Origin of the sequence: Pseudomonas duriflava (genome assembly GCF_007830155.1) — a bacterium.
GTDB classification, from domain to species: Bacteria; Pseudomonadota; Gammaproteobacteria; order Pseudomonadales; family Pseudomonadaceae; genus Chryseomonas; species Chryseomonas duriflava.
On sequence record NZ_VLKY01000001.1, the window covers coordinates 400,595 to 513,578 of the forward strand.

110 protein-coding genes, 1 tRNA gene, 1 pseudogene and 1 riboswitch (2 of these 113 cut by a window edge) are annotated in these 112,984 nt (G+C 54.2%); of the genes and pseudogenes, 63 read left to right on the forward strand and 49 right to left on the reverse strand.

Annotation, left to right across the window (positions count from 1 at the left end; translation table 11 throughout):
• From IQ22_RS23495 to IQ22_RS01900, 5 genes are all read left to right on the forward strand, one after another.
• Window positions 1-1,147: the end of a PAS domain S-box protein gene (locus IQ22_RS23495; RefSeq protein ID WP_244308865.1), read on the forward strand. The gene continues 2,621 nt to the left of window position 1, outside the view; the window shows 1,147 of its 3,768 coding nt (coding positions 2,622-3,768); its start codon lies off the left edge, out of view; its stop codon occupies window positions 1,145-1,147.
• Window positions 1,144-1,599 carry a response regulator gene (locus tag IQ22_RS01885; protein WP_145137189.1) on the forward strand — a complete coding sequence of 152 codons (456 nt, stop codon included), beginning with the start codon at window positions 1,144-1,146 and terminating at the stop codon, window positions 1,597-1,599. Before IQ22_RS23495 ends, IQ22_RS01885 begins: the two co-directional genes overlap by 4 nt.
• Window positions 1,596-4,784, forward strand: a complete 3,189-nt coding sequence (locus IQ22_RS01890) for an EAL domain-containing protein (RefSeq protein WP_145137193.1) — start codon at window positions 1,596-1,598, stop codon at window positions 4,782-4,784. The genes IQ22_RS01885 and IQ22_RS01890 overlap by 4 nt, the downstream gene beginning before the upstream one ends.
• 300 nt (window positions 4,785-5,084) lie before the next feature.
• Window positions 5,085-5,948: an MBL fold metallo-hydrolase gene (locus IQ22_RS01895; protein WP_145137196.1), complete on the forward strand. Its 864-nt coding sequence runs from the start codon at window positions 5,085-5,087 to the stop codon at window positions 5,946-5,948.
• A 274-nt stretch (window positions 5,949-6,222) separates the two neighbouring features.
• On the forward strand, window positions 6,223-7,509 hold the full coding sequence (locus IQ22_RS01900; RefSeq protein ID WP_145137199.1) for a GGDEF domain-containing protein: 1,287 nt from the start codon (window positions 6,223-6,225) through the stop codon (window positions 7,507-7,509).
• On the opposite strand, the gene IQ22_RS01905 is transcribed toward IQ22_RS01900, so the two are convergent.
• Window positions 7,496-8,113 carry a TetR/AcrR family transcriptional regulator gene (locus IQ22_RS01905; RefSeq protein ID WP_145137202.1) on the reverse strand — a complete coding sequence of 206 codons (618 nt, stop codon included), beginning with the start codon at window positions 8,111-8,113 and terminating at the stop codon, window positions 7,496-7,498. The genes IQ22_RS01900 and IQ22_RS01905 overlap by 14 nt on opposite strands.
• 119 nt (window positions 8,114-8,232) lie before the next feature.
• Between IQ22_RS01905 and IQ22_RS01910 the strand changes: the two genes are divergently transcribed.
• Together IQ22_RS01910 and IQ22_RS01915 are read left to right on the forward strand one after the other, a co-directional pair.
• Window positions 8,233-10,458, forward strand: a complete 2,226-nt coding sequence (locus IQ22_RS01910) for a beta-glucosidase family protein (protein WP_145137205.1) — start codon at window positions 8,233-8,235, stop codon at window positions 10,456-10,458.
• A gap of 156 nt (window positions 10,459-10,614) precedes the next feature.
• On the forward strand, window positions 10,615-11,112 hold the full coding sequence (locus tag IQ22_RS01915; RefSeq protein ID WP_145137207.1) for a UPF0158 family protein: 498 nt from the start codon (window positions 10,615-10,617) through the stop codon (window positions 11,110-11,112).
• Window positions 11,113-11,149: 37 nt separating this feature from the next.
• Here IQ22_RS01915 and IQ22_RS01920 read toward each other — a convergent pair whose 3' ends face one another.
• The gene (locus IQ22_RS01920) at window positions 11,150-13,594 is read right to left on the reverse strand and encodes a helicase-related protein (RefSeq protein ID WP_145137210.1); all 2,445 of its coding nucleotides are present in this window, start codon (window positions 13,592-13,594) and stop codon (window positions 11,150-11,152) included.
• A gap of 147 nt (window positions 13,595-13,741) precedes the next feature.
• Between IQ22_RS01920 and IQ22_RS01925 the strand changes: the two genes are divergently transcribed.
• Window positions 13,742-14,107 carry a DUF1475 family protein gene (locus tag IQ22_RS01925; RefSeq protein ID WP_145137213.1) on the forward strand — a complete coding sequence of 122 codons (366 nt, stop codon included), beginning with the start codon at window positions 13,742-13,744 and terminating at the stop codon, window positions 14,105-14,107.
• A gap of 32 nt (window positions 14,108-14,139) precedes the next feature.
• On the opposite strand, the gene IQ22_RS01930 is transcribed toward IQ22_RS01925, so the two are convergent.
• Window positions 14,140-15,021 (reverse strand): LysR family transcriptional regulator, encoded by an 882-nt coding sequence (locus tag IQ22_RS01930; RefSeq protein WP_145137216.1) that lies wholly within the window; start codon window positions 15,019-15,021, stop codon window positions 14,140-14,142.
• 219 nt (window positions 15,022-15,240) lie between these two features.
• On the opposite strand from IQ22_RS01930, the gene IQ22_RS01935 reads away from it, so the two are divergent.
• The 4 genes from IQ22_RS01935 to IQ22_RS01945 are packed head-to-tail and all read left to right on the forward strand — an operon-like array spanning window position 15,241 to window position 18,887.
• Window positions 15,241-16,623: a glutamine synthetase family protein gene (locus IQ22_RS01935; RefSeq protein WP_145137219.1), complete on the forward strand. Its 1,383-nt coding sequence runs from the start codon at window positions 15,241-15,243 to the stop codon at window positions 16,621-16,623.
• A 13-nt stretch (window positions 16,624-16,636) separates the two neighbouring features.
• The gene (locus tag IQ22_RS23125) at window positions 16,637-16,783 is read left to right on the forward strand and encodes a hypothetical protein (protein ID WP_158635399.1); all 147 of its coding nucleotides are present in this window, start codon (window positions 16,637-16,639) and stop codon (window positions 16,781-16,783) included.
• A gap of 38 nt (window positions 16,784-16,821) precedes the next feature.
• Window positions 16,822-18,099, forward strand: a complete 1,278-nt coding sequence (locus IQ22_RS01940; protein WP_145137222.1) for an NAD(P)/FAD-dependent oxidoreductase — start codon at window positions 16,822-16,824, stop codon at window positions 18,097-18,099.
• Between the two features lie 20 nt (window positions 18,100-18,119).
• Window positions 18,120-18,887, forward strand: a complete 768-nt coding sequence (locus tag IQ22_RS01945; protein ID WP_145137225.1) for a gamma-glutamyl-gamma-aminobutyrate hydrolase family protein — start codon at window positions 18,120-18,122, stop codon at window positions 18,885-18,887.
• Between the two features lie 530 nt (window positions 18,888-19,417).
• Here IQ22_RS01945 and IQ22_RS01950 read toward each other — a convergent pair.
• The 14 genes from IQ22_RS01950 to IQ22_RS02010 form a co-directional block, all read right to left on the reverse strand.
• Window positions 19,418-19,642, reverse strand: coding sequence for a hypothetical protein (locus tag IQ22_RS01950; protein WP_145137228.1), 225 nt, complete (start codon window positions 19,640-19,642; stop codon window positions 19,418-19,420).
• Window position 19,643: 1 nt separating this feature from the next.
• A complete protein-coding gene (locus IQ22_RS01955) occupies window positions 19,644-21,986 on the reverse strand; it encodes a phage tail tape measure protein (protein ID WP_145137231.1) in 2,343 nt (780 codons plus the stop codon).
• A 344-nt stretch (window positions 21,987-22,330) separates the two neighbouring features.
• Complete coding sequence (locus IQ22_RS01960; protein ID WP_145137234.1) at window positions 22,331-23,446, reverse strand: phage major capsid protein; 1,116 nt, start codon at window positions 23,444-23,446, stop codon at window positions 22,331-22,333.
• Window positions 23,447-23,455: 9 nt separating this feature from the next.
• Entirely contained in the window at window positions 23,456-24,130 is a 675-nt protein-coding gene (locus IQ22_RS01965) for an HK97 family phage prohead protease (RefSeq protein WP_145137237.1), read from the reverse strand.
• Window positions 24,131-24,260: 130 nt separating this feature from the next.
• Complete coding sequence (locus IQ22_RS01970; protein ID WP_145137240.1) at window positions 24,261-24,551, reverse strand: hypothetical protein; 291 nt, start codon at window positions 24,549-24,551, stop codon at window positions 24,261-24,263.
• Window positions 24,551-25,735, reverse strand: a complete 1,185-nt coding sequence (locus IQ22_RS01975; protein ID WP_145137243.1) for an AAA family ATPase — start codon at window positions 25,733-25,735, stop codon at window positions 24,551-24,553. Before IQ22_RS01975 ends, IQ22_RS01970 begins: the two co-directional genes overlap by 1 nt.
• Entirely contained in the window at window positions 25,732-26,154 is a 423-nt protein-coding gene (locus IQ22_RS01980) for a virulence-associated protein E (protein WP_145137248.1), read from the reverse strand. Before IQ22_RS01980 ends, IQ22_RS01975 begins: the two co-directional genes overlap by 4 nt.
• Before the next feature lie 2 nt (window positions 26,155-26,156).
• The gene (locus tag IQ22_RS01985) at window positions 26,157-26,492 is read right to left on the reverse strand and encodes a hypothetical protein (protein WP_145137251.1); all 336 of its coding nucleotides are present in this window, start codon (window positions 26,490-26,492) and stop codon (window positions 26,157-26,159) included.
• Window positions 26,489-26,647 (reverse strand): hypothetical protein, encoded by a 159-nt coding sequence (locus tag IQ22_RS23300; RefSeq protein ID WP_167654143.1) that lies wholly within the window; start codon window positions 26,645-26,647, stop codon window positions 26,489-26,491. Before IQ22_RS23300 ends, IQ22_RS01985 begins: the two co-directional genes overlap by 4 nt.
• Window positions 26,648-26,928: 281 nt before the next feature.
• Window positions 26,929-27,219, reverse strand: coding sequence for a hypothetical protein (locus IQ22_RS01990; protein ID WP_208733588.1), 291 nt, complete (start codon window positions 27,217-27,219; stop codon window positions 26,929-26,931).
• Window positions 27,216-27,440 carry a helix-turn-helix transcriptional regulator gene (locus tag IQ22_RS01995; protein WP_145137255.1) on the reverse strand — a complete coding sequence of 75 codons (225 nt, stop codon included), beginning with the start codon at window positions 27,438-27,440 and terminating at the stop codon, window positions 27,216-27,218. The genes IQ22_RS01990 and IQ22_RS01995 overlap by 4 nt, the downstream gene beginning before the upstream one ends.
• Window positions 27,441-27,510: 70 nt before the next feature.
• Window positions 27,511-28,005, reverse strand: coding sequence for a hypothetical protein (locus IQ22_RS02000; RefSeq protein WP_145137258.1), 495 nt, complete (start codon window positions 28,003-28,005; stop codon window positions 27,511-27,513).
• Complete coding sequence (locus tag IQ22_RS02005; protein ID WP_145137261.1) at window positions 28,002-29,294, reverse strand: tyrosine-type recombinase/integrase; 1,293 nt, start codon at window positions 29,292-29,294, stop codon at window positions 28,002-28,004. The genes IQ22_RS02000 and IQ22_RS02005 overlap by 4 nt, the downstream gene beginning before the upstream one ends.
• Window positions 29,295-29,471: 177 nt before the next feature.
• Window positions 29,472-29,545: transfer RNA gene (locus tag IQ22_RS02010), tRNA-Gly, on the reverse strand.
• Window positions 29,546-29,718: 173 nt separating this feature from the next.
• On the opposite strand from IQ22_RS02010, the gene IQ22_RS02015 reads away from it, so the two are divergent.
• Together IQ22_RS02015 and IQ22_RS02020 are read left to right on the forward strand one after the other, a co-directional pair.
• Window positions 29,719-30,777: a M4 family metallopeptidase gene (locus IQ22_RS02015; RefSeq protein WP_145137264.1), complete on the forward strand. Its 1,059-nt coding sequence runs from the start codon at window positions 29,719-29,721 to the stop codon at window positions 30,775-30,777.
• Window positions 30,778-30,787: 10 nt separating this feature from the next.
• Window positions 30,788-31,111, forward strand: coding sequence for a protealysin inhibitor emfourin (locus IQ22_RS02020; RefSeq protein WP_145137267.1), 324 nt, complete (start codon window positions 30,788-30,790; stop codon window positions 31,109-31,111).
• Window positions 31,112-31,252: 141 nt separating this feature from the next.
• Here IQ22_RS02020 and IQ22_RS02025 read toward each other — a convergent pair whose 3' ends face one another.
• The 3 genes from IQ22_RS02025 to IQ22_RS02035 are packed head-to-tail and all read right to left on the reverse strand — an operon-like array spanning window position 31,253 to window position 33,677.
• A complete protein-coding gene (locus IQ22_RS02025; protein ID WP_145137270.1) occupies window positions 31,253-31,975 on the reverse strand; it encodes a pseudouridine synthase in 723 nt (240 codons plus the stop codon).
• Window positions 31,975-32,190, reverse strand: coding sequence for a cysteine-rich CWC family protein (locus IQ22_RS02030; RefSeq protein WP_145137274.1), 216 nt, complete (start codon window positions 32,188-32,190; stop codon window positions 31,975-31,977). Before IQ22_RS02030 ends, IQ22_RS02025 begins: the two co-directional genes overlap by 1 nt.
• A gap of 11 nt (window positions 32,191-32,201) precedes the next feature.
• Window positions 32,202-33,677, reverse strand: coding sequence for a sensor domain-containing diguanylate cyclase (locus IQ22_RS02035; RefSeq protein ID WP_145137277.1), 1,476 nt, complete (start codon window positions 33,675-33,677; stop codon window positions 32,202-32,204).
• Window positions 33,678-33,945: 268 nt separating this feature from the next.
• Here IQ22_RS02035 and IQ22_RS02040 point away from each other — a divergent pair, with 268 nt between their 5' ends.
• The 3 genes from IQ22_RS02040 (at window position 33,946) to IQ22_RS02050 (ending at window position 35,978) form a co-directional block, all read left to right on the forward strand.
• Complete coding sequence (locus tag IQ22_RS02040) at window positions 33,946-34,998, forward strand: glycerophosphodiester phosphodiesterase (RefSeq protein WP_425298833.1); 1,053 nt, start codon at window positions 33,946-33,948, stop codon at window positions 34,996-34,998.
• Window positions 34,999-35,081: 83 nt separating this feature from the next.
• Entirely contained in the window at window positions 35,082-35,534 is a 453-nt protein-coding gene (locus IQ22_RS02045; protein ID WP_145137282.1) for an NUDIX hydrolase, read from the forward strand.
• Window positions 35,535-35,630: 96 nt separating this feature from the next.
• Window positions 35,631-35,978, forward strand: coding sequence for a hypothetical protein (locus tag IQ22_RS02050; protein WP_145137285.1), 348 nt, complete (start codon window positions 35,631-35,633; stop codon window positions 35,976-35,978).
• 88 nt (window positions 35,979-36,066) lie between these two features.
• Here IQ22_RS02050 and atzF read toward each other — a convergent pair whose 3' ends face one another.
• The 8 genes from atzF to IQ22_RS02085 all read right to left on the reverse strand — a co-directional run bounded on the left by atzF (window position 36,067) and on the right by IQ22_RS02085 (window position 45,948).
• Window positions 36,067-37,860, reverse strand: coding sequence for an allophanate hydrolase (atzF, locus tag IQ22_RS02055; RefSeq protein ID WP_145137286.1), 1,794 nt, complete (start codon window positions 37,858-37,860; stop codon window positions 36,067-36,069).
• Window positions 37,861-37,963: 103 nt separating this feature from the next.
• Complete coding sequence (uca, locus tag IQ22_RS02060) at window positions 37,964-41,581, reverse strand: urea carboxylase (RefSeq protein WP_145137289.1); 3,618 nt, start codon at window positions 41,579-41,581, stop codon at window positions 37,964-37,966.
• Between the two features lie 134 nt (window positions 41,582-41,715).
• Window positions 41,716-41,850 (reverse strand): hypothetical protein, encoded by a 135-nt coding sequence (locus IQ22_RS23810; protein WP_280177073.1) that lies wholly within the window; start codon window positions 41,848-41,850, stop codon window positions 41,716-41,718.
• Entirely contained in the window at window positions 41,841-42,476 is a 636-nt protein-coding gene (locus tag IQ22_RS02065; protein ID WP_145137292.1) for an urea amidolyase associated protein UAAP2, read from the reverse strand. The genes IQ22_RS23810 and IQ22_RS02065 overlap by 10 nt, the downstream gene beginning before the upstream one ends.
• An 11-nt stretch (window positions 42,477-42,487) precedes the next feature.
• Complete coding sequence (locus tag IQ22_RS02070) at window positions 42,488-43,213, reverse strand: urea amidolyase associated protein UAAP1 (RefSeq protein ID WP_145137294.1); 726 nt, start codon at window positions 43,211-43,213, stop codon at window positions 42,488-42,490.
• 10 nt (window positions 43,214-43,223) lie between these two features.
• Window positions 43,224-43,997 carry an ABC transporter ATP-binding protein gene (locus tag IQ22_RS02075; RefSeq protein ID WP_145137297.1) on the reverse strand — a complete coding sequence of 258 codons (774 nt, stop codon included), beginning with the start codon at window positions 43,995-43,997 and terminating at the stop codon, window positions 43,224-43,226.
• Window positions 43,994-44,812: an ABC transporter permease gene (locus tag IQ22_RS02080; RefSeq protein ID WP_145137300.1), complete on the reverse strand. Its 819-nt coding sequence runs from the start codon at window positions 44,810-44,812 to the stop codon at window positions 43,994-43,996. The genes IQ22_RS02075 and IQ22_RS02080 overlap by 4 nt, the downstream gene beginning before the upstream one ends.
• A gap of 71 nt (window positions 44,813-44,883) precedes the next feature.
• Window positions 44,884-45,948, reverse strand: a complete 1,065-nt coding sequence (locus tag IQ22_RS02085; RefSeq protein WP_145137303.1) for a putative urea ABC transporter substrate-binding protein — start codon at window positions 45,946-45,948, stop codon at window positions 44,884-44,886.
• Window positions 45,949-46,001: 53 nt separating this feature from the next.
• A riboswitch (guanidine-I (ykkC/yxkD leader) is annotated at window positions 46,002-46,101 on the reverse strand.
• 287 nt (window positions 46,102-46,388) lie between these two features.
• Here IQ22_RS02085 and IQ22_RS23305 point away from each other — a divergent pair.
• Window positions 46,389-46,556 (forward strand): hypothetical protein, encoded by a 168-nt coding sequence (locus IQ22_RS23305; RefSeq protein WP_167654144.1) that lies wholly within the window; start codon window positions 46,389-46,391, stop codon window positions 46,554-46,556.
• Window positions 46,557-46,672: 116 nt separating this feature from the next.
• Entirely contained in the window at window positions 46,673-47,368 is a 696-nt protein-coding gene (gene ung / locus IQ22_RS02090) for a uracil-DNA glycosylase (protein ID WP_145137306.1), read from the forward strand.
• A gap of 41 nt (window positions 47,369-47,409) precedes the next feature.
• Here the strand turns inward: ung and IQ22_RS02095 are convergent, their stop codons facing one another.
• The 3 genes from IQ22_RS02095 to plsB all read right to left on the reverse strand — a co-directional run bounded on the left by IQ22_RS02095 (window position 47,410) and on the right by plsB (window position 51,111).
• Entirely contained in the window at window positions 47,410-48,087 is a 678-nt protein-coding gene (locus IQ22_RS02095; protein ID WP_145137309.1) for a DUF4197 domain-containing protein, read from the reverse strand.
• A 16-nt stretch (window positions 48,088-48,103) separates the two neighbouring features.
• Window positions 48,104-48,436 carry a YbaY family lipoprotein gene (locus IQ22_RS02100; protein ID WP_208733589.1) on the reverse strand — a complete coding sequence of 111 codons (333 nt, stop codon included), beginning with the start codon at window positions 48,434-48,436 and terminating at the stop codon, window positions 48,104-48,106.
• Window positions 48,437-48,612: 176 nt separating this feature from the next.
• Window positions 48,613-51,111, reverse strand: a complete 2,499-nt coding sequence (plsB, locus tag IQ22_RS02105; protein WP_145137315.1) for a glycerol-3-phosphate 1-O-acyltransferase PlsB — start codon at window positions 51,109-51,111, stop codon at window positions 48,613-48,615.
• A gap of 79 nt (window positions 51,112-51,190) precedes the next feature.
• Between plsB and IQ22_RS02110 the strand changes: the two genes are divergently transcribed.
• Window positions 51,191-51,490, forward strand: coding sequence for a hypothetical protein (locus tag IQ22_RS02110; RefSeq protein WP_145137318.1), 300 nt, complete (start codon window positions 51,191-51,193; stop codon window positions 51,488-51,490).
• Between the two features lie 22 nt (window positions 51,491-51,512).
• A complete protein-coding gene (locus tag IQ22_RS02115; protein ID WP_145137321.1) occupies window positions 51,513-51,722 on the forward strand; it encodes a cold-shock protein in 210 nt (69 codons plus the stop codon).
• Between the two features lie 59 nt (window positions 51,723-51,781).
• Here IQ22_RS02115 and IQ22_RS02120 read toward each other — a convergent pair whose 3' ends face one another.
• Genes IQ22_RS02120 through dapE form a run of 3 tightly spaced genes read right to left on the reverse strand, consistent with a single transcriptional unit; the run spans window position 51,782 to window position 54,132 of the window.
• Window positions 51,782-52,168 (reverse strand): hypothetical protein, encoded by a 387-nt coding sequence (locus IQ22_RS02120; RefSeq protein ID WP_145137323.1) that lies wholly within the window; start codon window positions 52,166-52,168, stop codon window positions 51,782-51,784.
• A 21-nt stretch (window positions 52,169-52,189) separates the two neighbouring features.
• Window positions 52,190-52,996 carry a putative RNA methyltransferase gene (locus IQ22_RS02125; protein ID WP_145137327.1) on the reverse strand — a complete coding sequence of 269 codons (807 nt, stop codon included), beginning with the start codon at window positions 52,994-52,996 and terminating at the stop codon, window positions 52,190-52,192.
• Window positions 52,993-54,132, reverse strand: a complete 1,140-nt coding sequence (gene dapE / locus IQ22_RS02130; protein WP_145137330.1) for a succinyl-diaminopimelate desuccinylase — start codon at window positions 54,130-54,132, stop codon at window positions 52,993-52,995. The genes IQ22_RS02125 and dapE overlap by 4 nt, the downstream gene beginning before the upstream one ends.
• Before the next feature lie 131 nt (window positions 54,133-54,263).
• Here dapE and tcdA point away from each other — a divergent pair, with 131 nt between their 5' ends.
• The gene (tcdA, locus tag IQ22_RS02135; protein WP_145137333.1) at window positions 54,264-55,067 is read left to right on the forward strand and encodes a tRNA cyclic N6-threonylcarbamoyladenosine(37) synthase TcdA; all 804 of its coding nucleotides are present in this window, start codon (window positions 54,264-54,266) and stop codon (window positions 55,065-55,067) included.
• Between the two features lie 34 nt (window positions 55,068-55,101).
• Here tcdA and mltF read toward each other — a convergent pair whose 3' ends face one another.
• A complete protein-coding gene (gene mltF, locus IQ22_RS02140; RefSeq protein WP_145137579.1) occupies window positions 55,102-56,577 on the reverse strand; it encodes a membrane-bound lytic murein transglycosylase MltF in 1,476 nt (491 codons plus the stop codon).
• Between the two features lie 180 nt (window positions 56,578-56,757).
• Here mltF and purL point away from each other — a divergent pair, with 180 nt between their 5' ends.
• A complete protein-coding gene (gene purL, locus IQ22_RS02145) occupies window positions 56,758-60,657 on the forward strand; it encodes a phosphoribosylformylglycinamidine synthase (protein ID WP_145137336.1) in 3,900 nt (1,299 codons plus the stop codon).
• 164 nt (window positions 60,658-60,821) lie between these two features.
• Window positions 60,822-61,139, forward strand: a complete 318-nt coding sequence (locus tag IQ22_RS02150; RefSeq protein ID WP_145137339.1) for a YqfO family protein — start codon at window positions 60,822-60,824, stop codon at window positions 61,137-61,139.
• Between the two features lie 3 nt (window positions 61,140-61,142).
• Here the strand turns inward: IQ22_RS02150 and IQ22_RS02155 are convergent, their stop codons facing one another.
• Window positions 61,143-61,646, reverse strand: coding sequence for a L,D-transpeptidase family protein (locus IQ22_RS02155; RefSeq protein WP_145137582.1), 504 nt, complete (start codon window positions 61,644-61,646; stop codon window positions 61,143-61,145).
• Between the two features lie 99 nt (window positions 61,647-61,745).
• A complete protein-coding gene (locus IQ22_RS02160; RefSeq protein ID WP_145137342.1) occupies window positions 61,746-62,288 on the reverse strand; it encodes an NUDIX hydrolase in 543 nt (180 codons plus the stop codon).
• 114 nt (window positions 62,289-62,402) lie between these two features.
• Between IQ22_RS02160 and IQ22_RS02165 the strand changes: the two genes are divergently transcribed.
• The 3 genes from IQ22_RS02165 (at window position 62,403) to purT (ending at window position 64,499) form a co-directional block, all read left to right on the forward strand.
• Window positions 62,403-62,996, forward strand: a complete 594-nt coding sequence (locus IQ22_RS02165) for a CoA pyrophosphatase (protein WP_145137346.1) — start codon at window positions 62,403-62,405, stop codon at window positions 62,994-62,996.
• A 96-nt stretch (window positions 62,997-63,092) separates the two neighbouring features.
• Window positions 63,093-63,287: a DUF1289 domain-containing protein gene (locus IQ22_RS02170; protein ID WP_145137349.1), complete on the forward strand. Its 195-nt coding sequence runs from the start codon at window positions 63,093-63,095 to the stop codon at window positions 63,285-63,287.
• Between the two features lie 30 nt (window positions 63,288-63,317).
• The gene (purT, locus tag IQ22_RS02175; RefSeq protein WP_145137352.1) at window positions 63,318-64,499 is read left to right on the forward strand and encodes a formate-dependent phosphoribosylglycinamide formyltransferase; all 1,182 of its coding nucleotides are present in this window, start codon (window positions 63,318-63,320) and stop codon (window positions 64,497-64,499) included.
• 45 nt (window positions 64,500-64,544) lie between these two features.
• Here purT and IQ22_RS02180 read toward each other — a convergent pair.
• Both IQ22_RS02180 and IQ22_RS02185 read right to left on the reverse strand, forming a co-directional pair.
• Window positions 64,545-65,855: pseudogene (locus IQ22_RS02180) on the reverse strand (MFS transporter).
• Between the two features lie 239 nt (window positions 65,856-66,094).
• The gene (locus tag IQ22_RS02185; protein ID WP_145137356.1) at window positions 66,095-66,895 is read right to left on the reverse strand and encodes a cytochrome C assembly family protein; all 801 of its coding nucleotides are present in this window, start codon (window positions 66,893-66,895) and stop codon (window positions 66,095-66,097) included.
• Window positions 66,896-67,029: 134 nt separating this feature from the next.
• Here IQ22_RS02185 and ffh point away from each other — a divergent pair, with 134 nt between their 5' ends.
• From ffh to IQ22_RS02280, 19 genes are all read left to right on the forward strand, one after another.
• Window positions 67,030-68,406, forward strand: coding sequence for a signal recognition particle protein (ffh, locus tag IQ22_RS02190; RefSeq protein WP_145137359.1), 1,377 nt, complete (start codon window positions 67,030-67,032; stop codon window positions 68,404-68,406).
• A gap of 158 nt (window positions 68,407-68,564) precedes the next feature.
• The gene (gene rpsP / locus IQ22_RS02195) at window positions 68,565-68,828 is read left to right on the forward strand and encodes a 30S ribosomal protein S16 (RefSeq protein WP_145137361.1); all 264 of its coding nucleotides are present in this window, start codon (window positions 68,565-68,567) and stop codon (window positions 68,826-68,828) included.
• A 5-nt stretch (window positions 68,829-68,833) separates the two neighbouring features.
• The gene (rimM, locus tag IQ22_RS02200) at window positions 68,834-69,373 is read left to right on the forward strand and encodes a ribosome maturation factor RimM (RefSeq protein WP_145137364.1); all 540 of its coding nucleotides are present in this window, start codon (window positions 68,834-68,836) and stop codon (window positions 69,371-69,373) included.
• 3 nt (window positions 69,374-69,376) lie between these two features.
• Window positions 69,377-70,120: a tRNA (guanosine(37)-N1)-methyltransferase TrmD gene (trmD, locus tag IQ22_RS02205; protein WP_145137367.1), complete on the forward strand. Its 744-nt coding sequence runs from the start codon at window positions 69,377-69,379 to the stop codon at window positions 70,118-70,120.
• 45 nt (window positions 70,121-70,165) lie between these two features.
• On the forward strand, window positions 70,166-70,516 hold the full coding sequence (gene rplS / locus IQ22_RS02210; protein WP_145137370.1) for a 50S ribosomal protein L19: 351 nt from the start codon (window positions 70,166-70,168) through the stop codon (window positions 70,514-70,516).
• Window positions 70,517-70,604: 88 nt separating this feature from the next.
• Window positions 70,605-71,024, forward strand: a complete 420-nt coding sequence (locus tag IQ22_RS02215; RefSeq protein ID WP_145137373.1) for an acyl-CoA thioesterase — start codon at window positions 70,605-70,607, stop codon at window positions 71,022-71,024.
• Window positions 71,025-71,039: 15 nt separating this feature from the next.
• Window positions 71,040-71,930, forward strand: a complete 891-nt coding sequence (gene xerD, locus IQ22_RS02220) for a site-specific tyrosine recombinase XerD (RefSeq protein WP_145137376.1) — start codon at window positions 71,040-71,042, stop codon at window positions 71,928-71,930.
• A gap of 51 nt (window positions 71,931-71,981) precedes the next feature.
• Window positions 71,982-72,710: a bifunctional protein-disulfide isomerase/oxidoreductase DsbC gene (dsbC, locus tag IQ22_RS02225; protein ID WP_145137378.1), complete on the forward strand. Its 729-nt coding sequence runs from the start codon at window positions 71,982-71,984 to the stop codon at window positions 72,708-72,710.
• Between the two features lie 163 nt (window positions 72,711-72,873).
• On the forward strand, window positions 72,874-74,178 hold the full coding sequence (locus IQ22_RS02230; protein WP_145137381.1) for a homoserine dehydrogenase: 1,305 nt from the start codon (window positions 72,874-72,876) through the stop codon (window positions 74,176-74,178).
• 56 nt (window positions 74,179-74,234) lie between these two features.
• Window positions 74,235-75,644: a threonine synthase gene (gene thrC, locus IQ22_RS02235; RefSeq protein ID WP_145137384.1), complete on the forward strand. Its 1,410-nt coding sequence runs from the start codon at window positions 74,235-74,237 to the stop codon at window positions 75,642-75,644.
• A gap of 254 nt (window positions 75,645-75,898) precedes the next feature.
• On the forward strand, window positions 75,899-76,438 hold the full coding sequence (locus tag IQ22_RS02240) for a YaeQ family protein (protein WP_145137387.1): 540 nt from the start codon (window positions 75,899-75,901) through the stop codon (window positions 76,436-76,438).
• Between the two features lie 99 nt (window positions 76,439-76,537).
• On the forward strand, window positions 76,538-78,253 hold the full coding sequence (gene recJ, locus IQ22_RS02245) for a single-stranded-DNA-specific exonuclease RecJ (protein WP_145137390.1): 1,716 nt from the start codon (window positions 76,538-76,540) through the stop codon (window positions 78,251-78,253).
• A gap of 103 nt (window positions 78,254-78,356) precedes the next feature.
• Complete coding sequence (locus IQ22_RS02250) at window positions 78,357-79,460, forward strand: NADH:flavin oxidoreductase/NADH oxidase (RefSeq protein ID WP_145137392.1); 1,104 nt, start codon at window positions 78,357-78,359, stop codon at window positions 79,458-79,460.
• 280 nt (window positions 79,461-79,740) lie between these two features.
• On the forward strand, window positions 79,741-80,481 hold the full coding sequence (locus tag IQ22_RS02255) for a tellurite resistance TerB family protein (protein ID WP_145137395.1): 741 nt from the start codon (window positions 79,741-79,743) through the stop codon (window positions 80,479-80,481).
• Between the two features lie 430 nt (window positions 80,482-80,911).
• Window positions 80,912-82,007, forward strand: a protein-coding gene (gene prfB / locus IQ22_RS02260) for a peptide chain release factor 2 (RefSeq protein ID WP_145137397.1) whose coding sequence is annotated in 2 segments (ribosomal slippage) — window positions 80,912-80,983 and window positions 80,985-82,007 — 1,095 coding nt in all. Because the reading frame shifts where the segments join, the coding sequence is not laid out codon by codon here.
• Between the two features lie 63 nt (window positions 82,008-82,070).
• A complete protein-coding gene (gene lysS / locus IQ22_RS02265) occupies window positions 82,071-83,573 on the forward strand; it encodes a lysine--tRNA ligase (RefSeq protein WP_145137400.1) in 1,503 nt (500 codons plus the stop codon).
• A 121-nt stretch (window positions 83,574-83,694) separates the two neighbouring features.
• A complete protein-coding gene (locus IQ22_RS02270; protein ID WP_145137403.1) occupies window positions 83,695-84,990 on the forward strand; it encodes a flavohemoglobin expression-modulating QEGLA motif protein in 1,296 nt (431 codons plus the stop codon).
• A gap of 56 nt (window positions 84,991-85,046) precedes the next feature.
• Window positions 85,047-85,787, forward strand: coding sequence for a TIGR00266 family protein (locus IQ22_RS02275; RefSeq protein ID WP_145137410.1), 741 nt, complete (start codon window positions 85,047-85,049; stop codon window positions 85,785-85,787).
• A 21-nt stretch (window positions 85,788-85,808) separates the two neighbouring features.
• Complete coding sequence (locus tag IQ22_RS02280; protein ID WP_145137413.1) at window positions 85,809-86,318, forward strand: O-acetyl-ADP-ribose deacetylase; 510 nt, start codon at window positions 85,809-85,811, stop codon at window positions 86,316-86,318.
• 61 nt (window positions 86,319-86,379) lie between these two features.
• Here IQ22_RS02280 and lptF read toward each other — a convergent pair whose 3' ends face one another.
• The 3 genes from lptF to IQ22_RS02295 form a co-directional block, all read right to left on the reverse strand.
• On the reverse strand, window positions 86,380-87,153 hold the full coding sequence (lptF, locus tag IQ22_RS02285; RefSeq protein ID WP_145137416.1) for a lipotoxin F family OmpA-related lipoprotein LptF: 774 nt from the start codon (window positions 87,151-87,153) through the stop codon (window positions 86,380-86,382).
• Window positions 87,154-87,198: 45 nt separating this feature from the next.
• The gene (locus IQ22_RS02290) at window positions 87,199-87,636 is read right to left on the reverse strand and encodes a DUF4398 domain-containing protein (protein ID WP_167654145.1); all 438 of its coding nucleotides are present in this window, start codon (window positions 87,634-87,636) and stop codon (window positions 87,199-87,201) included.
• A gap of 235 nt (window positions 87,637-87,871) precedes the next feature.
• On the reverse strand, window positions 87,872-88,216 hold the full coding sequence (locus tag IQ22_RS02295) for a pilin assembly protein (RefSeq protein WP_145137419.1): 345 nt from the start codon (window positions 88,214-88,216) through the stop codon (window positions 87,872-87,874).
• A 119-nt stretch (window positions 88,217-88,335) separates the two neighbouring features.
• Here IQ22_RS02295 and ppc point away from each other — a divergent pair, with 119 nt between their 5' ends.
• The 8 genes from ppc to IQ22_RS02335 all read left to right on the forward strand — a co-directional run bounded on the left by ppc (window position 88,336) and on the right by IQ22_RS02335 (window position 95,967).
• On the forward strand, window positions 88,336-90,975 hold the full coding sequence (gene ppc, locus IQ22_RS02300; protein ID WP_145137421.1) for a phosphoenolpyruvate carboxylase: 2,640 nt from the start codon (window positions 88,336-88,338) through the stop codon (window positions 90,973-90,975).
• Window positions 90,976-91,256: 281 nt separating this feature from the next.
• Window positions 91,257-91,904: an adenylate kinase gene (adk, locus tag IQ22_RS02305; RefSeq protein ID WP_145137424.1), complete on the forward strand. Its 648-nt coding sequence runs from the start codon at window positions 91,257-91,259 to the stop codon at window positions 91,902-91,904.
• A gap of 141 nt (window positions 91,905-92,045) precedes the next feature.
• Window positions 92,046-92,234 carry a CsbD family protein gene (locus IQ22_RS02310; RefSeq protein WP_145137427.1) on the forward strand — a complete coding sequence of 63 codons (189 nt, stop codon included), beginning with the start codon at window positions 92,046-92,048 and terminating at the stop codon, window positions 92,232-92,234.
• Between the two features lie 98 nt (window positions 92,235-92,332).
• The gene (gene tsaB, locus IQ22_RS02315; protein WP_145137430.1) at window positions 92,333-93,010 is read left to right on the forward strand and encodes a tRNA (adenosine(37)-N6)-threonylcarbamoyltransferase complex dimerization subunit type 1 TsaB; all 678 of its coding nucleotides are present in this window, start codon (window positions 92,333-92,335) and stop codon (window positions 93,008-93,010) included.
• Between the two features lie 157 nt (window positions 93,011-93,167).
• A complete protein-coding gene (locus IQ22_RS02320) occupies window positions 93,168-93,536 on the forward strand; it encodes a hypothetical protein (protein WP_145137433.1) in 369 nt (122 codons plus the stop codon).
• Between the two features lie 4 nt (window positions 93,537-93,540).
• The gene (locus IQ22_RS02325; protein WP_145137435.1) at window positions 93,541-94,398 is read left to right on the forward strand and encodes a DUF72 domain-containing protein; all 858 of its coding nucleotides are present in this window, start codon (window positions 93,541-93,543) and stop codon (window positions 94,396-94,398) included.
• A gap of 33 nt (window positions 94,399-94,431) precedes the next feature.
• Window positions 94,432-95,124, forward strand: a complete 693-nt coding sequence (locus tag IQ22_RS02330) for an extensin-like domain-containing protein (RefSeq protein ID WP_145137438.1) — start codon at window positions 94,432-94,434, stop codon at window positions 95,122-95,124.
• A 57-nt stretch (window positions 95,125-95,181) separates the two neighbouring features.
• Window positions 95,182-95,967 (forward strand): class I SAM-dependent methyltransferase, encoded by a 786-nt coding sequence (locus tag IQ22_RS02335; protein WP_145137588.1) that lies wholly within the window; start codon window positions 95,182-95,184, stop codon window positions 95,965-95,967.
• Here the strand turns inward: IQ22_RS02335 and IQ22_RS02340 are convergent, their stop codons facing one another.
• From IQ22_RS02340 to IQ22_RS02355, 4 genes are all read right to left on the reverse strand, one after another.
• Window positions 95,968-97,023, reverse strand: a complete 1,056-nt coding sequence (locus IQ22_RS02340) for an AbrB family transcriptional regulator (RefSeq protein WP_244308868.1) — start codon at window positions 97,021-97,023, stop codon at window positions 95,968-95,970.
• A 115-nt stretch (window positions 97,024-97,138) separates the two neighbouring features.
• The gene (locus IQ22_RS02345; RefSeq protein WP_145137441.1) at window positions 97,139-98,656 is read right to left on the reverse strand and encodes a tripartite tricarboxylate transporter permease; all 1,518 of its coding nucleotides are present in this window, start codon (window positions 98,654-98,656) and stop codon (window positions 97,139-97,141) included.
• Window position 98,657: 1 nt separating this feature from the next.
• On the reverse strand, window positions 98,658-99,116 hold the full coding sequence (locus tag IQ22_RS02350) for a tripartite tricarboxylate transporter TctB family protein (protein ID WP_145137443.1): 459 nt from the start codon (window positions 99,114-99,116) through the stop codon (window positions 98,658-98,660).
• 50 nt (window positions 99,117-99,166) lie between these two features.
• Window positions 99,167-100,144 (reverse strand): Bug family tripartite tricarboxylate transporter substrate binding protein, encoded by a 978-nt coding sequence (locus IQ22_RS02355; RefSeq protein WP_145137446.1) that lies wholly within the window; start codon window positions 100,142-100,144, stop codon window positions 99,167-99,169.
• A 363-nt stretch (window positions 100,145-100,507) separates the two neighbouring features.
• Between IQ22_RS02355 and IQ22_RS02360 the strand changes: the two genes are divergently transcribed.
• Window positions 100,508-101,179, forward strand: coding sequence for a response regulator (locus IQ22_RS02360; RefSeq protein WP_145137449.1), 672 nt, complete (start codon window positions 100,508-100,510; stop codon window positions 101,177-101,179).
• Window positions 101,180-101,201: 22 nt separating this feature from the next.
• Window positions 101,202-102,602 (forward strand): sensor histidine kinase, encoded by a 1,401-nt coding sequence (locus IQ22_RS02365; protein ID WP_145137594.1) that lies wholly within the window; start codon window positions 101,202-101,204, stop codon window positions 102,600-102,602.
• 3 nt (window positions 102,603-102,605) lie between these two features.
• On the opposite strand, the gene IQ22_RS02370 is transcribed toward IQ22_RS02365, so the two are convergent.
• Both IQ22_RS02370 and ygfZ read right to left on the reverse strand, forming a co-directional pair.
• Complete coding sequence (locus IQ22_RS02370; protein ID WP_145137452.1) at window positions 102,606-103,442, reverse strand: HDOD domain-containing protein; 837 nt, start codon at window positions 103,440-103,442, stop codon at window positions 102,606-102,608.
• A 34-nt stretch (window positions 103,443-103,476) separates the two neighbouring features.
• Window positions 103,477-104,415, reverse strand: a complete 939-nt coding sequence (gene ygfZ / locus IQ22_RS02375; protein WP_145137455.1) for a CAF17-like 4Fe-4S cluster assembly/insertion protein YgfZ — start codon at window positions 104,413-104,415, stop codon at window positions 103,477-103,479.
• Between the two features lie 145 nt (window positions 104,416-104,560).
• Between ygfZ and IQ22_RS02380 the strand changes: the two genes are divergently transcribed.
• Both IQ22_RS02380 and IQ22_RS23915 read left to right on the forward strand, forming a co-directional pair.
• Window positions 104,561-104,815 carry an FAD assembly factor SdhE gene (locus IQ22_RS02380; RefSeq protein WP_145137458.1) on the forward strand — a complete coding sequence of 85 codons (255 nt, stop codon included), beginning with the start codon at window positions 104,561-104,563 and terminating at the stop codon, window positions 104,813-104,815.
• Between the two features lie 55 nt (window positions 104,816-104,870).
• Window positions 104,871-105,251, forward strand: coding sequence for a protein YgfX (locus tag IQ22_RS23915; RefSeq protein ID WP_342212444.1), 381 nt, complete (start codon window positions 104,871-104,873; stop codon window positions 105,249-105,251).
• Here the strand turns inward: IQ22_RS23915 and nadB are convergent.
• Window positions 105,214-106,830, reverse strand: a complete 1,617-nt coding sequence (nadB, locus tag IQ22_RS02390) for an L-aspartate oxidase (protein ID WP_145137463.1) — start codon at window positions 106,828-106,830, stop codon at window positions 105,214-105,216. The genes IQ22_RS23915 and nadB overlap by 38 nt on opposite strands.
• Window positions 106,831-107,167: 337 nt before the next feature.
• Here nadB and rpoE point away from each other — a divergent pair, with 337 nt between their 5' ends.
• The 5 genes from rpoE to lepA form a co-directional block, all read left to right on the forward strand.
• Window positions 107,168-107,749 carry an RNA polymerase sigma factor RpoE/AlgU gene (gene rpoE / locus IQ22_RS02395; RefSeq protein ID WP_145137597.1) on the forward strand — a complete coding sequence of 194 codons (582 nt, stop codon included), beginning with the start codon at window positions 107,168-107,170 and terminating at the stop codon, window positions 107,747-107,749.
• Between the two features lie 31 nt (window positions 107,750-107,780).
• Window positions 107,781-108,377 (forward strand): sigma-E factor negative regulatory protein, encoded by a 597-nt coding sequence (locus tag IQ22_RS02400; RefSeq protein WP_145137466.1) that lies wholly within the window; start codon window positions 107,781-107,783, stop codon window positions 108,375-108,377.
• 18 nt (window positions 108,378-108,395) lie between these two features.
• Window positions 108,396-109,337 (forward strand): MucB/RseB C-terminal domain-containing protein, encoded by a 942-nt coding sequence (locus tag IQ22_RS02405; protein ID WP_145137468.1) that lies wholly within the window; start codon window positions 108,396-108,398, stop codon window positions 109,335-109,337.
• Window positions 109,338-109,684: 347 nt separating this feature from the next.
• Window positions 109,685-111,100, forward strand: coding sequence for a DegQ family serine endoprotease (locus IQ22_RS02410; RefSeq protein WP_145137471.1), 1,416 nt, complete (start codon window positions 109,685-109,687; stop codon window positions 111,098-111,100).
• Window positions 111,101-111,239: 139 nt separating this feature from the next.
• Window positions 111,240-112,984 carry the 5' portion of a translation elongation factor 4 gene (gene lepA, locus IQ22_RS02415; RefSeq protein ID WP_145137473.1) on the forward strand. The gene runs 55 nt beyond the window's last position, so only the first 1,745 of its 1,800 coding nucleotides appear in the window; it begins with the start codon at window positions 111,240-111,242; its stop codon lies off the right edge, out of view.

Below are 112,984 nucleotides of genomic sequence, written 5' to 3' on the forward strand. Positions count from 1 at the left end.
TGGTATTGCTAAAGACATTACTGAGCGTAAAGCTATTCTCAAGCAGCTTCAGCAAAAAAATTTATTGTTAAGTATGGCTGGACATACAGCCAAGTTGGGTGGCTGGGCGCTGGTGTTACCTGAGCAGTATATGATCTGGTCTGAAGAAGTCCGGAACTTATTAGAGTTTCCTCCAGACGTAATACCTATATGGAACGATATACTGCCCCTGCATCCAGAGCCATTTCGCAGCAGGGCTGAAGAAGCCATGCGTCTTTGTATTGAGCAAGGAGAGCATATGGCCTATGACATCGAGATCCATACCGCTCTTGGCCGATTGATACATGCTCGTATTACTGCTCAGCCTGTACGTGATGATGATGGAAAGATTGTTCGTGTCGTAGGCTCATTTCAAGATATTAGTGACCGTAAGCGGGGCGAACAGCAATTACAAGCTACACTCAGTGAGCTAGAGCGCAGTAATCGCGAATTAGAAGAATTTGCTTATGTTGCCTCTCACGACTTGCAGGAGCCTCTCAGAAAGATTCAAGCCTTCTCCGAACGTTTAACTGCCAGAACAGCGGGTTTGGACGAAGAGGCAAGTGACTATTTGAAGCGCATGAACTCTGCTGCATCACGTATGCAGGCCTTGGTGATTGATTTACTAAATTACTCACGCGTCAACACACGTGGACAAGTGTTTCAACGGGTGGAGTTTAGCAATGTTGTGGAAGAAGTCCTTGATGACATGGAAGCTACTATAGAGCAAACAGGAGCTCGTATTGAGTGCCATGAGTTGCCAACTGTCATGGGAGATCCTACACAGTTGCGCCAGGTCATACAGAATCTGATCAGTAATGCTCTTAAGTTCCAAGTTATTGGAACCGCGCCTGTCGTCAAAATATATTCGGAACAAACTACAGGCGATACCTGGAAATTATGTATAGCTGATAATGGCATTGGTTTTGATGAGAAATATCTTGACCGAATATTCAACCCCTTCCAACGCCTGCATAGCCGTGAAAGTTATGCGGGAACAGGTATAGGTCTAGCTATTGTCAAGAAGATAGTCGAGCGCCATCACGCTTTTATTACAGCAAAAAGTTCACCTGGAGAGGGAAGTACATTCCGTATCACTTTTCCACGTTCTGACAGGGAAGAGCTATGAATAAAGTCCCCTCACTCATACTGATCGCAGATGATGATCCAGATGATTGTCTGTTGATTAGAGAGGCCTTTAAAGAGGCAGAAATCGTTAATCCTCTTTACTTTGTGCACGATGGTGAGGAGTTGATACGTTATCTCAAGCATCGTACCCCGTACTCGGATAGCAATCAGTATCCCTTGCCCGGGCTTATCTTGCTGGACCTTAACATGCCTTTGATGGATGGTCGGGAAGCGTTAAACGAAATCAGGGGAGACCAGCAGCTACATCATCTTCCTGTTGTTATCCTGACTACATCTTCAGCCGAAGAAGACATTGCTCATAGTTATAAGGCAGGCGTTAGCGCTTTTCTTACCAAGCCCGTTACATTTAGTGGGTTGCTTGAGTTGGTTAGAGAGTTTGGTCGCAAGTGGCCAGATTTAGTTGAATTCTCGAACAGTAAGGACCCGCTATGAGCCCTTTGAATTGCAGCTTACGCGTATTACTGATCGATGATGATGAGGACGACTTTTTCATTGTGCGCGATCTGTTGCGTCAAGCTAAAAAGTCAACGTTTGGGCTGGACTGGGAAAATAGTGCTGAGGCTGGATTACAGGCAATCCTAGAGCAGGCCCATGATCTGTACTTGGTTGATTATCGTCTTGGTCCTGACTCGGGACTGGAATTAATCAATCAAGCGTTGACTGCTGGTGTTACCAAACCATTCATCTTGCTCACCGGGCAAGAAGATGAAGAGTTAGATACTCGCGCTATTGAGCTGGGGGCTGCCGACTATTTGGTTAAAGGGCAGTTCGATACTCGTTTGCTTGTTCGTAGCATTCGGTACGCCGTTGAGCGAAATCAGTCTACGAGAAGTTTGCTTGAAAGCGAAAATCGCTATCGCCTGATGTTTGATGCCAACCCCGGACCTATGTGGGTTTTCAGTAAAGAAACGTTGCGCTTTCTGTCGGTGAACCAGGCTGCTATCGATTATTTTGGATATTCGCATGACGAGTTCATGTCGATGACTGTATTGGATCTTCGAAGTGTTGAAGAGCAAGAGCGGCTATTGAGATACCTGGAGACTAATAAAAACAACTTTCTGGGCAACCTGGGCACGGACGTCTGGAGTTATCAACATAAAAATGGACAAAGCCTTTCTGCCCAAGTTTTTACACATGAGTTTGAGCTTAATGGCCGGCCCTGCTACTGGGTAATGGCTGTTGACTTAACTGAAAAACAAAAAGTACGGCAAGAGTTAATTCAACGAGAGTTGGCATTTCGACAGTTACTGGATGATACCAGGGACGCTCTTCTGGTCATCGGTGATGATGACGTTCTGTATTACGCTAACCCTGCCGCTGAGCGACTACTAAACGCTACTCAAGAGAAACTAAAGCAGCACTGTCCTTTGTTGCCTAAAACCTATAATAAGCTTTATGAGTGGACCTTATCTACGCTTGAAGGTAAGAGCGTTGAGGTAGAAATTCACTGCGCTAAAACAGAGTGGGAAGGGCGGCAGGCAAGTTTGCTGTCACTACGCGATATTGCTAAGCGCAAGGAGTCAGAGAAGCAATTACGTTTACTTCAGCGCAGCGTTGAGTCCAGCTATAACGGTGTTGCTATTGCAGACGCTCAATTACCGGATCTCCCTCTTATTTATGTTAATTCAGCCTTTGAACGGTTAACTGGCTATTCTGCCCACGAAGTATTAGGCAAAAACTGCAGGTTCTTACAAGGGTCGGAGCATGAACAGGCAAGCCTGGAAACGATTCGTGCAGGCTTGGCGCAACAGCGAGAGGTTAGGCAAGTCTTACGTAACTACCGTAAGGATGGAACGCTCTTTTGGAATGATATTTTCATTTCTCCAATTTTTAATGATAAAGGCGAGTTAACCCACTTTATTGGGGTGCAAAGCGACATTACCGAGCAGCGGCGTTATGAGGAAGAGCTGAGCTATAACGCCAGTCACGATGCTCTGACCGGGTTACCAAACCGGGCTTTGCTTGAAGACCGTTTACGGCAGGGTTGCCAGATCTCCCAGCGTTATGGACGTAGTTTGGCGGTAATGTACATTGATCTGGATGGTTTCAAACCTATCAATGACTTATATGGTCATGATCTCGGAGATCAGATCCTGGTAGAAGTTGCTCAGCGTATGGGAGAGCAAGTACGTCCTGGCGATACGGTTGCTCGAATGGGTAGCGACGAATTTATCGTTTTACTTCCTGACCTAGCTCGTGAGGAAGATGCTCTACAAGTAGCGGAGCGACTTATTACCGATATCGCACGCCCTTACCATGTACAGGATATCGAACTGCATATTACGGCCAGTATTGGTATCACGCTTAGTGATGGCCGGATAGATCAGCCTAACCAACTTATCCAGCAGGCGGATAGAGCGCTAAACAAGGCTAAGCAAGAAGGGCGTAACAACTATCAGTGGTATACCTCAGATCTCAATCCCCATATTGGTGATCGAGTTACTCTACGTAGTGAACTCAAGAAAGCCATTGAGAGCCAGTCGCTGGAATTATATTACCAGCCGTTGATAGATGGCCGTAGCGGAAGGGTGACGGGGCTTGAGGCCTTGCTGCGGTGGAGGCATCCCGAAAAAGGTTTTATTCCACCTTCTACCTTTATTCCGGTAGCCGAAGATACGGGGCAGATAATTCCTTTAAGCCTGTGGGTTCTTGATACTGCCTGTAGGCAGATGCGTGAGCTTTGCAATCAAGGCGTGACAGGTATATCCGTAGCGGTGAATATTTCACCCTTGCACTTCCAGCGAAAAAATTTTGTAGCCAGCGTACAAACTGTGTTGGAGCGATATGCGCTAGGGGCTGAATTACTTGAGCTTGAGCTCACCGAATCAGTCCTTATGAATAATACTGAAAGAGCGATAGAGACGTTACGAGAGCTAAAAGGGCTCGGTTTAAGTATCTCCATTGATGACTTTGGAACGGGATTTTCCAGTCTGAGCTATTTGAAGCGTCTTCCCATTGATAAGGTTAAAATTGATCGCTCGTTTGTCAGTGAGATCATAAGCGACCAGCACGATGCCGCTATTACTCAAGGTATTATTTCAATGGCGCATCACCTTAAGCTTAAAGTAGTGGCTGAAGGTGTCGAGAATGAACCACAGTTTGCCTTTCTGAGAAAGAATCATTGCGATATTTTCCAGGGCTATTACTTCGCCAGACCAATGCCTTTCAATGAGCTTGAAGCATTTTTACGAAAGCCTATTCTAGTAAGTGATGTTCCTCCGCCTAGCACTGAAGAAGTTCAAACACTGCTGCTGTTAGATGACGAAGAAAATATATTGCGTGCCTTGGCCCGTGTGCTTCGACGGGACGGTTATAAGATTTTGATGGCTACACGTGCGCAGGAAGCATTCGAACTACTGGCTAAAAATAATGTGCAGGTCATTCTTTCTGATCAACGCATGCCAGAGATGAATGGCACGGAATTTCTTAGAAGGGTTAAAGATTTATACCCGAATACAATGCGTATTGTTCTTTCTGGTTATACCGATTTGAAGTCGGTTACAGATGCTATCAACCAGGGGGCTATTTATAAGTTTCTGACAAAGCCTTGGGATGATGAGCAGCTAAGACAGAACATTGCGCAGGCCTTCCGTGAGTTTGCTAATGAAAAAGAGTGATCAAATGTCTTAGTCAAGCTTTGTGTTCTAGCTGACAACTATCAACTCAGTTTCTCAGGTATGAGTATCACCACTCACGTGAGGCATAAGGAGATGCCTCAGCCGTGTGGCTTATAGCGCTTGCGTAGCGTTGTCAGGAGAGTTTGTAACGGGGCCGGTATGCCGGCCTGCTTCAGGCGAGCAGGGTAGTTAGTCAAGGTCGCTGGGCGTGCATCAATGGATCAACCAAGAAGAAAAATCTTGGATAGATATCCCTGAAGCCTAAACCGCTGTTTGTACTGCGATTCGAGAGGAGACTGTATGCAACCTCACGTGACGACCTTTTTCGATGATGCCACCCATACGTTTAGTTATGTTGTGACCGATCCCGCCACACGCCAGTGTGCCCTGATTGATTCCGTACTGGACTATGAGCAGGCCTCCGGGCATATCGCTACAACCAGTGCTGATCGGATGGTCAACTACATTCAGGCGAACGGGCTGTCTGTGCAATGGCTTCTGGAAACCCATGTCCACGCTGATCACTTATCCGCTGCGGCATACTTACGTAGGCGTGTAGGAGGTACGCTGGCTATTGGAGAACATATAAGGGATGTTCAAGGTGCCTTTTCCCGCCTGCTTAATATCGAGGCAGAACGGCTTGCCCAAGAAGCGCCTTTCGGCCATCTGTTTCGGGATGGCGAACGCTTTTCAATCGGCTCGCTGGAAGGCTTCGCCTTGCACACACCCGGTCATACGCCGGCCTGTATGACCTATGTCATCGGCGATGCCGGTTTTGTCGGCGATACGCTGTTCATGCCGGACTACGGCACCGCCCGCTGCGACTTTCCCGGTGGGGATGCCCGCCAGTTGTACCGCTCGATTCAAAAGATCTTTCAGCTACCAGACGAAACCCGCCTGTTCATGTGCCACGACTATAAGGCGCCGGGGCGTGACGAATACCGCAACGAAACCACCGTTGGTCAGGAGCGCACCTACAATGTACATGTGCATGAAGGCGTGACTGAGGACGGGTTCGTCGCGATGCGCACGGCACGGGACGCTACCCTCAAGATGCCCGCCCTGATCTTGCCATCCGTACAGGTGAATATTCGCGCGGGTGAACTACCGCCTCCCGAAAGCAATGGAATCCATTACCTGAAGATTCCGCTTAATGCGGTTTAAAACCTGGATCGTCTTCTTTATACGGCCCTACCAAAAGGGTGCCGTATTTCTTTTGCCAGTTCCTATTTCTTAGGAACCTATACAGTTACCCATTAAGTTTCAAACGAAGCGGCAGATACAGGGAGGTAGTTACGGATTTCTGGCGTCAAGGTGTATGCTCCGCCCCTTGATATCTAAAAGCCATTAGTGCTTTTTAAGAGTGCTTGGGCTGACGATCGACGTCGTTCACTGATTTGTTTCATCGCTCCGATGAACGTTGTTATCAGGATGTATTGTGCGGAACCGCTTCTCTCAAAGCCCGATTCATTTTTTGCCGCCTGTGTTTCTGGCGGCCGTAGCCTGGTTACTTAGTTTTTACTGGCCCGGTACGACCTTTTTTACGTCGTTGTTTAACGTATTGCCCACGTTGCTCGTTCTGCTGGGCGGTGCCTTCTGTGTGGTTTATCAGCGTCAAAGCCAGCTGTTTACGCTAATCACGCTGTATATCGTCCATGTGTCGCTGTCGCTGCAGACGGAGCATTTCCAGGCAACTCATACCCTTCGGGCAGAGACGCCTCTGGTTTTTCATCTGGCGACCATTCTTGCGCCCTTGCTCGTTGGGGTGTACAGCGTCTGGTCCATCAAGGCGCATCTCCTGCAGGACACCATTAGCCGCGTAGCGCTTCTACTGGTGGCCACGGTTGTGCCCCTGGCGCTGGGGCGTGTTTATCCGGACGGCATGCTCCACTTGGTGGATACCATCTATTGGCCTAGCTTGCATGGTGATTGGATGAAGCTGGCACAGCTGGCCTATATCACTTCTATTGTGGGCTGGGGCACAGTGGTTGTTCGTTATGCCCTGTTTCCTCGCCCGCAACATGCCGCACCTATTGTCGCTATCGCCTGTTTAGCCTGGATGTGGTCCCAGGTGTTTATCGCGCCGCATGTCCTCGATGTGGTAATCAGTTGCGCCCAACTCATGATCCTGGGCTCGGTCATTCATGAAACGTTCTACATGGCGTTCCGCGATGAGCTGACAGGTATTCCGGGTCGGCGTGCATTGAATGAGCGCTTAAGTCGGTTGGGTAGCCAGTACGTTATTGCCATGGCCGACGTGGATCATTTTAAAAAATTCAACGATACACACGGCCACGACGTGGGTGATCAGGTGCTCAGGCTGGTTGCCAGCAAGATGCGCAAGGTGGGTGGCGGCGGCAGCGCCTTCCGCTATGGCGGCGAAGAGTTCACGCTGTTGTTTCCCGGCAAGACGCTTGAACAATGTTTGCCGCATCTGGAAGAGGTTCGTCGTAGCATCGAGACCTATCCTTTGCGGATTCGGGATCCGCAGAATCGACCGAAAGACGATGATCAAGGTAAGGCGCATCGCGGTGCGAGCGAGGCCAAGCCCGTATTTATTACCGTCAGCATGGGAGTTGCCGAGCGGGGCACGGCCGCACGCACGCCGGAAGAAGTGATCAAGTGTGCTGACCAAGCTCTTTATAAAGCCAAGGGCGCCGGGCGTAATAATGTTATGCCCTACGGGCAGGGCGCCCAGCTTGCCTCACGCGTCAAGCGTGCCTGATTTCGGCGCCTCGTAAAAAGATCTGGACGGCATGACTGATCAGCCGATCCAGTTCTTCAGGCGTCGGGGAGGGCGCTACCCCTAAGGCGGCTCGCCGCTGTGGACCTGGAATTACCATGCCAAACAACATGGCCGAGGCTTCCATCGTATCGGGTACATGCAGGCGTCCGGCTTGGCACTGCTGTTCAAGCCATCCGGCCAATAGCTCTACTGCCTTGTAGGCGCCACGCTCATCGTACAGGCGCGCTATCTCGGGAAAAGCCTTCGCTTCGGCCAATACCAGCCGCAACAGACCCACCGGAATTTCACCCAGCGATACATCAGCAATAGCGCGCACATAGCGACACAGCCCTTCCGTCAGATCGTTACCCGGCGTGCCGATGCAGGCTATCGCCTGACCCATATAGGCATCGATGACCGCTTCGAACAGTTCGCCTTTCGAGCGAACCACGCCATAGACCGTACGCTTGGACATGCCTGCCCGTTCGGCAATGGTGTCCATACTGGCGTGATAGCCCTGTTCCAGCCACACCTGTAGGGCGGCTTCGATCAGGCGATCCAGAGGTGCTTGTCTTTCTGCGCGAGGGCGGTTCTTAACAGTCATGGGTGTCCAAAAAATAATTAGTAAAAAGTTGGAAACTAATTAGTTTCCCTTCTGGTCTTTCCAGCGAGCCGAAAGCATGCCACGGCTTCGGACCTGTCCCTCATCTAAGGATATCGATAATGACAAGAAAAGTTGGACGAGACGGTTTTTCCCTTACTTCGCTTAGTGCGGCCCTTTTGACGGCCAGCCATGCCTGGGCAGCGGATGCATCTGTTCAGCGTGAGTCCCCTGATCAACGCGCCGAAGCGGTCGTCAAGGCCATGACGCTGGACGAAAAGATCGCGTTGGTCCATACGCCCTTTGGCTATCCCTTAGGCGATACGCCAAAGCCCGAAGGCGCCATCGGCTCTGCTGCCTATGCGCCTGGCGTACCACGGCTTGGCATTCCTGCGCTGCAAGAGAGCGATGCAAGCCTGGGCGTGACCAATCCCTATGATGTCCGGCCAGGCGACAACGCCACGGCGCTGCCCTCGAGCATGATGCTGGCTGCCACGTTCAGCCCCGCGTTGGCGCGTAAGGGAGGAGAGATGGTTGGCACGGAGGCCCATGCCAAGGGTTTTAATGTGATGCTGGCGGGTGGGGTCAACCTGACCCGCGAGCCGCGCAATGGCCGGAACTTCGAGTATTTGGGTGAAGATCCGCTGCTGGCTGGCACTCTGGCTGGGAATTCCATCGCCGGGATTCAAAGCAAGCATGTTGTATCCACCACCAAGCACTTTGCGCTGAACGCTCAGGAAACCGGGCGTGTAATGGTGAGCTCCAGCATCGACGAAGCGGCGGCACGTGAGTCCGATCTGCTGGCTTTCCAGCTGGCTATCGAGAAAGGCCAGCCGGGGTCGGTCATGACCGGCTACAACAGGTACAACGGCGACTACGCCTCGGAAAACAGGTTCCTGATCAAACACGTTTTGAAAGGCGATTGGAAATACAAGGGTTGGGTCATGTCCGACTGGGGTGCGACTCATTCGCTGGAAAAGGCGGCGCGGGCAGGGTTGGACCAGCAGTCCGGTGAAAACCTCGACCCTGAAGTCTTTTTTGGCGAGCCGTTGAAAAAAGCCGTACAGGAGGGACGGGTACCCGAGGCCCGGTTGGACGATATGGTCACACGCATCCTGCGCAGCCTGTTTGCAGTAGGAGCGGTGGATCATCCGGCCAAAACTGCGGATATTGATTACGCTGCTCATGCCGAAGTTGCTAGAGCAGTAGCCGAGCAGGGCATCGTGCTGCTGAAAAATAGTAATAACCAGTTGCCGCTGTCCGCCAAGGCCAAACGTATTGTTGTCATTGGCAGTCATGCCGACGTGGGCGTGCTTTCTGGCGGTGGCTCTAGTCAGGTGACGCCGCTGGGCAGCGTGAAAGTACCGTCGCCGTATCCGGACAATAGTTTCATTGCGAACATAGTCTATCACCCTTCTGCTCCACTCAAGGCCATCCAGGCCGAAGCGCCTAATGCACAGGTGGTATACGATAGCGGGGAAGACTTTCAGCAGGCCGCTCAGCTGGCGCAGGGTGCTGATGCCGTCATTGTCTTTGCGCAGCAGTGGACAGCCGAGTCTGTTGATGTGAAGGATCTGAGCCTTCCGGATAACCAGGATGCCCTGATCCAGGCTGTCGCCAAGGCTAACCCCAACACTACGGTCGTGCTGCAAACCGGCGGCCCGGTGAAAATGCCATGGCTCGACAACGTGCCGGCCGTGGTTGAAGCCTGGTACTCTGGCTCCAAGGGAGGCGAAGCCATTGCCAGCGTCTTGTTTGGTCGCGTGAATCCATCCGGCCGTTTGCCGATTACTTTCCCGCAGGACGAAAGCCAGTTGCCGCGCCCGACGATGCGTGATCCGGCTACAACCACGTCCAACCCAGGGGAGGAACGCAAGGGTCTATTCTCCGAAAACTACAACATCGAAGGGGCTGATGTAGGGTACAAGTGGTATGAGCGAGAAGGTAAGAAGCCATTATTCCCGTTCGGCTATGGCCTGTCCTATACCCAGTTCAGCTACAGTAACCTAACCGCACACGTGCGTGGCTCCAAGCTGGTGCTGGGCATGGATGTAACTAACAAAGGGTCGCTCACCGGGATTGATACGCCCCAGTTTTATGTGAGCAATACCGATGCGCAGGATGGGTTCACGAGCCGGCTGGTTGGTTGGGACCGTGTGGAGTTGAAACCGGGCAAAACCAGGCACGTTTCTGTTACGGTCGACCCACGGCTCGTAGCGCGGTATGACGACAAGGCCAACGCCTGGCGTATTGCCGGGGGATACTACAAAGTTAGCGCTGGCGCCAATGCCGTGGAGCGCCCACTCAAGGCTCAGGTGCAGCTCACCGAAAAATACCTTGCCCCCTAACCCTCCTGCATGATGTATAGAAAGCCACAGCTTACGCTGTGGCTTTCAAGTTACTGAGCCCACTCTGTGCTGGCGACCGCTCTTCAGGTCCGGGGCACCTCATGAGGTGCTGCCAGTCACAGTAGTATCGTCAAGTCACAGTAAGTTGATGTCATCATGCGCCCGATTACGATAGACCTTGCCGCCCTTACATCTGCCCTTACCCAGGAGGACCGGACTGATTACATCCTTGACCTGGAAACCGGTAGGCTCCTGAACCTGACGGAGGATGACTTCGAGCCGGAAGAGCTGCATGCCATCGAAAGCGAGAAAGGTCGCTATGTGCCAATCGAACCGCTTGGGTTGGCCGAGCGTATCGCCATGCGTGAAGCCTTTCTGTTCGACCTTCACGACCCACATGCGCACCCTGTATTGACCCAGGCGCTAACGGATCGCAAGCCGCTGCGTACGTTCGACTATGAACTCAAGAACTTTCCCAAGGCCCAGAAGGCCTGGAAAGCTTACGAGGCGACTCAGATCAACCAGTACGCCTTGATCTGGCTGCATGACCATGACCTCGAACCGATAGCAGAAGAGCAGGAAAAGCCGGAGGTAAAGGAGAACATACCGGAGGGCATCCTACGACGCATGAACAAAAGCCGCGAGCACGGCTAGGCCTGCTCGCTAAGCGTTATAAGGTTTCGCCCGGCCATCACGACCGGGCTTTTTGTTCACGCCAGCACCTGTCACACAGCCGGAACTCCCGACCCAATAAGGGCATCGGTTTGCCGCATTGCTTGCAGACCTTACGTGCGCCGCTTCCGCTCCGGCTGGCTTGTCGGCGTTCGATACGGCCCGGCTTCCGCCGTCGGGACAACTCCCGGGTAATGGCACCGTTCAGGAGGCTGCGCTGCTCTTCACCTTTCTCGACATGAGGAAAGTGATCCGGCAACGTCCGGCCTAGATGAAGATACGTCTCGATGATATGCAGTGAGCTTTCCAGCGTGGCGAGATCTGCATCGATAATGAGCCGTGGTAGATCGACCACCTTGCTGGCCGCGACTCGTTTCAGCCAGCCCTGGGCGAATATGCTCGCCGGGCTCTCCAGACCGCCACGAATGGGCGTACAGGCAAAGATCCAGCGCAGCGACAAGGGTATGTTTAGATCGTCGATCAGTCTGATCCAGTCGGCCAGTTCGTCCGGCAGAATAGAGATGAACTCGTCCCCATAATTGATATTCCGGTTAAACGTCAGCCAGGCGCGTAGCAGGCTGGGTTCGTGCATGAGCTCGGAAATGGCCATCAAGTGTTCGAGCGAAGGGCGTACCTGGAACTGCGAAAGGTCCACTGGCTGGTCCGGGCTGTTGAATAAGCGCCGTATCGTTTTGAGTGTCGACGCCTCCAAGGCCGTAATCGTGCCGCTTTCATGATGACCAAAGCGCCCGGCACGTCCGCCGATCTGCTTGACCTCCTGCACCGTGAGCTGGCGGTTCTGGATGCCGTCGAATTTCTCATCCGTATAAAAACAGAGCGTATGGGCCGGCAGGTTAAGCCCCATGCCAACGGCATCGGTGGCTACCATGATGTCCGCTTCACCTTCACGAAAACGCCGGGCCTGCTCGCGGCGTACTTCGGGCGACAGGTTGCCATACACCACCGAGACGGTCTTGCCGGTGGTCTCCAGCAAACCCTTCAGCTCCAGTACGGTCTTGCGGCTGAACGCTACAAGCATCGAACCTTCGTCCAAATGCTTGAGCGTTGTCGAGTGTTTGGACACATCGACCGGTGACAGGCGCTTGGTGCGGGTCACTACCAGTCGATCTTCACACAGGTCGCACAAGGTTTTAAGCGAGGGCTCGATAAGTGCCGGGCCGGTCATGATCAAATCCGGCGTATGGGCGCTTACTAGCGCATCCACCCAGGCCCAGCCCCGTTGCGGGTCGGCCAGCATTTGAACCTCGTCGACCACGACCACGTCCCAATGCTGATGCCGGAAGCGCGCGAATTCCTCTACCGTGCAGCAAAAGTGGGTCGCTCCTTCACGGATGATCTGCTCTTCGCCGGTTACCAGGGAGCAGGGGATACCCATGGCCTCGATACGCTCCTGGTTTTCCAGGGCCATCAGACGCAACGGGGAAAGATAGATGCCATGCTTGACGGAGGTCATCGCCTCGATGGAGCGGTGCGTCTTACCGCTGTTGGTAGGGCCGAGCAACGCCGTCCATTTGCGTGTCAGCCGCCGGGCAGGGTAGAGCTTATGGTAATGAACAAAGCGCGGATTATTTTCAAGCAGGACGGCAAAGGCCATCTTCTCGTTGTACTCGGCGCGGGCAAAGCGGATAGCCCGCTGAAGCTTGTCCGGCCCCATCATGAACAGCTCGTTCAAGCGTTTCTGCCCGAGTACCTGGAGATCGAAGTCCTCGGCTGCCTCAAGCATCAGGCCGAACTTGTTTTCCAGCGCCTGCCTATCCTGCGCTTTCCAATCCTCTACTTCCTGTGCGCTTAATACATGACCCTGACCACTGGGAATGCGGCGCTGCACATCCAGCGCCAGACCATCCCGCCGCAGCTCCACCACATAACGCAGTTCATGGGTGAACTCGTTGATCGCATCAATGACTCTGCCCAAGAACTCATCAATCCGAGCAATATCAGGGTGAAGTCTGTCCAGGCAAAGCTGTTTTTCTTCCTCGTTCAGGTGAGCAAGCGGCTGCTCTAGCGTTTTCAAGCGCTCCTGGACGATACGTTGGATCAAGGCATTCACATGGGCTGTAAATGCTTCGCGGGAATCGCTATCGGGAAGCTGCAAGGCCCAGTCCACTTCCAGCAGGTTCTGAATAGAGCCGCAACTGAATGTTTTCTCAATGCCGAAGACCGTGACGGCACAGCTATAGTCCTTTTGGTCGCGTGCCAGAAGGCGGTCGATCAGGCTAGTCGTTTCGGGGTGAGCGAAGATCGTAGCAACCGCTTCTTCATCAAGCCCTAGCCAGAAAGCCTTGGCAGCACGGGCGATATCCACGTTCTTCTGGCTCGCGTAATACACGAACCATTTTTCTTGGTGATTCTTCTTGAGTATGAAGTCCGGATGGTGCACAGAGGCCCACGTGATGAAACGCTCGAGCCGTTCAAGCCTGATGGAACTGCGGGCCTTTCGCATAGGTATACCTTTCAAAACAAATTAAGCCTCTCTGCTTGGACAAGCCCCTAGTCCCATACGATCACTTTACGAAACGTTGTCTGCACAAGAACCGACCAAGCTCTAACTCAAACAGAACCGCTGGCATTTCCGTACGGAGGAAACGCGATGAAAACCGGCATGATCGTATTGCGCTTAACACTCGTGACGGGATGGGTTGTACTGCTGGGCATCACCCTACATGCCGTTGCAGAGAGAGGCCTGATCGAGGCGCCCTATGTGTTTCTGGGAGATCTTACCCATCCCTGGCGTGCGCAGTTCAATACCGATTTCAGCCTTAACCTACTGCTGATCGCTGCGTGGGTTGTTTATCGTGCGCGCTCGTGGCGGCTGGGGCTGGTCTGGGGCTTTCTTACCCTCATGATGGGGGCCTTGTTCACGCTCCCCTATCTCTTGGTTGTAACGCTCCGTGCACATGGAGATATGCGGGTTGTTTTGTTGGGGAGGCATTACAGCCCTAGAGGGCCGCGATAGGCGATGATCAAGTCCATAAGACGCTACGCCTATCAACAGTCGCCGTTCAATGCCTTGCGCAAACGGGGCGCCAGTTCGTCGAGCAGGGTTTGCACTGAGCGGAGCGAGCGGCAGTCCGGGCGGGTCAGCAGCCACAACTGGGTGTCGCAGCCGGGCAGGGCGTCGCTCAGTTGTTCTACCTCGGGCAAGCTATCCACCATGTAGTCGGGCAGGGCCGCCACGCCCATGCCAGCATGTACCAACTGGGCTACCGCATACATGCTGCCGCAGCGGTAACGGGGGATCAGGTCCGGATACTGTCGGGTGCGCCAGACTACAGTAGCGTGATCCGGCAGCGAGTCGTCCGGTGCAACCCAGGGGACAGCAGTGGGCGTATTGCGCAAGCGCTCACGGTACTTTACATGCCCACAAATGACATGGGAGACGCTGCCCAGGCAGCGTCCAACCAAATGCTCCGGGGGGGAGTCGGTCAGGCGCAGGGCGATGTCGGCATCGCGGCGGCTCAGGTTGGCAAAGCTGTTGGACGTAGCCATCTCCAGGGACAAGGCTGGATAACCCGGCATGAACTCGGCCAAGGCCGGTAGCAGCAGGCTATGCAGTACGGCATCGGTACAGGTGAGGCGTATGTTGCCGCTAACTACGGCGTCGCCATGCTCCAGCACGACCCGGGCCGCCTCCAGGGCTTGCTCGGCGCGTTCCGCCTGCTCTGCCAGGGCCTGGGCCGTGTCGGTAGGCAAATAACCGCTACGACTTTTTTCAAAAAGCGCCGAGCCTAGATTGGCTTCCAGCCGACGAATCGAGCGAAACACCGTTGAAACGTCCACGTGTAGCAAATTGGCAGCACGTGCGAGGGAGCGCCCGCGAACCAAGGCAAGGATCAGGGAGAGATCAGTATGGGTAATCTGATAGTGCATGGATGCAATGTTTCCTTGCTCAAGTGCCCATGTCTGTTTGCGTTGGAGCCATCTTATACTGGAGCCACGTCCAGCACATCAGCGGGCGTTTGGGGAGGTCTGGCGGAAGTAGGGTTCCCCTCCCGTAAGGGATCAAAACAACAACCTAACCGAGCCGCTCTTGCTGCACGAGCGGCTCCGCGGCATATGCCGCTAGGTTAATAAAAAGGATGCCAAATCATGTCGTCGGTTCTCGCCCACGCCATTCCGTCCAGTGAAGTAAGCCAGTTCCTTCAAGCCCATCCCGGTATTCAGTACGTCGACCTGCTTATCGCAGACATGAACGGCGTTGTCCGGGGCAAGCGAGTTGAGCGGGCCAGTCTGCCTAAAGTCTATGAGCGTGGCATCAATTTACCGGCCTCGCTCTTTGCATTGGATATCAATGGCTCGACGGTGGAGAGCACAGGGCTCGGACTGGATATAGGCGATGCCGACCGGGTCTGTTTCCCGATTCCAGGTACATTAAGTTTCGAGCCGTGGCAGAAGCGCCCTACGGCTCAGCTTCTCATGACCATGCATGAACTGAATGGACGGCCATTCTTTGCGGATCCCCGTGAAGTGCTACGTCAGGTCATTGCAAAGTTCGATGACCTGGGGCTGCGTATTTGCGCCGCATTCGAACTAGAGTTTTACCTGATCGACCAGGATAACCTGAACGGGCGACCGCAGCCTCCGCGGTCGCCTATCTCCGGTAAGCGTCCCCATTCGACCCAGGTCTATCTGATCGACGATCTGGATGAGTATGTCGATTGCCTGCAAGACATGATTGAGTCCGCCAAAGCTCAGGGAATCCCGGCGGATGCCATCGTTAAGGAAAGCGCACCGGCACAGTTCGAGGTCAATCTCCATCATGTGGAGGATGCATTGCTGGCCTGCGACTATGCGGTACTGCTCAAGCGCCTGATTAAGAACGTGGCTTATGACCATGGAATGGACTCTACCTTCATGGCCAAACCCTATCCCGGCCAGGCGGGTAATGGTCTCCATGTACATATTTCTCTACTGGACAAGCAGACCGGCCGCAATATCTTTACCAGTGACGATCCGCTAGAGAGTGATTCTTTGCGCCATGCCATTGGCGGTATCCTCGAAACGATGCCCGCGTCGATGGCTTTTCTGTGTCCGAATGTCAACTCGTATCGCCGTTTCGGCGCCCAGTTCTATGTACCCAATGCGCCGTCCTGGGGGCTGGATAACCGGACGGTTGCGGTTAGGGTGCCTAACGGCAGCCCGGATGCCGTGCGTATTGAGCACCGCGTCGCCGGTGCAGATGCCAACCCCTACCTGATGATGGCGTCGATTCTGGCGGGTATCCATCATGGCCTGACGCAGCGTATCGAGCCCTGCACGCCGATCGAGGGTAACTCCTACGAGCAGCTTGAGCAGAGCCTGCCAAACAACCTTCGTGACGCCTTGCGCGAGCTGGATGACAGTGAGGTTCTCAATCAGTACATCAGCCCCGACTACATCGACATCTTTGTAGCCTGCAAGGAAAGCGAGCTGCGCGAGTTTGAAGTCTCGATTTCGGATCTGGAATACAACTGGTACCTGCATACCGTCTGATCAGGAGGTTTTGATGAGCATTCCGCCACGTGAAACCTGGGAAGCGCTGTATGCCCGCCCGATGATCGAAGGGCGTGCCTTTATCGAGGGCCGATACGGCAACTCGCTGAATGCTTTCGACCAGTACACCGAGCTCAAGGCCACCTGTAGCAAGCTGTAAGGCGGACGCATAGCAGGTCTGGTTTCAAGGAGTTATCAATGCAGCAACATACAACTAGTTACTATGCGGCGTCTCGCAACCAGCATGTCGACTATCCAGAGCTGCTGGATAGTGTCGAGTGCGACGTCTGCATCATTGGCGCCGGCTACACAGGCCTTTCCACGGCGCTTTTTCTCCTGGAGCAAGGATTTACAGTCACGATCGTAGAGGCAGCCAAAGTCGGCTTCGGCGCATCGGGCCGTAACGGCGGCCAGATCGTCAATAGCTACAGCCGCGACATCGACGTTATCGAGCGAACCGTAGGTGCACGGCAGGCCAGTTTGCTGGGAGCCATGGCATTCGAGGGGGGACGAATCATCCGTGAGCGGGTCGCCCGCTATGGCATCGAGTGCGACCTGAAGGATGGCGGTGTTTTCGCTGCCTTCAACGACAAACAGATGAAGCACTTGGAGGCGCAAAAGCGTCTCTGGGAACGCTACGGCAATGATCAGCTCGAGCTACTGGACAGCCGTCGTATCCGCGACGTAGTGGCCACGAACCGCTATGTCGGCGGTTTATTGGACATGAGCGGTGGCCATATCCATCCGCTTAACCTTGCCCTGGGCGAGGCCGCGGCAGTGGTATCCCTAGGGGGAAACATTTACGAGCAGAGCCCGGCGATCCGTATTGATCGTGGCGACCGACCTGTCGTGCACACTCCTAAAGGGCAGGTTCGCTCCCGTTTTGTGGTAGTGGCCGGCAATGCTTATTTGGGCGGTCTAGTGCCGGAACTTGCTTCTAAATCCATGCCATGTGGTACACAAGTCATCGCCACCGAACCGCTGTCCGAGGAGCTGGCCCATAGGCTGCTGCCTCAGGACTATTGCGTCGAAGACTGTAATTACCTGCTCGACTATTACCGACTCAGCGGCGACCGTCGCCTGATCTATGGCGGCGGGGTAGTTTACGGTGCACGCGATCCGGCGAATATCGAAAAGATCATCCGGCCCAAGATGCTCAAGACGTTTCCGCAGCTTGCCAAGGTCAAAATCGATTTCGCCTGGACAGGTAACTTCCTGCTAACGCTCTCGCGCCTGCCTCAGGTCGGCCGGCTTGGCGACAACCTTTATTACTCTCAGGGCTGTAGCGGCCATGGCGTCACTTATACGCATCTGGCCGGCAAGATATTGGCCGAGGCTTTACGCGGGCAGGCCGAGCGTTTCGATGCCTTTGCCAGCCTGCCTCATTACCCTTTCCCCGGTGGTCGCATGATGCAGGTTCCTTTCTCTGCACTTGGCGCCGCTTACTACCAGTTGCGTGACCGGCTCGGCGTGTAGTCCGGCAAGAGGAGCGTTGGATGTCACAGATTCCCTTGATTGGCGTTACGGCCTGCCGGCAACAGCTCGGCAAGTATTCGTCCCATACTGTAGGCGACAAGTATGTCGAAGCGGCTGGCTTTGCTGGAATTCCGCTCATCCTACCGGCGCTAAACGAGCCGCGGGAGCCGCAGCAATTGCTGGAGCATCTGGATGGCCTGCTGTTCACCGGCTCACCGTCCAATGTCGAGCCGCACAATTACAACGGAGCACCTAGTGCCGAAGGCACTTTGCACGACGCGTTTCGAGATCGCATGACGCTTCCCTTGCTACGCACGGCACTTGAACGCGGCATACCCATATTTTGTATCTGCCGTGGTTTTCAGGAGCTGAACGTGGCGTTGGGTGGCACCCTGCATCAGAAAGTGCATGAGGTGCCGGGCTATCGCGATCACCGTGAGCCACAGAGCGAGGTACTGGCCGATCAGTATGTAGAGCAGCACCCGGTGCAAGTTCTGCCGGGAGGCGTGCTCGCGCAGCGTGGACTGGCGGGTAGTTTCAATGTTAATTCGCTGCATAGCCAGGGCATCGACCGTCTGGCTCCTGGGCTGCGTGCCGAGGCCGTGTCACCTGACGGGTTAGTGGAGGCGGTATCCGTCGAAGGCGCGCCTGGCTTTACCCTTGGTGTGCAATGGCATCCAGAATGGCAATTTCAGGAGAACCCGGTTTCGCTTCGGTTGTTTCAGGCTTTTCGCGAAGCCTGTCAGACGCAGGCCGCCAAGCGCGCTCGCTGGCGTGAGGCTTCCTGATGCCTGTGACCAGTCTTGACGGGTATTCCCACCGCTACATCGGCTCTAATGGCAAAGATGTCTGATGTTTCATCTTAGGAGTAGCTGGCTTTCAGCAACGAGCAGAGGTGAACATTTGTAGCAGAGAGGTAAGCTCTAGGCTTACGGAGAAAGCAAACTGGAGCGGCGAAGGGAGTCTAATTATTCATTAATTACAATGATTGCAGGCTTGTTTTATTTTTAGGTGTACATGTAGGTGTACAAGAATCTTGCTGCTGGGCTTGTTTTTGAGTTTCGTGAGGCAAAAAAAAGCCCCACTGGAGTGAGGCTTAAATAGGGAAAACCGACAGTAGCAGGAGGGGTGCTACTGCCTGGTTACATAAGGTATCGACCGGAAGAGAGGGAGCTTTAGTTAGCACTAGCTTTTTTATTGGCCGTGATGAGCTTAGGCAGACGTATTATTCGAAACTCGTATTTTGCGGATATGTAAAAAAGACTGAGGGGGCGGCGTCCGGAGTAGGATGGCCTAAGTCTGAGCCATCCCCCCATGCTTAAACCAGCCGTAGCCTCGGTTTCGTATCAAACCAGCGGTATAAAATATCGATCTTCTCTCCATCGGCCGGGAATACGTGCACCGACTCTCCATGCTGCGCTGTAGAGATTATCCTCGTTCCATTACCAGTGATGACTTCAACCTCGATCTTTACGCCTGTGTTGTTTTCCACTACGTAGTGCTTGGCTGGCTCCAGCTCAAGTAGCTTGGGTTTTTCGCTCATATCAACGTCCTCTGTTTTTTAGGCCAAACTTCTGGGCTAGGGCCTTCTGCATTTTGCCGTCGCCCATTGTGTCCGCCACGATCAGGTCGATTACCCAGCGCCCATCCTCTTTCCGGCTTGACGCCTGGCCGGCCTTATCGGGGTTGGACGTAATGTTGATGACAGGTGACATGTCTGATCCGCTGCGGCTTCCTTGAATCTCGCTCAAGGTTTTGTCTAGCTTGGCACTAGTCTCAGCAGTTGTGACGCGTTCACCTTTTTGGAGTAGCCAAGTACCTGTTTCAGGCACTGAGTCGATGCCATCGTGAGCCATACCGATGGCTGAGATATTGGAGACGATCCCAGCTGTTGCTGCGGCAACCGAGGCCATAGCGGCCAGGTTGAGCGGAAAGGGGTTAGCCGCGGCCATGGCTATGCCTTGCTGAATCGCCACCAGAGACTCGGCAATAGCAAAAGCCTTCTGAGCGGCAAACATGGCCTTATAGGCAGTCGATTGTTCGCCGGCCATGGTCTTGGTGATGTCTACTAGTGAGCCGAAAGTATTCTGTGCAGAGGTCAGCATGACGTTCTGACGGGAGCGCTCAATATCGTTCAAGCGATCCTGGTGCTCCTGCTTGATTCTTTCCTCTTCTGCATCCCACTCGGCGTTAAGGTCGGCCCGGGCTTGGCGGTTCTGGTTAAGCATATCGAGCTGGGTCTGATACCACTCTTCGAGCTTTTCCTGAGCATCGTTGATCTTATCCAGTTCGCCAGAGGCGCCACCAAACTCTGCATCAATCCCGCCAAATTCAGGCGCCTCTACGGTGGATTGATCAATAATAAGTGTGGCCGTCTTTCGGTATTCCTCATCGCCAATCGAGCCTTTTGCCGCATCCAGTACAGCCAGGCGTTCTTTTGTCGTAGCTAAAAGCTTTTCTTCATCGCCTTGCAGGTCTACTACCAGGGCGGAATAGTTCTTCATGACCTCCTGCTGCTTGTCATAAGCAGAGATGGTTTCAAGATAGGCAGCAGCCAGAGTCTTTTGTGAATCAGTCGCCTTGTCCTGCTCCAGACGGTACAGGGTCAGGGCCTCGGTATTCATACCAACGGTTTCGGCCTGTTCCTTAAGCGCGGCTAGTTGCTGCTCTACGGCATCCGTAGCTTTTTTGGTCGCGCTGGTTGCTACACTACTCACACCGGATCCGCTCTGACCTTTGAGCATGTCCTGATACTGGCTCATGAACTCGCCCAGCTTCTTTAGCCGGTCTTCGCCTCCGGTAGCGCCCTGGCCGTCGATCTTCTCCATGAATCCTGCATAGCCAAGGGCCAGATCATTGAGACCGTCAGCTGTACCGCTCGCACTCTCCTTGATCTTGTCGAAGCTCTCATACGCTCGGTACATGCGGACAGGCGGGAGGATGGTTTCCCACCAAGAGCCCTCACCCTTAGAGGCTTCGTTCAGGTCATACAGCCCCTGAATGGCCTTGCCTGCTATATGAAGCCCAGCAACGGCGCCGACTGCACCCTTACCAATGGCGCGCAGTCCATCAGCCAGATCATCAGCTACGGTTGCAGCTAAAGCCGTGTCGGTTGTGGTTGTGGATAGTCCTCTAGCAAAGTCAGCCAGGACTGGAATCAATGCAGTGCTGATCTGGTTCTTCACGCCAGTGGTTGCGTTATCCATCAGGAACATGGCGGCACTTAGCTCGTTGGCCTGCCTGATCGTATCGCTACTGAGGATTGCTCCAGCACGCTCTGCTTCATCGGCAAAGGCCTTCATGCCTTCACCGTTGTTTTTCATCAGCGGATATAGAAGAGAGGCGTCATCAGCCAAGCTCTCCATAAAGAAGGTAACCTGCTGCTGACTGGCGCCTGCCTTGTCCAGCGTATCGACAAATAGGCCCAAGGCAGCAGGGCCGCTTAGGCCTTTAAAGCTATCTGCTGTAACGCCAGCTTGCTTGGCGGCGGTATCAAAGAAGTCCTTTAGCTCGCCTCCACCTGTTGTGGCATAGTCGCCCAGCTTGTCGGACACGTCTTTGAAGATATCGGCTAGCTTGTCGTTTTCAATGCCGGCCTGCCGTGCGCCAACAGCCATGCGCTGGAATTCCTCAACCGAGGCGCCTGATACGGCAGCAAACCGGCTGATTTCCTTCGCGTTATTGACGGTAGAGACTGTCATAGCTGCGAGCGCTGCAACGGTTGCTGCAGAAGCTCCGGCCACAGCCGTACCCGCTGCTTTCATATTTTGTTCGACCTGGCGGCGCCATTTCTCTGAGCTACGCTCGGCCTGATCCATACCGGCCACGAAGCCGCCGGTCTTGGCTACTAAGTCGAGCGTCAATGTTCCTAATGAACGTGAAGCCATGAGTTAAATCTCCGACTTTAAAAGTTAACGTCCTGGTTAAGTCGCTTTAGGGTTAAACCTAGGACTTATGCGGGTTGTAGGCCCTTTTCTGGTAAACATGCCGGTAAACGGATTGTTAACTTTTTTCAAAAAGGGGAAAAAATCTGCGAACGGGAGGGGGCGCGGTGTCCGAGAGCGGAGGGCTTTGGACTTTGGTTATACCCCTGGCCGATAGAGGTGCCTGCCACGGTGCAAGCGGGGCTGCCGCTGAGAGACGCACCTGCAGGCTGTCGGGGTTTACCCATCCCTTGCGGGAAACACCTATGCAGCCACTCGCCGACTAACACTGCATAGGTGGACTGGAGTTAGGCCGGGTTCAGCGTGACCTTAAGCACAGCACCAGCAGCGAACACAGCCAGGCCTGCACGCAGTTCTGCCAGTAGCGTTACTTGGTTGGTCACGAAGTTGTCGCGGTCTTCACGAGAAGCCATGACCGTAGGCGATTGACGATCCAGTACCGCCAGCTGAGCAGGATCAAGCACCAGAGCAGTACCTACCGGAATACCAGCCGATAGCACGACAGGTACGCTCCATAGGTTTGCTGGGCCTGGGTCACGAGGCGAGCCAAGAATGTAGCTAGAGTCAGTAGCCTTCATGCTGGCAATGGAGAACCAATCAGAGTGGTTCATAACGATAGCGCCTGGTACCCAGCCTGCAGCACCTAGAGCGGTAATGGCCTGGCCGATACGATCAGCCGGGGTTAGGCCTGGGGCTGCACTATCAACGAAGGGCGTAGCCTGGGGAAGGATACCCAGCATACGACCGGTTGACCCGTCACCATTTAATACTTCAGCTTCCAGCTTGGCTTGTACGCCATAGGTCATCAGGCTGCTAAGTTGCTGCTCAAGCGCTGGAGCATCGTCCAGGATCTGGATAGAAGCGCGTGTCCAGTGAGCAATAGTGCTGATCGTGGCTTCCTTTACTGCGAAGGTAGGCGTGCTCTCTGCTTTCAGGTCACCTTCTGCCACCTGTACCGCTGCGCCGTTGGCCTTGCCGGTTAGCTGCATGAACTCAAACTTGCCATTGCTCACCGGTAGGGACGGCAATAGGTCAAGAATGGTCAGGCGAGGCTGAGGGTTGTTATACAGGCCTGTAGAGCGCTGGGGCTGTACATCATAGGAGGCGCTGGTCATGGCCTTGCGCAGCGTAGTGATGTCGCCGCCTTTCAGCTCGACACGGCCGGTTGTGTTAGCACCGTTACGCATGTTTTCAAGCTGAGTAGATTTAACGAACGAGCCAATCGGGTTGGCCTGGTTGTTAAAGCCTTTCACTTCCATATGATCGGCGCCGTTTGCGGCTTTCTGCTCCAGGTCGAACATACGGGTGCTTACGTTTTTAATCTCTTGGCTTAGCTCGGCTTTCATCTGCTGGACAGCCTGGCCGTGGTCTTCAATGGCTTTAGTGATGATTTCGAATGACATAGTGATACCTCAACGTCCCTGCAGGGACTGTGTGATGCGTTGGAGTTTGGCTGCGATCTGAGCCAGTTCTGCGCTGTCGTCGGCTTGCTCCTCTCGAACAAGTCCGTTCCAGCCGCCCGCCATCAGCCGTTTGGCCTCACGGGCAGAGAGCCCCAGCGCATCACGCGCGGCACGCTCAAAATCTCTTGGGTTTGGGTTGGCTGGATCGAATACGCTTTTTACGCTGACGATCCGGGCCGAAGGGTTAGCAGCAATGCCCACCAGGGACACTTCCACCAGATCAATTTCCTTCAGCAGTCGGGCACCGTTTACCAGCTCGGCACCGCCGGGCGGAATCGTGTATCCAATGCTGAGGGCTAGTGCTCCATCCTTTGCCAGGGCATGCGCTGCCTTGGCTTGTGGCACGTCTAGAGTCAGCCGACCATTAGCCAATAAGCCTTGGGCGTCCTGTTCAAAGGAAGTCCATACGCCTACGGGGTTGGTTTGGTCGTGCTGCCATAACAGGGCGGGGCGAGTGCCTGCCGCTGCATGCTTGGCCAAGCTCTTTGTGAAGGCACCGGGGGCGATTAGATCGCCATGATGGTCGGGCTCTCCGCCAAAGGTCGAGGCATAGCCGGTAAAACTGCCGAGGTCTTCACTGGCAGCGAACTTTAAATGTAGTGGTGCGGTTTGGAATGGGCGCATTAGCGATGTCTCCAAGGGTGCAAATGGGAATGCTCATTTGCCGCTCGAAGCGCATCACGCGCATCTTGACGGGGGTCGAGTACATCACGCACTCGACTGGTTAAGCATACAGTTTTTTTAGTGGTTGTGGTCATACAATTTCAGCCTCTGGCCAGCGAAAACGAGCAGCTTCCAGGGCTTCGCCGTAGGTCATAGGCTCACCAATCATCGTGCAGATCTGCTTTCCCTTTACGCTGATCTGCCAGTGCATCTTGCGAGCCTGCCCATCGTTGGAGGCAAGCTCAGCCAGGATCTCCAGGCGATGACTTTTAACGTAGCGTCGGACGTCATCAGTCAGGCGACTGGCAGGGGAAAGGGCGATCCTTTTCCCCCGTAGGCGAGCAGCAAAACCACGATGAGTGAGGTAGTCGAGGGCAGCCATCAGACTTCCTCCTCATCGTCATCATTGAAGGAAAGTGCTCCGAAGGTGCTCAAGTTTTCCTGAAGGTGCTCACGATTTTCTCTGAGCATCTTCGAAGAAGTTTGAGCACCTTCGGACAAAACCCACATCCAGCCCGCTTCCATACCAGACTTCTTAGCCTTTGCCCCGATGACCTTTTGAGCACGTCGCACCGTTGCCCAGGAGAGGCCGCTACCATCAGCGTCAGCCTTTAGCTGCTTTGTTGGGACTGGGCCATTAGCAAGTGCTTCACGCAGAAAATCGCAAGCGTCATCCAGTTCTGTTCTATGGTCTTCGGAGCCGTTGGTTTCGACATTGGCAAGGATGTCTCGGGCGCTGCCTTCGATCTTGTCGCCCCATATGACCCTGGTAGTAGAAATGCCATCGCCTACGGTGCACTCCTCAATCACATAGGAGCAGCCGCCAGAGTCGGTTGCTATGTTCGACTTGGCTCGGGCCAGGACGCGAAGGTCTGAATCCTCTTCCTTTGCTGCTACCAGTACGGTACGGGCCAGGGCGCCAAAGGCTTGAGAACCCAGCACACGCTCAGCCGGGTTATTGCCTGCCGATCCCTTTGAGAAGTGAGTGATACCCAGAACTGCACAGCCATAGTGCTCTGCCATGTCCACCACTGGCTGTAAGGCTCGGCGCACATCATTAGCGCGGTGCATATCGCCGGCCACAGCGGAGACAATAGGATCAATCATGATCATTCCTACGTCGCCAATACGCTCAAGCTCAGCCGCCAATAGGTCAATGTCCTTGGCCGGATCGAACGGCGTGCTTTCACCCAAGCCATTGATCCGTCCTTGCAGGATATAAACCTTATTGAGATCCGCACCGGCCGCCATGAGACGCGGTACGATCGTGTCTGAAGGGTCATCCTCACTCGACAAGATAATGACGCTACGGCGCTCGTTGAATATCTCGCCATCAGGCCAGCGACCACCGCAAGTTATCGTGGCGGCAAAGCTGATAGTTGCTGTGGTTTTACCGGCACCACCAGCTCCAGCTAGTAGAGTGAGCTTTCCGAGTGCGATCCAGTGCTGCCAAAGCCAGCGGATAGCTAAAGGTTTGATTGATGATGCCTGTATAGAATCAGCGCGCCAGTCATTCTTGGCAGCCTCTGCCCATTCCTTGCTAAAACGATCCTCGATGACTTTCATTTCGTCACCCCCAAGCGCTGCTTGGCAAGGTCGAAGCGAGCCTGATCCTTTTCACTTAGCTGAAGGCCTTGGGCCTGCATGGACAGGCCGATCTGGTAGACAGCCTGCTCGTGCCGGATAGCTGTTTTGCTAGGGCCGCGTCGCTGGGTCTTTTCACCCGGGAAGAGGTCGCGCAAATCCAGTCCAATAGCGGCGGTAATGTCAGTGGCCGTACAGCCTGCCCAGCACTTGAGCAGGACTGTTCCGTCATCACATTCCTTAATACCCAGGCTTGGGTTCTTGTCCTGGTGCGCAGGGCAACAGGCTTCCCACTTGCCGGCGCCTTTGGCCTTAACCTTGTCCAGACGAGAGAGGATTTTGTCTATCGGCAAGCAAGCCGATCCCCTCAGCACCTCTCGGCACTGTTGAAAATTCGTCATGGTTAAGCCCTCGGTTTCGAGGTATTTGCCGGCTGTTTAGCCAGTTGATTCATCCGATCCTGGATGCACATCTGAGTATCGCTAAGGCTGCACATAAGCTTTCCTAGACTTTCAAGCATCCAGCCAACGTCTGTTACTGCACTGTCCGATAGGCCAGTTTCACCGTTGCTTGCCGTACAGGCGAGGAGGTTTCCAATACCTGAAATACCTAGGGCCAGAGTGGCGACCTGGTTGGCGGCGATCTTTTCTGCTTTGTCCAGCTTTTCAGGCTGCATGGTTTGGATCTGCTCGTAATTAGGGAGCAGGTCATTCCATTTTGGGAGTTCAGCACCGTTCATTTGGCACCTCCCACTTCCAAGCTGCGGGCCTTAGCCATGTGAGTGTTATAACGTTTCAGGCGTACAGATAAGCTAGAGTTGGAATGCAAAGCGGAGAGGGCCATTGCTCGATGAGCGGCAGCACGATCAGAGGACGGATTGCGGGCATGTTTCATGAGTAGAGCTCCTAGAGTTGAGGAGCTGCCACCGCTTGCGGCCAAGCAAGGAATGGTGACAGCTGTACGCGGGTTGGCCGACCGGGACTCTAGGCACCCGGCACACCCGAAGGTGTCCCACGCACAGCCGCCATAACACGACACGACAGGCACAAAAAAAGCGCCTGCAGCAGAAATGGGGGCGCTTATGCGCCTAGAGATATTCGACCGGCCAAGGTCGGCCGCTGAATTTGCAGCGACAGGCCGACAATACATCTGGGAACGTACGGATGCAATAGGCATCATTGCAAACCCTCCGGCGCGTCGTGCATTTCCAGACGAGAGCCATCAATCAAGGCCATAAGCGTATTACGGCTCAAGCCTTTGGCCTGTAGGATCGTTGCCAGACTCATAAAGCAGGCAAGTACTACCACCGAAGCTGGGTTATCTGTCTTTTGCGCTTGGGCTGTGATTAGCGGCAGCAGAGTGTTAAGAATGAACGGCTCGTGAGTTTCGATACTGCAGAGGCTATAATCGTCCTGCATGTTTTCGAAGCCGCTTTGCTTCTCTCCGGGGGCGAGCGGCTTTTTCATGCGGCATCCCTCGCGGCAATTTTCGATTGCAGCCACGCCTCAATTTCAGCCACTACGTAATAAGCAGCAGCCTGCCGGCTTTCGCTGAACTTTATGGGCTTGGGAAAGGTAGGGTCTTTCTTTTTAAGCTTATCCAGGCCGGAACGGGTTTGACCGATCCACTTGCACAGGTCTGGCTGGGGAATTAGAGCTTGGTCTACGGTGGCATTATTTGGAAGCATTTGAGCGTCTCCTTATGGCTGACGCTCCCCATTATTCATATCGACACCTTGGAATCATTAAGTCCTTTTTTCACTTCCAAAGACCAGCCGGAGGTTCAATTCCATATGTTGCTCTCAACATCAACTTCGCCGTGTCTTTATGCTTGTTAATTAGATTCCTCATTGCCCTATCGCCAATATTTAGAGCAGCGGCATGGCGGCGCTTTACCTCAGACTCAGCCAGCTTTGGGTTCGCACCTGCCTCTATCGCAACGATTGTCTCAAGCATGTATTGCGCGACGCGTGAGGATTTTTCGAACCATTGGCTTTGTTCTGATAATTGCTTTCCCTGCTTTTTCGCAAGTCCCAATCGGCGGCCTACTTCATCCATTGATTCGCTCATGTTGGCACCAGTCATAGCGCCTCTTAGAGCAAAGGCAATAGCCTTCATGTCTTCATCACTTGGCTGCACACCATTTTCAACATCGGTGCAGAAGCGATACACAAGCGCATGACCAGGAGTCATATTGACGAGCGATCCCGTCCGCCTAACCATTTCCATTGATAAGACCGGCCGTTTTTTCATGCCCGAACCCGACCCAGATCAATTATATTTGAGTCAATCACGTTGACCTTTTTATCGAATTCGGCCCTTTGGGCAGGTGTCATGCCTTCAGCTAGGCAGTCGAGGTAGTCGGCGTACCACTGCATCATGGCGCGGCGCTGGGGCAGGTAGTGGGCCTGGTTGTAGATACCGGCTACACCTTCCTCCTTGTGTGCCAGTTGCACCTCTACGTGGTCCTTGTGCCATCCATGCTCACGCAGCAGGGTTGAGGCGGTGTGTCGTGTGCCGTGACCTACCAAGCGGCCTCGATAGCCAATCTTGCGTAGGGTCAGGTTTATGGTGTTCTCGCTGATAACAGGCTGCTGTGCACCGATTCCAGGGAAAAGGTAGCGGCCTCGTCCGGTCAGTCGGTGTAGCTCTCTCAGGGCTTCTATGGCTTGCCGACTCAAGGGCACTACATGGTCGCGCCGGGTCTTCATCTTGGCGGCTGGAATCGTCCACAGGGCTGCATCAAGGTTGAACTCTGACCACTTAGCCCAGCGCACCATGCCAGGCCGGGAGGCAGTCCATATACATAGCCAGGTTGCCGTTCTTGCTGGCGTACGGCTGGTGCTTTGGCGCATGGCCTGCAGGAAAGCAGGTAGCTCGGGTTCTAATAGGTGAGGGTAGGGCTTGGCCTTAGGGGTCTTGGTCGCGATCGTCACCAGTTCGGAAGCTGGGTTTACCTCACACAAGCCTCGGGCAATGGCCTGGCTGAAAATCTGACGTAGGGCTACGCGGATCTTGTCGCGGGTATTGGTTGCGCCTCTGGCCTCAATCTTGGCTTGTAGCTCGGCACAATCTCTCGGGGTGATCTCGGTAATAGGCTTATTGCCTAAGGCCGGGAGGATATCGTTATCCAGGTAGCCACGCATGAGGCGCAGCGTACTTTCGGCCAGACCATCATCTACCTTACGCTGATACCAGTAGGCTACTGACTCATGGAAAGGGTTGAGTACAGAAGCCTCTCTAGCGGCTCTCTGCGCGGCTTTATGCTGTACCGGATCTATCCCATCGGCTACCAAGTCACGCAGCTCTAGCGCCTTCTTACGGGCTATTTTGGCCGGTATCTCTGGGTATCCACCTAAGCCATGCCATGACCACTTACCATCAGGCTTTTTGTGACGCAGTAGCCAACCTTTTTGACCGTTAGGCTTCACCCGAAAGTACAGGCCGTTGCCATCCAGCTCTCGATATTCCTTATCTTCAGGCTCAAGACTCGCTAGTACCGTATCGGCTAGCGGGCGTTTCTTGATCTCTGAGCGCTTCATTCCTTGTACACCTTAGTTTGGGTATATAAGTGAGTGTACATGCTGGTGTACACCGAAACCAAGGGTATATGTAAGCATATAGAATCATACGGGCACAAAAAAACCGGCTACAAGGGCCGGTTTATCTACATCTTAGGTCTTTTGGGATGCTTCCGTATGCTTCCGAAAAGAGATATCTGGAGCGGGCGAAGGGAATCGAACCCTCGTCATGAGCTTGGGAAGCTCAGGTAATGCCATTATACGACGCCCGCTTAAGGACCGCCTTTGTACCAGAACTCGGGCCAGGGGTGAAGCCTGTAAGCAAGGTTTTTATACAAAGGGAGTCTAGACCGGGTTTTGCGGTCAAAGAAAGTATCGCCTCGTGCGGTGTAAGAGGGGCAGTCTGTAACTGCCCCAACGCTGGCTGCTTAGGGAGGGCGTTTGCATGCCTCGCTTGGGTTCTTTCAACGGTTTCATCCCGCCTTACATTCTCAGTCGTATCATCGATCATGGCGGTGAGCATCAGCGCTCCCATGCGCTGGGTACCCTGAGCCACGTGCGTAGCCTTCTGCACAATCCTGGGCCGCCCGGTGTGCGTCAGGCCCCATTAGGGGAGCTAGAGCGTACAGATGACGAGCGCGCTCAACGCAGTATCTATGATGCTAAACAAGGCATGCATCTACCGGGTACGCTGGTTCGTAAAGAGGGGCAGGCTGCCGTCGGTGATATCGCAGTGGACGAAGCATACGATTACCTCGGCGCAACCTTTGATTTCTTCTGGCATGTTTTGGGCCGTAACTCCATTGATAACCGTGGACTCCCGCTAGTAGGAACAGTGCACTATGGGCAGCAGTATCAGAACGCCTTCTGGAACGGTGAACAGATGGTTTTTGGTGATGGTGACGGTGAAATCTTTAACCGTTTTACCATTGCGCTGGACGTCATTGCCCACGAGCTTGTGCATGGCGTAACGGAAAGTGAAGCAGGCCTGGTCTATGTAAACCAGTCCGGTGCGCTTAACGAGTCCGTCTCGGACGTATTTGGAGTTCTGGTCAAGCAATACAGCTTGAAGCAGACGGCCGACCAGGCGGATTGGCTGATTGGCGAGGGGTTGTTGACCGACAAGATCAACGGGCGTGCACTGCGCTCGATGGCCGAGCCGGGGACGGCTTACGATGATCCCCTACTGGGCAAGGATCCGCAGCCAGGGCATATGCGTGACTTTATCGAGACGCGTGAGGACAATGGCGGTGTGCATCTTAATTCAGGTATTCCCAACCGGGCTTTCTACTTGGCGGCCACGGCGATTGGTGGATATGCCTGGGAAGGCGTAGGCCGGGTATGGTATGACACGTTGTGCGACAGCCGTCTGACCAACGATGCGGACTTTTCCGCCTTTGCTCGCCTAACGGTGTTGAATGCCAGCCACCGGTTCGGTGCCGAAGCGCGTGAAACCCAAGCCATTAGTGATGCATGGGGCGGTGTTGGGGTATACCTGACCTGAGGAGGTTCGTATGAAAGAACTGCCTAAACTGGGACCGGACGCACTGGTCCGTGTTTCCCGGCAGGGTGGCTTTGCAGCGATCAGCGCACTGGCACGCCCACGGGAAATTGACTTTTCCAACTGCAACGAAGACGAACGTGGCCGTATCTGTTCGGTACTTGAGCGGTGTTTACCCGAGTCGACAGAAAGCGTCGGCCGGGGCGATCAACGCTTCTATCAGGTAGAGCTGCGCTTCAAGGACAAGCCTGATGAACTCACGATTACTATTCCAGAGGATCGTGCGCCCAGTGAACTGGTCCGGTTGTGGGACAAAGGTGACGCAAAAGTACCTTGATCCTTAGTCTTGCAGGAAAGCATGCCATTACGCACTCATGGGACTACAGGGCGCGTGAGGTTTAGTACGCTCTACGAACACAAGTGATCCGTAGAGCGTTGCGAAGACATAAAATGGCAAGAGCAGACTTCGCTTTATAGCTTACGGTACAGCGTTTATTGTCTGGGTAGATAACCCACAGGCAATTTCATCCGCTGTCAACTGGCGGTAATCTCCAGGAGTCAGAGCTGAATCGAGTCGGATCGGACCGATACTTTCACGATGCAGCCGCATGACCTGATTGCGAAAGTGCCCGAACATGCGTTTGACCTGATGGTAGCGGCCTTCGATAAGTGTCAGCCGGGCGCAACGCTCGTCCAGGATGTCCAGCCGGGCAGGTAGGGTGGTCAGGTTTTCGAATTTGAAATAGAGCCCATCGGCAAATGCCTGAACATATTCAGGTTGGATCGGGTCCGCCGTCTCTACGTAGTACACCTTGGGTAACTTGGTTTTAGGCAAGGTAAGGCGGCGAGACCAGTGGCCATCATTGGTGATCAGCATGAGCCCCGAGGTTGTAAGGTCCAGCCGGCCGCTCAGATGTAAATCGCCCTTGTCTGGCTCATTGAGCAGATCAAGCACGGTAGGATGCTCCGGATGCTGGGTCGCGCTCACATAGCCCGGCGGTTTATGCAGCATGAAATAGCGGGCGGGTTTCCCGGCCTGAAGCAGCGTTTCGTGCAGCTCTACACGGTCAAATTCACGAATTTCATAACGGCCGTCCATGGTCGGCACGCCATTGACGCGTACGTGCCCATGCGCTAGATGCAAGCGGGCATCCTGCCGATTCAGGTCGGGACGGTTGCTTAGGAATCGATCTAGGCGCATCAGGTGTTTTCAGCTGAATCTGTATGTACTTGTGCACACTGCACACAAAGGCAGGCCTGCTCGCGCGTTTCAGCAGGCAGTTCAGCTATGGCAACAGGATCGATCCGCACCTGAAAGCACCAGCAGTCTGAAGCTGGCTCCGCACAGCCCGCCTGTGCACACCCGTTAGGTTGGCCGCAGCGCGGGCAGAGATGAGGCGGGTAGAGTGTATTCATGTTCAATTGCCTTACTCGGAGCGGTCCGCCAGGACGATACGGTTACGTCCTCGTTGCTTGGCACTATACAGAGCCCGATCGCCACGACCGATGAGTTGTTCCAGGTTTTCATTGGGCCGCAATTGTGCGACGCCTATGCTCACCGTAATCTGGATCGAGACATCATCATGACTGAATTGGAGTTTAGCTGCTTTATCCCGAAGCTTTTCGGCCAGAATGAGTGCCTTGTCAGCAGGCGTGTCCTTAAGCAGGATCAAGAATTCCTCACCTCCCCAGCGACAAAGGAGATCTGACTGGCGAAGGTTTTCACGCAGCATTCTGGCAAAGCCGCGTAATACCGTGTCACCGGTTTGGTGGCCGAAGGTATCGTTTAGCAACTTGAAGTGATCGATGTCGAGCACGGCCACGCTCAAGGGACTTTGTTGGCGACGTGATTCGTGCAAGGCCTGTTCAGCCAGTAGACCGAAACCTCGGCGATTGGGTAGTTCGGTCAACGTATCCTGCATGGCCAACGCCTCGATACGCCGCTGGAAACGGCGCAGTACCAGGCTTACCAAGATCAGAACGGCAGTCGTCACCATCAGGGCTACGAAAAGATGCCAATAAAGGATATGGCGCGTCGCGTTCAGGGCCTGACCTTCTGCCTTGTCAACGAACAGGAACCACTCCAGCTCAGGAATATAGCGTACGGTCAGGAAGTGTTGAGTCTTGCCTTGGGTGTAGGTGTAACTGCCCGCCTTAGGTTGGGGCAGTTGCTTGCTTAACCCCTCCAGGCTAGGAATTTCTGTAAGCGGAGTTCCGCGCTTGGCATCGTCAGGGAAGTGATCTCCCATCAGGGCAATTTTTCCTTGGTGGTCAACGAAGAATACGCGCCGCCCATAGCGCTGTTGATAGTCGTTGATCAGCTTGACCACCGCGTCTTTGGTCAGTCCTACGCCGGTAACCCCAATGAGGCGGTTGTTGTAATCAAAAACTTTATAATTGATGAAAATGGTGAGCTGATCCTGGTTAGCCATGTCCAGGTCAACATTGATCTCATACGGTGCGCCCATACCGCGCACCCGGTAAAACCAGGCATCCCGGGGCTCCATTGGGCTAACTTTCTTGATCACGCCCTGTGCCTGATAGTAAGTCTGCGTCTTGTCAGAAACAAAGAACGCTGTCTCGGTACCATATTGGGTGATGATTTCATGAAGGTAGCGCTGAATTTGCTCTACATCCTGTTCGCCATGCATGACCCAATCGCGCAGAAAGGTGTCACGTGACATGACCGAAGAAATCAAAATGGGGCGAATAAGGTCTTTCTGGATTTCAGAGTAGACGTTGTCGGCCGTGAGCGGCAGCTCAGTATCACTGATGTGATGACGGATCGAACTAACTGAAGTCTGATAGCTGATCCATGAGTTCATCATGAAGCCCGTCCCGAGCAACGCTATCAGAATCAGCAAGACATAGGACTGAGAGCGAAAGTACGTCACAAGCGTCATGAAAAGTGATCTGGTTCAAAAGTGTAATCGTAGCGCGCCTACGGGTACGCCGCTATGACTCTATGGTTGATCAGCAGGCTTTAGACGTTCAGCGCCTACCCAGTGTCATGCTTGCGTCGTGTTCAAAGAGCATTCTGAAGAACTCAGGCCATGGTCATAACCAGCGAGGAGAGCAACGATGGAGGTATCCGTGTACAGAAGCAGAGTGACAGGCGCCGTGCTGGCAGCGGTATTAAGCTGCGTGGCCGTGTCGGCAGGAGCCGATGAAATGGGCAAAGCTTTAAGTGAAAAGGCTGGTATCCCATACCCGGCAGTTATTGCGCACCGAGGTGCCTCTTATGATGCACCCGAGTCCACGGCGCCGGCCTATCTGCTAGCTCGTGATCTGGGTGCCGATTACCTGGAATTGGACCTGCAACGTACTCGTGATGGCGTGTTGATTGCCTTGCACGACGACAACCTCAGGCGCACCACCAATGTTACGCAGCGTTTCCCCGAGCGGGCCGATCAGCCTGTCAGCTCCTTTACCCTGGCAGAGCTGAAAAGCCTTGATGCAGGCACTTGGTTCAACGTAGCTCATCCGGATCGGGCGCGACCTACCTATGCAGACCAGAAGATCCTGACGCTGGATGAGGTAATCGACATTGCCGAAGGCGGTACAAACAAGCCCGGCCTGTACATCGAGACCAAACAGCCTAAATTGTTTCCTGGCATCGAAAAGGATTTAAAAGAAAAACTTGCTGCACGTGGCTGGGTAGATACGTCTGCACCCGCGCAAGTAGTAACGGGTGGAAAGACAGTGCAGGTCGCCTCCATGCCGGGCCGCGTCGTGTTGCAAACGTTCGAAAAAAGTAGCATGGAGCTGCTCCAGCAAGAGATGCCAAACGTGCCTAAGGTGCTTTTGCTATGGCTGGAGTCTGGCAGCATCGAGCCGAGACCTATGCCGTCATTCGCCGACTCGGGCGAGAAAGACAAGGCGGCGTATTACGCCAAGTTGGAAGTCAAGTCGAAAGAGGAATATGCAAGTTGGCTGGATTGGGCGAAGCAACATGGGGCCCTCGGCATCGGCCCGTCTTCTGCACTGACCCATGGGGGCGATCAGAGTTACGCTGACCTGGTGCAACCTTGGATGAACCAGATGGCCCATGAGAAAGGCTTGATCGTTCACCCCTATACGGTGGACGAGGCGGTCGACTTTCAGAAAATCAGCGCCCAGGGGGTAGATGGATTCTTTACCAACCGTCCGGCGGAGCTGCTCAAGTTCTATGACCGGCCTTCTTCCGATACGATCGATACAATCCTGAAACGCCACGGCTATTGAGCGCTCAGGACACAGGCAGTCAGGCGCAATAACAAAAGAGCATTGCGTCTGACTAATTTTACGTAGCAACCAACAGGCACGTCATGCTTATTGCTCCTTTCACTGGTGCCAAATTGGCTCTGATAGCTGGCAGTATGCTGTTGACCTACAAGCGCGACCAAAAGACCAGTATCCCGTTTCCAGGTTGTTGGGACTTTGCTGGCGGTGGTCGGGAGGGCGACGAACATCCTATTGCCTGCGCCTTACGGGAATTAGAGGAGGAGTTTTCTCTGCAACTGCCGGCCGAGCGCATTCATTGGGGTCGCCGCTATACAAGCGTTACCCAAGGCTGTCTCGACGCCTACTTTTTTGTGGGTACGCTGACAGCAGAGGACATCCTGTCTATACGCTTTGGCAATGAAGGCCAGTACTGGCGGATGATGCCCATCAACGAATTTCTAGCTCATTCCAATGCGGTGCCGTATTTGCAGGCGCGCTTGCGGGATTACTTGAACGGTGCCGATAACCTGCTGAAACATCTTGAAAAGACGACTTAACGCCAGCTGAATGCCTTGCTGATTGGTCAGGCAAAAAGACTGCTCGCTGATAGGATCATCGAACGCACTGTTTTCCAGAGTGTGGAGGATTCAATCTTGCGGCGTCTCTTTTTGGCGTTAGCGTGTGTTCTACCCTTGGGCGGTTGTGTCATGTACGACCAAGGTCCCTATTACAGCTCCTCTTACGAGCGCCGTGTTCATGTAGTGCCTTCCGGTCCGCCTCCGGTCATCCTTTATCGCTCCTCGCCCCGCTGGCGGTCAAACATCTATTACGGGCCTCCACCTCCGCCGCGTTATCAGCGTTATCAGCGTGAACGGAAACAGGATAGAGGGCATCGTTATGAGTCTTGGCCTCATCGTCAGCACCGGCCCGACTACCGCCGACCACGCTCGCCCGGTTATCACTATCAGCAAGGTTCCCCTCGCTGGCAGCACGATCGATAAGTATGGGTATTTATAAAGGCGTACTGCACCCTAGGTGTCGACAGGCATATAGGGTGCATAGACCAAAAACAACGGGCCGTTTTTTACATTACTGCCTGCTGGCCATATAGGTACGCCAGCTACCGAAGTGGGTGATCTCTTCGGCACCCTCCAGGCCATAAGAGTCACAGATAAAGCCCGTTTCCCAGCTACCGTCGGCCAGCTGTACTTTGCCTAGCCCGAGGGGGGCGGGAATACCGGTCAGAAAGGAACCCAATTCGCTGCTCGGCAGTTCCCAGATTTCTACGGCAATGGCCCGGCCACCTTTGGTTACACGGACCATACCGGGGCGTAACGGTGGCCCACCAGCCAGGGCGTAAAGTTTATAGTCCGGGGCGCTTTGCGTACTCATGACTAATTTGCCGCCCCTTTTTACCAGTTGCCAGTTGAGCGGTAGTCCTTCCATATGGGCACCGCATACCACCACGCGGGCACGATCATTGCGCGCTAAGGTTGTTAGCGTAAGGGGTTCCAATGCTGAACCGCCTGCGAGGGGAAGTGGCTGGGCATGCTGAAAGGCATTGGCGAGGCTTAGCAGGTATTGATCAGTAAAGGCTCGTCCGAACAGCGTCACTCCCCATGGCAGACCGTTCTGCATGAAGCCGGCGGGCACCGCTACCGCTGCGTAATCCAGCATGTTCATAAAGTTGGTGTAGTAACCAAGATCAGAATTACGGGCAACAGGTTCGGCCTGCAATTCGTCAAGGGTGACGGGGCGGGGATAGGCGGGCGTCAGCACGCAATCCAGCGTGGCCAGTGCCTGGTCACAGACAGCCTTGAGTGTTTGCAGGCGGTACTGGGCAAGAAAAGCATCCACTGCCGTTGTGCCGGGCGCTTTGGCCAGCACAGCCCGAATGACAGGCAGCACGGCCTCGGGCTGTTTTTCAATCAAGCTGCCCGCCACGCTGTAGCGCTCGGCCACCCAGGGGCCTTCGTACAGCAGATGGGCTGCTTCGAGGAACGGGGCGAAGTCTAACTCAACGGCCTCGCCACCTAGCGCTTCCAGTTGCTTTACTGTCTGCGCGAACAGCACGGGGCTCTCCGGGCAACCAAGAAACTCGAGCTGCTTGGGTACACCGAAGCGGAACGGACGTAGAGCACCGAAAGCGGAAATATCGTTCCAGAGCGGATTGGCGCGACTATACGCGTCACGCGGATCGTATACGGCGGTCAGGGCGAGCAGTTCGCTGGCTTCTTTGGCCGTGGCGGTGAAATAGGTAACGCAATCCAGTGTACGGCATGCCGGAACGACACCCGCCGTCGAGATCAACCCTTTGGTGGCCTTGAGGCCGATGAGGTTGTTTAGTGCAGCAGGCACACGGCCAGAGCCGGCCGTATCCGTGCCCAAGGCAAAGCTCGCCACACCCAATGCTATCGCCAGGGAGGAACCTGCACTGGACCCACCGGAGGGGTAGTCTGGGTGAACACTATTGCGGCAGGCTCCATAAGGCGAGCGAGTACCATTAAGGCCTGTGGCGAACTGGTCCAGGTTGGTCTTGCCCATAGGCACGGCGCCTAGAGCAATCAGCTGCTCGACAATAGTTGCCGAGCGATCCGGTGTGTAGGCGAAGGCTGGGCAGGCCGCCGTAGTCGGGATGCCGACCAGATCGATGTTGTCCTTGATGGCGAAGGGAATGCCATAAAGCGGAAGGTCCGCTGGGGATTTATCCTCTAATGCCGCTAGGTAAGGCTCCAGCTCCGCCAAGGTAAGCAGGTGAATGAACAGGTTAAAGTCAGGATTCAACTGCTCGGCACGGGTACGCAGCTCACTAATCAGGGCACGGGGCGTGGTACGGCCTTCACGGTAGGCCGCACGGAGCGTGTCGAGGCGCAGGTCGGTCATGAGTAACTCCTTGTAGGCTGGGTTAGACCAATGGCAATACCCCAGCGATAGCATTATTGGACGGGGTAGCGCGTTGCTCTACCCCGTCTGGGATTCGGTTGGCCTAGGCCTCTTCGATCACCATTACACGTTGCCCTGCACGTATGGGGGAGCCGGGTTGCACGCGAACATCCTTCACCAAGCCATCACAGGGTGCGATAAGCGGGATTTCCATCTTCATGGATTCCAGGATCACCAGCACATCACCAGTTTTAACCGCTGTGCCCGGTTCCACCTGTACCTGCCAGAGATTGCCGGCAATATGGCTTTCCACAGCGGTCTGCCCGGCAGCCAAGGGGGCATCCTCACCGGGTTCCGGCGTGACGTCCTCGGTTTCGAAATGTGCCTGACCTGATTCGATCCAGCGCTGGCGCTCGGCATTGAAGGCGGCTTGCTGGTGAGTGCGGAAGGTCTGGATGGAATCAGCTTCCTTGGCAAGGAACGCCTGGTAATTCGCCAGGGATAATTCGGTTTCTTCGATCTGAAGCGGATAACGACCAAGGGGGAAATCAGCGCGTATCCTGAGCAACTCTTCTGCCGAAACCTCGTAGAAGCGGATCTGATCGAAGAAGCGCAGCAGGTAAGGCTGGCCATGGAAAGCATCGACCTGCTTGTAACGATTCCACATTTGCAGCGTGCGGCCTACGAACTGATAACCGCCAGGGCCTTCCATGCCGTACACACAGAGGTAAGCGCCACCGATGCCAACCGAGTTTTCAGCCGTCCAGGTACGGGCCGGGTTGTATTTGGTCGTGACCAGACGATGGCGTGGGTCCAGCGGTGTGGCTACCGGGGCGCCCAGGTAGACATCCCCCAGGCCCATCACAAGGTAGCTGGCGTCAAAGACGATTCGCTTCACTGCTTCAATGGAGTCGAGGTCATTGATGCGGCGGATGAATTCGAGGTTGCTTGGGCACCAAGGAGCATCTTTGCGCACCGTGGTTGCATACTTCTCGATCGCCAGTTTGCACGCCGGATCATCCCAGGACAGCGGAATGTGCACGATACGTGAGGGCACTCGTAGATCATTGGCGTTACGCAGTTCGCGCCAGGTACGTTCGACCAGGATCAGCAGGTCATTGAGGGATAACTGCTCAGGACGATAATGCACCTGTAGCGAACGGATACCGGGCGTAAGATCAATAATGCCCGGCAGCGCGAGTGCTTCGAGCGATTGCATCAATGCATGCCCCCGGAAGCGCAGGACCAGGTCCAACTCGGCTGGGCCTATCTCCAGAAGCAGGTGCGTGTCGCCCGACAACCGCGCTACCAGGCGCTCATCGTTGTGGCCGATGTCCAGAACGATAGGGCTGATCAGCTCCGATTCGGCACTGGCCAATGGCAGTACAGTGTAGTCGGCACTGGGAATCAGTGTTTTAGTCTCGGCATTACGAACCTGAGCCAACAGGCGAGCCGTTTCGATACTGACCGGTACGAAACGCACCTTGTTACCGGCTTTCAACTGCCCCATCTGCCATAAATCAGCCTCAATGATTGTTACCGGGCAGACGAAACCGCCCAGACTGGGACCGTCTGGCCCCAGGATGACAGGCATGTCACCCGTGAAGTCGATGGCACCGATGGCATAGGGGTTGTCGTGGATGTTGGACGGATGCAGGCCAGCCTCACCGCCGTCTTCCCGCGTCCATTCCGGCTTTGGACCGAGCAGGCGTACGCCGGTGCGGCTTGAATTGAAATGCACCTCCCATTCGGTATCAAGAAAGCGCTGAATGTAGGCCTCGCTGAAATATTCCGGCGCACCATGCGGGCCGTATATCACCCGTAAGGTACGGGTTTCGCTCAGTGTTGTGCATAGCTCCGCTGAAAGACTGGCACCGGCACTGTGATCGTTCAACGGATGCAGGTGCAGCACATCGCCTGCCCGTAAGGCACGCCCGCCGTGGCCACCAAACTGGCCAAGGGTAAAGGTGCTCTTGCTGCCAAGGTAATCCGGTAGATCAAGCCCGCCTCTCAGGCACAGATAACTGCGCGCACCGGCACCGCTAACGGTGCCCAAGGCCAGGGTAGCTCCGGCAGGAATGAACAGGTTAGTGTTCATCGGTTGCGGCACGCTATTGAGCAGTACGGGCAGCGCTGCACCTGTTACGGCAACTACCGCGTCCGTGTTGAAGCGCAGGGTTGGTCCGGTCATAGTGATTTCAAGTCCGGCAGCGCCTTCGGGGTTGCCCAGCAGGCGATTGCCCAGACGCAAGGCACGATCATCCATCGGCCCGGACGGCGGGATACCCACGGCCCAGTATCCCTGACGTCCTGGATAATCCTGCACAGTGGTTTGGGTACCTGCACTGAGTACTTCAACGGTTGTAGCGTGATAAGCCAGTTCTTCCAGGCAGCGCGTCCAAGGGTTGCCCGAGGCAAACGGTGCATCCGCCAGGATCTGGCGCAAGTAGTCACGATTGCTTTCCACGCCATAAAGGCGAGTGCTTTGCAGGGCGAGGTCCAGCGCATTGCGCGCGGCGTCTCGTGAGCTGGCCCAGGTAATGACCTTGGCAATCATCGGGTCGAAATAGGGTGGTATCTCGCATCCGGCTTCCACCCAGGTATCGATGCGCAGGGCGCGGCTTTTCAAAGGCGGAAACTCGACAGCAGTTAGCAGGCCTGGGCTGGGCTGGAAGTCGCGGCCTGGGTCTTCGGCATACAGCCGCGCCTGGATAGCATGGCCTTCAGGCTTCAAGTCTTTTGTAAGCTCGGCCAGTGGTGGTAGGTCGCCAGCGGCCAGTTCGATCATCCAGCGTACCAGGTCTACACCCCAGACCTGTTCAGTAACCCCATGTTCAACCTGCAGGCGCGTGTTTACTTCCAGAAAGTAGAACTGCTGAGCTTCGCTGTCATATACGAATTCGACAGTGCCAGCGCTGCGGTAATTAACAGCCTTACCCAGAGTGATTGCCGCTGCGCACAAGGCTTCCGCCATGCCTTCAGGAAGATTTGGTGCGGGAGTTTCTTCCAGGACCTTCTGGTTGCGACGCTGGACAGAGCAGTCCCGTACGCCTAGGGCAATGACTTCACCCTGGCCGTCGCCAAACATCTGTACTTCCAGATGGCGGGCGCGCTGGATATATTTTTCAATGAATACGCCCGCGTCGCTAAAGTTATTCTGCCCCAGGCGTTTAACGGTCTCGAAGGCATCAGTGAGTTCACTTTCGGAGCGACAGACCCGCATGCCAATCCCCCCGCCACCCGCCGTGCTTTTCAGCATGACTGGATACCCTACGGTCTCGCCCGCCTTGAGCGCAGCGTCCAGATTTTCCAAGAGCTCTGTACCTTCGAGCATTGGCACGCCGTGTTTTTTGGCCAAGGCACGAGCGGTATGCTTGAGACCAAAGACGCGCAGCTGCTCAGGCGTTGGGCCAACAAAGGCAATCCCGGCGGCTTCGCAGGCCTCGGCAAACGCTGCATTTTCGGAAAGAAACCCGTAACCGGGATGGATAGCCTGCGTGCCGGTTGATTTGGCAATATCCAGGAGTTTGGGCACATCAAGATAGGTGGCCGCGGCTGCGCCTTCCCCCAGGCTGATGGCTTTATCGGCCTGGCTCACGTGCAAGCTGGCGCGATCAGCTTCGCTATAAACAGCAACACCTTCCACATGGAGGTCACGCAAGGTGCGCAAAATACGGCAGGCAATGGCGCCGCGGTTGGCAATCAGGAGTTTCGTGAACATGTCGCGCCCTCGAAAGGGAGACGGGCCGTCCCGCCGTGGTTTCACGCTCCAGGGTCGTCCCGGGAGCCAAGTTGTTGTAATGCATTTTTGAGGATGGGCCGAAGCGCTCCCCATCGACTTGCCAGACTGGTCTGCTAACCGCGTTTTTCATCATTCTGGCGGTTACGCTCCCGGTTGAGCGACCCGGTGGCCGATGATTCCAGGCACTGCCCTGAGCGGCTCTGGCACCAGGCAAACAGCCAGGTACGCAAGCGGTACTTCAGTTCCATACCAGCACCTCTGCGGGTGTGGGATTCCAGCCGTTGCAAGGGTTATTCAGCTGCGGGCAATTGGAGATCATCACAATCACATCGGTTTCGGCACGCAGCTCTACATATTTGCCCGCCCCGGAGATGCCATCCTCAAAGGTCAGCCCGCCTTCAGGCGTCACTGGAACATTCATGAAGAAATTGATGTTGGCGGCGATATCGCGCTTGCCCAGGCGGCCGTCGTGGTGGCAGGCGCAGAGAAAATTGTCGCGGCAGCTATGCATGTAGCGTTTTTCCAGTGCATACCGCACGGTATTGCTCTCCTGAGCGCAGGCGCCGCCGAGCGTATCGTGGCGGCCACAGGTGTCGGCAGTAATAGTCAGAAGTGGATTGCCTAGGTTGGAGTAGAGCACCGTGCCGGTGGTGAGGTAGATCTTGCCCTGGCGGCGTAAGGTGCGCTGGGCGTCATAGCGTTCACGTGGGTTCGCTGCACTGTAGAACAAGGTATCTACGGCCTGATTACCTTCCAGGTCATGAATGCGAATGGTCTGCCCGGCCTTGATCTCCTTCAGGTAAGGTGCGCCCGCTGGAATGACTTCACGGTAGATGGCGTCTTCAGGACGTTTTTCACTGGCAGTCAGTGTCATGGCAGTGGCCCTCACAGAAAGAATCGTTCGGTATTGATAAAGCCGCGAATATTTTCCTCGCGGGACAGGCGGCAGCACTCAGCCACGGCGGGGCCAGCACTTTTCAGCGTTAGCGTGACGGGTTTTGGCGCGTAGTCTGGAACTGGGTCCAATGGATGTTGCAGAGCCGTGAGCACAACCAGGGTATTCATCGGGGCATACAGCTCGATGTAATCGCCGGCCTTGGAGTTACCCTCGATAAAGTGGAACGCGCCGCCGGCATCTACATCCACTCGGCTGAATAGGTTGAGCGTCATGAGTAGGTCTTCCAGACCCAGGCCCCACTTGCCCATCTCTACCAGCAAATTGTCAGTACCGTTGCGGTGAAAGCTGTTACGCAGTTCTTGGTAGCGGCCGGAACCGTACTTTTCGGCTACCTCCTCTGCATTAGCTACGCCACCAAAGCTGTCGTGCCACCCGCAGGTGTCCTCGACAATGGCGGCCAGCACGCGGCCCATGTCTGAGTACAGGCAATGGCCCTTGGTGAGCTTGGCCGTGTGCTGACATTTGAGCGTGTCCGGCAGGTTTAGTCGCTCGCTTTTTTCCTGAGCGTTGAACATAAGCAGACTGACATTGGCGCCACCTAACTCATCGGTGATTCGCAGCACCTGGCCGCGCTTCACGATAAGTGAGGTATGGCCACCACCGGGCACATGTTCCTCGAGGAGAAGGGGAAAGGCTGAGCGTATTTGAGTCATGGCAGGGTCCTCAATGGATGGCTGGCTGGCCCGGCAGGGACGCTACTGACGCCAAGGCGCCTGAGGTTTTCCTGCGGTTCACTGGAATGTTGTAGGTAATGTGAGCGCCATAAGCGTTGGGCGCATGCGGGTCGACACGCATCTTGTCGAACACCAATACGCGACTGGCGAGCGTGAAGCCTTCTGAAAGGTCATGGGTAACCATGAAGATAGTTAGCTTATGTTCCTGCCAAAGCTCATTCAGCAGTACATGCATGTCTTTGCGAGTGCCTGGATCAAGGGCACCAAAGGGTTCATCTAGGAGCAGGATGCGTGGCTTTACAATTAACGCCTGGGCAATAGCCAGGCGCTGTTGCATGCCCCCGGAAAGCTGGCTGGGATATTTGTCGAGAGCATGACCCAAGCCGACCCGCGTTAACAGGGCAGCAGCGGTTTCACGCAGGCGCTGCTTGTCTGCGCCAATGAGGCGGCCCAGAAAGCGTGAGTGCGGTAACTCCATACCAATCACAACATTTTCCAGTACAGACAGGTGCGGGAAGACGGAGTAGCGCTGAAAGACCACGCCACGGCTTGGATCGGGCTCGGCGCGGAGCGGCTGACCGTCCAGCAGGATTTGGCCCCGGCTAGGGCTCTCCTGGCCGAGCAGCATCCGCAGGAAAGTAGATTTCCCGCAGCCGGAGGCCCCTACCAGTGCACAGAATTCGCCTTCCTGGATCTCCAGGTTCAATCGCTCCAATACGATCTGTTCGCCGTACTGCTTCCAGACATTTTTAACCTGGATCATGAGCGAACCCCTTTGTCATACCAGGGGAATGCCCACGTCGTTAGACGGTGTAGCCCACAATCCATCAGCCAGGCCAGCAGCGTGATCCAGACAACATAGGGCACAATGACGTCCATTGCCATGTAGCGGCGAACCAGAAAGATGCGGTAGCCAAGTCCATCGGTACTAGCAATGGCCTCGGCGGCAATGAGGAACAGCCAGGCCGAGCCGAGCGCTAGACGTAGCGCAATCAGAAGACGCGGCAAAACTTGTGGCAGCACAACACGCAGAATTAGCGTCCAGCTATTTGCGCCTAGGGTTTGCGCCTTAATCAGGATTTCTTGAGGAATTTCTCGAACGCGCTGCTCAAGGTCACGCGTCAGAACAGGGGTAATGCCAATGACTATGAGCATGACTTTTGATAGCTCACCCAGCCCGAACACGATAAACAAGACCGGCAGAATGGCCAGGGGAGGTACCATGGAAAGTACTGTCATCAAGGGGGACAGTGGCGCGCTGAGGAGCGGAATCGCGCCTGAAGCAATACCGATCACCACGGCAATCGCGGCGCTGATGGCAAGCCCGGTCATCAATCGAGTAATACTCGATTTCGTATCCTGCCAGAAGACATATTCGCCGGTGCGTTTGTCTTCGGTAAAGGCCAGGCGATTCACGGCTGCCGTCATTTGGGAAGCGCTGGGCAAAAGCTTGTCGTTAGGATTTTCCGCCAGGCGGGTAGCCGAACCGCTGAAGTAGGCAAGCAGCAGCAGAGCGAAAGGCAGCAGGACGAGAAGCAGGCGGCCTCCGCGGTCAGGCTGGCGATTGATTAGACGCATGGTGGAATACCTGTATTGCAATTGCGGGAGAAGTGAGCGGGCTGTTGCATGAGCATTGGCCCGCATCCCTATCAAAGCGTGCCGTCGGCAGCCATCTGCGCGTAGGTAGGATCAAAGCGCAACTTGATATTGTTGGTATCGCCCACAGTAACGTCTTTGGCAAACGCCATACCGATCGCATTGGCATCCGGTGCACCTTCACCCAGCAAGCCATGGTCGAACGAAAATTGGGCAATCTTTTCCATCGTTTTAGGCAGATCAGGACTCAGTACGAAGTCCAGCGACTCTTTCGGCGTGTAAAACAGCTTGGTGTTAGCCAGTTGCGCCTTGAAACCCTCAAGATCTGTGCCTGAGGCTTTCGCCATGGCAACCAGCGCTGCCTGGCCTTCAGGCGTTTCGGAGATCATCAGGGCGGTCATTTCGTACCAGGCGCCAGTCAGTGCTTTGCCCAGATTAGGGTTTTCCTTCAGCGTCTCGGTATTCACTACCATCATGTCCATGATCTCGCCCGGAATCTTGCTGGAGTTGAAAACCTCAGTGGTGTCCGGCATGGATTTGACTTCGGCAAGCAGCGGGTTCCAGGTCGCCACGTTCTGCACGTCCTGAGTATTAAAAGCCGCGACCATGTCCGCGTCTGAGGTGTTTACGGTCGACAGATCTCTCTCGCTTAGGCCAGCTGTTTCCAGCGCCCGTGCGAGCAGATAATGGGAGACGGAAAACTGAACGAGGTTGACGGTCTTACCTTTGAGGTCCGCAACGGTCTTACCTTTGCCTTTCATGACAATGCCATCGTTGCCGTTGGAAAAGTCACTAACAATCAGTGCCGTCGTATCCACACCGCCAGCCGCCGGAATAGTCAGGGCGTCCATGTTGGTCATGGCGCAACCGTCGAACTGGCCTGCCGTATACTGATTAATGGATTCGACATAGTCGTTGAGCTGTACCACATCGATAGTAACGTCGTATTTCTTGGCCCACTTGTCGATGATCCCTTGGGCTTTGGCTTCACCCCATGGCATCCAGCCAGCGTAAATAGTCCAGCAGACCTTGAAGTCATCGCGGGGTGCTGCCAGGGAAGGAAGGCTGGCAAAGGCGGTGAGGCTGAGGGCGAGCGTGGCAAGCAGGCGTTTACGCATGGAACCTCCGAGTAATGGTGAACAAGCAGGAGCAGGACAGCGCAGTGCGCGTCTTCTCCCGGGCTTTTGTCCCGCCGTGTAACCTCATCGGAGGTCGATGACTCTCGGACCAGTCACTCACCTGTGTGAGTCGGAACCCTAGTCATCTATTTCGCTAAATTGTGGTGCTGCGGTTCCGGCTAGCCGGTTGCTCCTGCACTTTTACCTATAAGCGAGAGTCATGCCAACTCGCCGTTCCGTTCTAAAGTAGGGCCAAGCAGTCTGCGTAGAGCAGCATATGGGATATGGAATGGTTGTTTTTGGTGCAGTAGTTAACGGTGCGCCTTTAAACGGTGCGACAGCAGAGACGCTTGGTGAAAAGATAGTAAGCGAACTATTACACTAGGATGGCTAGGCGTACCTATTAGTAGGCTAGCCATGATTTATTAAGGAGTATCTATATGCTCAGGCGCATCGCATTATTAGCTATTTTAGGTTCTGGATTAGTCTTGAGCGGCTGCTGGCCGTTCTGGGGACCTCACGATCATGGTGGCGGTGGGCATCATGGAGGTGGTCATGGCGATCACCGAGACGGTCCGGATGGCGGACGTGGTCCCGGTTACCGTTAAGCCCCATTGAAAACGGCGCCTAAGGGCGCCGTTTTCAATGGTAGGCTTCCAAGCAACAGGGTTGACATGGGCGATGCGCTTTTCTAGGGTCCGGCGCATAGAAAAAGGAACTCGATATGACTGACAGCGAAGATCGCATCAAGCTCGAAGCTGGCTGGAAGGCGGCACTGCGCGACGAGTTCGAGCAGCCCTACATGAAGCAGCTCGGAGATTTCCTGCGCCAGGAAAAGGCTGCCGGCAAGGTGATCTATCCACCCGGGCCGATGATCTTCAATGCCCTAAACTCAACGCCGCTGGGGCAGGTCAAGGTCGTTATCCTGGGTCAGGACCCTTATCACGGGCCCGGTCAGGCGCATGGTTTGTGTTTCTCTGTTCAGCCCGGCGTTCCAGCGCCTCCGTCGCTACAAAACATCTTTAAAGAGTTGAAGCGCGACTTGAATCTGCCCATTCCTGATCATGGTTATCTGCAGTATTGGGCAGAGCAGGGCGTCTTGCTGCTCAACACTTCGCTGACGGTGGAGCAGGGTAAGGCAGGTTCTCATGCCAATACAGGCTGGCAACGGTTTACCGACCGGGTGATTCAAATCGTCAGTGAGCAGCGTAACCATCTGGTTTTCTTGCTGTGGGGCGCTCATGCACAAAGCAAAGAGAAGCTGATCGACACTCAAAAGCATCTCATCCTGCGCTCACCACATCCGTCCCCCTTATCCGCTCATCGTGGGTTCCTCGGCAACGGTCATTTCAGCCGAACTAATAAGTTTCTGGAGCAATCTGGCTTAGAGCCAATCGATTGGGCCTTACCGCCGGTTTAAGAAAGAGGCCGGATCGAGTATAGACCCGGTCCGGCAGGTCTTTACAAGACTCCGAATACTTTCCTGGCAATGCTTGTTGCCGCGGCTGCTGGGTTCTCCCGTACGGTGCGTTCCTGGTCAGCGATAACCTTGAACAGGCCATTCAGTGCCTGCTCTGTCACATAGCTTTCCACATTAGCGCTTTTAGCATCGATCACGCCGAAGCTTGCAGCTCTGCCGGCAAAGTTGTTGTACTGCTGTGTCAGCCCCACCTTATCCGTGGTCTGCTTGATGATGGGCAAAAGCTGTGTGCGTAATTGCTCACGACTCGTACGGTCCAGGTACTGTGTCGCCGCGTCGTTACCGCCGCTGAGAATGCCTTTGGCATCCTGTACTGTCATCTTTTTCACAGCGTCTACCAGCAGTGCCTGGGCCTGTGGGACCGCTGCCTCTGCCGCCTGGTTCATGCTGTTTTCAAGCTGAGTAACCTGAGCGCCCATACCAAACTGTTTCATGAGTGCTGCTGCTCTGGCCAGCTTGCCCGGCAGCTCAATGCGAACCTCAGGGTCATTGGTAAACCCACCGGGTTTGCCTAATTGTTGGATAGCGACCTGTGCTCCTTGGGTCAACGCATCCTTTAGGGCATTCGCTGAGTCCTGTTGCGAGAAGTTGGCTAGAGAAAGTGCGAAGGCATTGGCCGAGAGCATCAACGAGGCGAGCGTAAAAGCGATACGTTTCATGGAGTCCTCAAACGCCCTAGCGGGCCGGTACCAGTTGTACTTTGACAGATGATGTATTCCCATTAAGCGTGACCGGCACGGCGCTGGGGGTAAGGTATAGCGGGCGGCCGCCGAGCAATACCCTTGCGCTGATGGCATAGCGTTGCCCAGACTTTACTTTGCTTGGGTCATAATCCAGGCGGAAGGGAATCGGCGATGCCTGTTTGACAAATAGGGTGCGTTGGGCCACCCGTCCAGCCGGTACATCACCAGTGGCCGTGTTATATAAACTGATCGTTAGTTTTGCTGTAGGTGGCAACTCTTCCGCCTGATCAAAATAAGCATTTCCTTCCAGACTACGTGTTTTCACGGCCGGTCTGCTTGGCTGGGGCGTAACAGGCGACTTGACTGTCGGGCTTGGTGAAGAGGTTGTCCGTCCTGGCTCATACATAGGGCGTAGCGCACCGTTACAGGCTGTCAGAAGCAGGCTGGCCAGGGTTAAAAAAGCTAGTTTTCGCATAGGTTTTCTCTTAGGACGATGAGATGTCAGTGTTCATTTGGTTCTAGCGGCAGGCTGATCTCGTCAGGTCGTTCCAGGGCGACCTGCCGGATAGAGAGGCGGATCTCGGCTGGTAACATGCGCTTTCCCGCTTCCTCGGCCAGTTCACCAAGGAGTTCATGATGGCTGAGTTTGCCGTTTTCGTTCTGGTGCAGAACGCCTTCTTTCAACAAGGTCTGAATGAAGTGGCGGAACAGGGTCTTGTCGAAGAACTCCGGCGCATTGAGGCCGTGCAGGATGGACAATCGTCGAGCCATCACCGTACACACATCCTCTAGCTCTAGGGCGGTCAGGCAGTTCTGGCCATGCTTGAGAAGCAGGGCAATCGCCATATAGTAGCGCTGCAAGGTCTGTTGAAGGCTATGGGCCAATAGGGATAGTCGAACAAACTGCCGTGAACTGGGTGTGTGGCGCTTATAGACGTTGCCTTCCTGTTGAAGCAGGTCATGGTCGACCAGCGCCTTTAGCCATTGATCAATCACGGCAGGCAGCTCGTCACGGTCCCAGCGAATAAAAAGCTCGGCCTGCAAGTACGGATAAAGGGCTTGGGTGAAACGATGGATCTGCTCCACGCTCATGCGCGGCGTGTTTTGAAAAAAACTAGCTAACAGGGCCGGCAGAGCAAACACGTGCAGAATATTGTTACGGTAATAGGTCATCAGAACCGTATTCTGCTCATTTAGAGAAAGGATGCGGCCAATGGCGTCTTCTTGTTCAATGAGAATATTGAGGCTTCTGACATAGCTTACCTGAGCTTGGCCGTCGCCTTCTGGAAGTGTTGCGGAGGGTGAATAAGGAACCTGCCGCAATAGGCTCAAATACAAGTCGAACACTCTAGTCAGTGCACTTTCATCCATGGCCTGGCGAGGGGTGGACAACAAAATGAGTGCCGTCAGATTGACCGGATTGACAGCGGTAGCATCGTTGATCCGACGCGCGACTACCTCGGCGAGGCAATGCGTTACTGAGCTAAACCATGGTGGACGGGCTTCCTGATCATAAGCCAGCTCACGCCATTCAGGCTGATGCTGATCAAGAAATTGCGGCAGACTCAACGGCTCGCCAAAGTTCACCCAAACCTGCCCAAAGCGCTGCCGCAATGCTTTGACTACCTTGAAGATATCAAGGATAGATTCCTTCTTTTTGGCTGCGCCACGCAACTCGCCCAGATATGTGCGACCTTCAAAGACACGCTCATAGCCGATGTACACCGGTACGAATACAACAGGGCGCTGTGAGTTACGCAAAAAGCTGCGCAACGTAATCGCCAGCATGCCTGTCTTCGGCTGGAGCATGCGGCCCGTCCGGGATCGGCCACCTTCTACAAAATACTCAGTCGAGAAGCCGCGTGAGAACAGGGTATACATGTATTCATTGAACACGGCAGTGTACAGCGCATTGCCTTTAAAGCTGCGCCGCATGAAAAATGCACCGCCACGACGCAGGATACTTCCCACTACCGGCATATTCAGGTTGATACCGGCAGCAATGTGCGGCGGCGTCAAACCATTATGGAAAAGTAGATAAGACAGCAGCAAATAATCCATGTGGCTGCGATGGCAGGGTACATAGACAATCTCGTTGCCCTGCGCCACATTCTGTACACGATCGATGTGGTTGACCCGAATTCCTTTGTAGAGCGTATTCCAGAACCACGAAAGGATAATCTCGAGGCAGCGGACTACCGGGTACGAAAAGTCGGAGGCAATTTCCATGGCATAGCCGAAGGCCTGCCCTTTGGCCCGCTCGCGTGACAACCCGCTACGTGTGGCTTCACGCTCGATAGCTTCGCGTACCGTTGGTGCCTCTAGTAATGCTTTAATCAATGTGCGCCGGTGTGAAAGGTCCGGTCCGATAACCGCTGTCTTCAGATTTCTGAAATGCACTCGCACTATGCGCAGCACCATGCGCTGCGTGCGTTCCTCGCTTTTATTCTGGGAAACCAACTGACGCAGGTTAATGGGGTCGGAAAACAAAACACGTGTCATTCGGCCGAGGAACAAAATTCGCGCTAGTTTGCGCAGGCGCCCAGTAACGACCCAGTTATCGGTCCACAGTACTTTCCAGAAACTGGTCTCACGATCAGGAGACTGGCCCCAGAACACGCTGACAGGAACGATTTGGGCATCCTCGACGGTACTGTGCTTAACGGCTGTTAATAGATGAGTTAGACGAGTCGGCACCGTACGTTTGACCGGGCGGCCAAGCCAATCTGGCGCTGGAGTTGCGTAGATGTAAGCGTTCGCTTCAAGGATATCGCCCACTACGACGGGAGTAACCGGTCGTGGTAGCCCAGCCTTGATACATTCGCTATCAAGCACGGCAAGATCAGTGAGCGAATGTTGCTGTAAGACATAAATGACCGGTTTGCTACGGTCGATCTTGAGCGTAGCGGCTGACAGATTGATGGTTTGAGAGCGCACCCAAAGATTCAATACATGCTTCAGGGCAGCAAAAGCTAGGCGGCGGAAGGGGGTGCGAATCATGACATCACCTACGATGCAAGCGTGCAGTGTGCCGCAACGCCTTTGGGGCTGCAAAAGACCTGAGGTTCATTAAGTTGAAATGTTCGATCAGCAAATTATTTGTAAAAACAGGCGTGATGAGTGCGTAGCCAATACTCGCATTTATAAAGGTATATGTAGTAATCAAGCACAATTTTTGTGCTTTTTCGCATCATTTTTATGTGAAAAGCACCAAAAAAAGGCAAATGAAATTTTGGGCGTAAAACTTGTTGCATTTAACGGCAAACTTTTGCTTTATACGCTGATGGCGATAGATGCAAGGTCATTCGTCTACTTGGATAGCTTGCGAATGATTTTTGCCGTCAGCCTGTGGAGCGTCCCGCAAGGGCATAAAGAATAATTGCGAAGCTTGGAGAGTGGTAATGGCTGAACGTGAAACCGGAACCGTCAAATGGTTCAACGATGCCAAGGGATATGGATTCATTCAACGTGAAAGCGGACCGGATGTGTTCGTCCATTATCGTGCCATCCGTGGAGAGGGTCATCGCTCATTGATCGAGGGCCAGAAGGTGGAGTTTTCGGTGACTCAAGGCCAGAAAGGCCTTCAAGCCGAAGACGTTTCCAAGGTTTGATCTGCTAAGAAAAGCCCGCCGCAGCCGGGCTTTTCTTTTAATGCGACGTCTGTTTGCTATCAGTGGGTACGCCAGGTGATTTCTTCTACTTCACCTGTCGTTAGTACCTTAAGCCAACGATCTGCATCTTCTTCTCCCTGCTGCTCTTCCCAGCCCCCCGGTGCACAACGTACCTCGATGCCCAAGGCTGTACTGGCTGCCTTCGCACAGGCCAGATCATTGTCCCAAGGCGTTGCATCGCTTTCCAATAACAAGCTGTTCCATGAGCCAACTGCCTTTGGTAGCCAGGTTACTGGTATGGAGGCGCCTTCGATGTTGATCGTACATTTGCGGGTTTGGCCCTGTTGCCGCCATTCGCTGCAAGGGCCGAGGGTGTTGGTCAGCCAATCAGTAATAGCGGATTGATCAGCATCCTTTACATAAATTTCAATATCAGGCTGGCGCATGACAGTTCTCAAGGCAAGTAATCAGGTCCGGGTAATCCAATCGTAGCGTACGGCAACAGTAACCTCTAAGGGTTCGGCTAGCACACGCTCACGTCGTTCCGCATTTACCCGCCATCCATGAGGAGTCATGGACAGCAGGTCGGACCGCGCCTCACGGCTGGTCAGATTCAGCCGGAAGGATAAGGACTCGCTTTGTGCCAGGCCTAGTTCGGCTGGCAGACTTTGCAGGTGCTTGGCTTCATCATAGTCGCGTACCTCGTCATAAAGCCGTTGTCTCAACTCGATCAGGTGTTCGCGTGCAGGGCCGAGGCGAAGTATTCCACCGCCCGGTGCAAGCAGGCGTAAGGCTTCAGCCCAGTCGATAGGGCTGAATACACTGGTCAGGAGCTGACAGCTGGCCGGCGGTAAGGGAATACGAGCCATGCTTGCCACCATCCAGGTTAGCTGAGGCGCTTGGCGGCAGGCGCGGCGTACGGCTTCACGAGAAATATCCAAGGCATAGCCGTCCCGGTGAGGAAGGGCTTCGGCCAGTCGTGCGGTATAAAAACCCTCTCCGCAACCAATATCCACCCAACAGGCCGGGTCTCTTTCATGTGCTAATCCGGCCAAGCGCTCCGCCAGCGGAGCGTAATAGCCTGCACCAAGAAAACGTCGGCGTGCTTCTACCATTTCGGCATTGTCACCGGGGTCCTTGCTCTTCTTATGCTGAACGGGCAAGAGGTTTAGATAACCCTGGCGAGCGCGGTCGAACCGGTGGCCTTGCTCGCACATGACGCCTTGTTCAGCAGTGGCCAGGGGTAGGGAGCAAAGAGGGCAAATCAGCTTCATGCAAGCAACCGTACCAGTGTCTGGTAATAAACATCTGTCAGCAGATCTAGATCGCTAGCGAGTACGCGTTCATTAACCTGATGGATCGTGGCGTTTACTGGGCCAACCTCAACAACCTGAGTTCCTAACGTGGCGATGAAGCGACCATCGGACGTACCGCCGCTGGTCGAAGCTTCCGGGGTCCGGCCCGTAATCATCTGAACGCTGGACGAAATAGCATCCAGCAGCTCGCCCGGTTCGGTAATGAAGGGTAGACCCGACAAGGCCCAATCGATATGCCAATCCAGTTCATGTTTGTCGAGAATTGCTTCGACCCGTTGCTTTAACCCTTCCTCGGTTGATTCAGTTGAAAAGCGGAAATTAAACAACGCCTGTAGCTCACCTGGAATGACATTGTTAGCTCCGGTACCCGCATTCAGATTGGAGATCTGGAACGTTGTTGGCGGGAAAAAAGCGTTGCCTGCATCCCATGACTCGGCAGCCAACTCGGCCAGGGCAGCCGCAGCCAGATGAATCGGGTTGCGCGCTAGGTGAGGGTAGGCAACATGGCCTTGCTTGCCGCGAATAGTCAGCTTGCCGTTCAAAGAGCCGCGCCGGCCATTTTTTACAACGTCTCCGAGTAGGTTCGTGCTGGACGGCTCTCCCACGATGCACCAATCCAGCCGCTCGCCACGGGCCCGCAGGCGCTCCACAACAGCCCGGGTGCCATGCAACGCAGGGCCTTCCTCATCGCTGGTAATCAGAAAGGCAATAGCCCCTTTATGGTCAGGATAATCGGCGACGAAACGCTCGACTGCTACAATCATACTGGCCAGACTGCCTTTCATATCAGCCGCTCCGCGACCACGTAACATGCCATCGCTATCGATCGTGGCATCGAAGGGCCCCTGTTGCCAGGCCTCGACCGGTCCGGTCGGCACCACGTCGGTATGTCCGGCGAAGCATAAGACGGGCCCATCGTTGCCGCGTCGAGCCCAGAAATTGTCCACGTCCTCGATACGCATGGGTTCAAGAGCGAAACCGGCAGCCTCTAGACGTTGCATCATCAGGGCCTGGCAGCCTTCATCTACCGGCGTGACGGAGGGGCGGCGGATCAGCTCGCAGGCAAGCGAGAGCGTCGGGGTAAGGGTGGTCATGGACTTATCCTGGAGCAGAAGGCATAAAAGTACCTATGGTAAAGCAAAATGCACGGCAGAACGTCGGCTTCGGTTATCAACAAGGCAAGTTCAGGGCTCTATACTGAGCAGCTCGTTGAGTGAGAGCCTTTATGAATATTGATCAGCAACGCTTCGGTGGCATTACTCGCCTGTATGGTAATGAGGCGCTGGAGCGCTTAGCAGCCAGTCATGTAGCCGTTGTCGGAATTGGTGGCGTCGGTTCCTGGGCTGCCGAGGCCCTGGCACGCAGTGGGGTAGGGCGAATTAGCCTGTTCGACCTGGATGATGTCTGCATTAGCAATACGAATCGTCAGATCCACGCGCTGGAAGGGCAGATCGGCCGCGCCAAAGTTGATGTCATGGCGGAGCGTATCCGAGCCATTAGTCCGGCGTGCGCCGTGCATGCTGTGGCAGATTTTGTCACGCGAGAAACCATGGCTGACTACATCACCAGCGATATTGACCTGGTGCTGGATTGTATCGACAGTGTCGCGTCCAAGGCGGCGCTGATTTCTTGGTGTAAGCGTCGCAAGATCAACATTATTACGACTGGTGGTGCAGGTGGTCAGATCGACCCTACCCAGATACAGATTGTTGATCTCAACCGCACTTACAATGATCCCTTGGCCTCGCGAGTGCGCTCGCTGCTGCGACGCGACTATGGATTTTCCCGTAATCCGACACGGCACTACAGTGTGCCTTGTGTGTTCTCTACTGAGCAGCTGCGCTATCCCAAACCGGATGGTACGGTTTGTCAGGCTAAAGGCTTTGTGGGGGAGGGGGTACGGCTGGATTGTGCGGGCGGATTTGGTGCCGTGATGATGGTGACTGCCACGTTTGGCATGGTGGCAGCTGCCAAAGCGGTAGACAAGCTAATTGCAAAGCCCCTAAACCTAAAACAGTCTGACCCCTGAATTAGCAGGTGAGCAAGGACGAAGAGTAAGAGGCTTACAGCTCTTGCTCTTCGGGTTGCTTTTCAGTGACGCCAGGCAAATGCATCCCGCTCTTGGCCAGCTGGGAGCCCTCCATTTGCGGTTGGGTTACCCAGGTAAGAATGTCGTAATAGCGCCGTACGTTTTGTACGAAGTGAACGGTCTCACCGCCTCGGGCATATCCGTAGCGGGTCTTGCTATACCATTGTTTCTGGCTAAGCCGCGGTAGCATGCGCTTTACGTCCAGCCAGCGGTTGGGGTTCAATCCTTCCGCTTCAGCCATTTTGCGTGCGTCGATAATATGTGCTGCGCCAATGTTATACGTCGCTAAGGCAAACCAGGTGCGGTCCGGTTCCTTGATGCTTTCAGGCAGTTGATTGCGGATCTGGTTGAAGTAGCGTGCCCCGCCTTCAATGCTTTGAAGCGGATCGAGTCGATTGGCTACACCCATGGCTTGGGCGGTATCGTTGGTTAGCATCATCAAGCCACGTACCCCTGTTTTTGACGTGGCATCCGGTTGCCATAACGACTCCTGATAGCCGATGGCGGCTAGCAGTCGCCAATCCAGATTGCGCTGCTGAGCTGCCTTACGAAAGTGCTTTTCATACAGAGGAAGGCGCTGCTGTAAGTGTTGGGCAAAAGTATAAGCTCCTACATAGCCCAGAACGTCCACATGCCCATAGTAACGCTCCTTGAGCTGTTGCAGGGTGTTGTCCTGTTTGGCCTTGTCGAGAAAACTATTGATGGCTTTCATCAAGGTGCCGTCTTCCTGCTTTCCTGTCATCCAGGCCAGGCTCTGGGTATCACCTAAGTCAAAGGCTACCCGCACGTTGGGGTAGTACACCTGATTCATGGCCAGCTCGTTGGAGTCCACAAGCGTAAGATCGATTTGTCCTTCATCAACCATCTTGAGGAGGTCCGCTACTTCGACCTGATCGGACTCTTCGTAGCTCAACTCGGGCTTTTGCGCTTTGAGCGCTGCCAGCTGTTCGGCTTGACTGCTACTCTTCAGCACCATGATGCGCTTTCCTATAAGATCATCAGCCTTCGTAGGGCGGCGCGTGCCGTTGCGATAGATAACCTGTGGTACTACGTCCAGATAAGGATGGGATGTATTGACGTTATCCTGCCGGCTCGGGCTCGGTGTTAAGCCGGCCGCAGCGAGATCTGGTCCATCCTTGCTGTTCAAACGATTGAATAGATCGTCAAGATTATCCGCCGTCTCGATCTGCAGCTTTAACCCTAGCTCAGTAGCGAAACGCTTCACCAGTTCGTATTCAAAACCGGTATCACCATTACGATCTTGGAAATATGTGGCAGGGCTATTACGAGTAATAACGCGTAAAACGCCCTCCTTCTGTATCCGCTCCAGGGTTGTCGGCTGTACGGGAGGAGCCTCTTCGGGCTCTTCGCACCCCTGGAGCAACAGAAAGATTACGGTCGCCATGATCCAGGCGATTCGTTTCAGGCAGAGCGCATGCTTGGCAAACATTCGTGCAGTATACGCAAAGCCAGTCAAGTGCCATACCAGGCGATCGATACATAATTTCGATTGGCCTGAGGCGGTTTGCCGCAGTAAGCACGAACCTTCATCGCCTAAAGGTGTCTCCGCGAGTGCTTTGCGCTAGAATATGCAGCCCCGAAATTCCCCTAGCCCCGAGGCTGTCCTACGATGCTGATCCTGCGCGGCGCTCCCGCTCTCTCTTCATTTCGTCACGGCAAACTGCTCGACCAACTAACCCGCAAGGTGGCGGGCGTTACCGGCCTTTACGCCGAATTCGCTCACTTCGCCGAAGTGGTTGGCACCCTCACCGATGACGAGGAGCGCGTACTTGAACGCCTGCTCAAATATGGTCCGAGTGTGCCCGTTCAGGAGCCGGCCGGTCGCCTGTTCCTGGTAGTGCCGCGTTTCGGCACCATTTCGCCCTGGTCCAGCAAGGCGACCGATATCGCTCATAACTGCGGCCTTGCCAAAGTCGAGCGAATCGAACGCGGTATTGCTTATTACGTGGCCGGTAGCTTCTCAGAAAGCGATACACAGGCCCTTGCAGCTCTTCTGCATGACCGCATGACCCAGCTCGTATTGAGCGGACTGGATGAAGCCGAGGGGCTTTTTAGTCATGCTACCCCCAAACAGTTGACTGCAATCGATATCCTTGGTGGTGGTCGTGCTGCGCTGGAGGCTGCCAATGTAACCCTGGGTCTGGCGTTGGCTGATGATGAAATCGATTATCTGGTTAGCAGCTTTACCAGCCTAGGGCGCAATCCGCACGACATCGAGTTGATGATGTTCGCCCAGGCAAACTCTGAGCACTGTCGTCATAAGATCTTTAATGCCAGCTGGGATATCGATGGCGAAAGCCAGGAAAAGTCCTTGTTTGGCATGATCAAGAACACTTATGAAATGAATCGTGAAGGAGTTCTGTCCGCATACAAGGATAATGCTGCCGTCATCGAGGGCTTTACGGCGGGCCGCTTCTACCCTGATCCGGAAACGCGGCAGTACAGCGCGAATCAGGAGCCGGTTCATATCCTGATGAAGGTGGAAACGCATAACCACCCAACTGCAATCGCTCCGTTCCCTGGCGCGTCTACCGGCTCGGGCGGCGAGATCCGCGATGAGGGTGCGACTGGTCGTGGTGCCAAGCCAAAGGCAGGCCTGACGGGCTTCACCGTCTCCAATTTGAACATTCCTGGTTTCGAGCAGCCTTGGGAAAAAGCCTATGGCAAGCCCGAGCGCATCGTGACGCCGTTGGACATTATGATCGAAGGCCCACTGGGCGGTGCTGCGTTCAACAACGAGTTTGGCCGTCCGGCGCTGGCAGGTTACTTCCGTACTTTCGAGCAGGCGGTTGAAACTCCGCGGGGCGAAGAAGTCCGGGGTTACCATAAGCCAATCATGCTGGCCGGCGGCATGGGTAATATCCGCGCCGATCATGTGCAGAAAGGCGATATCTCGGTGGGCGGCAAGCTGATTGTCCTGGGTGGTCCAGCCATGCTGATTGGCCTGGGCGGCGGTGCGGCTTCGTCGATGTCTACAGGTACAAGCTCTGCGGACTTGGATTTCGCCTCGGTACAGCGCGAAAACCCTGAGATGGAGCGTCGCTGTCAGGAGGTGATCGACCGCTGCTGGCAGATGGGTGATAAGAACCCCATCACCTTCATTCATGACGTAGGTGCGGGCGGTCTGTCCAATGCCTTCCCGGAACTGGTCAACGATGCTGGTCGTGGCGGTCGTTTCGAGCTGCGTAACGTGCCGAACGATGAACCCGGCATGAGCCCATTGGAGATCTGGTGTAACGAGTCTCAGGAACGCTATGTGCTTTCCGTGGACGCTGAGAATTTCGAAACCTTCAAGGCTATCTGTGAGCGCGAGCGCTGCCCGTTTGCGGTCGTTGGCGAGGCCACTGAAGAGCGTCGTCTTACCGTGGCCGATAGTCACTTTGAAAACAATGCTGTCGATATGCCGCTGGATGTCCTTTTAGGCAAGCCGCCGCGCATGCATCGCTCGGCTATCCGAGAGGAAGCGTTAGGTGATGATTTTGACGGGGCAGGACTGGACCTCACGGAAGCGGTTGAACGCGTTCTGCGCCATCCGGCTGTCGCTAGCAAAAGTTTCTTGATCACGATTGGCGATCGAACCATCACTGGCCTGGTAGCACGCGATCAGATGGTAGGCCCCTGGCAGGTTCCGGTAGCAGACTGCGCTGTAACGGCTACCAGCTATACCGTCTATACCGGTGAGGCCATGGCCATGGGCGAGCGTACTCCTTTGGCATTGCTGGATGCGCCAGCCTCTGGCCGCATGGCTGTGGGTGAAACGCTGACCAATATCGCGTCGGCTCGTATCGAGAAGATCAGCGATATCAAGCTGTCCGCTAACTGGATGGCTGCCGCGGGTCATCCGGGTGAAGACGCCCGCCTGTACGACACTGTAAAAGCAGTGGGCATGGAGCTGTGTCCAGCGCTGGGTATCACTATTCCAGTGGGCAAGGACTCTATGTCCATGAAGACGCGCTGGGAAGATAACGGTCAAGACAAGAGCGTGACCTCACCGCTGTCGTTGATCGTAACCGGCTTCGCCCCGGTTCAGGATATTCGCCAGACCCTGACGCCTGAACTGCGTCTGGACAAAGGCGAGACTGATCTGATTTTGATCGACCTGGGCCGTGGACAGAACCGTCTGGGTGGCTCAATCCTGGCGCAGGTACATCAGAAGATGGGTCGCCTGGCTCCGGACGTTGATGACGCAGAAGACCTCAAGGCTTTCTTTGCGGTCATCCAAGGACTGAACAGAGACGGCCTGGTCCTGTCCTATCATGACCGTTCCGATGGCGGCTTGATCACTACGCTGGTCGAAATGGCCTTTGCTGGCCATTGTGGTTTGGCGCTCAAGCTGGATGCGTTGGCAGCGACGCGCGATGAGCTGGTTCGTGCCTTGTTTGCCGAAGAGCTGGGTGCTGTGATTCAGGTACCGCAAGGCTTTACATCTGAGGTCTTGGCTCAGTTCAGTGCAGCTGGCCTTGAGGAGTGCGTGGCTGTTATTGGTCAGCCGGTCAATGGCTACGACGTTACTATTACGTACAACGAGCAGAGTGTATTCAAGGCGGAGCGCCGTTTGTTGCAACGCATCTGGAGCGAAACCAGTTACCAGATCCAACGCTTGCGTGACAATGCCGAGTGTGCTCAGCAGGAATACGACGCGCTGCTGGAAGAAGATAATCCCGGTCTGACAGCTAAACTGAGTTTCGACCCGAACGATGATATCGCTGCTCCATACATCAAGACGGGTGTGCGTCCTCAGGTAGCCATCCTTCGCGAGCAAGGCGTCAACGGTCAGGTAGAGATGGCCGCGGCGTTCGACCGAGCAGGTTTTGCCTCGGTAGACGTGCACATGAGCGATATCCTGGCCGGTCGCGTCGACCTGAACAGCTTTAAAGGTGTAGTCGCCTGTGGTGGCTTCTCCTATGGAGACGTTTTAGGGGCTGGCGAGGGGTGGGCCAAGTCCATTCTATTTAATGCCCGGGCTCGGGATGCGTTCCAGCAATTTTTCGAACGTACTGACAGTTTCACACTAGGCGTTTGCAATGGCTGCCAGATGGTATCCAACTTGCGTGAGCTGGTGCCGGGAAGTGAGTTCTGGCCTCGCTTCGTGCGTAATCGCTCGGAGCAGTTCGAGGCGCGTATCGCCATGCTGCAGGTACAGGAGTCGCCGTCTCTGTTCTTTGCAGGAATGGCAGGCTCTCGTATGCCTATAGCTATTGCTCATGGTGAAGGTCATGCTGAGTACAAAGATGCCGCTGCGCTGCAAGCGTCGGACGCCTCGGGCACTGTGTCGTTACGCTTTGTCGACAACCACGGACGTGTGACCGAGACCTATCCAGCGAATCCCAATGGCTCGCCGCTGGGTATTACCGGCTTAACCAGCCGCGACGGTCGCGTCACTGTCATGATGCCGCACCCTGAGCGTGTCTTCCGTGCGGTTCAGAACTCGTGGATTCCACGCGACTGGCAGGGCGAAGATGGCGGTTGGATGCGTATGTTCCGTAACGCACGTGTCTGGGTCGATTAAGACCTGCTCGTGTTCACCTTGTTAATGTGAGCGATTGCCCTCCGTGACGATTAAATTGTCCCGGGGGGCTTTTCTTTGAAGGAATATCGTTAGAATTCATAAAAAAAAGCGGCACCCTTTCGGGGTATCTTGTCTCGAAAGCCGTCTGTCCGTGGAGAGCCTTAATGTACAAGCTGTGTTTTTATGTGCCTGACAGCCATTTGGACGCTGTAAAGACCGCCGTTTTCGAAGTGGGTGCAGGGCGGATCGGTAATTACGACAGTTGTTGTTGGCAAGTGCTCGGTCAGGGGCAGTTCCGTCCTTTGCAAGGCAGTCGCCCTTATTTAGGGCAGGCTGGCTGGGTCGAAACTGTACCGGAATGGAAAGTAGAGATGGTATGTGACGACACCGTGATTCACGATGCCGTCAAGGCCTTGAAAAAAGCACACCCTTACGAAGTGCCAGCGTTCGATGTCTGGCGTTTAACTGATATGGCTTTTTAGATGTCAGGGTTGGATTTCAATTAGCGTGCCATCCTTGACCAATGTCCATACTTCTTGCATGTCCGCATTAGTCAAGGCGATGCAGCCGTTCGTCCAGTTGAGCGATGAAAAATACCATTCTGGATATTCCTCATCCAAAGGGGTGCCATGGATCATGATCATGTTGCCAGGCGGTACGCCTTGCTCCTTGGCGCGAGCCACATCCCGGGCGTTGGGATAGGAAATGTGCATGGCCAAATTGTACTTATCACTTTTCTTGCGCCAGTCAATCCAATAAAAGCCCTCTGGAGTTCTCTGGTCCCCTTCACGCAGTTTCGGTCCCTTTGGATATTTACCAAGTGAAACCCGGTAGCTTTTGACGACATCTCCTTTGCTGAGCAGCTCCAGGCGGTTCTGGGATTTCACTACAAGTACCTTGTCGATGGTACGTCCACTAAGAGTAACTGTTGTGCTTGCAGCGCCTAAGGTAGTGAATGCAAGACAATAAAAAGCGACCAGCCAATACATCCAGCGCATGTGAAAAGTGATCCCCAGCTAAACGACTGCAATAAGCAGCCAAAGCACGTTGCTGTTTTATAAGTGTATAGGAATAGTTACGACTACTGATCAGCGCTCTGGCATGGGAGCCATGCCTTCATGATGGACACTGTAATAGCCGTTTCGCCGATCAGCGAAATAGCATTCTAGGGTACGTGCAATAGCTGGGAAAGCAAGTGACGACCAAGGGATATCGGCTTCCTCAAAAAGAGCAGTTTCCAGGCTTTCTTCGCCCGTCCCGAAAAGGCCGTCTCGCAGTTCTCCTCGGAAAAGCATATACACCTGGTTGATATGAGGCAGGTCGAACAAAGCATACAGTTGTAGGTTGATCACCTGAGCGCAAGCTTCTTCCCGGGTTTCTCGAGCTGCCGCCTGCTCGATGGTTTCTCCATTTTCCATAAAGCCGGCTGGTAACGTCCAAAAGCCTCGGCGTGGCTCAATTGCCCGACGGCACAGCAATATTTTGTTTTCCCAGATAGGTAAGCATCCTGCAACGATGCGAGGGTTTTGATAGTGCACAGTATGGCACTGTGTACATACATGACGAAGGCGCGAGTCCCCGGCAGGAATGCGTTGTGCTAGAGCGCCGCCGCAATAATTGCAGAACTTCATAATGCCTCCTCGGTAATCTCGCCATCTTGCGAGGTGCTTATTCAACGTGCAAGAGGGTTGGGCAAGCTGGATATTCCATGCCATGATGCTTGAATGTAAGCGCGTGGAGAAAGCATCGTGGATGAATTGCTCCATCGATTGCGGAGCTATAAGCCGCGTCATCTGGAGATTGATCGTTCCTATCCGGAAGCCGCTGTGTTGCTGCCGATTATTCGTGGCGATGATCCAGAACTGGTACTGACATTACGTGCCAGCCATTTGTCTACCCATGGCGGAGAGGTGGCGCTACCAGGTGGCCGGCGCGATCCTGAAGACCCCAGCCTTATTCACACAGCTCTGCGTGAAGCCTATGAAGAAATTGGGCTACCGCCGGGGCTTGTCGAAGTTGTAGGGCCGCTGAGTCCATTGATTTCCCATTTCGGGATCAAGGTTACGCCGTATGTTGGCCTTATCCCTGAGTTTATAGATTACACACCCAATGACGCTGAGATTGCGGCTGTGTTTACGGTACCGCTAAGCTTTCTTTGTGAGGTGCCGCCCGATGTGACGCCTCGTATGGATGAGCAGGGTAGGTGTTGTTATGTTCCTAGTTATCAGTACGGGGAATACCGGATCTGGGGGCTTACGGCAGCCATTATCGTCGAGCTGGTCAATGTACTTTATGATGCAGATATCTCTCTGTATAAACCGCCAGGACCGTTGTGCTAGTTCACGCTCTTTAAATGAGTGAAAGGCTGGTAGGTTTGGCGAGCGGAGCGAAAGCAAAATGTGCACAATGCCGCCCTGATGTCCGAGAGCTGAAGCATGTCCAACAAAGAGGAAAAGCCGGTTCGTTCGCCCTGTGTTCAGGTCTGCCTGCTAGATGAGGCTGATATTTGTACGGGATGCCAGCGAACTGCCCAGGAAATTTCCTATTGGGGGCGCATGACTAACGCCGAGCGGCGTGAGACCTTGCAGCGTTGCGATGAGCGTGCACGTGCAGCCGGGCTCTATTTCTAACGCACCATAACCTGTATTTGAGGAGCCTACATGACCCGAATCGGAACTCCATTATCCCCTACGGCAACACGCGTTCTGTTGTGTGGCTCTGGTGAGCTCGGCAAGGAAGTCGTGATCGAGTTACAACGCCTGGGTGTGGAGGTCATTGCTGTCGATCGTTATGCAAGTGCGCCTGCAATGCAGGTCGCTCATCGCAGTCATGTCATTAATATGCTCGATGGTGTGGCGTTGCGTGCCGTAATCGAGCAGGAGAAGCCACACTATATCGTGCCGGAAATCGAGGCTATTGCTACAGCTACTTTGGTTGAGCTGGAGAGCGAAGGCTATACCGTGGTGCCAACAGCCCGGGCCGCACAGTTAACTATGAATCGTGAAGGCATTCGTCGCCTGGCTGCCGAAGAGTTGAGGGTTCCAACGTCGCCTTACCATTTTGCCGATACGTTTGAAGAGTATGCGGCTGCGGTTGCCTCTGTAGGAATGCCTTGCGTAGTCAAGCCGATCATGAGCTCCTCCGGGAAAGGGCAGAGCGTTATCAAAAGCCAGGATGATATCCAGGCGGCTTGGGACTATGCGCAAGAAGGTGGTCGTGCAGGTAAGGGACGCGTTATAGTCGAAGGCTTCGTCGACTTCGATTATGAAATTACACTGCTAACAGTGCGGCATGTTGACGGTACGTCTTTTTGTGAACCTATCGGACACCGTCAGGTAAAAGGAGATTACCACGAGTCTTGGCAGCCGCAGGCTATGAGCCCCAAAGCCTTGGCTGAATCCGAGCGCATTGCCAAGGCGGTGACCGAAGCGTTGGGTGGCCGTGGACTTTTTGGAGTAGAGCTATTCATCAAGGGTGACGAAGTCTGGTTTAGTGAAGTGTCGCCGCGGCCCCATGATACTGGATTAGTTACGCTTATCTCCCAGGATCTGTCTGAGTTCGCTTTGCATGCACGGGCCATCCTAGGGCTGCCTATTCCTGTTATTCGCCAATTCGGCCCCGCTGCCTCTGCGGTACTGCTGGTTGAAGGAAATTCCACTCAAGCGCAATTCGGTAATTTGCAGGCAGCCTTGAGTGAGCCGGACACCTCGCTACGCCTGTTCGGCAAGCCTGAAGTAGCTGGGCAGCGTCGCATGGGGGTGGCCTTGGCGCGAGATGCGTCTATCGAGGCGGCCCGCCGTAAGGCTGTTGCTGTTTCTCAGGCTATTGACGTAAGCCTGTAAGCTTTCGATATGACCTGGCTCTTGCCAAGAGCCAGGTTGCAATCTTCAAAGATCCTGGTCTCGGGTCTCTTTCAGGCACAATATTGCGATAAGGCTGATTAGCGCGGCGGCCGATACATAACCTCCCACCCAGCTTAGGCCCCCCGTGTCCGCCAAGCGTTGCGCAATATAAGGCGCTACAGATGCGCCCAGAATACCGCCCAGGTTATATGCTGCTGAAGCTCCGGTGTAACGCACAGAGGTCGGAAATATTTCTGGTAGGAATGCGCCCATGGGGGCGAAAGTCATTCCCATCAAGAACAATTCGAGGACAAGGAATAAGGCAACGCCTATGCTTGAGCCTTGGGTCAGTAGCGGCTCCATAGTAAATCCGGAAAGCAAGGCTGCTATAGCGCTGTAGGCTAGAACCGGTTTACGTCCGAAACGATCCGCCAGTCAAGCGGATAAGGGAGTCGCTAAGGCCATGAACACTACGGCAAAACATAAGAGGCCCAGGAAGCGTTCACGGCTATAGCCTAGTGTTTTGACACCATAACTAAGCGAAAAGACTGTTGAGATATAAAACAGCGCATAGCACACCACCATGGCTAAAGCTCCCAACAGCATAGGGCGCCAATGCTTGGTCAGGGCCTCGGTCAGAGGAAGGCGTACCTTTTCCTGGCGCGCCATGGCCTTGGCGAACACAGGTGTTTCAGTAAGCTTGAGTCGGACATAGAGCCCTACCATTACTAAGGCAGCACTCAGGATGAAAGGAATGCGCCAGCCCCAATCCTTAAACTGCTCGTCAGTTAGTGTTAGGGCTAACGTGAGAAATAACCCATTGGCTGCAAGGAAGCCAATAGAAGGGCCTAATTGGGGAAACATGCCAAACCAGGCGCGCTTGTGTTTAGGTGCATTCTCAGTAGCCAGCAGCGCAGCTCCGCCCCATTCGCCGCCTAAGCCTAATCCTTGCGCAAACCGAAGGAGGCAAAGGAGTGCAGGTGCCCAGCCGCCAATACTGGCATAGCCAGGTAGCAAGCCGATCAGCGTGGTTGAAACGCCCATCAGCAAGAGCGAGGCAACCAGTGTGGATTTTCGCCCAATACGATCACCGAAATGTCCGAACAGGGCTGAGCCCAAGGGGCGAGCCAAAAAAGCAATGCCAAAGGTAACGAATGCACTAAGTGTCTGAGCAATGGCCGATGTTTGTGGGAAAAATACGGGTCCAATGACCAGTGCGGCAGCCGTTGCGTAAACATAGAAATCATAGAACTCGATGGCAGTGCCGATAAAGCTGGCGGTTGCAACACGGGCTGGAGAGTTTGCAGGCACAGGCGTTGCTGTTTGTTCTGAAGTATAAGAAGCGGTGACAGTCATATAGTGGCCCAGACAAATGTTGTTATAAGGTCTGGTTCGGTTGCGGAGTCCGGGTAGGAGGCAAGGCGATCATTCTGTGCGGATGCGAAACACGACCTGTTATAGAGGTGATCCATGCCGCAATAGGGTGGTTGGGGCAGGAACGCTTAGCTGGGTAAGCAATAAAGATTATGGACAAGCCTCGACTGGAGCATCAAGGCTTGTGAGTGGGAAAAGGCGAAAAATCAATCGCTTTCTAGTCAGACGTGCAAAATAAATTCACGCACCAATTTACTGCCGAAATAGGCAAGCATTAACAGGCAGAAGCCTGCCAGTGTCCAGCGAATGGCAGTATGTCCGCGCCAGCCAAGGCGGTTCCGCCCCCATAGCAGCACGCCAAAAAGTATCCAGGCTAAACAGGAAAGAATCGTCTTATGAACCAGATGCTGGGCAAACATATCTTCCAGAAACAACCAGCCTGAGATCAGCGAGAGGGACAATACGGCCCAACCGGCCCACAGGAAGCCAAATAGCAGGCTCTCCATAGTCTGTAGCGGTGGAAAGCTGCGAATAAGTCCTGAAGGATGCTTGTTTTTAAGCTGGCGGTCCTGCACGAGCAGCAGCAGGGATTGAAAGACGGCAAGAGTCAGAAGGCCATAGGCTATGATCGATAGCAGCACGTGGGTCAGAATGCCTGGTGTGATATCGATTGGTTGTACGGTGCCGGCAGGTACAAACTCCGCTAGAAGAGCAGTAATGGCCCCTAGTGGATAGATAAGAATCAGTAGGGTATGCAGTGGCATTCGCACGCAGCCCAGCAACATTAGAAAGATGGTGACAGCAGCAATCAGGCTGGACGCGTCGAAGAAATCTAACGACAGGGTCGTTGGTAGAATCAGTTGGATGAGCAGTGCTATGCAGTGACTAATAAGAGCCACGATGCCGGGTGCCACGAGAAGCGCTGTATTAGGGCGTCTGCGGCCAGCCAGGCAGAGGCCTTGGTAAACCATCGCAGCAAAATAGAAAGCGGCAGCCGCTAAAGTAGGAAGAAGGGATGACATAAATCCAGGATCAAGGAATCCAAAGGACTGAAGTTTGGCACAGAAGGTTGTATGGGCGGAAGCCTGTCGACAGTGCCAGGCTCCTGCCTCTTCGGTATACTTCGCGATCTGCCGCCAGTCTTGGACGCATTTCCATGTTTGAAAACCTGACAGATAGACTTTCCCAGAGCCTCCGCCATATTACTGGTAAGGCTAAACTGACTGAAGACAACATCAAGGACACGCTGCGCGAAGTCCGCATGGCGCTGCTTGAGGCGGATGTCGCCCTACCTGTCGTCAAGGATTTCGTCAATAAGGTCAAGGAGCGTGCCGTAGGGACCGAAGTTTCAAAAAGCCTAACCCCCGGCCAGGCGTTCGTGAAGATCGTACGGGCCGAGCTTGAAGAGCTGATGGGCGCGGCTAATGAGGACTTGGCACTCAACGTCTCGCCGCCAGCCGTGATTCTAATGGCTGGTCTGCAAGGGGCAGGTAAGACCACGACGGTTGGTAAGCTGGCTCGATTTCTAAAAGAGCGCAAGAAGAAAAGTGTTCTGGTCGTGTCGGCTGACGTTTACCGCCCGGCGGCTATCAAGCAGCTGCAAACCTTGGCCGATGATGTAGGTGTTGCCTTCTATCCGTCCGATATCAGCCAAAAGCCCGTAGCGATTGCTGAAGCGGCGGTACGCGAGGCAAAGCTAAAGTTCATTGATGTAGTGATCGTGGATACCGCAGGGCGCTTGCATATCGATGCTGACATGATGGCGGAGATCCAGCAGGTTCATTCGGCTATCAAGCCGGCCGAAACCCTGTTTGTTGTCGACGCGATGACCGGTCAGGATGCTGCCAATACTGCTAAGGCCTTTAATGACGCGCTACCGCTAACAGGTGTTGTACTCACTAAGGTGGATGGCGATGCTCGCGGCGGTGCTGCCCTTTCCGTGCGGGCTATTACAGGGAAGCCGATTAAGTTTTTAGGGATGGGAGAGAAAAGCGAAGCGCTTGATCCCTTCCATCCCGATCGTATCGCCTCTCGTATTCTCGGTATGGGCGATGTACTAAGCCTTATCGAGCAAGCCGAGCAGACGCTGGATAAGGAAAAGGCCGACAAACTGGCCAAAAAGCTTAAGAAAGGAAAGGGCTTTGATCTAGAAGACTTTCGTGATCAGCTTCGTCAGATGAAAAACATGGGCGGTCTAGGATCGCTAATGGATAAGTTGCCGACGATGATGGGTGGGGTCAACCTATCGCAGATGGGTAATGTTCAGGGCACGGCTGAAAAGCATTTCAAGCAGATGGAAGCCATCATCGACTCGATGACGCCTGCCGAGCGGCGCGACCCTGAGATGATAAGCGGATCGCGCAAGCGTCGTATTGCCATGGGCTCCGGTACCCAGGTTCAGGACGTAGGGCGCTTGATAAAACAGCACAAGCAAATGCAGAAAATGATGAAAAAGGTTACGGCCAAGGGCGGGTTGTCCAAGCTCATGCGTGGCATGGGAGGCATGTTCCCGGGCGGTATGCCAAAGCTTTGATGGGAGTTAGGTTGAGGCTGGAAACGCGTCGACCTATCATCCGTTGGGGAAAAAGAGTTTGCAATCGCTTGGATTATCCTTAAAATATGCGGCCTTTCGGGCCTGAGGCCCAGCGTGCGCAACGTTTGTAAAGCACCGACTACAGGAACAGAGTTCACATGTTAACCATCCGTCTTGCCCGTGGTGGCTCCAAGAAGCGTCCCTTCTACCACCTGACCGTGACCAACAGCCGCAACGCCCGTGATGGCCGTTTCGTTGAGCGTATCGGTTTCTTCAATCCGGTTGCTGCCGGTAACGAAGTACGTCTTTCCGTTGACACCGAGCGTGCTAACTACTGGCTGAGCCAGGGCGCACAGCCGTCTGAGCGTGTTGCTCAGCTGCTCAAGGATTCCAAGGTCAACGCTGTTGCAGCTACTGCCTGAAGATCATGAGTCAGACGCCTGCACCTTTAGAGGACTTGGTTGTTCTCGGTAAAATCGTTTCGGTGTATGGCGTGCGCGGTGAGGTGAAGGTCTACTCCTTTACCGACCCGTTGGACAACCTGCTGGACTACCCTAACTGGATACTTCGTCGAGAAGGGAATGTTCGGTACATGAGCGTGGCAAGTGGCCGCCTACATGGAAAGGTCCTTACTGCCAAACTCAAGGGTCTGGATGATCGTGAAGAGGCTCGAGCCTTAGCAGGGTTTGAAATCTGCATTCCTCGGAGCGAGCTTCCGGATTTGGATGAAGGCGATTACTACTGGTATCAGTTGGAAGGGCTCCGGGTGATCAATCAAGACGGGCAATGGCTCGGTATGATCGATCATATGCTGGAGACTGGTTCAAATGACGTCATGGTGGTCAAGCCGTGTACGGGTAGCCTTGATGATCGCGAGCGTTTGCTTCCTTATATTTTGGAGCAATATGTTCTTTCGATTGATCTGGCTGCCGGTGAAATGCGAGTGAACTGGGACGCGGATTTCTAATCCATGCGTGTCGACGTCATTAGCATTTTCCCTGAAGTATTCACGGCCGTTCGTGATTTCGGTATTACCGGTCGTGCGGTCAAGCATGGGCTTTTACAGCTCAACTGCCTGAACCCGCGGGACTATACCGAGGATCGACATCGAACTGTGGACGACCGACCCTTCGGAGGTGGTCCGGGCATGGTGATGAAGATCCAGCCGCTGGAGCGAGCATTGAATGATGCGCGCAGCCAGGCCGGTGCTTCGGTGAAGGTGATTTATCTTTCGCCACAGGGGCGTCAGTTGACGCAACAGGGCGTAAAGGAGCTTGCGAAAGAGGAACATCTGATCCTTATCGCAGGACGTTACGAAGGCATCGATGAGCGTTTTATCGAAGCGCATGTCGATGAGGAATGGTCGATTGGTGACTATGTGCTATCGGGCGGCGAGCTGCCGGCCATGGTGCTGATCGATGCGGTAACGCGGCTACTGCCTGGAGCGTTGGGGCATGTAGATTCTGCCGAGCAGGATTCGTTTACGGACGGTTTGCTCGATTGCCCGCACTACACCCGACCTGAGGTGTATGCAGGACAGCGCGTACCCGATGTATTGCTTAGTGGTAATCATGAGCATATCCGGCGCTGGCGTTTGCAGCAGTCCCTTGGAAGGACCTATGAACGTCGGGCTGATCTTCTGGAAAGACGCTCGCTTTCTGGAGAAGAGCAAAAGCTGCTGGCGGAATATCTTCGTCAGCGGGACGATAGTTAACGTATCGATGGCAGGTCTGACGGCTTGTCTTAGGAGCACAACAGTATGACCAACAAGATTATTGCACAGCTTGAAGCTGAACAAATGAACAAGGAAATCCCGGCTTTCGCGCCTGGCGATACCGTAATTGTTCAAGTAAAAGTAAAGGAAGGCGACCGTCAGCGTCTGCAGGCCTTTGAAGGCGTTGTGATCGGCAAGCGTAACCGCGGTCTGAACAGTGCTTTCACCGTTCGTAAAATTTCTAACGGTGTAGGTGTAGAGCGTACCTTCCAAACGTATAGCCCCCTGATCGATAGCGTCAGCGTCAAGCGTCGCGGCGATGTTCGCAAGGCCAAGCTGTACTACCTGCGTGAGCTGTCTGGTAAGGCCGCGCGCATCAAGGAAAAGCTGGTTTAATCCAGCGCTTCCCAAAAAAAGCAGCCCTAGGGCTGCTTTTTTTATTGTTCTAGCAAAACCCTTTTCTAAGTCGCTTCATTGAGGTTGTATGACGCCACGCGAACAGGAAATAGCGCGCCGCACTTCGCTTTCGGAAACTCGTGTAGCCAAGACGATATTCCCGTCTGATACCAATCATCACCACACCTTGTTTGGTGGTCAGGCCATGGCCTGGATGGATGAAGTATCGTTTATCACTGCTACACGGTTTTGTCGGCTTCCCCTTGTTACGGTGTCGACGGATCGAATCGATTTCAATCACCCTATTCCAGGCGGATCGATTGTTGAGTTAATCGGTCGGGTCATCAAGGTTGGAACCACAAGCATTAAGGTACAGGTCGAGATCTATTTGGAAAGTATGTACTGCGAGGGGCGAGAGCTGGCAATCGCGGGTGCTTTCAGTTTTGTTGCGCTCGATGAGCAGAAGCGCCCCGTACCGATCCTTCCTCATTATCCCATCGAACGCTAGGGTTGAAAGTTCGCTATGCGCGACCATCCTTTCATTATTCGCTTTCTCGATGCCTTATGGCTGGAGAAAGGACTTTCCGAGCATACGCGCAGCGCTTATCAGAATGATCTGAGTCAGTTCGATGCATGGTTGGGCGAACAAGGTATTTCCTTGGAAAATGCTGGGCGGGATCGCCTGTTGGATCATTTGGCCTGGCGATTAGATCGCGGATATAAAGCGCGCTCGACTGCCCGTTTTCTTTCCAGTGTGCGCAGTTTCTACCGTTATGCTGTTCGTGAGGGGTGGGTAGAGCAGGATCCTACCTTGCAAGTTGATCTGCCAAAGCTGGGCGCGCCGCTGCCTAAAAGCCTGTCGGAAGCTGATGTCGAGGCGCTGTTGGCCGCACCTGATACCGACGATCCTTTAGGTATGCGGGATCGAACCATGCTTGAGGTGTTGTACGCTACTGGTTTGCGGGTGAGTGAACTGGTAGGGCTTACGCTTCAGCAGCTTAATCTGAGGCAGGGGTCATTGCGTGTATTCGGCAAGGGAAATAAAGAGCGCTTAATTCCCTTGGGTGAAGAAGCTATTGCTTGGCTTGAGCGTTACCTGCGTGAAGCGCGAGGTGCATTGCAGAACGGACTGGCAACGGATGTGCTTTTTCCAAGCCTCAGAGGCACAGAGATGACGAGGCAGACTTTTTGGCATCGTATCAAGTTGCATGCCCAGACAGCAGGAATCGATAAGCCACTTTCTCCTCATACGTTGCGACATGCCTTCGCTACGCATCTTCTTAATCATGGTGCGGATTTACGGACAGTACAGATGTTGCTGGGGCATTCCAGTCTGTCTACAACTCAAATTTATACACATATTGCCCGTGCCCGCTTGCAAACCTTGCATGCACAACACCATCCGCGTGGTTAAGCTTGGTCAAGCTGCTGTGGTAGGCTGGCGATACTTTCACAGGAGTTCTTCATGCGTATATCCCGTTTCGTACTGGCAGCCTGTTTGGGACTGACCAGTGCCTTGGCTGTAGCGGAACCTGAGCAGGCCATTCGTAAGACCTTGAGCACGTTGCAGCCGGGACTCACCGTCGAAGCCATTGAAAAGAGCCCACTAGAGGGTGTTTATCAAGTCCAGCTTGGTGGTGGCAGGGTGCTTTATGCCAGTGAGGATGGTCAGTTCATCATGCAGGGTTACTTATATCAGTTGCAGAATGGTCAGGCTGTCAATCTGACCGAGCAAGCTGAAGGTGCTGCTATCGCCAAGCAAATCAATGCGCTTGATAATCAGCAAATGGTGGTCTTTCCGGCAAAAGGCGAAACGAAAGGTCACGTGACTGTATTTACGGACACGACCTGTCCTTATTGTCAGAAGCTGCACGCTGAGGTGCCTGAGCTTAACAAGCAAGGAATCGAGGTGCGTTATCTCGCGTTTCCTCGGCAGGGATTGGGATCACCAGGGCATAAGCAGCTCGAGGCGGTCTGGTGCGCCACGGATCGTGCGGATGCGATGGAGCGTATGTTCGAAGGTAAAGAAGTCAAATCGCCCTCCTGCGATGATCCTGTTGCCAAACAATTCCAGCTTGGACAGTCCATGGGCATTCAGGGGACACCGGCCATCATTCTGGCCAACGGTCATATCATTCCAGGCTATCAGCCGGCCAAGCAATTGGTTGAGGAAGCGCTGGCGGCTAGCCAGTAAGTTGTCATCTCTTTAGGCCGAGGATCGCTCGGCCTTTTCGTTTCTGTAAGGAAGATTTGCGCCTATCCAGTGAGTCAGGCGGCGTGCTTCAAGGTACACTCGACTTCTTGGTTTTTATCTGCCTGGTATGTACCGCCGAGGCTTATAGCATGGGGAATAATGCGTGAAACCGGTAAAAGTGGGTATATGCGGATTGGGTACCGTCGGTAGCGGTACGTTCAATGTTCTCAAGCGCAACGCTGAAGAAATTGCACGCCGTGCAGGACGTGGCATCGAAGTGGCCCAGATTGCCCAGCGTCGTTCCAACCCCAAGTGCGATACTGGAACCACACCGATTACCAGTGATGTCTTCGCGTTGGTCGATAATCCCGACATCGATATTATTGTCGAGCTGATTGGAGGGTATACGGTCGCCCGCGAACTGGTCATGCGTGCCATCGAAAATGGCAAACATGTCGTAACGGCCAATAAAGCATTGATTGCTGTGCATGGTAACGAGATCTTTGCCAAGGCCCGTGAAAAAGGTGTCATTGTGGCCTTCGAGGCGTCGGTTGCCGGGGGTATTCCGGTCATCAAGGCTTTACGTGAAGGCTTGGCGGCCAACCGGATCAACTGGGTTGCCGGTATCATCAACGGAACGGGCAACTTTATTCTGACCGAGATGCGTGAGAAGGGACGCGCATTTGAGGATGTGCTCAAGGAGGCTCAGGCCCTGGGTTATGCTGAAGCGGATCCGACCTTTGATGTGGAGGGTATCGATGCCGCGCATAAGCTCACTATTCTGGCCTCTATTGCCTTTGGCATTCCGCTGCAGTTCGACAAGGCCTATACCGAGGGCATTGCCCAGCTGACTACCGCTGATGTCGGTTATGCTGAGGCTCTGGGCTACCGGATCAAGCACCTGGGCGTGGCTCGAAGCACGGCCCAAGGTATTGAGTTGCGCGTGCATCCTACCCTGATCCCTGCGGATCGTCTGATCGCCAATGTCAATGGCGTGATGAACGCGGTGATGGTCAATGGCGATGCTGCTGGCTCGACCCTGTTCTATGGCGCAGGCGCCGGCATGGAGCCTACGGCCTCGGCCGTGGTGGCCGATTTGGTCGATGTCGTGCGTGCCATGACTTCGGATCCGGAAAATCGAGTACCGCATCTGGCGTTCCAGCCCGATGCCTTGTCCGATCATCCTGTCTTGCCAATAGAGGCGTGTGAGAGCGCCTATTACTTGCGTATCCAGGCGAAGGATCATCCTGGCGTTCTGGCTCAGGTAGCCAGCATTCTGTCGGAGCGCGGTATCAACATTGAATCGATTATGCAGAAGGAAGCCGAAGAGCATGACGGTTTGGTTCCTATGATTCTGCTGACCCATCGTGTTCTTGAGCAGCACATCAGCGGTGCTATTGAGGCATTGGAAGCGTTGTCCGATGTTATAGGGCCCGTCGTGCGTATTCGCGTTGAACATCTGAACTAATCAGACCCGGCTGGAGATGCCAGCCGACTTGCTGTAGCCACTTGAAGGTTGACCCCATGCGTTACATCAGTACCCGCGGCCAAGCGCCGGCATTGAGTTTTGAAGACGTCCTGCTAACCGGTCTAGCCAGTGACGGTGGCTTGTACGTTCCAGAAAATCTTCCGCGATTTACGGTGGAGGAAATAGCCTCTTGGGCCGGCCTGCCTTACCATGAGCTGGCGTTCCGCATAATGCGCCCTTTCGTTGAGGGTTGTATCGGTGATGCCGACTTCAAGCAAATTCTGGAAGAGACTTACGGTACGTTTGAGCACAGTGCTGTAGCCCCGCTGCGTCAGCTGGGTGCTAACGAATGGGTGCTGGAGTTGTTCCATGGCCCAACCTTGGCCTTCAAGGACTTTGCTCTGCAATTGCTGGGACGCCTGCTGGACCATGTCCTGTCCAAGCGGGGCGAACGAGTAGTGATCATGGGGGCGACGTCTGGCGATACTGGCTCAGCGGCTATCGAAGGATGCCGTCGTTGCGATAACGTCGATATCTTTATTCTGCATCCGTATCAGCGGGTGTCGGAAGTACAGCGCCGTCAGATGACGACGATCCTGGGCGATAACATTCATAACATTGCTATCGAAGGCAACTTCGACGATTGCCAGGAAATGGTGAAGGCAAGCTTTGCCGATCAAGGTTTCTTGAAGGGTACTCGTCTGGTTGCTGTCAATTCGATCAACTGGGCGCGGATCATGGCCCAGATCGTTTATTACTTCCATGCGGCTCTTCAACTGGGCGCTCCGGCACGCTCAGTAGCGTTTTCGGTGCCTACTGGCAATTTTGGCGATATTTTTGCTGGCTATCTGGCACGCAATATGGGCTTGCCAGTCAACCAGCTGATCGTGGCTACCAACCGCAACGATATTCTTCACCGCTTCATGAGTGGCAATCAGTATTTCAAAGACACGTTGCACGCATCGCTTTCACCGTCTATGGATATCATGGTGTCTTCCAACTTCGAGCGCCTATTATTCGATCTGCACGGTCGTAATGGCGTTGCGCTGGCTGAGCTGATGGCAACATTCAAGGCAACAGGCAAACTGTCTATTGAGGAAGATCGCTGGATTGAGGCGCGCAAGCTGTTTGATTCATTGGCTGTCGATGACGAGGCTACCTGTGCCACGATTGCTCAGGTTTTCGAACAAACGGGCGAAGTGCTCGATCCCCATACGGCTATTGGCGTGAAGGCCGCACGGGAATGCCGTCGAAGCCTGTCGACACCAATGGTGGTGCTGGGTACGGCGCATCCAGTCAAATTCCCCGACGCTGTGGAAAAGGCTGGTGTTGGTAAGGCGTTGGAGCTTCCTACGCACTTACGCGATCTATTCCAGCGCGAAGAGCGTTGCACGGTATTGCCCAACGTCTTGGCATCAGTGCAAGCCTTTGTCGCCCAGCATGGTAACCGTGGTAAGCCTCTGTAAGTAACCTCTTGACGGGTATTGCTTGGTACCCGTCAAGACCTACCTGCATTTCGTCTTCTCGTTTTGATCAATTATGTGAAAACATCTCTTGCCAAGAGGTGTTATGGCTCGTGCTTGTACTAGCGTGTGATGCCAGAAGCCCAGCAGCTTTGCGACTCTTTAGTAGTTCAGCAGCAAGCGTTGCTGGTCGGCCTATATGAATCCGCATAGACTTTCGCGGTAAACTTGTCGGCTTTCCTTTCGAGCGGACCCTTATGGCCCTGCAAGCCACACCTTATAAAGTCGAACTGAACCTAACCGATCTGGATCGCAGCGTTTACGAAAACCTTCGTTTCACTGTGGCTCGTCATCCTTCGGAGACTGAAGAACGATTGGCGGTACGGATTCTGGGGTATGCCCTGTGGTACGGCGAACACCTTTCCTTTGGCCGTGGCCTGTCGGACGTCGATGAGCCGGCATTATGGGAAAAGAGTCTGGATGATCGTGTACTGCACTGGATCGAAGTAGGGCAGCCTGATGCAGATCGGCTCGTATGGTGTTCGCGGCGGACCGAGCGGGTGAGTCTGTTGGCTTATGGCAACATGCGCGTCTGGCAAGGCAAGGTAGTCGACGCGGTGAAGATGTTGAAGAATTTGAACATCGCTGCCGTACCCGCTGAGGTTCTGAGCGTACTGGCTACGGATTTGCCCCGCTCGATCAGCTGGAGCGTAATGATCAGCGAGGGAACGGTCTTTGTGACCGATGAGCGTGGCCAGCATGAGCTGCAGCTCGAATGGCTCATGGGCGAACGCTAGTAGCGGTGTGCGCTGTGTCTGAAAGGCTCACTTGAGAGAATGGTCTGGGCTCCTATATAAATCACTAGACAACCCCTTATTTAACCAACCGAGTAATCGATGCGTATCGAACTTCGCTCCGTGCCGGAGACGCTGCCTGACCTGGGCGAATTGCCGTCGCTACTGACCCGCCTCTATGCTGCTCGAGGAGTCAAAAGTATCGACGAGCTCGAAAAGGGCTTGGCGCGTCTGCATCCCTATCGCTTGTTCAAAGGGATGGATGCAGCAGTAGAGTTGCTTGTCGATGCGTTGGAAAAGCGCGAACGGATTCTGGTGGTTGGTGACTTCGATGCTGATGGGGCGACAGCCACTACAGTAGCGGTGCTGGCCTTGCGCAGCCTAGGGGCTGCCTGGGTCGATTATTTAGTGCCGAACCGGTTCGAATATGGCTATGGGTTGACGCCTGAGATCGTTGCCGTAGCGAAGGAGCGACAGCCCGATTTACTGGTGACAGTGGACAACGGTATTTCCAGTATTGAGGGTGTCGAGGCGGCTAAAGCTGCTGGCATGCGTGTACTGGTTACGGATCACCACCTACCTGGCGCACAGTTGCCAGAAGCCGATGCCATTGTTAATCCAAATCAGCCGGACTGTGAGTTTCCCAGCAAGTGCATCGCAGGTGTCGGTGTGATCTTCTACGTCATGTTGGCCTTACGGACGCGGTTGAGGGAGGCCGGCTGGTTTGATGCGCTGCGTGTGCCTGAGCCTAATCTGGCCGAGTTGCTGGATCTGGTCGCACTGGGTAGTGTGGCGGATGTAGTGCCACTGGATGCTAACAACCGCATCCTGGTGCATCAGGGACTGGCGCGCATTCGGGCAGGTCGAGCCCGGCCGGGCTTGCGTGCTTTGCTGGAGATCGCTAAGCGTCAGCCCAGCAAGGTGACCTCGACAGATCTGGGGTTTATCCTGGGGCCGCGCCTCAACGCAGCAGGCCGTCTCGATGACATGTCGCTGGGAATCGAATGCTTGCTCTGTGAGGATGAGTCGCTGGCCCGTGACATGGCTGTTCAGCTCGACCAGCTGAATCAGGACCGTAAAACTATCGAACAGGGTATGCAGCGGGAAGCGCTGGCGCAGCTCAAGGATTTGCCCAAGGATAATTTGCCTTTCGGCCTATGCCTGTTTGATCCCGAATGGCATCAAGGCGTGATTGGTATTCTCGCTTCACGTCTGAAGGAGCGTTACCACCGGCCCACACTGGCCTTTGCCGATGCAGGAGAGGGCATGCTCAAGGGCTCGGCTCGTTCGGTGCCGGGCTTTCATATTCGCGATGCGCTCGATGCGATTGCGGCTAAGCATCCAGGCCTGATCACTAAATTTGGCGGTCATGCTATGGCGGCGGGACTGTCTTTGCCGCAAGAGAACTTTGGCGCTTTCTCCGCAGCGTTTGATGCTGAAGTACGGCGTCATCTGGTTGAGGATGATCTGACGGGACGGCTTTATTCTGACGGTACGCTGGAAGTAGATGAGTTCTGTCTGGAGATTGCTCGTTCTCTCAAGCACGCTGGCCCGTGGGGGCAGCATTTCCCCGAGCCGATGTTTGATGGCGTCTTTGAGTTAGTACAGCAGCGGATCGTGGGCGAGCGACATCTCAAGCTGGTACTCAAAAGTGAATGTGGTCGTGTCCAGCTGGACGGGATCGCTTTCAATATCAACCGTGAAGTCTGGCCCAATCCTCAGATTCGCTGGGCGGAAGTGGCGTATCGGCTGGATGTGAATGAATACCGTGGGCAGGAAAGTGTTCAGCTGATTATTACCCATTTAGCTCCTCGCTAAATGGGTATGGGTGAAGGCGTGATCCGTCGCGTGTTGCAACTGAAATGATCGTTCCGGCAAAGTGAGGCTCTAATGAACTCCAGCCACACTGCCGAGAATGATCATGAGCAAGCTTTTTGAGCCTCTTACGCTGCGTCAACTGACGCTTCCTAACCGTATCGTCGTATCTCCTATGTGTCAGTATTCCAGCGAAGACGGCTTCGCCAATGACTGGCATCTGGTGCATTTGGGTAGCCGTGCTGTTGGCGGGGCGGGACTGGTGATCAGTGAGGCCACAGCCGTAACACCTGAAGGACGTATCACCCCTCAGGACCTCGGGCTGTGGAAAGACGAACAGATCGAGCCGCTACGCCGGATCACACAGTTCATTCAATCTCAAGGCGCTGTGCCGGGTATTCAGCTCGCCCATGCCGGCCGTAAGGCCAGTACCTGGCGCCCTTGGGAAGGCAAGCACGGTAGTGTTCCTGTCGCGGAAGGCGGCTGGATTCCTGTAGCTCCGTCGGCCATTGCGTTTGATCCACAACATACCCGCCCAACCGAGTTGGATGCCAGTGGTATCGCTGCTATTACCCAAGCCTTTGTAAGCACAGCCGAGCGTGCTCTGGCAGCGGGTTTCAAGGTGGCCGAGGTTCATGCAGCTCATGGTTATCTGTTGCATCAGTTCTTGTCACCGATTTCAAATCAGCGCAGCGACCAGTATGGCGGTAGCTTTGATAACCGTATCCGCCTTCTTTTGGAAGTAACGCAGGCAGTGCGTAACGTCTGGCCGGACGAACTTCCACTCTTCGTACGGCTATCTGCAACCGACTGGGTTGAGGACGGTTGGGATGTTGAAGAAACAGTGGAATTGGCCAAACGGCTCAAGCCATTAGGCGTTGATCTGATTGATGTTTCTTCTGGTGGTACGGCAGCCAATGCCGAGATTCCGGTAGGGCCAGGCTATCAAACGCAGTTTGCCGAGCGGGTACGCAAGGAGGCCGGTATCGCCAGTGGCGCCGTCGGTATGATTACTGACGCGGCTCAGGCCGAGCACATTATCCGTACCGGGCAGGCCGATGTGGTGCTGTTGGCTCGTGAACTCCTGCGTGATCCGCACTGGCCGCTCCAGGCGGCAGAGGCTCTACGCGATAACGTTTCCTGGCCAGCTCAGTATGTGCGGGCTGCGCACCGGGATACCCCTCTTCGTAAACCGCTATCCTTTGAGTAAAAAGGAGGGAGGGCGGCTCTGGCTGCCCGCCTTCTTGCCTTAGGTAAGCTTGATTTTCAAAGGATTCTCACGAGGAAAACCCACAGGCATCTCCTGTGGATACAGCCACTGTGGTAATGATCTATAAAACAGCGCGTGTTCTTGGATGTTTTGAGACCTGCTGTTGGATAAACAGAACGCTGCTTATTGCAACATTCCGCAGCATTCGCTCGTCAGGTCCATGAAACGTCTGGCCTTTCGATGTGCCTTATTCATATTGGCCATTGAATGGGAGACAGACATGCAAACACGTGGCTTGCTGGATCAGTTACTCAAAACAGGGCAGGACATGCTTGCCAAGCAGGGCGGTTTGTCTGGTGCACTCGGAAAGCTTAACCAAGGCAAGATGAACAACCAAGCCCGTAAAACCTCTCAGACCAGTGACCCGTTGGGCGGTATGCTCTCAAGCGCTGGCGGCGGCGCAATGGCTGCTAGTGTGTTGGGCATGTTGCTACGCAACAAGCGCGGCAGGCGGATGGGGGGAATGGGGTCAATGGCCAAATATGGCGGCTTGGCTGCCCTTGGTATGTTGGCCTATCAAGCTTATACAAATTGGCAAAAGAGTCAGGCCAACGCGCCTCAAAGCGAACCGCAAACAGTGGATCGTGCGCCTGAAGGTAAAGTGGAGCAGCACAGCCAAGCCATTCTCAGGGCATTAATCGCGGCGGCAAAGGCTGATGGGCATATCGATGAGCAGGAGCGGCAGCTGATCGACGCGGAAATGAAAACGCACGCAGCAGATGATCCCGAGCTTCAGAGCTGGCTGCGTCAGGAAATCAATAAGCCACTGGATCCTGCTGAGATTGCAGCGGGTGCCAAGACTCCAGAAATGGCTGCCGAGATATATCTGGCCAGCGTACTGATGGCCGATGATCAGCAGTTTATGGAGAAAGCCTATCTGGATGAACTGGCGCGTCACCTTAACCTTGATCCGGGTTTGCGAGCCGAGTTGGACAGCAAGGCCAAAGGTACGAGTGCATAGTCATGAAAGAGGTCAGGCTGCTCGTTAAGTGGCCTGACCCATCAATAATGTTTGGTGGCGTTCGCATACTTCCAGCAAAAAGTCCCAGACTGCTCTTGGCCGCATGGTCAGTGCAGTTCACGTCGGCAAGACATCCAGTAATGTCGAATGATCTTCTCCTGCGGCAATACAGGCTTTAGCAGAGGATCCCGACTGCCCAGGTGGTGAGGCAGGATAGCGAGGCCAATTCCTGCTGGTCTGCTATTTCTACGCGAAACCCGACATGTCGATATCCATGCCACTTGATTGTCATAGCGCGACGCCGGATCTGTCCGGTGCCGCGAACCTAGCTTTTATTCAAGACGAACAAACATGGCAAAGGCTGCCGGTTCGCAGCCTATTACAGTATACTCGCCGGCTTTTCCACGTTTTCCGCGAGTGATTGCCAGCCATGGAAATCAACCCGATTCTGAATAGCATCAAAGACCTTACCGGACGTACCCAGACCATTCGGGGGTATCTTTGACTACGATCTGAAAAAAGATCGTCTGACCGAAGTCGAGCGTGAGCTCGAAGATCCGAACGTCTGGAACAAGCCCGAATACGCTCAAAGCCTCGGCAAGGAGCGCGCGCAGCTGGCTCAAGTGGTCGAGACCCTTGACGAGCTCTCCGGCGGCTTGGCTGACGCGGGCGACCTGCTAGAAATGGCCGCCGAGGAAAACGATGAAGGGGCCGTTAACGATGTGGCCACCGAAGTCGAGCGCCTGCGCGAAATCCTCGAAAAACTAGAGTTCCGTCGCATGTTCAGTGGCGAGATGGACCAGAACAACGCCTACCTTGATATCCAGGCTGGTTCCGGCGGTACGGAAGCCCAGGACTGGGCGAATATGCTGCTGCGTATGTACTTGCGCTGGGCCGACAAGCACGGCTTCGAGACGACTATCATGGAGTTGTCCGAAGGTGAAGTGGCGGGTATCAAGGGCGCGACCGTCCATGTGAAGGGCGAGTATGCGTTCGGCTGGCTCAAGACCGAAATCGGTGTACACCGTCTGGTCCGTAAGAGTCCTTTCGATTCGGGTAACCGCCGCCATACCTCGTTCACGGCTGTCTTCGTCTCTCCGGAAATCGATGACAATATCGAAATCGAGATTAATCCAGCTGACCTGCGGATCGACACCTATCGCTCCTCCGGTGCAGGTGGACAACACGTTAATACCACCGACTCGGCGGTGCGGATTACCCACGTACCGACCAACACCGTTGTAAGCTGCCAGAACGAGCGTTCCCAGCACGCCAACAAGGACACCGCCATGAAGATGCTGCGGGCCAAGTTGTACGAGCAGGAAATGCAGAAGCGCACCGCTGCGTCCCAGGCATTGGAAGATTCCAAGTCCGATATCGGCTGGGGCCACCAGATCCGCTCCTATGTACTCGACCAGTCGCGGATCAAGGATCTGCGCACCGGTATTGAGAACAGCAACTGTGACGCAGTGCTGGATGGCGACCTGGACGAGTTCATCGAAGCCAGCCTCAAGCAAGGCCTGTAACGCTACCTTAAATACGCCCTCTCGCCAAAAGAGGGCCGACCCCGTGATGGAAATACCCAGACCATGAGCGAACAACCTCTAGACCAACATGCCCAAGAGCAGGAACAGAACAAGCTGATTGCCCTGCGCAAGGAAAAGCTTGCTGCCCTGCGCGCCGAACAGCGCATTGTCTTCCCGAACGATTTCCGCCGCGATAGCTACTGCGCGGATCTGCAGAAAGCCTACGAAGGCAAGAGCAAGGAAGAGCTGGCCGAGGCGGGTATCAAGGTCAAGATTGCCGGGCGTATCATGCTCAACCGCGGCGCGTTCATGGTGCTTCAGGACATGACTGGCCGGCTTCAAGTCTATGTGGACCGCAAGAAACTGCCGGCAGAAACCCTGGAAGCGATCAAAACCTGGGACTTGGGCGATATCATCGCGGCTGAGGGCTCGCTGGCTCGTTCCGGCAAGGGCGACCTGTATGTAGATATGGACAATGTCCGTCTGCTGACCAAATCCCTGCGTCCTCTGCCTGACAAGCATCACGGCCTGACCGATACCGAGATGCGCTACCGTCAGCGCTACGTCGACCTGATCGTCAACGAAGACGTCCGCCATACCTTCCGTGTACGCTCGCAAGTGATCGCTCACATCCGCCAGTTCCTGCGTGATCGTGACTTCCTCGAAGTCGAAACGCCTATGCTGCAGACCATTCCGGGCGGTGCGGCGGCCAAGCCATTCGAAACGCACCACAATGCGCTGGATATCGATATGTTCCTGCGTATCGCTCCAGAGCTTTATCTGAAGCGCCTCGTGGTGGGTGGCTTCGAGCGCGTATTCGAGATCAACCGCAACTTCCGTAACGAAGGCGTATCGACTCGGCATAATCCTGAGTTCACCATGCTTGAGTTCTACCAGGCGTATGCCGACTACGAAGACAACATGGACCTGACCGAGGAGTTGTTCCGCGAGCTGGCCATGGCGGTTCTAGGTACAACTGATGTGCCGTACCAGGGCAAGGTCTTCCACTTCGGTGAGCCGTTTGCACGCTTGTCCGTGTTCGACTCGATCCTGAAGTACAACCCTGAGATCAGCGATGATGATCTGCGTGACATCGAAAAAGCACGGGCGATCGCCAAGAAGGCTGGAGCGGACGTCAAGGGCTTCGAAGGGCTTGGCAAGTTGCAAACCATGATTTTCGAAGAGCTGGTCGAGCATAAACTGGAACAGCCTACCTTCATCACTCAGTATCCGTTTGAGGTTTCGCCGCTGGCCCGTCGTAACGACGAAAACCCCAGCGTGACTGATCGCTTCGAGCTGTTCATTGGTGGTCGTGAAATTGCCAACGCCTATTCCGAGCTTAACGATGCGGAAGACCAGGCCGAGCGCTTCCATGCTCAGGTGGCTGACAAGGACGCCGGTGATGACGAAGCCATGCATTTCGATGCCGACTTCGTGGCCGCGCTGGAGTACGGCATGCCACCGGCGGCAGGTGAGGGCATTGGTATTGACCGTCTGGTCATGTTGCTAACCGATTCTCCATCGATTCGCGATGTGATCCTGTTCCCGCATATGCGCCCGCTGTAAGTACAACTCGTTCTAACAGAAAGAACCGCCTCCTGAGGGCGGTTCTTTCGTTTTAGACCCTGCTAAGGCGATAAGCTATTCTGCACGTGTAAGGGGTTGTCTTCCCTGTCATGAGGTAGACATGAATTCACGCAAGGTGAAAAGTCAGTATCACGAAACAATCCGTACGTTGTCCGACCGCATCGTTGCCGCACAGGCGCCTATTCGAATTCTCGATGCGGTGAAGTGGGACGATAATGTCAAACAAGGATTTCTGGACGGAAAAGGTAAACGACTGCCAAATATCGACCGCGCCTACTACGATCAGCGTCCGCTCGGGTTTGATCCAGATGAGGTCAAGGGCGAGTTTCAGAGCATCGAGCGGGAGGTTACGCGTCATCTTGGGCAATTCAGCCCGGTCGGGCAGATCATGCGCCGGATGTGCCGCGAGTATCGGATGGTAGTGCGCATGCTGCAAGCGCGAGGCACGCGGGATTTTGGGCTGATCTCCCAAGAGCTTTACGGTGCCGCCTCCGATGCATTCCATGCAGGTGATCCGACGCTAGCGGACCTGGGTATGATGATGTCGGATTATCTCAACAACATCGACAAGCGCAGCGACCTGAAGGACGAACCCAAAACCCTGACTGCCAAAGAGGCCGCGCCTATTCTGCAGCACCGGTTGAACGCGGTGTTTGGGGAAGATGAAGGCACTATTCGGGTGTTCGAATCCGATGGCATCGTCGCTGACGCTGCAGCCGGAGCCGACTACATCAAAATCCGGGCCGATGCGATGTTCAATGAACGCGATATCCGTGCCCTGGAAGTGCATGAGGGGCTGGTTCATGTAGGAACAACGTTGAATGGTCAGAATCAGCCGATCTGCACGTTTCTCTCAAAGGGCCCGCCATCGTCCACCGTTACCCAGGAGGGTCTGGCCATTCTCATGGAGGTTATTGCGTTCGCCTCCTATCCGTCACGGCTGCGCAAGCTGACCAACCGGACGCGCGCCATTCATATGGCTGAAGAGGGTGCAGATTTCCTTGATATCTTTCGATTTTACGAGGAACAAGGATATAGCCTTGAGGATGGCTATCAGAACGCCAGTCGCGTCTTCCGGGGTTCGATTCCTAACGAGTTGCCCTTCACCAAGGATCTGTCCTACCTCAAAGGCTTTATCTTGGTTTACAACTATATCCAGCTGGCCGTACGCAAGGGTAAGGTCGAACAGATTCCATTGCTCTTTTGTGGCAAGACGACCCTCGAAGACATGCGCATTCTTAGCCAATTGGTGGATGAGGGCTTGGTTGCTCCACCCAAGTATCTTCCGCCGCAATTTCAGGATCTTAATGCCCTGTCAGCCTGGATGTGTTTCTCCAACTTCCTGAACCATCTGAGCCTGGATCGGATCGAAGCGGACTACGCCAACATTCTCTAAGGTCAGCGCTGGCGGCTATCAATGCTGCCAGCCCGCCGCTATACAGGAGTTTCATCATGCCCAGCCATCAGATCGACTACCGCATCATCGGCGAGTCTATGCAAGCCGTCGAAATCGGGCTCGATCCCGGCGAGACTGTGATTGCCGAGGCGGGCGCGATGACCTACATGGAAGAGGACATCGACTTCACGGCGCGGATGGGCGATGGATCCGGTAGCATGCTTGGTAAGCTCTGGGGAGCAGGTAAGCGCATGCTAGGCGGCGAGTCTCTGTTCATGACTCATTTCACGAACGAGGGCAAGCGCAAGCGGCATGTGGCCTTTGCGGCGCCTTACCCAGGCCATGTCGTTCCGGTGGACTTGGCTGCCGTGGGTGGAACCCTGTTCTGCCAGCGCGATGCGTTCCTATGCGCTGCCCGAGGAACACGGGTTGGGGTCGCCTTTACCAAGCGACTCGGGGCCAGCTTCTTTGGTGGTGAGGGTTTCATTCTTGAAAAGCTGGAAGGCGACGGTCTCGCCTTCATGCATGCTGGCGGTACGGTGATCCGTAAGGATCTGAACGGTGAAATGTTACGGTTGGATACTGGGTGTCTAGTCGGCTTTACCGCAGGAATCGACTACAGCATCAAACTTGCTGGTGGATTGCGCAGCATGCTGTTTGGAGGCGAAGGAATGATGCTTACGACACTCAAGGGCCGCGGCTCCGTCTGGATTCAGACGCTTCCGTTTTCGCGTCTGGCCGAGCGGGTCTACGAGGCGACGACCAAAGCACAGGAAGAGCAGGGCAACAGTAACTAGGCCAAAACAAGGCAGGTTTCTATGCATATCCAGGTGTGGCAGGGAGACATCACTTCGCTCGAAGTGGATGTTATCGTCAATGCTGCTAATGAGAGCTTATTAGGTGGCGGAGGCGTCGACGGAGCGATCCATCGTGCTGCAGGGCCGGAGTTGCTTGAGTATTGCCGCCGTTTAGGCGGTTGCCCAACGGGTGAGGCACGCTTGACGCCCGGTTTCAATCTGCTGGCTCGTTTCATCGTACATACAGTAGGCCCGGTCTGGCAGGGCGGACAGCACGACGAAGCACGCCTGTTAGCGAAGTGTTATCGTAATGCCTTGGCCCTGGCAGAGAGTGTCGATGCACATTCCATTGCGTTTCCAGCGATCAGTTGCGGCGTTTATGGCTACCCGGCTGAACACGCCGCCGCGCTGGCCGTAAAAGTGTTGAGCGAACCCAGGCCAACAGGCAGTGCGGTGCAGAGTGTTCTGCTAGTGGCCTACTCAGAGGCGATGCATCAGATACTTGAGCAGGCGATAGCCACTGGTGGTTGATATCGTGTCCTTATGAAAAAGCCCGGCATAAGAGCCGGGCCTATTCAATAAAACGCTTGGCTTACATACGTGGCGCAACCGGATTGGCGTCGTTCGAGATAGTAACTTCGACACGACGGTTCATGGCGCGATCTGCAGGCGTAGAGTTGCTGGCGACCGGGAAGGCCTCGCCATAACCACGCGTCACGATGCGAGCAGGCGAAACGCCCATGCTGACCAGGGCAGTGCGGATGGCATTCGCGCGGCGCTCAGACAACTGCTGGTTGTAGGAGTCCGAACCTGTGCTATCGGTATAGCCCTCAACAATGACCTGACGCTCCGGGTTCTGCTGCAGGAAGTTGGCCAACTGCTGGACATTGGCCATACCGGCTGGTTTGAGAGTAGCTTGATCCAGATCGAACAGCACATTGCCAAAGGTCACGACAGTGCCACGATCGGTCTGCTTGGCATTAAGCTGGCTTTGCAGCTGCTTAAGCTGAGCCGTGCGCGCGTCTAGACGAGCCTGGGTACGCTGGGCATCAACACTCTGAAGCTCCTGCTCAGTCATACGCAGCTTAACGGTTTGCATGGCCGTCTGGATGCGTTGGCTAGCTAGGTAAGCCAAATGGTCGACTTTTTCCTGGTTGGCACCATCCCTATAGGCCTTGCTAGCTTTGTCTACCCATTCGCCGGCTTCTTTAGTTTCCAAGGCGGCAAGTTGAGAGGACTGTGGTTGAGCCTGGAGGGCTGCATAGTCAGCCTGGGCTTTTTCAAGGGTGGGGTTAGGTGGTGTAGAGCACGCTGCCAGAGCAATACTCAAGGCTGAAATTGCGGGGATCAGTAGGTGTTTACGCATAACATTCATCCTTAACGAAAAGAACAAGAAGAGATAGCGGAAGAGTTACTGCTGACCCTGCTTTTTCAATAGCTGGGTATTGATCATCCCTTCTTCGCGAATCTGCTGGATGCTCTTCTGGGCGTCCTGGAGGGCAGCCTCGGCTTTGGCGGCCTGAGTCTTACGCGTAGCCAGACGGGCATCCCACTCAGCCTGCTCAGCCAGTTTCTTAGCCTTTTCGTAGTCTTCTTGAGTCATTGCGGTCTGGGCCTGCGTCCACTTTTCCTGAGCGGATTTGGTCTCGACCGGTGCGTATTGATTACCGCCACCGCTGACAGCCTCGTTAACAGCTGACTGGGTAACCGCCATCTGCTCGGTGGGCGGGTTGCCGGCACAACCTGTTAGGACTAGCGCGCTGCCAAGGGCTAGCGCCGCGATTTTCAGCCCACAGGCTTTCTGTATCGATTTTTTGGCAGTTAGTGCATTCATATCACTCAGCTCCATGTAGTAATCCAACAGCTAGGAAGTCCTGGCTGGTAGGCTAGCCGAGGCCTTTTCCTGCTACGTGAATCAAATGACCCGTCATCAGATCAAAGGTCATTAACAAAAGGCCTCTTGAATAACGGCTATTTTATGGACTTACCTACAACAATGAACGTTCACCAGATGTGAAAAAAACATGAAAATGCCGAGTCACTGCTGCCGTGCTATTTGTCCACTCTAGGAAAAGCCGAGGCGGTTATTCTTGGGGCTGAGCATCTGCCTGGCTGAGCTGCTTCAGGTACTTGCGCGATAACTCAAGAAAGCGGGGCGTAGGACCAACATCCTCGTAAATCGGATCGCCCAACTCATCGGTTGCTACCACCGTCGTACCTTTCACATAAGGAAAATGAGCTTCCAGGTCGGCCAGCGCTGCACTGACCAGTTCCGACAGCAGCTCTTCGACGCTGCGCTTGGGATACATTTCATGCAAGGCATGCAACCGGGCTGCCGACTCGATGTCAAGAACGAGATTGTACTGGGCGTGACTCATGCGCCCGGTAGCAGTTTGTTCCCATTCTTTGACCAATTCACTGATTTTCATATGACACCTCCTTTGCATCCGTTTCATTACCGATACAAAAGCTAGACCGCGGAGCGGCTAATGAGGTCCCTGTGAGGTGATGTGCTAGAACTCAAAGAGGCTATAGAGAGGAGGTCGCCATGGTTGTCGAGATAGATGTCCGCTTACGGGAAGATGTTCATCAATTGGGTGAGTTATTAGGGCAGACCATTTCCAATCAGTACGGTCCGGCTTTTCTGGAAAAGATCGAGCGTATCCGTAAAGGTGCAAAGGCCGCCCGGGGAGGCTCACTACGTGGCGAGCGGCAACTGTCTGAAACCCTGGATGCATTGGACGAATCAGAGCTGCTGCCGGTAGCTCGCGCGTTCAATCATTTTCTGAACCTGGCCAACATAGCAGAGGAATACCATCGTATCAGGCGGCGTAGTGCAGATGAGCCCGTACCGTTCGAGGATCGAGTACTTGACGAGGTGCTGGCACGTTTGAAAGCTGCAGGCCATGCCGATACGCGCGTCGCCGAAAAATTGGCCAAGCTCGATATTGAAATCGTATTGACGGCTCATCCTACCGAAGTGGCCCGCCGCACCTTGATTCAAAAGTACGAGGAGATCACCGAGCAGCTCGCAGCCCAGGATCACGATGACCTGACACCGGCCGAACGCCGGAGTGTTCAACAGCGGTTGCGCCGTCTGATCGCCGAAGCGTGGCATACCGAGGAGATCCGGCGGCAGCGTCCTACTCCTGTAGATGAAGCCAAATGGGGCTTCGCCGTTATCGAGAATTCCCTGTGGTATGCCGTTCCCCGACTGCTGCGGGAGGTCGATGAGACGCTATTGAAAGCGACGGGCCAACGCTTACCGCTTGAGGCAACGCCAATCCGTTTCGCCTCCTGGATGGGTGGTGATCGCGACGGCAATCCGAACGTAACGGCAGCAATTAGTCGTGAAGTCCTGCTCCTGGCCCGTTGGATGGCGGCTGACCTTTACCGGCGCGATGTGGACCGGCTGGCCGCCGAACTTTCTATGCAGCAGGCCTCGCCTGAACTGATGGCCGAAGCGGGCGATCATCCCGAACCTTATCGTGTCATTCTCAAGCGACTGCGTGAGCGGTTGCGCGTCACGCGTGATTGGGCGGCGCGAGCAGTCCACGATCCGCACGTATCCGCTGCTGGTATCCTTGAGGACAACGAGGCATTGTTGGCACCCTTGCGGCTGTGTTATGAGTCGTTGCACGCGTGCGGGATGGGGGTAATTGCCGATGGCCCTCTGTTGGATTGTCTGCGACGTGCAGCCACCTTCGGGCTGTTTTTAGTTCGTCTTGATATTCGTCAGGATGCCGCTCGACACGCGGCTGCCCTGAACGAGATCACTGAATATTTAGGTATAGGCCGATATGCCGAGTGGGATGAGCCCCAGCGTCTTCATTTCCTAGAAAATGAATTGGCTAGTCGCCGTCCTTTGCTGGCTTGTGACTACATGCCCTCCGCCGAGACGGCTGAAGTCTTGGCGACATGTCGGGTTATTGCCCAGGCACCAGTGGCTTCACTAGGTTCCTACGTCATCTCCATGGCGGGCGCTGCATCTGACATCCTAGCGGTACAACTTCTTTTGAAAGAATCTGGCGTACGCCGCCCGATGCGCGTTGTGCCGCTGTTCGAAACGCTCGATGATCTTGATCATGCCGGCCAAGTTATCGAAAGTCTGCTTGAGCTGCCTAGCTATCGTGAACGCTTGCAGGGACCGCAGGAGGTCATGATCGGTTACTCCGACTCGGCCAAGGATGCCGGGACATTGGCTGCAGCCTGGGCACAATACCGTGCGCAGGAGGCATTGGTAGAGATCTGCGCACGGCAGGGAGTCGAGCTGGTGCTGTTTCATGGTCGGGGCGGTACGGTCGGGCGGGGAGGCGGCCCTGCCCATGAGGCCATCCTGTCACAGCCTCCGGGATCAGTAGCCGGGCATTTCAGAGTGACGGAGCAGGGTGAGATGATCCGGTTCAAATTCGGCCAGCCTGATATTGCCCGGCAGAATATGAATCTATATCTGGCCGCTGTACTGGAGGCAACCCTGCAACCACCTCCCGTACCAGAAGCTGAGTGGCGAGCCGATATGGATCGCCTGGCAAAAGACAGTTTGGAGGCCTATCGAGGCATCGTGCGCTTGCATCCTCAATTCGTCGATTATTTCCGGCAAGCGACACCAGAGCAGGAGTTAGGGCGTCTTCCATTGGGAAGTCGTCCGGCTAAGCGTCGCCAGGGTGGAATTGAAAGCCTACGGGCCATTCCATGGATTTTTGCCTGGACCCAGACACGCCTTATGTTGCCCGCCTGGCTGGGGTGGGAAACGGCTTTGATCAGAGCACTGGAGCGTGGAGATGGGCCCCGCCTGCAGGATATGCGTGAACGCTGGCCTTTCTTCCGTACCCGGATCGACATGTTGGAAATGGTACTGGCCAAGGCAGACGGCGAGATCGCTCGGCTGTATGATGAACGGCTGGTTCCTGAGCAGTTGCGCGCTCTTGGGGCTGAGCTCCGCGACTTGTTGTCGCAGGCGGAGCGGGCTGTGCTGCGTTTGACTGGGCAGGAGGAGCTCTTCTCCCATCATCCTCAGACACGAGCGTTCATTGCCGTACGTAACATCTATCTGGACCCTTTGCACTTGCTTCAGATCGAGTTACTGGCCCGTTCCCGACAAGCTGGAGAAGCAACGGCAAGCCCGCTGGATCAGGCTTTACTGGTCAGTGTTGCCGGCATTGCGGCGGGCTTGCGCAATACCGGATAAAGCGGCTGTAACTACCGCACCCGGATCCCGCTTGATGGCTTGAAAAGCGAAGCGGGGTCTGCTATCAGGCAATCCGCTCATTTCATCCTGAAACGCAGAATAAATCCCTGCGACTTTAAGTGGCTTGTGCCCCCCGGTCATGCTGTGTATTTTGAATCCCCTTGGCCGTTTACCGGCCAGATACAATCAAGCGAGACTGCCTGAATGTTCATAGGGCCACTGCTGCCATCTGGTCGATTCAAGGCGAGTCCGGGATACCATAATTTTAAGGAGCGACGTGCATGCGCGTGATACTGCTAGGGGCGCCCGGTGCCGGTAAAGGTACCCAGGCTCGGTTCATTACCGAGAAGTTCGGCATTCCGCAAATTTCGACCGGAGACATGCTACGGGCAGCAGTGAAGGCGGGAACGCCCTTGGGACAACAGGTGAAAGACGTCATGGCTAGTGGCGGGCTCGTATCCGATGAGATCATTATCGCTCTGATCTCCGAACGTATCCTCGAAGCCGACTGTGCCAATGGTTTTCTGTTCGATGGTTTCCCCCGGACTATTCCTCAGGCCGAAGCACTGAAGAATGCCGGTATCGTTATTGATAACGTACTGGAAATTGCTGTAGACGACGAAGAGATCGTCAAGCGACTGTCGGGTCGTCGAGTACATGCCGCCTCCGGGCGTGTCTATCACACCGAGTACAATCCACCAAAAGTAGCCGGGCGGGATGATGAAACCGGCGAAGAGTTGATCCAGCGTGACGATGACAAGGAAGAAACGATCCGTAAGCGTCTGTCGCTGTACCATTCTCAAACCAAGCCTTTGGTGCAGTTCTATCAGCAGCTCTCCACTGTTGAGGGCAAGCCGAAGTGCAGCCGTGTAGAAGGCGTAGGCACTGTAGAAGCCATCACAGCAAAAGTGCTTGATGCATTAAGCTGATGGCGAATACACCCGGCTTTATATGAAGCGGCCCTGAAGGGCCGTTTTGCTGTTTACATCAGACCTTTGGTCGCGAGTGTCGAACTCTTCTCTTCTGCCACAAGTCGTAATAGCGTGGACATTGATAAAGAGGACGAAGATATGAGTAGCACAGCCGATAAGATCAAAGGTACTGCCAACGAAGTCGCTGGCAAGGCCAAGCAAGGTCTCGGTGAAGCAACCGATAATCCTCGCATGAAGCACGAAGGTGATACGCAAGAAGTTAAAGGTAAAGGTCAGCAGGTCGTAGGCGACGTCAAAGACGGCGTTAAGAAGGCTGGCAACCTCTGATTATCTGACTCAGGATTCATCCAACGGCCATCTTCGGATGGCCGTTGTCGTTTCTGAAACTTATACTTCCCGGCTTTGCTGTTGTTTGGATAAAACCAATGCCTACCTTGCTGGCGATTGATACTGCTACTGAAGCCTGCTCCGTTGCTCTCATGCACGACGATGAAGTGGTTTGCCGTTACGAAGTAATCCCACGTATGCATGCCCAACGGGTACTACCCATGGTGCAGGAGTTACTGGCCGAATCCGAAATGTCCCTGTCGACTATTGATGCTATTGCCTTTGGTCGTGGGCCGGGAGCGTTTACCGGGGTGCGTATTGCTATTGGGGTTGTGCAGGGTTTGGCGTTTGGTCTGGATCGTCCAGTGTTGCCAATATCAAACCTGGCTGCTCTGGCGCAGCGTGCTTATCGGGAACGAGGCGCCATGCAGGTAGCAGCAGCTATTGATGCACGCATGGATGAGGTTTATTGGGGATGCTATAGCCTGACCCAAGGGGAAATGCGCCTGCAAGGTGATGAGGCGGTGTTGCCTCCAGAGCGAGCAGCATTACCGTTCGAAGCCCAGGGCGAATGGTTTGGGGCGGGTACAGGGTGGGGCTACGCGGGCCGGTTGTCCGTGCCGCTTCTTGATGTAGACGCCACGCTTCTACCGCATGCCAAAGATATAGTGACACTTGCGCTTCCTGCATGGGAACGGGGTGAGGCACTTCCAGCTGACCACGCTCAGCCGGTTTACTTACGCGACCAAGTAGCCACGCCCAAAGCACCACGTTGATTTTGAGCACATTCATAACAGGTGATTGAAGTATCGGCTATTCAATATGGTTAATCGGATAAGCCGTGCTTTTAGGGATACGCTTAGTAACATAGGCGCATTGCCAATCCCCTGTGAGCTCATTACAGTGCAGTTAGTAGCATAAAGGCATTCAATCATGCGTATCGACAGCTATACATCGTCTTACTCCCTGGATCGTCCCGGCCGTTATCGCTCGGATAATGCCTATGCTGAGATCCAGCATGAGGAAGAGGTGCGCCGCGACCGGCCGACGGATAGCCAGGCTGTTTCCCAAGGGTTGGGTGAGACGCCGCTGATTCGACGGGTGGAGTCAGCCTCGTCAGCCAACGATGCGTCGGGCAGTGCCTCGTCTGATATGCAATGGCTTATGGTCAGCGACCAGGCGTGGTACCAGCAGCCCTTAACCGCTCGAGCCAGCCAGGCTCTGGCCAGCTATGGCAGCGTCGCGCTTCTGGCGCGTGAAGCCGAATCTCAGCAGGTCATGAGGCTTGATCTGTACGTCTGATCGTATGCTGCCTTATTACATTGGCTGCCCCTCTTGGAGTGATGCTGCCTGGCGTGGCTCGCTTTATCCAATGAGCACGCGTACAGCTGAATTCCTGTCTCGCTATGCCAATGTCTTTAATGCTGTAGAAGGTAACACCACCTTTTACGCCGAGCCTTCCGCCGAGACCGTACGACGTTGGGCCGAGTTAATGCCTTTGCATTTTCGATTTTGTGTCAAGTTTCCTCGTGATATCAGTCATGACGGTGATTTGCGTGAGCGCTTGCATCAGGCGCAATCCTTTATGCAATTAATGGCCCCGCTAGGTGAGCGGGTCATGCCGTACTGGTTACAGTTTCCGTCCGGTTTTGGTCCACAACGATTAGGCGAGCTGGCTGATTTTCTGGATGCCTTGCCTTCATCGGGACGCATTGCTGTAGAGGTTCGCCATGATGAGTTTTTCAGCAAGGGCTGGGCGGAGCGCGAACTCAATGGTTTGCTATTTGAAAGAAATGTCGAACGGATCGGGCTGGACTCCCGTGCGCTTTTCAGTAGCGAGCCTACTACAGCCGCAATCCGAGATGCCCAAGCCAAGAAGCCTCGTGTACCGGTCCGTGTACCGGCGTTTACCCAGTCGCCGCAGATCCGTTTTATTGGTCGTTTGGAACTCGAGGCCAACGATTTCTATCTAGGACCATGGGTAGACAAGTTTGCCGAGTGGATTGGTGAAGGCCGGACGCCTTACATCTTCCTGCATACACCGGACAATCGACAGGCGCCGGAGCTGGCCATGCGTTTTCATGCGCAATTGCAGACTCGGCTGCCTGAATTGCCATCCTTATCGATCATGGCCGAGCCCGTGGAGCAGTTGGGACTTCTCTAACGTATGCGCCTGCCATGCTGAGCCAGGAGTGCTATGCGTTACGTATTTGGCGTGTTGCTTTTGATGCTTGCCGGCCTGGGTTTGGGTATCACCTATGGCTGGGTCACGATTCCTGCGGAGTGGAACCCTTTCGCTCCACTTGATGTAAAACAGCCCCCCAATTTACTAACATCCTACAAGCTCCGGCGTTTGCAACATGACCCGACCTTATGCAGTAAGGCACTGGAAACGTCGCCGTTGCGCTATGTACCGCTGTCAGGCACTACAGGCTCGAAGCAGTGTCCACTCGACAATGTAGTGCGCGTGCAACGTTCGGAGGCTGCGTTCAGTGGCAGTTTCTTGGCGACATGTTCATTAGCCACAGCCTATGCCATGTTCGAATTGCATGCCTTACAGCCTGCAGCGCAAGCGGTATTCGGGCAGCGCGTTACGCAGGTTGAGCATTTCGGTAGTTTCGCCTGCCGCAATATCTACGGCCGAGCCAATGCGCGGCGCAGTGAGCATGCTACGGCTAATGCACTTGATCTGGCCGGTTTTCGTCTGGCCGATGGGAGCCGCATCACAGTGGCAAGAGACTGGAAGGGCGACGATGACAAGGCCCGCTTTCTTCGTCTGGCTCGTGAAGGTGCCTGCAAGACCTTTAACACAACGCTGTCACCAGACTACAACGCGGCGCATCGGGATCATTTCCATGTGGACATGGGAGGCTTTCATGTCTGCCGATGAGTGTTCTGATTGCCTATGCTCTGGCAGAATGCGCGCTTTTACCTGTCGGTCTGCCTTATGAGCGATAACCAGCGCGTACCCATCATCGTCGTTCAGCCGCTCGCCTCGGCTTGGTCAGAACAGGCCGAAATGTGGAGCCAGCGCCTTGGTTTACCGCTTTCAACGGCGCCCGAGGCAGACTTTATCCTTGAAGTCGGGGAGACAGGGTTACAGCTTGTTCAATGCGGGCCCGATTCGCCGGGACCCGTGCGGGTCGATTTTCTGGAAGGTGCGACCGCTCACCGTCGGCTTTTCGGTGGCGGTAGCGGGCAAATGATTGCTAAGGCCGTAGGAATTCAGGCCGGGATTCGCCCTTGCATCTTGGATACTACTGCAGGGCTAGGACGTGATGCTTTCGTTCTGGCAACTCTGGGTTGCGAGGTCACTCTGATCGAGCGTCAACCCTTGATTGCTGCTTTGCTCGAAGATGGCCTTAGGCGTGCCGCGCATGACCCCGATGTTCAAACTATCGTACAGCGCATGCATCTTCTCACAGGCAATGCCATCGAGATCATGCAGGGCCTAACCGAATCTCCTCAAGTGGTTTATCTGGATCCCATGTTTCCCCATCGAGATAAAAGTGCCCTGGTAAAAAAGGAGATGCGCATCTTCCGGCCTTTGGTGGGAGATGACTTGGATGCTCCGGCCTTATTAAACGCTGCCCTTGATTTGGCCAGCCACCGGGTAGTCGTAAAGCGCCCGCGTAAGGCGCCTTGTATTGACGGCCCTAAGCCAGGATATAGCCTGGAGGGAAAATCCAGCCGTTATGATATTTATCCCAAGAAATCCCTGAACAAAAGCTAATTAATCACGTACGTGCCGTAGCCAAAGCTTGTATGCCGGTTGAGCCAGAAATAGCACTAATAACAATCTCAACACTTGCATGGCCGTGACCAAAGGCACCAGGAGATGCAAGGCTTCCGCTGTAAGGCTCATCTCGGCAATGCCGCCCGGCACCATGCCTAGCATAAGTGAGCGAGAATCGAGCCCGGTGAGCCAGCCAAGTCCGGCTGCGAGCGGTACGGCGATACTGACAGCCAGTAAGGTCGCCAGTAGAGTACGAAGCATAAACGCCGGTGCGCGGCGAAAAAACGGGCGATCAAAGTAGCAGCCCAGCGAGCTGCCGATTAACCACTGCCCAATTTGCCCCGCCCCGGCAGGCAAACCAATGCGGAGATCAAAAGTCACGCTAAAGACGATGCTGACTAACAATGCTCCCAGCTGCCAGGCATTAGGCAGACGCAAGCGCTGAAAGAGGAGGGCGAGCAGGGCGCCTAATGCAAGGATTGGCAGCAGCCATGAAGCATCAACGGTCGCGGAGTGGATCTGGGTCTTTGCGTTTTCACCAAACAGCACGGTATAGATAGCTGGAATACTCAGCAGTACCAGCATCATGCGTAAGCTTTGCCCTGCAGCCACGCGCGGCAGATTGGCACCATGCCGATACGCCAGGTTAACCATTTCATTAGCACCGCCCGGCATGCTGGCAAAAAAGGCGGTAGCACGATCTTCACCGCTACGCCTCAACAAAATAATGCCAGTTACACTGGCCGCTACGGTAAGTACTGTACCCAGCACGATGACCAGAACATGCTCGCCAATCTCGGCCATGATGGCTTGGTTGAAATGCAGTCCTATACCCGTCGCAATGATCCATTGGCCGCCTTTACGCGAATGTGGTACTTCCTGGGTAAGCCATCCGCAGCAACGGATGAAAACGACCCCGAGTAATGAGCCAATCATCCAGGGCAGCGGCCAGTGAGCCAGATAGGCCAGATAGCCGCCCAACGCCCCCGCAATAGGCGTCAGCCACCAAGTATGAAAGGAGGACAGAAAGCGGAGAGCAGGCTCGGATTTCACGAGAGTTCCTTGAAATCAGGCGCCAGAGGTGTTTGGCACGAGAATACTGTGAAAAAAGGCGCCAGAGAGAGGAGAAAGCTGACGCCTCTGGAAACGGAGGCGTCAGCTTCTTAGGTCATGCGTCTGCAAGCAAAGCTTTGCGCTGTGCTTGTCGGCGCCGCCAGATACGAATCACTGGTAATACCAGCATCAGTACAACCAGCATCCAGATAGCCTGTGTAATGCCACTCGACCACAGAATGTCCAGTGCGCCATTAGAAATGGAGAGGGCTCGGCGTAAGTTCTGTTCCATGAGGCCGCCCAGAATGAAACCGAGCAGCAGGGGCGATAGGGGGAAATCCAGCTTACGCAGGATGTAGCCCAATATACCGACCAGAACCATTAGAATCAGATCGAAAGTAGTAGCATGGATCGCATAGACACCGATCGAGGTAATGATCGCAATGGCTGGTACCAATGCCCAGTTCGGCACGGCAAGGATCCGTGTGAATACTTTGATCATCGGTACGTTAAGCACCAGTAGCATCACGTTGGCGATGAACAGCGAGGCAATCAACCCCCACACCAGTTGCGGCTCGTTCTGGAACAGCAGAGGACCTGGTGTAATGTTGTATAGCGTTAAGGCACCAATCATTACCGCTGTTGTTCCGGAGCCGGGGACGCCTAGTGTCAGCATGGGCACCATGGCGCCGCAGCAGGAGGCACCAATGGCTGTCTCGGGAGCCGCCAGGCCACGAATATCCCCTTTGCCGAATTGCCCGCTCGGGCCGGCAATGCGTTTTTCGGTCATATAAGCCAAAGCGCTAGCCAATGTGGCACCAGCACCCGGCAGAACACCAATGACGAAGCCGCCAACGGCACACCGTAGATTGATAAAGAATACACGCCGTGCTTCATTGAGGTTAAAAAGCATCCGGCCGGTAGTTTTGACCACGGTATGTCCATGATGCGTCTTTTCCAGCAGGAGCAGGATTTCACTAACGGAGAACAGGCCGAGTACTAGCACTACGAACTGAATGCCGTCCGCGACATGGATGCTGTCAAAGGTGAAGCGGTAAACGCCACTATTGGCATCAATGCCAACTGTAGACAGGAACAGACCAAGCAAGGCGGCTACAAGGGTCTTCATCGGCTTGTCACCGGCCATGCCGGCCAATGCAACAATGGCCAGCACCATCAGCACGAAATACTCTGCCGGACCAAAAGCAATAGCCCACTTCGCCAGCAGAGGTGCAAACAGCACCATGCCGCACGTCGCGATCAATGCGCCTATGAAAGAGCTCCAGGCTGACAGTGACAATGCTACGCCCGCGCGGCCTTGCCGGGCTAGTGGATAACCGTCCAGCGTAGTCATCAGTGTTGAAGCTTCTCCTGGAATATTCAGCAGAATCGAGGAGATCCGACCACCGTATTCGCACCCTAGGTAGACCGCGGCGAGCAGAATCAACGCTGATTCTGGAGGTAATCCCAGCGCAAACGCTATAGGAATAAGCAAGGCTACGCCATTGATAGGTCCCAGGCCGGGTAGAAGCCCGACAACCGTGCCGATCAGCGTGCCAATCAACGCAATCATAAGATTGGTTGGCGTCATCGCAACGCCAAAACCCTGCGCCAGATACGTCAAAGTGTCCATGTTAGATCTCCAGGCCACTCAGTAGGCCTTGTGGCAATGGCACGTCGAGAATGCGATCAAACAAGATGTACAGGCCGATCGACAGCAATACGCTGGTAATGGCGCTGCCTTTCCACCGGCCGCCGTAGAGCCGGGCGAAGGCCATGCCAGCCAGAGTACTGCTCACAATGAAACCGAGCGCCTCGAATAGCAGGGCATACGCCAATAGCAGTAGAAAACAGACCAGGATCTTGCGCAGCGTAGGCGCGTCCATTGGTTGCTCGTCATGCTCCTGGCTGAGCGGTGTGGGCTTGACCAGTAGATAGACCAAGCTGGCGCACATGAGTCCAAGCATCAGCAGTGGAAACGCACGTGGACCGACCGGCTCATAGGAAAAAGGTGCTTGGTAATCCCATCCGATATACGCGAGCACTAGTCCCGCAATTAGCCAGACAGCAATAAAGACTCGTTGAAAAACCATGATGGTTTCCTCATGGGCGCCCTGCTTGCAGAATCAGGGCGGCTGTACGATCACTGAATAAGACCGAACTCTTTGGCCAGGCCGCGGTAGCGAGCTACTTCTTTCTGAACGTAGGCATCCAGTTCATCGCCGGTCATAGCGAAGGGGAACAGCTCACGCTGATCACGCAGCTTGGCGAAATCGTCAGAGGCGAGGAGTTTGTCGAAAGCGTTTTTCCACCAAGTGTAATCTTCGTCGCTGACCTTTGGACCAAGATAGAAACCGCGCACCACTGGCCAAACGATGTCATAGCCCTGTTCGCGTGCAGTAGGAATCTCAGCCATGGCTGGCTCCTCCAGACGATTCTCGGAAAATACTGCCAGGATGCGCATGTTGCCGCTTTCAATATGTGGCATGGAGTCAGAGATATCGGTACTGCCTACCTGAATATGTCCGCCCAGAAGTGCTGTAGCGATTTCACCGCCACCCTCTAGCGAAACGTAGCGCAGGTCGCGTGGATTGATGCCAGCCGCTTTAGCGATCAGCGCTGTCTGCATCCAGTCCTGGCTACCTACGGTACCGCCTGCACCAATCACAACTTTGGAGGGGTCTTTCTTCAATGCTTCGACAAGATCGCCAAGGGTCTTGTAGGGTGAGTCGTTCCGGACAGCAATGGCGCCGTAACTAGTGCCGACTGCTGCAAGCCATTTGACTGCTTTTTCATCGAAACGGCCGAACTTGCCCTGCGACAGATTCAACAGTGAGCCACTGGAAAAGGCCACGATGGTGCCGCCTTCTTTCGGACGTTGGGCGACCACCGTGTTATAGGCAACGGCACCCACGCCGCCCGGCATATAGGTCACCCGCATGGGTTTTTCAAGAAGCTTGGCATCGACTAAGGCGCTTTGAGCTAGTTTGCAGGTCAGGTCGAAGCCACCGCCGGGAGAGGCCGGAGCAATGCACTCAGGGCGTTTGGGTTCAGCCATCAGCTGAGTAGACAGCAGCACGGTAGCCGCAGCGATAGACAGATGGCGCAGAGACAGAGTCATGAAAGATCTCCTATTGTTCTTGTTATACAAATAAAAGGCAGCGCTATAAGCGTTTCACTAACGAATAGCAGGCCACAGGCGCAAAGACGCATGACAAGTAAGATAAGAACAACAAGGAAGAGCGCCAGGCCAGGAATGGCAGAGCGTGCATAGGGGACAGGCGTAAAACGTCTGCATGGTGGTTTTCCTTTTATTCTTATCTGAAAACGTTGCTACCACAGGCCGCTTTCGGTAAAGGCAATAAACCTTTATTTCATCCTATTGCTTCAATCTTTCATCAACCTTTCAATTGAGGCGGAGATACACCATTCCTCAAAAAGCCTAGGTACACTGCTCCTCTTCGAAGCTGTTCTGGAGAATGGTGTGCGTATCCTGCTCGTGGAAGATCATCGACCTTTGGCCGAAAGCGTCGCCCAGGCGTTGAAAGGCAAAGGATGGACCGTAGACATGCTTCATGATGGCGTAGCAGCGGATTTAGCGCTTTCCAGTGAAGACTATGCCTTGGCCATTCTGGATGTCGGCCTGCCCCGGCTTGACGGCTTTGAAGTGCTTGCACGCCTGCGGGAGCGGGGCAACCGCCTACCGGTTTTGATGTTGACGGCTCGGGGGGAGGTTAAAGATCGTGTACAGGGGCTCAACCTGGGGGCGGATGATTATCTGGCCAAGCCATTTGAACTGACGGAGCTGGAAGCGCGTGTCAATGCCCTGTTGCGGCGTAGCGTGCTTGGTGGAGAGCGACAGCAGCGCTGCGGCCCTTTGGTTTACGATTTGAATACACGGCGTTTCAGTCTCAATGAGCAGCCTTTGACGTTAACCTCGCGGGAGCAAGCTGTCTTGGGCGTACTGATTGCCCGACCAGGGCGGGTCATGAGTAAGGAGCAGCTCGCCTCGCATGTGTTCGGTCTTGATGAAGAGGTCAGTCCTGAAGCAATTGAGATCTATATTCACCGGCTGCGCAAGAAGTTGGAAGATAGTCCGGTTCGTATCGTGACCTTCCGAGGGCTGGGCTACCTGCTGGAGGCTTCAGGTGGCTGAAGACGTGTCGCCGGTCAGTGGGATCATTGTTACAGGGAGTTTACGGGGCCGCTTGCTGCGGCGGTTGGCCATACTGTTGGCGCTATTGTTGGCCGTCAGTAGCTTGAGCGCCTACTTCAATGGTAGGCGCGTTGCCGATACTGCCTATGACCGCACTTTACTAGCCTCGGCGCGAACCATTGCCGCCGGGTTGCATGCCGCAGACGGTACCCTGCGAGCCGATGTGCCTTACATTGCCCTTGATACGTTTGCGTCCGACAACGTTGGACGCATCTATTATCAGGTACTGGATATAAATGGCCACCTCATTTCAGGCTATGAAGACTTGCCTTCGCCGCCTGCCGAGACGCCCCTCACACATGATTATCCAGCCCTGGCACGTTTTTACGATGGGGATTATCGCGGTCAGAGCGTGCGTGTGGTCAGTCTGCAGCAGCCGGTCAGCGAACCTTCTATGCTGGGAATGGCTGAAATTCGCGTGGCAGAGACAGAGCAGTCTCGGGAGGCCATGGCGCGCAGCCTGCTTGCGGATACACTCTTGCGTTTGTGTCTGCTTGCTGTAGGGGCTCTGACGTTAGTCTGGTGGGTGGTTAGTGCAGCCCTACGTCCTTTGGAGCGGCTTAGGGCGGCTGTGGAAGAGCGCCAGCCTGATGATTTGAGACCGCTGCCCCCGGTTACTATCCAGCGGGAGTTGTTTCCTCTGGTCAGTGCGCTTAATCAATTTACCGTACGTTTGCGTACGTTATTCGAACGGCAATCACATTTTATTGCCGATGCAGCCCATGAGCTGCGTACTCCATTAGCAGCCCTCAAGGCGCGTATTGAGCTAGGGTTGCGTGAGCAAGAACCTGCTGAATGGCGTACAACCTTGCTGGAGGCCCAGCAAAATACTAACCGGCTCGCTCATTTAGCTAATCAACTTTTGTCTCTGGCACGTATCGAAAGCGGTGCGCAGGCCATTGCAGAAGGTGGCGCCGAGCGTATCGAGCTGGGCGTTCTGGCGCGCGAGCTGGGCTTGGCCCTGGCGCCCTTAGCGTATATGCGAGGCGTGGCCCTGGCTTTGGAGGCTGACCAGGAGGTATGGGTGAAAGGTGAACCCACGCTACTTAACGAGCTGCTATCGAATCTGATCGACAATGCTTTAGCGCATACGCCCAAAGGGGGAAATGTCATTATTCGGGTCATGTCGCCATGCCTTTTAGAGGTTGAGGACGATGGTCCGGGCATTCCTCCGGAGGCCCGCGCGCGAGTATTCGAACGGTTTCAGCGCTTGGACCCACAGCGTAATGGAGCAGGATTGGGTTTGGCCATTGTAGGAGAGATCTGCCGAGCCCATCAGGCGTCTATTGCGTTGTATGACGGCTCAGCCGGAGGGTTACGAGTTAGGGTTACCTTTCCGGATGAGCGCCTTGTGGTGGACTGAGCCTTATTGTAGTAGTTGTTTCGATTGCTCAAGTGCCAGGCTGAGATCCTCATCGGACTCAATATCGGTCTGTGGATCGAAACCTAATTTGCTAAAGGAAACGATACGTGACCAGTCCAGGCGGGTGCAGGGGTGCTCCGTGCCGGCATGGCTCTGCAAGTAAGCGACTTGCACAATATCTGCATAGTCAACCTTTGGTGAGTTACGCTCGAAGTTCAGGTATTCCTCAGGAACGCAGGCGATTGAATCCTGAAAGTCCCAGGTTTCTAGAATGCGTCGACCAATCATCGGGTGGATCTGCTCGATAACCCGATCAAGACTGATGGAATCGGCTAGCAGCGCGTCGTTCTCTTCAGCGAAAGTCAGAATAGGCAATATGCCGATCTGGTGAACCAAGCCGGCTAATGTAGCCTGATCGGGCTGTAGAGGCGTGAAGTGTCGACAAAGGACATGGCTGATACCGGCAATTTCTGTGCTTTGACTCCAGACCTCACGCATCTTGCGATCTACGACATCGGTTGTGGCTTGAAACATCTGCTCCATAGCCAGGCCAATAGCTAAGTTACACGTGTAATTAATACCCAGTCGGCACACAGCCGTATGCAAATCGGTAATCTCTGTTGCAATCCGCAACAAAGGGCTATTAACTACTTTGACTATCCGTGCCGTCAGGGCGGTATCTGTAGAGATGACTTTACTCATCTCGGCAATATTTACATTAGGATCTTCCGCTACCTCGCGAACGCGTAAGGCGATTTCCGGCAATGTTGGTAGAACCAATCGGTCATTGTCGATGGCTTCTATCAATTCTTGCGCCACCTTATCTGCAAGCCGTGTCATCGTCTTTTCCTTGAATCATATGCAAATCGGTACATCAGCGCTGGATCTCGCGATCGGTGTCGATGGTATAAGGCAAATCCAGTAGCTCACAGAGCGGCCCTTCAAGTGCACCTAAGTGGATACGGCCGTCTTCCTGCGCATCCAGTTGCAGTACGGCGAGCAATTCCGTCATGTCACCGGCATGCGCAGCCAGGACAACCTCACCCACACTAGTAGTATGTACTGGAGAGAACAACGCCGTACCGGGCTCGGGCGCATCACTATGTACGCTCAGGCGGAACAGGCGGCGCTTGAGTTTTCCCAGGTACTGCATGCGCGCCACGATTTCCTGGCCGGTATAGCAACCTTTCTTGAAGCTGACCCCGTCAACTGCCTGAAGGTTGATCATTTGAGGAATGAACAATTCCCGTGTCGGCCCGAACACTTGGCCGACCCCAGCGCGTATCTGCTCTAGAAGCCAGCGCTCAAGTGGTGCCTCTTCCGTCACCTTAGTTAAGCGGTCACGAACTGAGGAGGCATGCTCCTGTGGAGCCCAAAGCTCAACGCGTTCACCGCTCAAACGAACAATTTTCAATTCTTCAAGATAGGCTACACGGTTGGTCTGCTCTGGCACGTCGAGGGCTGGCCACGCTTGGCGAACTGTTTCAGCACTTGCGCCAAAGCGTATCCAGGATGTGCTCTCGTCAGCTAAAACCGACTTTGAAAAGACAGCATATTTTTTCAAGTCGGCCAGCTGCGGCTCGACAAGTTCGCGAGCCAGTGCCATGAGTAGGCCATCTTCCTCCTGCACTAGGCGAAAGCTCGAGACCATGCGTCCCTTGGGCGTACAGCGAGCCCCCAGCGTACTGGTCTCACGGCTTAGGTAGTTGAGATTGCAGGTTACCTGTCCTTGTAAGAACTTACTGGCATCGGCGCCACGTATGGACAAAACGCCCTCGTGGCTCAACGTACAAAAGAAAAGGGAATCGACCATGTGGAATCGCAGATAATGAAAATGAACCCTCATCATAGAACGCAGAAAAAATCTTGTCAGTGCCGATAGTAGATGGCTTTCCCTGAAGGCACTGAACATTCCTCGAACTCTTGCCTATAATGCTGCTACTTTTCGAGGAGCCACCATGACTGACGAAATCGAACTCAAGCGACTCTTCTGGCACAGCCGCCGCGGCATGCTTGAGCTGGACGTATTACTCGTACCCTTTGTTCAGGAGGTCTATCCCTCATTGGATGAAGCAGATCAGGCCCGATATCGGAAACTGCTCAGTTGTGAAGATCAAGATATGTTCGGCTGGTTCATGCAGCGTGGCGAGCCGGAAGATAGGGATCTCAAGCGCATAGTTCGGATGATTCTGGATCGTGTCCAGCCGGATTGAGCCTTTCGAGTGCTCATGGCGGCACTCGCCTCGATTGTTTATTGCCTACACAGTAATGTTTGCTCTGGCCCTAGTCGGCTTGTGGCTAGCGGCTATTCCTGTTTGGCTGTCCATCGTAGGAACACTGTTTTGCATGGTGCATGCGGGTTGGTATGTTCCTAACGGTATTCTGTTTCGCAATGAACAGTCGCCTCGGAGAGTTAGGCATGATGCTGAAGGGTGGCATTTATGGTCGCCGCAGCAAGGCTGGCAGCCGGTTCGCCTACACAGGGACAGTATGGCGCTGCCGCTATTGATTATCTTGCGATATCGCTACCCAGGGCAGCATTGGACACGTTCTGTCTGTATTCCTGCGGATGCTTTGGCGCCGGAGCATCACCGGCGCCTTCGCCTGCGTCTCAGGTTCGCTCGTCAGCGCTGGGCGGTACCAGAATAGTATCCTGAGCGTGATTCAATATTTTAGGGTAATCCAAGGTAAAGTGCAGACCTCGGCTCTCCTTGCGCGCCATAGCAGACCGAATGATCAGTTCAGCCACCTGCGCTAGATTTCTCAGCTCAATCAGGTCGCGGCTCACCTTGTAGTTGCTGTAGAACTCATCGATCTCTTTAGACAGAAGCTCTATTCGATTGAAGGCACGTAGCAATCGCTTGTCTGTTCGTACGATACCTACATAGTCCCACATGAAGCGGCGCAACTCGTCCCAGTTATGGGCAATGATAACGTCTTCGTCTGAGTCGGTGACTTGGCTGGCATCCCAGCTAGGAAGCGCGGATGGCTTCTCCAGATATTCGGCAGATGTAGCGATATCTGCGGCAGCCGAGCGGGCATAGACGAAGCACTCTAGTAGAGAGTTGCTTGCCATGCGGTTGGCACCGTGAAGCCCGGTAAAGCTCGTCTCACCAATAGCGTATAAACCTGTCAGGTCTGTACGCCCAGCACTGTCTACCCATACGCCTCCGCACGTGTAATGTGCTGCTGGTACAACCGGTATGGGCTCTTGGCAGATGTTTATACCAAGGCTGAGGCAGCGTTCATAAACGGTGGGGAAATGGGTTTTGATGAAGTCGGCAGGCTTGTGACTGATATCTAAATACACATGAGGAATGCCAAGACGTTTCATTTCATGATCGATGGCCCGGGCTACAATGTCGCGGGGAGCCAGTTCGGCTCGCTCGTCGAAACGCGGCATAAAGCGTTCGCCGCTAGGTAACTTTAAGAGTGCACCCTCGCCTCGAAGGGCCTCTGTAATTAGAAAGTTCCGGGCATGGGGGTGATAAAGGCAGGTGGGATGAAATTGATTGAATTCCATGTTTGCTACGCGGCAGCCTGCACGCCATGCCATGGCAATACCGTCACCACAGGCGCTTTCTTGGTTGCTGCTATATAGGTAAACCTTACTAGCGCCTCCTGTGGCTAGCACAGTAAAGCGTGCTCCATGAGTGTCTACTTCACCGGTATTCCGGTTCAAAACGTACGCACCTAAGCAGCGGTCACCTGGGGCTCCTAGTTTTTGTGTCGTTATTAGGTCGATTGCTACCTGCTGTGGAAGTAATTGTATATTGGGGCGCAGCTTGGCTTGTGTAAGTAGCGAGGTGAAAATGGCTGCCCCTGTCGCATCTGCAGCGTGAATGATACGTCGATGGCTATGTCCACCCTCCCGGGTTAGGTGTAGTGTTGAACCTGCGTTACCAGTGGCCGCGTTGCGTGTGAACGGTACGCCAAGATCAATCAGCCACTCTATGGCTTCGCGGCTATGCTCGATAGTGAAGCGAACCGCCTGTTCGTTGCATAATCCAGCTCCGGCAACCAGCGTATCCTTGACATGCGCATCCACCGTATCGTGCTCATCGAGCACAGCGGCGACACCGCCCTGGGCCCAATACGTCGAGCCGTTGGAAAGATCGCCTTTACTCAATACCGCAATACGCAAATGTGTTGGCAGTGTTAGCGCGAGTGTAAGGCCGGCAGCCCCGCTGCCAATGATAAGAACGTCATGCTCAACGTGTTGGCCCATGGGATGTCTCATTTTTCTTGGTTTGCTTGTACGATTGCACCGTAATGGCGTCTCATTCTACGGAGGAAGGAACTTTATAGGGGCCATGGCCGTCAATGTAAGGATAATTTTCCACACGGACAGCAAAAGAGTGGCCGACAGTATGAATAGTGGAATGACTGCGACTAAGTCTCAGCGGGAGCCGATCAACGATGATCGACTCACTGAGCAGCGGATGGAAAACAATGTCCGCTCAATATCTGCCGTGGGGAGAACTTTTACGCAGCGTCCGGGTCTATCCAATCAACAGGATGAGAAGGGCGAAGCGGGTCTCCTTCAGAACCAACGAGGAGCTCCCATGCAAACCCAGGAACAAGACCAGCAGCTTGTCGAGCGCGTGCAGCGAGGCGATAAGCGGGCCTTCGATCTCCTGGTGCTGAAGTATCAGCACAAGATTTTAGGGTTGATCGTGCGTTTTGTGCATGATGCCCAAGAAGCTCAGGATGTAGCGCAGGAAGCCTTTATAAAAGCTTATCGTGCGTTAGGGAATTTTCGTGGTGATAGTGCTTTTTATACGTGGCTCTATCGGATCGCAATAAACACCGCAAAGAACCATCTTGTTGCACGTGGCCGCCGTCCTCCAGATAGCGACGTTAGTGCTGAAGATGCAGAGTTTTATGAGGGCGACCATGCTCTTAAAGATATCGAGTCCCCTGAGCGGTCTTTGCTGCGCGATGAAATTGAAAGTACTGTGCATCGAACCATTCAGCAATTGCCAGAAGATTTGCGTACAGCTCTAACTTTACGTGAATTTGAAGGTCTTAGTTATGAGGACATTGCAAACGTTATGCAGTGTCCAGTGGGTACAGTTCGTTCACGGATTTTCCGTGCGCGAGAAGCCATCGATAAAGCCTTGCAACCTTTGTTGCGAGAAGCATGAGACAGCGGCGACAGCTATGAGAGAGGTTGATATGAATCGTGAAGCTCTGCTGGAATCACTGTCCGCTGTTATGGATAACGAAGCGGACGAATTGGAAGTCAGACGTGTATTGGCTGCAACGGATCAAGACGCTGAATTGCGTGCTACCTGGTCGCGTTATGTCATGGCACGTGCTGTTATTCGTAACGAACCAGTAATGCCTAAGCTTGACATTGCTGCTGCAGTGTCCGCGGCGTTGGAAAATGAAGAAACACCTGTAGTTGCTCAAGCGGCAAAGCCAAAAGTTAGTCGCTGGAACGGGCTAAGTCGCGTAGCAGTTGCCGCTTCAGTAACTGTTGCCGTGTTGGCAGGGGTTCGTTTGTATAACCAGGATAGCAATGGAGCAGGCCAGTTGGCTCAGCAAACGCCAGCACCTATTACTGTTCCTCAGGTTCAGAGCCCAGCTGTTTTGGCTAACTATAGTGAAGAAGGCTCTAAGAGTGTAGATGTTTCAACTACAGCTTCTACAGTTGATAGTAACGCTCAGATGCCTGATTACATTCGTCAACATGCACAACAAGCTACGTTTAATAGTGTTGATGGAACAGCGCTTCCGTATGCGCGTGGTGCTAGCGTAGAAGATCGTTAATACTTAGTAAGGAAGCGCATGCGTTTTGCTCCAGTAGTCTGTGGAATGGGCGGCTTGTTTCTGATAATACAATCGGTTCAAGCCGCTAATGGAGATAATTGGTTAGAAAGAGTTCTTTCTGCCAGTAAGCGCATTAGCTCCCAGGGTATCTTCGTCTATGTAAGTAATGGTCAACTTACTTCTCATAAGGTGGTAAGAAAGGTCGAAAAGGATGGAGATAGCCGGGAGCGAATCTATCAGCTAGATGGTTCTCCTTATGAAGTAATATGGGAGAATGACCAGCTTCTTTGTAATTCCCGTCTTGAAGGCAATGAAGTTGGTTTTTCGAAAAAGTTGTCTCGCTCATTAACGGCTAGGCAAATTGAGCAGGGTTATGTCGTAAAGCATGTTGGTGAGTCACGTGTGGCCGACCTTCCTACTGACATCATCGCTCTAGTACCGAAAGACCAATATCGTTATGCCTATGAATTTCACGTGGGCAAGCAGAGCGGTCAAATACTCCAGTCCACTACGTTCGATCAAAAAGGCGATCCAGTAGAGCGTCTTCAGTACGTATCGTTTTCAACTGCCATTCCTGATAATGCCGCCCTCAAGCCTCAGCAGAAATGCATGCCGGTAAATGAGTCGAATCCGGTTGCATCCGATGTTCCTCCCTCAACATGGATGGTCTCATGGTTGCCTGCTGGCTATGAACTTGTTCGGTCACAAAAGAGTTGGGCGCCTCGCACAGGTGGGCACTCTGTACAATACTTGCTCTATAGTGACGGTTTAAGTTCTTTTTCCGTTTTTGTAGATCCGGACAGTAAAGGCGTAGTAACAGACACTCGAAACCAGTTCGGCCCGACTAGTGTCGTATCCAAGCGGATTAATCCTTCCAATAAAGACACATTAATTACTGTGGTAGGCGAAATCCCCTTAGGGGCTGCAGAGAGAATTGCTTTGGCTGTACGTCCTGATTAAAGGAAAGGCCTATATTTTCTCGAGGTGATTTAACTTCCGTGCTGGTGTTGTAAGCGTTGGCGTCTTAATCATGCTGTTGGCTTAGAGCAGAGCAGAGCAGAGCAGAGCAGAGCAGAGCGGGGCTGTGCTGTAGCAGGATGGAAGGATGATAAGGGGCATCAGCAGAATCATTGCTTCGCCTTAGGATGCCCGTATCAGGAACTGTTCAGCCGATCTATGGTATTTAATCTGCTTGCTCTTACCCGCTCAATGATATGGGAAGAGTAACAACGACTCTTGTCGGCGGTTACTGCCGTTAATTTATTGCGACTGTTCATCCCCTGCAAAAAACGGGAGCTGTACTTTACATGCGAATATTCAAACCTTATCTGGCAGCCATGCTGGCAGTATGGACATTGGGCGTGTCTTTAATGGCCCATGCAGATCTTCCTGATTTCACACCTTTGGTAGAATCTGCCAGTCCGGCTGTTGTTAATATCAGTACTCGGCAAAATCTACCTGCCAGTCGAGGTGGGGCTATGTCCATGCCGGATTTAGAGGGTTTGCCCCCTGGCATTCGTGAATTTTTTGAGCGCAGTATTCCTCAGATGCCCCAGGGGCCTGGTAGTCGTCAGCGGGAAGCGCAGTCGCTGGGCTCTGGTTTCATTATTTCGGCGGATGGCTATGTGCTTACCAATAACCATGTGGTTGCTGATGCTGATGAGATCATGGTGCGTCTTTCGGACAGAAGTGACCATACGGCCAAGCTGATAGGTGCTGACCCACGTACAGATGTGGCTTTGCTGAAGATCGATGCCAAGAATTTGCCTACTGTTAAGTTGGGTAGTTCTGAAAGACTAAAAGTTGGGGAGTGGGTGTTAGCTATCGGCTCGCCTTTTGGGTTTGATCATTCGGCTACTGCAGGTATCGTCAGTGCTAAAGGTAGAAGCCTACCCAATGAAAACTACGTTCCCTTTATTCAGACAGACGTAGCTATCAATCCAGGTAATTCAGGCGGGCCGCTTTTTAACTTGAATGGTGAAGTTGTTGGGATTAATTCCCAGATCTTTACACGCTCAGGTGGCTTCATGGGCTTGTCGTTTGCTATTCCAATTGACGTCGCTATGAATGTCGCCAATCAGTTACGTACTGACGGAAAGGTTACACGGGGCTGGCTGGGCGTAGTTATTCAGGAGGTTGATAAGGATCTTGCAGAGTCCTTTGGTCTTGAGCGGCCTGCAGGAGCATTGATTGCTCAAGTGCTGGAGAATGGGCCGGCGGCTAAGGGAGGGCTTAAAGTAGGCGATGTTATTCTTTCGGTAAATAACCAGCCTATTATTGAGTCAGCGGATTTGCCGCATCTTATTGGTAATTTGAAGCCGGACAGTACGGTTGAAATGAATATCGTTCGTGAGGGGGCACGAAAGACTATTTCCGTTAAGGTAGGTAATATGCCTGACGATGATTCTATTGCAGCATCTTCAGGCTCAAATGCTGAGCGTAGTAGTAATCGTTTGGGTATTTCTGTGGCAGACCTAACAGCTGAACAGAAAAAGAGTCTCGATATTCAAAGTGGTGTTGTAATCAGGCAGGTGTCTGATGGGCCGGCAGCGCTCATTGGTCTTCGTCCTGGAGATATTATTACTCATTTGAATAATCAGGCTGTCGGTTCTGCGCGTCAGTTCCAAGAGGCTGTAAAAGATTTGCCCCGCAATCGGTCGATCTCTATGCGTGTAATGCGAGATGGACGTGCAAGCTTTATAACCTTCAAGCTTCCTGAATAGTATTCATGGAGCGGAGCTTTTTGCTCCGCTCCATCGTTTAAGCCAAGTCCATGCGTGACGGGCTTGAATGCTATCGGGTAAACTCCCAGGCTATTTTTTCCGGCGGGCATTCCGCTGCTGGCCTTTCGAGTGTTGATCCGTGAGTGACCTCAGTCATATCCGTAACTTTTCCATCATCGCCCATATCGACCACGGCAAGTCGACGTTGGCCGATCGATTCATTCACATGTGCGGCGGTCTTTCTGATCGTGAAATGGAGGCCCAGGTTTTAGACTCCATGGATCTCGAGCGCGAGCGTGGAATTACCATTAAGGCTCATAGCGTTACGCTGCACTACAAGGCCCAGGATGGTAAAACGTATCAATTGAACTTCATTGATACTCCGGGGCATGTCGACTTTACCTATGAAGTCAGCCGCTCTCTGGCAGCTTGTGAGGGTGCTTTACTTGTCGTTGATGCAGCTCAAGGAGTTGAGGCTCAGTCGGTAGCTAACTGCTATACGGCAATCGAGCAAGGTCTGGAAGTAATGCCTGTGCTCAATAAGATGGATTTGCCTCAAGCAGAACCAGAGCGGGTAAAGGCTGAGATCGAGCACATTATCGGGATTGATGCGACAGATGCTGTAGCCTGTAGTGCTAAAAGCGGTATGGGTGTTACCGATGTGCTTGAGCGTCTCGTCACAGTCATTCCGCCGCCAGAGGGAGAGATCGAAGCACCTCTTCAAGCTTTGATTATTGATTCCTGGTTCGATAATTATTTAGGTGTCGTTTCTTTAGTGCGGGTTAAGCATGGCCGGGTGAAGAAGGGCGACAAGATTCTTGTCAAGTCGACTGGCAAGACGCACCAAGTTGACAGCGTTGGCGTCTTTACGCCGAAGCATACTGAAATGAAGGATCTTAAGGCGGGTGAAGTAGGCTTCATCATCGCGGGCATTAAAGAGATCCTGGGCGCCCCGGTTGGCGATACCTTGACCTTGTCCACTACGCCCGATGTGGAAATGTTACCTGGTTTTCAGAAGGTCAAACCTCAGGTGTATGCTGGCTTGTTCCCAGTGAGCTCTGATGATTTCGAAGACTTTCGTGAGGCTCTTCAAAAACTGACACTAAACGATGCTTCGCTCCAATACGAGCCTGAAAGTTCTGAGGCATTGGGTTTTGGTTTCCGCTGCGGATTCCTGGGCATGCTCCATATGGAAATCATTCAGGAGCGGCTCGAGCGGGAATATGATCTTGATCTGATCACGACTGCACCTACGGTAGTGTTCGAAGTGGTGCTGAAAAGTGGTGAGACCGTATATGTCGACAACCCATCGAAGCTTCCTGATCTTGCTTCAATCGCTGAAATGCGAGAGCCCATTGTGCGTGCCAATATCCTTGTGCCTCAAGAGCATTTGGGTAACGTCATCACGCTGTGTATCGAAAAGCGTGGCGTCCAGAGGGATATGCAGTTTTTGAGTAGTCAGGTGCAGGTGAGTTATGACCTGCCCATGAATGAAGTGGTTTTAGATTTCTTTGATCGTTTGAAATCAGTCAGTCGTGGGTATGCCTCGCTGGATTACAGCTTCGATCGCTTTGAAACAGCTAATCTCGTAAAGCTGGATGTACTGATTAACGGAGAGAAGGTTGATGCCTTGGCATTGATCGTTCATCGGGACAAGGCTCACCATAAAGGGCGTGCACTAACCGAGAAAATGAAAGAGCTGATTCCTCGCCAGATGTTTGATGTGGCCATCCAGGCGGCGATTGGCGGTCAGATTGTTGCACGAACTACAGTAAAAGCGCTTCGTAAGAATGTTCTGGCTAAGTGTTACGGTGGTGACGTTTCGCGTAAGCGCAAGCTGTTGGAAAAGCAAAAAGCGGGTAAGAAGCGTATGAAACAGGTTGG

Excerpts from the sequence above, each read along its gene's own strand:
- IQ22_RS02150 (WP_145137339.1), top strand. The coding sequence starts at position 60,822 with ATGTACAAGCTGTGTTTTTATGTGCCTGACAGCCATTTGGACGCTGTA.
- IQ22_RS23300 (WP_167654143.1), bottom strand. The coding sequence starts at position 26,647 with ATGAAACATGCCCGCAATCCGTCCTCTGATCGTGCTGCCGCTCATCGA.
- IQ22_RS02270 (WP_145137403.1), top strand. The coding sequence starts at position 83,695 with ATGAATTCACGCAAGGTGAAAAGTCAGTATCACGAAACAATCCGTACG.
- IQ22_RS01910 (WP_145137205.1), top strand. The coding sequence starts at position 8,233 with ATGACAAGAAAAGTTGGACGAGACGGTTTTTCCCTTACTTCGCTTAGT.
- thrC (WP_145137384.1), top strand. The coding sequence starts at position 74,235 with ATGCGTTACATCAGTACCCGCGGCCAAGCGCCGGCATTGAGTTTTGAA.
- IQ22_RS02185 (WP_145137356.1), bottom strand. The coding sequence starts at position 66,895 with ATGTCATCCCTTCTTCCTACTTTAGCGGCTGCCGCTTTCTATTTTGCT.
- IQ22_RS02160 (WP_145137342.1), bottom strand. The coding sequence starts at position 62,288 with ATGAAGTTCTGCAATTATTGCGGCGGCGCTCTAGCACAACGCATTCCT.
- IQ22_RS01930 (WP_145137216.1), bottom strand. The coding sequence starts at position 15,021 with ATGCACTATCAGATTACCCATACTGATCTCTCCCTGATCCTTGCCTTG.
- IQ22_RS02370 (WP_145137452.1), bottom strand. The coding sequence starts at position 103,442 with ATGACACGGCTTGCAGATAAGGTGGCGCAAGAATTGATAGAAGCCATC.
- IQ22_RS01915 (WP_145137207.1), top strand. The coding sequence starts at position 10,615 with ATGCGCCCGATTACGATAGACCTTGCCGCCCTTACATCTGCCCTTACC.
- ygfZ (WP_145137455.1), bottom strand. The coding sequence starts at position 104,415 with ATGGTCGATTCCCTTTTCTTTTGTACGTTGAGCCACGAGGGCGTTTTG.
- IQ22_RS02255 (WP_145137395.1), top strand. The coding sequence starts at position 79,741 with ATGCAAACACGTGGCTTGCTGGATCAGTTACTCAAAACAGGGCAGGAC.
- IQ22_RS01985 (WP_145137251.1), bottom strand. The coding sequence starts at position 26,492 with ATGAACGGTGCTGAACTCCCAAAATGGAATGACCTGCTCCCTAATTAC.
- IQ22_RS02170 (WP_145137349.1), top strand. The coding sequence starts at position 63,093 with ATGTCCAACAAAGAGGAAAAGCCGGTTCGTTCGCCCTGTGTTCAGGTC.
- IQ22_RS01980 (WP_145137248.1), bottom strand. The coding sequence starts at position 26,154 with ATGACGAATTTTCAACAGTGCCGAGAGGTGCTGAGGGGATCGGCTTGC.
- IQ22_RS02080 (WP_145137300.1), bottom strand. The coding sequence starts at position 44,812 with ATGCGTCTAATCAATCGCCAGCCTGACCGCGGAGGCCGCCTGCTTCTC.
- IQ22_RS02040 (WP_425298833.1), top strand. The coding sequence starts at position 33,946 with ATGGGCAAAGCTTTAAGTGAAAAGGCTGGTATCCCATACCCGGCAGTT.
- IQ22_RS02215 (WP_145137373.1), top strand. The coding sequence starts at position 70,605 with ATGACGCCACGCGAACAGGAAATAGCGCGCCGCACTTCGCTTTCGGAA.
- IQ22_RS01975 (WP_145137243.1), bottom strand. The coding sequence starts at position 25,735 with ATGAAAGTCATCGAGGATCGTTTTAGCAAGGAATGGGCAGAGGCTGCC.
- tsaB (WP_145137430.1), top strand. The coding sequence starts at position 92,333 with ATGCCTACCTTGCTGGCGATTGATACTGCTACTGAAGCCTGCTCCGTT.
- trmD (WP_145137367.1), top strand. The coding sequence starts at position 69,377 with ATGCGTGTCGACGTCATTAGCATTTTCCCTGAAGTATTCACGGCCGTT.
- nadB (WP_145137463.1), bottom strand. The coding sequence starts at position 106,830 with ATGGGCCAACACGTTGAGCATGACGTTCTTATCATTGGCAGCGGGGCT.
- IQ22_RS02320 (WP_145137433.1), top strand. The coding sequence starts at position 93,168 with ATGCGTATCGACAGCTATACATCGTCTTACTCCCTGGATCGTCCCGGC.
- IQ22_RS01995 (WP_145137255.1), bottom strand. The coding sequence starts at position 27,440 with ATGCTTCCAAATAATGCCACCGTAGACCAAGCTCTAATTCCCCAGCCA.
- IQ22_RS02410 (WP_145137471.1), top strand. The coding sequence starts at position 109,685 with ATGCGAATATTCAAACCTTATCTGGCAGCCATGCTGGCAGTATGGACA.
- IQ22_RS01935 (WP_145137219.1), top strand. The coding sequence starts at position 15,241 with ATGTCGTCGGTTCTCGCCCACGCCATTCCGTCCAGTGAAGTAAGCCAG.
- IQ22_RS02075 (WP_145137297.1), bottom strand. The coding sequence starts at position 43,997 with ATGATCCAGGTTAAAAATGTCTGGAAGCAGTACGGCGAACAGATCGTA.
- IQ22_RS02290 (WP_167654145.1), bottom strand. The coding sequence starts at position 87,636 with ATGGAGCTGAGTGATATGAATGCACTAACTGCCAAAAAATCGATACAG.
- IQ22_RS01970 (WP_145137240.1), bottom strand. The coding sequence starts at position 24,551 with ATGGCTGCCCTCGACTACCTCACTCATCGTGGTTTTGCTGCTCGCCTA.
- IQ22_RS01950 (WP_145137228.1), bottom strand. The coding sequence starts at position 19,642 with ATGAGCGAAAAACCCAAGCTACTTGAGCTGGAGCCAGCCAAGCACTAC.
- IQ22_RS02405 (WP_145137468.1), top strand. The coding sequence starts at position 108,396 with ATGCGTTTTGCTCCAGTAGTCTGTGGAATGGGCGGCTTGTTTCTGATA.
- IQ22_RS02020 (WP_145137267.1), top strand. The coding sequence starts at position 30,788 with ATGAAAGAACTGCCTAAACTGGGACCGGACGCACTGGTCCGTGTTTCC.
- IQ22_RS02335 (WP_145137588.1), top strand. The coding sequence starts at position 95,182 with ATGAGCGATAACCAGCGCGTACCCATCATCGTCGTTCAGCCGCTCGCC.
- IQ22_RS23305 (WP_167654144.1), top strand. The coding sequence starts at position 46,389 with ATGCTCAGGCGCATCGCATTATTAGCTATTTTAGGTTCTGGATTAGTC.
- IQ22_RS02000 (WP_145137258.1), bottom strand. The coding sequence starts at position 28,005 with ATGAAAAAACGGCCGGTCTTATCAATGGAAATGGTTAGGCGGACGGGA.
- rpsP (WP_145137361.1), top strand. The coding sequence starts at position 68,565 with ATGTTAACCATCCGTCTTGCCCGTGGTGGCTCCAAGAAGCGTCCCTTC.
- IQ22_RS02115 (WP_145137321.1), top strand. The coding sequence starts at position 51,513 with ATGGCTGAACGTGAAACCGGAACCGTCAAATGGTTCAACGATGCCAAG.
- purL (WP_145137336.1), top strand. The coding sequence starts at position 56,758 with ATGCTGATCCTGCGCGGCGCTCCCGCTCTCTCTTCATTTCGTCACGGC.
- IQ22_RS02240 (WP_145137387.1), top strand. The coding sequence starts at position 75,899 with ATGGCCCTGCAAGCCACACCTTATAAAGTCGAACTGAACCTAACCGAT.
- ung (WP_145137306.1), top strand. The coding sequence starts at position 46,673 with ATGACTGACAGCGAAGATCGCATCAAGCTCGAAGCTGGCTGGAAGGCG.
- IQ22_RS02155 (WP_145137582.1), bottom strand. The coding sequence starts at position 61,646 with ATGTATTGGCTGGTCGCTTTTTATTGTCTTGCATTCACTACCTTAGGC.
- purT (WP_145137352.1), top strand. The coding sequence starts at position 63,318 with ATGACCCGAATCGGAACTCCATTATCCCCTACGGCAACACGCGTTCTG.
- IQ22_RS02005 (WP_145137261.1), bottom strand. The coding sequence starts at position 29,294 with ATGAAGCGCTCAGAGATCAAGAAACGCCCGCTAGCCGATACGGTACTA.
- IQ22_RS02330 (WP_145137438.1), top strand. The coding sequence starts at position 94,432 with ATGCGTTACGTATTTGGCGTGTTGCTTTTGATGCTTGCCGGCCTGGGT.
- rpoE (WP_145137597.1), top strand. The coding sequence starts at position 107,168 with ATGCAAACCCAGGAACAAGACCAGCAGCTTGTCGAGCGCGTGCAGCGA.
- IQ22_RS02250 (WP_145137392.1), top strand. The coding sequence starts at position 78,357 with ATGAGCAAGCTTTTTGAGCCTCTTACGCTGCGTCAACTGACGCTTCCT.
- IQ22_RS01960 (WP_145137234.1), bottom strand. The coding sequence starts at position 23,446 with ATGTCATTCGAAATCATCACTAAAGCCATTGAAGACCACGGCCAGGCT.
- IQ22_RS02120 (WP_145137323.1), bottom strand. The coding sequence starts at position 52,168 with ATGCGCCAGCCTGATATTGAAATTTATGTAAAGGATGCTGATCAATCC.
- IQ22_RS23810 (WP_280177073.1), bottom strand. The coding sequence starts at position 41,850 with ATGGAACTGAAGTACCGCTTGCGTACCTGGCTGTTTGCCTGGTGCCAG.
- IQ22_RS02280 (WP_145137413.1), top strand. The coding sequence starts at position 85,809 with ATGCATATCCAGGTGTGGCAGGGAGACATCACTTCGCTCGAAGTGGAT.
- IQ22_RS02380 (WP_145137458.1), top strand. The coding sequence starts at position 104,561 with ATGACTGACGAAATCGAACTCAAGCGACTCTTCTGGCACAGCCGCCGC.
- IQ22_RS01885 (WP_145137189.1), top strand. The coding sequence starts at position 1,144 with ATGAATAAAGTCCCCTCACTCATACTGATCGCAGATGATGATCCAGAT.
- IQ22_RS02065 (WP_145137292.1), bottom strand. The coding sequence starts at position 42,476 with ATGACACTGACTGCCAGTGAAAAACGTCCTGAAGACGCCATCTACCGT.
- xerD (WP_145137376.1), top strand. The coding sequence starts at position 71,040 with ATGCGCGACCATCCTTTCATTATTCGCTTTCTCGATGCCTTATGGCTG.
- IQ22_RS02295 (WP_145137419.1), bottom strand. The coding sequence starts at position 88,216 with ATGAAAATCAGTGAATTGGTCAAAGAATGGGAACAAACTGCTACCGGG.
- ffh (WP_145137359.1), top strand. The coding sequence starts at position 67,030 with ATGTTTGAAAACCTGACAGATAGACTTTCCCAGAGCCTCCGCCATATT.
- IQ22_RS01965 (WP_145137237.1), bottom strand. The coding sequence starts at position 24,130 with ATGCGCCCATTCCAAACCGCACCACTACATTTAAAGTTCGCTGCCAGT.
- lptF (WP_145137416.1), bottom strand. The coding sequence starts at position 87,153 with ATGCGTAAACACCTACTGATCCCCGCAATTTCAGCCTTGAGTATTGCT.
- IQ22_RS02070 (WP_145137294.1), bottom strand. The coding sequence starts at position 43,213 with ATGACTCAAATACGCTCAGCCTTTCCCCTTCTCCTCGAGGAACATGTG.
- IQ22_RS02045 (WP_145137282.1), top strand. The coding sequence starts at position 35,082 with ATGCTTATTGCTCCTTTCACTGGTGCCAAATTGGCTCTGATAGCTGGC.
- IQ22_RS02025 (WP_145137270.1), bottom strand. The coding sequence starts at position 31,975 with ATGCGCCTAGATCGATTCCTAAGCAACCGTCCCGACCTGAATCGGCAG.
- tcdA (WP_145137333.1), top strand. The coding sequence starts at position 54,264 with ATGAATATTGATCAGCAACGCTTCGGTGGCATTACTCGCCTGTATGGT.
- IQ22_RS02310 (WP_145137427.1), top strand. The coding sequence starts at position 92,046 with ATGAGTAGCACAGCCGATAAGATCAAAGGTACTGCCAACGAAGTCGCT.
- IQ22_RS02325 (WP_145137435.1), top strand. The coding sequence starts at position 93,541 with ATGCTGCCTTATTACATTGGCTGCCCCTCTTGGAGTGATGCTGCCTGG.
- IQ22_RS01895 (WP_145137196.1), top strand. The coding sequence starts at position 5,085 with ATGCAACCTCACGTGACGACCTTTTTCGATGATGCCACCCATACGTTT.
- ppc (WP_145137421.1), top strand. The coding sequence starts at position 88,336 with ATGGTTGTCGAGATAGATGTCCGCTTACGGGAAGATGTTCATCAATTG.
- IQ22_RS02350 (WP_145137443.1), bottom strand. The coding sequence starts at position 99,116 with ATGGTTTTTCAACGAGTCTTTATTGCTGTCTGGCTAATTGCGGGACTA.
- mltF (WP_145137579.1), bottom strand. The coding sequence starts at position 56,577 with ATGTTTGCCAAGCATGCGCTCTGCCTGAAACGAATCGCCTGGATCATG.
- rimM (WP_145137364.1), top strand. The coding sequence starts at position 68,834 with ATGAGTCAGACGCCTGCACCTTTAGAGGACTTGGTTGTTCTCGGTAAA.
- dsbC (WP_145137378.1), top strand. The coding sequence starts at position 71,982 with ATGCGTATATCCCGTTTCGTACTGGCAGCCTGTTTGGGACTGACCAGT.
- atzF (WP_145137286.1), bottom strand. The coding sequence starts at position 37,860 with ATGACCGACCTGCGCCTCGACACGCTCCGTGCGGCCTACCGTGAAGGC.
- IQ22_RS02355 (WP_145137446.1), bottom strand. The coding sequence starts at position 100,144 with ATGACTCTGTCTCTGCGCCATCTGTCTATCGCTGCGGCTACCGTGCTG.
- IQ22_RS02030 (WP_145137274.1), bottom strand. The coding sequence starts at position 32,190 with ATGAATACACTCTACCCGCCTCATCTCTGCCCGCGCTGCGGCCAACCT.
- IQ22_RS02125 (WP_145137327.1), bottom strand. The coding sequence starts at position 52,996 with ATGAAGCTGATTTGCCCTCTTTGCTCCCTACCCCTGGCCACTGCTGAA.
- IQ22_RS02400 (WP_145137466.1), top strand. The coding sequence starts at position 107,781 with ATGAATCGTGAAGCTCTGCTGGAATCACTGTCCGCTGTTATGGATAAC.
- recJ (WP_145137390.1), top strand. The coding sequence starts at position 76,538 with ATGCGTATCGAACTTCGCTCCGTGCCGGAGACGCTGCCTGACCTGGGC.
- IQ22_RS01920 (WP_145137210.1), bottom strand. The coding sequence starts at position 13,594 with ATGCGAAAGGCCCGCAGTTCCATCAGGCTTGAACGGCTCGAGCGTTTC.
- IQ22_RS02275 (WP_145137410.1), top strand. The coding sequence starts at position 85,047 with ATGCCCAGCCATCAGATCGACTACCGCATCATCGGCGAGTCTATGCAA.
- lysS (WP_145137400.1), top strand. The coding sequence starts at position 82,071 with ATGAGCGAACAACCTCTAGACCAACATGCCCAAGAGCAGGAACAGAAC.
- IQ22_RS23125 (WP_158635399.1), top strand. The coding sequence starts at position 16,637 with ATGAGCATTCCGCCACGTGAAACCTGGGAAGCGCTGTATGCCCGCCCG.
- IQ22_RS01890 (WP_145137193.1), top strand. The coding sequence starts at position 1,596 with ATGAGCCCTTTGAATTGCAGCTTACGCGTATTACTGATCGATGATGAT.
- plsB (WP_145137315.1), bottom strand. The coding sequence starts at position 51,111 with ATGATTCGCACCCCCTTCCGCCGCCTAGCTTTTGCTGCCCTGAAGCAT.
- IQ22_RS02015 (WP_145137264.1), top strand. The coding sequence starts at position 29,719 with ATGCCTCGCTTGGGTTCTTTCAACGGTTTCATCCCGCCTTACATTCTC.
- IQ22_RS23915 (WP_342212444.1), top strand. The coding sequence starts at position 104,871 with ATGTTTGCTCTGGCCCTAGTCGGCTTGTGGCTAGCGGCTATTCCTGTT.
- IQ22_RS01945 (WP_145137225.1), top strand. The coding sequence starts at position 18,120 with ATGTCACAGATTCCCTTGATTGGCGTTACGGCCTGCCGGCAACAGCTC.
- IQ22_RS02035 (WP_145137277.1), bottom strand. The coding sequence starts at position 33,677 with ATGACGCTTGTGACGTACTTTCGCTCTCAGTCCTATGTCTTGCTGATT.
- IQ22_RS02085 (WP_145137303.1), bottom strand. The coding sequence starts at position 45,948 with ATGCGTAAACGCCTGCTTGCCACGCTCGCCCTCAGCCTCACCGCCTTT.
- IQ22_RS01940 (WP_145137222.1), top strand. The coding sequence starts at position 16,822 with ATGCAGCAACATACAACTAGTTACTATGCGGCGTCTCGCAACCAGCAT.
- IQ22_RS01955 (WP_145137231.1), bottom strand. The coding sequence starts at position 21,986 with ATGGCTTCACGTTCATTAGGAACATTGACGCTCGACTTAGTAGCCAAG.
- rplS (WP_145137370.1), top strand. The coding sequence starts at position 70,166 with ATGACCAACAAGATTATTGCACAGCTTGAAGCTGAACAAATGAACAAG.
- uca (WP_145137289.1), bottom strand. The coding sequence starts at position 41,581 with ATGTTCACGAAACTCCTGATTGCCAACCGCGGCGCCATTGCCTGCCGT.
- IQ22_RS02110 (WP_145137318.1), top strand. The coding sequence starts at position 51,191 with ATGTTCGATCAGCAAATTATTTGTAAAAACAGGCGTGATGAGTGCGTA.
- adk (WP_145137424.1), top strand. The coding sequence starts at position 91,257 with ATGCGCGTGATACTGCTAGGGGCGCCCGGTGCCGGTAAAGGTACCCAG.
- IQ22_RS02095 (WP_145137309.1), bottom strand. The coding sequence starts at position 48,087 with ATGAAACGTATCGCTTTTACGCTCGCCTCGTTGATGCTCTCGGCCAAT.
- IQ22_RS01925 (WP_145137213.1), top strand. The coding sequence starts at position 13,742 with ATGAAAACCGGCATGATCGTATTGCGCTTAACACTCGTGACGGGATGG.
- IQ22_RS01905 (WP_145137202.1), bottom strand. The coding sequence starts at position 8,113 with ATGACTGTTAAGAACCGCCCTCGCGCAGAAAGACAAGCACCTCTGGAT.
- IQ22_RS01990 (WP_208733588.1), bottom strand. The coding sequence starts at position 27,219 with ATGAAAAAGCCGCTCGCCCCCGGAGAGAAGCAAAGCGGCTTCGAAAAC.
- IQ22_RS02345 (WP_145137441.1), bottom strand. The coding sequence starts at position 98,656 with ATGGACACTTTGACGTATCTGGCGCAGGGTTTTGGCGTTGCGATGACG.
- dapE (WP_145137330.1), bottom strand. The coding sequence starts at position 54,132 with ATGACCACCCTTACCCCGACGCTCTCGCTTGCCTGCGAGCTGATCCGC.